This window comes from Treponema bryantii (assembly GCF_900111035.1).
Classification (GTDB): Bacteria; Spirochaetota; Spirochaetia; order Treponematales; family Treponemataceae; genus Treponema_D; species Treponema_D bryantii_C.
Map to the genome: position 1 here is coordinate 256,558 of NZ_FOFU01000001.1, position 115,343 is coordinate 371,900.

The following is a 115,343-nucleotide window of genomic DNA, read 5'->3' on the forward strand; positions in this document are numbered from 1 at the left end:
CTATGGGAAAAAGTCTTATTGAAGTTGCCGTAGTTTCAAATCTAAACTCTAAGATTTCCTATAGACTTCAGTTTTCATCGCTTCCTATGGGAAAAAATCTCATTGAAGTTGCCGCAATTTCAATTCTAAACGCCGAGATTTCCCATAGACTTAAGTTCTCAGAGCCTCCTATGGGAAAACATCTCATTGAACTTGCCGCAGGTTCAAATCTAAACTCCGGATTTTCCCATAGACCTCAGTTCTCAGAGCCTCCTATGGGAAGACATCTCATTGAAGTTGCCGCAGGTTCAAATCTAAACTCTGGATTTTCCCATAGACTTCAGTTCTCAGAGCCTCCTATGGGAAAACATCTCATTGAACTTGCCGCAGGTTCAAATCTAAACTCCGGATTTTCCCATAGACCTCAGTTCTCAGAGCCTCCTATGGGAAGACATCTCATTGAAGTTGCCGCAGGTTCAAATCTAAACTCTGGATTTTCCCATAGACTTCAGTTCTCAGAGCCTCCTATGGGAAAACATCTCATTGAAGTTGCCGCTATTTCAATTCTAAACACTGAGATTTCCCATAGACTTCAGTTCTCAGAACCTCCTATGGGAAAACATCCCATTGAACTTGCCCCATGTTCAAATCTAAACTCTAAGATTTCCCATCGACTTCAATTCAAGGAGTTTTCTATGTGAAAACTACCCATTGCAGTCTCTGCTCCGGCCCTCAAGCTTTTCAATTTATTCATAAAAACTTCTATATATAATATTGCCCACTTAGGTGTTTTTTGACACTTTTATTTAAAAAATCTTAAATTTAAAAATTTTTTACTGGCTGGTATATGTAGTGGATTATTATATTCGCCTTGAATTCTTCCATTGATTATTCTTCGGTTATGGTCTAAAATTAGATATTACACTTTTGTATATTAGTTTTACTAATAAATAGATAAAAACACGCGTCGGATGTAGTGACGTGTGTAGGAGAAAATTTTATGTCAGTAGAAAGAGTAACTTACCGACTTGGAGATGCCGATCTCATCCTCGAAACAGGAAAAATCGGTAAGCAGGCTAATGGTTGTGTTTACGCTCAGTGGGGCGGAGCAGCTATTATTGCAACAATTTGTGCTTCATCTTCTGTTACAGAAGGTCAGGATTTCGTTCCTGTTACTGTTGAGTACAATGAAAAATTCTATGCTGCCGGAAAAATTCCTGGCGGTTTTGTAAAACGCGAAGGTCGTCCAAAGGACAAAGAGATTCTGGTATCTCGTCTTATCGACCGCCCAATGCGTCCACTTTTTGAGCCATCATTCGGTCACGAACTTCAGATTGTTCCAACTTGTGTTTCTTGCGATGGCGTTCACACTCAGGATATTCTTGCCGTAATCGCAGCTTCTGCTGCAACTTGTATTTCTGATATTCCATTCCACGGTCCGGTTGCTGCCTGCCGCGTTGGATATTTGAACGGTGAATACATTATCAACCCTACATTCGAACAGATTGAAAAGGGTGAACTTGAAATCGTTGTTGCCGGAACTAAAGACGGCTTTACAATGGTAGAAGGTGGTGCTAACGAAGTTTCTGAAGAGCTTATGCTTGGTGCTTTGGAACGCGCTCAGAAGTTCATTACTGATATGTGTCTCCTTCAGGAAGAACTCGTTAAGAAGGCTGGAAAGGAAAAGCTTCCTTTGAACCCTCTCGACGTAACTTTGGACAATGCAGAAGCTATTGAAGCTGAAGCAACTCCACTTCTTAAAGAAGCTTGCTTCAAAGACAGCAAGATCAGCCGCGGTAAGGCTATTTCTCAGGTTCAGAGAGACCTGGCTGCTAAATATGCTGAACAGCTTTCTGACCCAATCCAGGCAAAGCTTTTCTGTGCTTTGATGGACGACATTCAGTACAAGCTTCTCCGTAAGTCAATTCTTGATGAAGGTGTTCGTGTTGACGGACGTAAGGTTGACGAAATCCGCCCAATCACTTGTGAAGTAAATGTTTTGCCAACTCCACACGGATCGGCACTTTTCACTCGTGGTGAGACTCAGTCTCTCGCTGTATGTACTCTTGGTACTGCAATGGACGAACAGTCTTATGATGATATCGATGGAGACAGAAGTGAGCACTTCATCCTCCACTATAACTTCCCACCATACTCAGTTGGTGAAACTGGTAAGCTTACAACAGGCCGCCGCGAAATTGGTCACGGAAACCTTGCTCGCCGCTCACTCGCTGCAATGGTTCCAAGCCGCGAAGAGTTCCCATACACAATCCGCGTAGTATCTGAAATCATGGAATCTAACGGTTCTTCATCTCAGGCTTCTACTTGTGGTGGTACACTCTGTATGCTTGCTGCCGGTGTTCCAATGAAGAAGATGGTTGCAGGTATTGCTATGGGTCTTATCACAGAACCAGAGGGAGACAATCCTTATGGCCGCTATAAGATTTTGAGCGATATCCTTGGTGAAGAAGACCACCTTGGTGATATGGACTTTAAGGTAGCCGGAACAAAAGACGGTATTACTGGTTTCCAGATGGATATTAAGATTGCCGGTGTAACAACTGAAATCATGAAGAAGGCTATGGAACAGGCTCGTCAGGGTCGTCTCCACATCCTCTCAATCATGGAGAAGTGCATCGACAAGCCGGCTCCACTTGCTAAGAACGCTCCACAGATTCTCACAATGAAGATTCCTGTAGACAAGATTGGCGCCCTCATTGGACCTGGCGGAAAGAATGTTAAGGCTCTCTGCGCTCAGTATGATGTAACAATCAATACTGATGATGACGGAACTGTAACAATCTACTCTAAGAACGGCTTGAATGCTGAGGCTGCTAAGAAGGCTGTTAAGGGCATTACAGAAGATCCAGAGGTTGGAACAATCTATCAGGGAACTGTAAAGCGCATTATGGATTTTGGTGCTTTCGTAGAAATCCTTCCAGGAAAAGAGGGACTCTGTCATATTTCAAAGCTTTCAAAGCAGCGCGTAAACAAGGTAACTGACGTTCTTACAGAAGGTCAGGTAATCCCAGTTAAGCTGCTCGAAGTAGACAAGCAGGGAAGATTGAACCTTAGTTACATTGATGCTCTGGATGCCTAGAATCGAAAATCCGTTAAAAAAAAGTTGTACGACAGTGCAGCTTTTTAGGATTATCGAAAAAGGGGAGAAATAAATAAGAATTTCTAACAGAGTTAAGAGGACACGGAGGGTAAAATTATAAAATTGCTCTTTGTGTCCTTTGTGCTCTCTGAGAGAAATATTTTTTTTATATTTTATATAATTTTATGGAGTTACTAATGAAAAAGAAATTGATTAGTTTGATTATGGTTGCAGCTTTAATTTTACCTATGTTCGCTGCAACTGCTGTATTTCAAAGAAAACGTCCTGCAAAATTAGATTTAACTTTTGCAAATTCTATTGCCTTTTATCCAGTTATTACTTATGCACCAAAGAAAGGTGAAACATTTGATAAAGAGCAGAACGATTTAGGAAAAAAGTTTATTTCTGCTTTGTCAGATTATGGAACAAAAGATGGAAAATTTGTAATTCTTAACGGAAAGTCTGATATTGCAATTCAGGTTTCTTTCAAGAGTTTTGATGTAAAAGATTCTGGTGTTACAATTGAATCTAAAGATAGTGCAGGAAATACTGTTACTGTTAAAGATGAATGGACTCGTCAGATTTCAGCTTTAATGGAAGTAATGGTTTTAAAGACAGAAGATAATTCTGTTCTTGCAACAGAAGAATATAAGTTTTTCGGTGTAAATTCAAATCCTACTCCAAAAGCAATGCTTATGTCTCCTGAAAAGATTGTTGAGGATCAGATTTCAAGTTTTGCATATCAGATATCAGAAATCATTTTTGATACACCATATAATCAGGCTGTAACAATTCTTGATACAAAATCAAAAGATAAGGCTATCAAAGAAAAAATGAAGTCTGCAAAGAAAATGCTTAGTGGAAAAAATCTTGATTATGCTGCTGCAGAAGAAATCTATAAAGAGATTTATGAATCTACAGATGATATTGCTGCCGGTTATAATTATGCTATTATGCTTCAGGTTAGAAAGGATTTTGATAATGCAGAAGCTCTTATAAAGAAGTTTGCTGAGCAGGATCCAAAAAATAAGGCTTTCAAAAGAGCTCTTGAAGATATTGAAAAGGACAGAGCTGAAACAGAAATCTTTAAGTCAAGAAATCAATAATTTTTCTAAATTATAGGAGGGCCAAATGGCAAAAACAAGTAACAGAGGGCTCGGTGCACTTTTCATCAGAATTGCACTGGCTTGTTATTTCATCATCACAGGGCTTTGTATGCTCGGTGTTGGCGGATCGGTTAAAGCAAGCGAAGCTGGAGCTGCAATTTATGAGATTTTCAGCGGTGATCTTGCAAAGATTCTTGTAATTGTAGTAGCAATTCTTCTGCTTATTGGTGGAGTTTGTATTGCAATCACAATTTTCAGGGATCTTGGAAACTGGGACAATACAGTAATGCTTATTCTTACTGTACTTTGGATTGTTATCGCAGTTGTTGCTGATGTTTTCAGCCGTTCATTTGGCGTAAACAAACTTGACGGAAATGCAATGTTCTGGATTCTGAATGTTGCAAAAGATCTTCTGATTATTGGTGGTCTTCTTTCTATCAGATAAGAAAACTGACCAAATACATTAAGGCTGCTGGGGGATTCCGGCAGCCTTATTTTTTATAGAATGTTTTGATTTTTTACAGTATAATTATATCTCATGAGAAAAATTTTATTATTCGTTTTATTTTCTGTAATTTTTGTTTCATGCTCAAAATCATCTAAAAAATTTGAGTCTGCTCTTTTTGCAGATATGGAAGAAGCCTCTTTTCAGGCAAACGATAACTATGTTCAAACTTCAGCTCGTGCAAAAAGGGTAAATGCTGATGCTGGGAATTACGAGAATTCAGAAATAAATGATGAACCTGTAATTGAACGTAAGCTTATAAAAACCGGAAACATTGAACTAAATGTAAATTCACTTGAAGAATCAGATAAAAATATTGAAGCCTGGACAAAACGTTTCGGCGGATATATTTCAAGTTCAAATATGTATGAAAGTGGTGGAAGATATACTGTAAAAATTCCACAGGAAAATTTTGATGAGGCAATGAATTCAGTTGCCGGGTTTGGAAAGGTTAGAAATCGTTCTGTTAAAGTAAAAGATGTTACAGAGCAGTTTTATGATTTACAGGGACGTCTTGAAACAAAGAAAATCCTTCAGGAAAAGTATAATCAGTATCTGAAAAAAGCAGATAATATGAAGGATTTGCTTGAAGTTGAAAGAGAACTTAATAATGTAATTTCTGAAATTGAATCTATGGAAGGGCAGATGAAACGCCTTTCACATGAAATATCATATTCAACAATTGAGATTTATCTTACTGCGATTTCTACAGAACGCGGAATTGATTACTATATTGAAACTATTAAATGGAAAGAAATCTTTTCAAATATTATAAACTTCTTTATTAAGTTATTTGTAATTATTATTTATGTAATAGTATTCGGTATTCCTTTAGTCGCAATTGCTGCGGTTTTGTACTGGCTGCTCTTTGGAAAAATCGGATTCTTGAAAAAACTGTTTGCACGTTTAAGAGGAAAAAAATAATGGAAACTATCAATATAAAATGTGTGGCATCTAAGGGTGCTGTAATTCCTGAATATAAAACTGCGGGTGCGGCAGGTGCAGACCTCTGTGCCCTGCTTAATGAATCTCTCATAATTCCAGCCGGCAAGTTCGCAATGGTGCCGACAGGACTTTTCTTTGAGATTCCCGAAGGATATGAGGTTCAGGTACGACCTCGTTCAGGACTTGCGGCAAAGAACGGTGTAACAGTTCTCAATACACCCGGCACAATAGACAGTGACTACCGTGGCGAAATCAAAGTAATCCTCATAAATCTTGGTGAGTCAGATTTTACAATCAATTCAGGTGACCGCATTGCACAGATGATAGTAGCTCCTGTAACTCAGGCAACCTTTTCTATTACAGACAGCTTAAGTGAAACTGAACGTGGGGCCGGTGGCTTCGGTTCAACAGGTATTTCAAAGTAATATGACAACCAGAGATTTGATTCAGAAAATAAAGAGAAATCACACTCTCAGACTTATTCATATGTATTATGATAAGTTTCAGGTTCGTGTACTTAAGCGCGGAACCCTTAAAAATCATATTCTCATAAAATATCTTTTTAAGGATCTCTTCCTTTATTTTCTTGTTTCATTCTTTTTCTTCTTTATGGTTTTCTTTGTAAATCAGATTCTTCTTGTTGTAGAGGAACTGCTTGCTAAATCTGCACCTATTGCAGATGTAATGCGAATTATGGTTTACAGTCTTCCATTTATTATTGCTCAGTCGGCACCGTTTGCAACGCTCGTAGGTTTTCTTATGAGTCTTGGCGGTATGATGACCAGTAATGAAATTTTAATTTTCCGTGCTGCTGGTTTTTCATTTTTCAGAATCTTTGTGCCTGTAGCTTTGCTGGGTATTTGTATTTCTATCGGTTCTTTCTTTGTGAACGACTATCTGCTTCCTCTCGGCCAGATAAAATACAATCAGCTTATGCGAAAGATAGTAAATTCTACTCCTTCTATTGAGCTTGAATCAAACAGTGTAAAGCATCTTGATACGGCAAATATTGTAATTGGAAATGTAGATGGAAATAAGGTTTCTGATGTAGTTATCATTGATTCAAAAAATGATGAAGACCGTCTGATTGTAGCAGGTGAATCAGTTCTTGTTGGTGCAAAAGAAGAAGGTGTTTTGATGCAGTTTGATATGAATGATTCAACTATCCTGACTCTTAAGGCTGATAATAAAAAGAATTATGATATTCTTCATTCAAAGCGAACTGTTATGAATGTTTTTGATTCAACCTTCCTTGGAACCTGGGCTCAGTCTCCACGCGAGATGACAACCTATGATCTTACAAAACGGCTTAATCAGATGAAATCTCAGGCTTCTCAGGATGAATCTCTGATTCGTAAAATAAATCTGTGGGGAATGGAATGGCATAAGAAATTTGCAATTCCATTCGGTTCCATCTTCTTTGCTTTGCTGGCTTTTTCAATGGCTTTCCTTTTTGGAAAAAATAATGGCCAGATGATAGGACTTTTTCTCGGAATTGTAATCTGCGTGTTATACTGGGCCGTTCAGATTGTCGGACAGCTGCTTGTAACTAAAGTAGGGCTGAATGCGTTCTGGTGTATATGGACTCCAAATATTCTTATCGGATTATTCGGATTGATTTTCCTGACTCGTCTGATTAAGAAATAAGGTTTATAAGGATTATATGAAGCTTATAATTTATCTTTTGAAAAAGGTTCTTCCTCTTTTTTTTGGTGCTATGTTTTTCTTTGCGCTGGTACTGAATCTGGTTGATCTTTTTATGAATATTGCAACTTATCTTCAAAATAACTGTTCTGCAAAAGATATCGGGCTGGTTATGGCTTATTATGTTCCTAAAACTATATGGTATGCAGTTCCAGTTGCCATTCTGTTTTCAACTTCTTATGCGCTGAGTGAAATGTATGCATCTAATGAGATTCAGGCTCTTCTTGCATCTGGAGTTTCTCTTTTCCGTTTTACACTTCCGCTTTTGATTATAAGTCTGCTTATGGCTTATGGTCTTTTTGTTTTTGAAAACAAATTTGTTGTACAGACTTATGAAAAGAAAACAACATTGCAGGCCACTCTGCTGCAGAAAACTAAAAATGAAAATAACAGCAATGTAATTGTTCTTTCTGATAATGGAAAAATAATTTATTCTGCTGCGCGCTATACAGAAAAAGCAAAAAGGCTTCGTAACTGTTATTTCATTTTCAGAGGCGATAATAAGGAACTTCTTGCAATTATCAGCAGTAAACAGGCATTCTGGAATTCTGAGCATAACCGCTGGGATCTCGAAGAGCCTGAACAATATGAGATGGTTGATGATACTTTGAAAATGACTAAGGTGAAATCTGAATATACAGACCAGCTTACAGAATCATACGAAATCTTCCGTAAAACAAATGTGGATGTTCAGTCTGTATCTGCTTCTGATGCTAAGATTTATATTGAACATTTGAAAAAGGCTGGACTTCCGTATAATGAAGAACTTTCAGAATACTACAAAAAATATGCTTTTCCTTTTATTGTGTTTATTGTAGTGTTTCTTTCAATCGGACTTACTGGTAAAACCCGTAAAAATGTTCTTCTTATAAGTCTTGCTTCTTGTATTGGTGCATCTGTACTTTTTTATGTTACAATGATGGTAACAATGGTTCTTGCCAAACATGGTTATATTTCGGCTTTTTCTGGAGCCTGGTCTCCAGTTATTTTCTTTACTATAATAAGTGTGGTGCTTTTAAGATACGCCCGAACATAAGGAATTGATATGAGTGAAGTTTTAAAGATTTTTGATATAAAGCATAAGGCTAGTGGAAGCCGTGCAAGAACAGGAACAATTCATCTTCCACATGGAGATGTAAGAACTCCAGTTTTTATGCCGGTTGGAACTAACGCAACTGTAAAGGCAATGCCAAAAGATTTTCTTGAAGAAATTGATTTTGATATTATCCTTGCAAATACCTATCATCTTTTTTTGCGTCCAGGACCGGATTTAATTAAAGAGGCCGGTGGTCTTCACGGATTTTCTCAGTGGAAAAAAAACTTCCTTACAGATTCCGGCGGCTTTCAGGTTTTCTCTTTAAGCAAACTTCGAAAAATTACAGATGAAGGTGTACGCTTTCAGAGTCATATTGACGGCAGTTACCACATGTTCACCCCGGAAAATGTAGTTCAGACTCAGACAAAGTTTAATTCTGATATTCAGATGCAGTTAGATGTTTGTTCCGGCTGGGGTGTTGAACGCAAGGAAGCAGAAAAAGCACTTCGTATTACAAGTGACTGGCTGCTTCGTGCAAAAGGTGAGTGGGAAAAACAGCGTGAAGCCGGTTACGAAGGAATTCTTTTTCCTATTGTACAGGGAAACTTTTTCGAAGACCTTCGTCAGAAGAGTGCGGAATTCGTAAGCTCACTTGATATGCCGGGAATTGCCATTGGCGGTTTGAGTGTAGGTGAGCCTCCTGCAGAGTTTACTAAATACTTGAATTATACAGTACAGTATCTTCCGGAAGATAAGCCAAAGTATGTAATGGGTATTGGTACTCCGGAATATATTCTTGATGCGGTTCAGGCTGGAATTGATATGTTTGACTGTGTCCTTCCAACCCGAAATGCCAGAAACGGTTCATATTTTACCCGTCGTGGAATGCTCAGTATAAAACAGGAAAGATGGATTCATGATTTTGGTCCGGTAGATCCTGAATGTAACTGTAAAGTTTGCCGCACTTATTCCCGAAGTTATTTAAGACACCTTTTTAAGGAACAGGAAATACTCAGCAGTATACTTGCGTCTTATCATAATCTGTATTTCTTAAATAACATGCTTAAAGAAATTCGTGTAGCAATAGATGAAGACCGCTTTGAGCAGTATAGGACAGACTTTCTTGAGAAATTTCATCAGGGGGTATAATAAATGAAAAAGCTCTCTATAATGGCATTCTTTTTGATGACATTCTTGTGTACACCTTTTATTGCAGCTGAAGATTCTGATTTTAAGGCTTCAAAAGGTGGTATTTCAGAAATTCCGGCGTCAAAACGCCCTAAGCCAATCGATAAAGAAAAGGCACAGAATGCAGCCGAAAAAGATGAAACCGATAAAGATTATGAGAATAAGTCAAATACAATAAAATATGGAGTTCCTTCGGAAATCTCTGCCTTAATAGACGAGCTTATTAAAAATGATGATCCTCGTTTTACAGAGGAAATCTATGACGTTTTTCAGGTAACAAAAAATACTTCTATTAAACAGAAGGTTCTTAATTATTTTAAGCAGCAGGAAGATCCATGTCTTGAAGACTACGCTGTCGAAGTTCTTAATGATCCTTATGATGAGAAAAGTGATCTTGTAAAAGCCTGTTTCCAGTATATTGCTGCAGTAAAAACTAAAGAAGCAATTCCTGCAGTTCTCTCGCTCATTGAAAGTGAAAATGATTCGTACTTCAATGATGCAATTGCCGCAATCGGTGAAATCGGTGGTCCGGAAGAAGCAATGTTCCTCGTTGAATATCTGGAGCGTGAAGACCTCAGTGATGCTCAGCGTCAGACTCTTATGCGTACCTGTGGAAAAATGCATGCAGTACAGACCTGGAATAAGGTAGTAGAAGTTGCTGAAGATGAGGATGAAAATCTTTATGTTCGAATGTATGCAGCAGAATCTCTCGGTCTTATGGAAAAAAAAGAATCAATTCCTGTTCTGGTGCAGTTATTTTCGGAGAACGATCCTAATCTCCGTCAGTATGTAATAAAGGGGCTTTCTCATTTTCCTGATGTAGTTGAAGCTCAGGAAACGATTCTTCAGGGAATCAGAGATGAGCACTGGCGTGTAAGACAGGAAGCAATCAAAACTGTTAAAGAAAATAATATGACTGATGCTGTTCCATATCTGATTTACAGGGCAAAGAATGACAGCGAGAAAATCATTAAGGATGAATCTTATTCCAGCCTTGCAGCAGTGAATACAAAAGAGGCAAATGAATTTCTTGTTTCTCAGCTTGTAGAAAAAAAAGTTGGTGATGGAACAAAAAAGAAGATTGTTGAAGTTCTGTTAAAAGAAGGTCACACCGGGGAAAAAGAAATTCTTGCACTTGCTGAAGAATGTCTCAATGATGATAGACGCAAGGATTTACGATATGCCATTGGAAAAGAACTTGCTAAATATGAAAACTCGGCTTATGATGAGATATGTTTGAAATATCTCGGTTCTAAGGATTCAACAACCCAGAGCCTTGGCCTTGATATGTATAAAACAAATAAATTTTCATCTGCAGTTCCTGTGATGAGAAATATCTATGCAGATAAGAAAGCAAATTCCGGAGTAAAAAACCGTATTAAGAAAATGCTTTCGATTGAGGATGAAGAGTTAAAAAATGAAAAATCTGCTGAAGCAGCTGATGCCAAGTAACCGTCAGCATTCTGAATATAATGCACAAAAGAATTATCACATGGCCAGTTTAATTTCTCTGGCAATTGCAATTGAAGGATTTATTTTATCAATCGTTTCTTTAATTGATTCAAATTTTGTAATAGTTCTTACTACACTTGCTTATGCTCTTTTAATGCTTGCAACATTTATTTATACGAAGCTTACTAAAAAGCTTACCTTTTTTTATATTTCTGCTTCGATTATGGTAATCTGTCTTACTGTCTGGTTTTTATACTCGGGCGGAACAGAAGGTTTTGGAATTATCTGGATTGCAGTTATTCCTCTATTTACACTTTATTTAATTCCATATAAGTGCTTTTTGTGCATAAACTTTGTAGTACTTGTTTTACTGATGGCAGGACTCTGGTCTCCGCTTGGTGATACAGAATTAGTTTATGCTTTTAACAATGCATTCAAAACAAGATTTCCTCTGCTTTATCTTTTTGAGTTTATATTTTCTATCTTCCTTAAGCATAGAATATTTATGACTGAAAATGAGTTGCTTGAACAAAAAGATATTCTTGCCTCTGAGAATAAAATGGCAGCTTTAATTCAAAAGTCTTTTTTTCAGCAGGAAATGAGTTCTTTCAAAGGCTGGGATATTGCCTGTTCATTGATTCCACTGGCAGGTATTTCAGGTGATTTATATGATTTGTATCCGAAGCATGTTTCTTTAGAAAAGACTGATAAAAAGAAAACAACTAAAAAGAAATCTGAATCTAATGAAAAAGAAGAAATAAAAGGACTTGGTATTTTTGATTCTTCTGGACATGGAATTACAACCGGAATCATCACAATGCTTGCAAAAAATATTTTCAAGCAGGAATTTTATGAGAGTGAAAATAAAAGTATTGTAGACCTGGTTGAAAATATCAATGTTCGTTTTAATGTTGAAAAGGGCGAAGTTGATACATATATGACCGGTATTCTTTTAAGAATGAAAGAAGTAGATTCAAAGGGTAATGGTCATATTGAATTTGTAAATGCAGGACATCAGTCTCCGATAATTTATAGAAAGCAAAATGAATCTTTTGAACTGATCAATAATTCTACGCTCTCTGTAGGAGCAATCGGTTTAAGTTCCATAGAGCCTTATTATGATTCAATTGAACTTACAATGTCTAAAGGTGATGAGCTGATTCTTTATACTGATGGTGTAATTAACTGCTGCGCACCAGGCGGAAGAAGACTTGGTCAGCAGGGCTTTATAAATATTCTTGCTGCGAATATCAATAAGCCGGCAGATGAACAGTTGAATGATGTAATTTCTGGAATTGCATCCTTTAAAGGTATGGAGCCTTCAAAGGATGATATGACAATCATGGTTCTCCGCTATCAGGGTTAGTCGAAGTTATTTACAAGAGCTAGAGCCTTATTTATTGCGGCTGTTTCCTCTTTACTGAATTCAACATTCTCTTCAATCAAAGTTTCCAGGCTGGAATGAGTTTCTATAAGCGCAGTTGAGAATCCTCTTGATACCTTAAACCAGTAGCTGCCGTTTCCGTTGTTGTAAAGTGTGATGAAACCATATTCACGGCCTTTCTGCTTTGCAATAGCGGTACGAAGAATGAAACTCAGTGAATCTATGAGCTGTTCCTTTTGAATAGGATCATTGATGTTTACATTCATATGGCGGTTCCATTTTTTTTCTGCAACCGGACGAAGATCAAGATTATTTGCAAGTTCAAATATCAATGAAAGTTTTTCTCCGCTTAAGAGACTGCCGTTGTCGCTTGTGATAACAGACGCTCTCATCTGTCCGGCATTATTAAGCTTGTTTTTATTCTTTTCAATTTTAATTGCTTCAAGCAGTTGTTCCAGTGGAAGCAGGGCAGTTTTCTTTCCTTTGATTTTTTTTGTAGGGAAAAGGAAGCCGCCAAGGGAAAGTGAATCCTCTGGAACAGGAGTTTCTTCGCTGTCGCCGGATTTTCCTTTTTTGCCTTTCTTTCTCTGCTGTTCTGCTTCCTGACGGCGCAGTGCTTTTGCGTTACGGTTTCTTTCCTGCTCAAGCATGCGGGCTTCACGGGAGCTGTCGCGTTCTTTTTTACAGGCCATAAGCCGTTCAAATAAATCTGGATTGATTGTATCGAGCATAGGGCGGGTAAGCGGTGAAACGCTTGATGCAAAAATACGGCTTGTTCGTATGATTTCTCCGGCAACGATAAATACCGGATCCTTTTTAAACATTACGCTGCCAGGGTGAATTGAAATATGATCTGCTGTAAGTGAGCGGTAACTTTCACGGCCGGTACGAATACAGACAAACTGCATCATACCTGCAGCAACACAGCAAAGATAATCCTGCATATTGCCTTTACCTTCTACAACAGGAATACCCATTTTTTCACTTACAATTTCTATAAGCTGTTCGTTGATATTTTCGATTTCGGCCATTACGCGTTCATCAAGATAATTCTTCTTGCAGAACTTCTCACGGTTATCTGTGTCTTTAAAGGCTTTGAGAATATTAAGGTAAGTACAGAAATCGCCCTGAATATCCTGAAAACGGTGATGTGCCTTGCGTGCTTCCATCTCTTCATTTGGCGGAAGAACAAAAGGTGAGTTTGCACTAAGGAACGAAGCTGCAATAAGTGCCTTATCAAGTACGTCCGGAAATCGCATAATTGCTTCGACAATAATACGGCTGATGCGCGGCTCCAGCGGGAACTTAACCATCATCTGACCGATACTTGAAAGTGTGTTGTCATCTTCAAGAGCGCCGAGGATGTGCAGTGTATCAACTGCACCGATAATTCCTTCGCGTCCCGGGTTTGCAATAAAATCAAAGTCGTAGAAATCTGTAATACCAAGCTCACTCATGCGGAGAACAACTTCACTGAGGTCTGTACGATAGATTTCTTCTGTTGTATATTCCGGACGGGTATCGAAATCTTTGCGTGAGTAAAGTCGATAGCAGGTACCCGGCTGAGTACGTCCTGCACGGCCTTTTCTCTGATTGCATGAAGCACGAGAAACTGTAGATTCAATAAGACTTGAAGTAAAGTTTTTAGGATTGTAAAAATTCAGTTTGCAAAGACCAGAGTCTATTACAGTTGTAACGTCGCTGATGGTAACCGAGGTTTCAGCAATATTCGTAGAAATTACAACTTTGCGTTTTCCTTCAGGTGCTTTTTCAAAAACGCGTTCCTGTTCTTCTTTTGGAAGGCGGCCGTAAAGCGGAAGAATATGAAGCTTTCGGCCAATAGGAGAGTAGTAGAGTTTATCCATACAATCCTTGATGATTTTTTCACCAGGAAGGAAGATGAGGATTGCTCCATCTTCATCGTTGTCGAGAACGCGGTCTACAGTATTGTAAATCTTATTGAGAATCTGGTCGCAGCCAGAGTCTGTGGTTGTAGTTGAACCGCCTGGAATTGGATCGTAAACTAATGCAACCGGGTAGGTTACTGTATCAATTGAAACGATAGGTGCGTTATCAAAATACTCGCTGAAAACCTGAGTGTTCATTGTTGCAGAACTTACGATTACGCGGAAGTCGCTGCGCTCTCGAAGTACACGTTTTACAAGACCAAGAACAAAGTCAATGTTCAGACTTCGCTCGTGAGCCTCGTCAATCATAAGTACGCTGTACTTAGAAAGCCACGGATCAAGTTTCATTTCCTGCAGTAAAATACCGTCTGTCATGATTTTGATACGTGTGTCTGAGTTTGTGTAATCTTCAAAACGCATCTTATAGCCGACAAGTCCAGGATAGGTTGTGCCGAGCTGCTTTGAAATAAATTCACTTACACTGAGGGCTGCAATACGGCGTGGCTGAGTAACACCAATCATTCCGTTGGTTGCATAACCTGCTTCATACAAAATTACTGGAATTTGAGTTGTCTTTCCTGAGCCAGTAGGGCTTTCTACAATTACTACCTGATTGTTTTCGAGGCAGTCTAAAATTTTCTGTTTCTGTTCGTAAACTGGAAGAGACTTATAATCTATTGCCATTCTATTAAATCCTTTGTTGCTTCCTTATTGATTTTGATGCGGCGTTCAATATATTTTGCCCAGTTTGTGCGTGGAACGTCGTAAAGATAATCTACAAAATCCTGATTGAGTGGTTTTATTACATACTCGTTTGCAGTGTTTATGTAGGTTGTTATAAATTGAGGTTCGCATTTTTTGATTTTGATTGAACCGTCTTTTTCTTTAGTGAAAGTTACTTTGTAAAAAAGTCCGTCTCCGGTGTTTTCGCGTTCACCAGTTGGATTTTTTGATGTAAGTTCTGGTTTTGTTCGCTGGCCGCTTATTGTGTTTCCGTTGGCATACATAATAAGTTTATCGCGGCCTGTCTTTGTGTTAACTACGATTTTTCTGTCTTTAATGATGTGTGCATGATTTGCCCATACAACATCAGCTCCTGAATCCAGCAGATTCATGTAGAATTCATTCTGTCTGTCTGTGATAACGCGGGTGTATTCAGGCTCGCTTGTGTGGACTGAAATTATAAAAAGATCGCAGGGGTGTTCTGCACGCAGGTCAGTAACAAGTTTCTGAAAGTTTTTGCGTGAGTCGTCATCTGGTTTTATAAAGTTTATGTATTCAGATGCATCTGGTCTGTTCAGAAGTTCAGTAATTGGCAGGAAAAGAATTTTCCAGGAATTTGCTTCAAAATAATTGTAGGTAAGGGCAGCGTCGGGTGAAGCTTTAAGACCGGAAAAATAAACCTGATGTCCGGTCTGTTCAAGAGTTTCCTGTGTAATTGCCTGAGTTGTTTTTATAGTTTCAAGAATGCCGCTTTTATACTGGTCATTCGAGTGATTATTGCAGAGTGAAAAAACATCAAAGCCTGCATCTACTGCAGCCTGAACAAATTTTTGTGTCATGTTGAAGTTCGGGTAAGAAGAGGCTTCACGGGTTGTGTCTATCGGTGCTTCGATATTTGCAAAGGCAAGATCTGGTTCTTCAATCAGATATTTAACATCGCGCCAGATTTTTGAGTAGGTTGTGATATAGTAATTTACCGAATGCGCCATAATGTCGCCGGCGAAAAGGAGATTGATTGTATTTTTATCGTGATTCTTTTTAGAAGCGGCTTCCTGTGGTAATTCTTCAAGAGGTGTGTTTTCCGCTGTTTTATTTTTGATTTGTGATGTAGTGCCACAGGCAGTAAGGAGCACTGTGAAAAGAATGATGAAGAAAACTGTGATGTATTTATATAGTTTCACTCATGCTCCTGAAATATAAAAAAAGTCGGCAAGCACAGCTTGCCTCTGAGCCGTTCTTTCGATAATCCTAAATGTGTAAGCTCGCTGGCGAGCGGTGTTCTATAGCAGAGCGTTAAGAAAATTGCGAAAGCAATTTTTAGCTCTACTACATCCCCCGCTGTCGCAGTCCAGTTTTTAACGGATTTTCGATTTTAGGCTTTCCAGATCTTCTCACGAACAAATGTCTGGTTGCGGTCTGCACCTACAGAAACGATACCAACTTTTGTACCTGTGAAGTCTTCGATAAACTCAACGTATTCGCGGGCAGCTTTTGGAAGCTTCTTGTAAGAAGTACACTTTGTGATGTCTGCCTTCCAGCCTGCAAACTTCTGAAGAACAGGTTTTGCGCGGTTGAGTTCTGGAATTGAAGCAGGGAAGTCTGTTACGATTTTTCCATCGATGTTGTAAGCAACACAAGCTTCAATTTCATTCATATCATCATAAATATCGAGGTGAGTAAGAACGAGGTTGTCAATTGAGTTTACGTGACATGCATAGCGGAGTGCTACGAGGTCGAGGTAACCACAGCGGCGTGGACGTCCTGTTGTTACACCGAATTCGTTACCTGTGTTACGAACGTAATCACAGAGTTCGCCTTCTGTATCAGCATCGAACTCAGATGGCATAGGACCGTTTCCTACACGAGTTTCATAAGCCTTGAATACACCATAAATCTTGTCGAGAGCCTTAGGACCAATTCCAGAACCTGTTGCAGCACCAGCTGAACAAGAAGCTCCAGAAGATACATAAGGATATGTACCTGAATCGAGGTCGAGCATAGCACCCTGAGCACCTTCGAAAAGAATGTTGTCATTGCGGAACTCATACATCTTTGCAGCAATATTTACGCGCATAGAGAGGAGCTTGTCTTTGAACTGTTCAAGGAATTTCTTGTCTTCATCGTCGAGGTCATTCCACTTTTCATCCCAGTCAAGGTCTGCAAGGCGGATACCGTCGCGTTCTGATTTCATAGAATAAGTAGTTCCGATTCCGCGGCCTGTTGTACCGATTGGGCGCTTGCGAGCTGCGTCGCGAGCCTTATCCATTTCGCGGTATCCTGGAAGAGTAAGGTGTGCGCGGTCAGAAATGAATACGCGTCCTTCCCAGTTAATTCCATTGTCCTTGAGCATCTGAAGTTCTTTGAAAAGAGCTTCAGGGTCAATTACCATTCCGCTACCAAGGAAAACTGATTTCTCTGGGTAGAGGATTCCAGACGGAACCTGATGGAGAGCATACTTCTTTCCATCTACTACAATTGTGTGACCTGCATTAGCGCCGCCCGCAAAACGAACAACGTATTTTGCATCCTGTGCAAGGTAGTCTACGATTTTTCCCTTGCCTTCATCGCCCCACTGGGCACCCATAACAACAACGTTCATGGTTTCCTTCCTTCCGCAGAATCATCGCGGATTAAAGAGATTTTTTTGAACATAAAAATTGCCGACGAATCATCTCAGCAGTTTTTACTATAATAATATATCACAAAACCAATTTTGTGTGTAGCGGTGGTTTTGGTTTTCAAAACCCCGATAATTTGATTTTTTGAGTAATAAATCTGTCTGTACTTCCAATTTTTTTGATTCTATAGTATAATTCCCGATTAATATTTTTATAAAAAATCCGCATGGCGGTTTATATATCATAATTTTAGGAGAACCAAATGGCTTACATTTTTGAAGAACCATCACACACTTTTGATGAGTACCTTTTAGTTCCGGGCTACACCGGTCCTGACTGCATTCCTGCTAATGTTACTTTGCAGACACCTGTTGTCCGCTATAACAAGAAGGCTGGCGAAAAGTGTCCGCTTACGATGAATATTCCGATGACTTCGGCTGTTATGCAGGCAGTTTCTGATGATAAGCTTGCTGTTGCTCTTGCTAAGGAAGGCGGCATTTCTTTTATTTTTGGTTCTCAGACTATAGAAAATCAGGCAGCTATGGTTGCCCGTGTTAAAGCTTACAAGGCTGGATTTGTTTCTTCTGATACAAATATCCGCCCTGAGCAGACTTTAGGTGAACTGGTTGAAGCAATTGAAAAGACTGGTCACTCAACTGTTGCAGTAACAGAAGATGGTACTGCAAACGGTAAACTTGTTGGTATTATCACAGAGCGTGACTTCCGCATTGGTCACTGTGAAATGAGTGAAAAGGTAAGTGCTTACATGACTCCACTTTCTTCTCTTGTAATGGGAAAAGAAGGAATCACTCTTGATGAAGCAAATGATTTGATATGGGAAAAGAAGGTTAATCAGCTTCCTGTTGTAGATAAAGACGGAAAGCTTTTGTACCTCGTATTCCGTAAGGATGCTGCAAGTCACGAAGAGCATCCTCTTGAGCTCCTCGACAGCCAGAAACGCTATATCGTAGGTGCAGGAATTAACACACGTGATTATATGGACCGCGTTCCAGCATTGCTTGAAGCTGGTGTTGATGTAATGACTCTTGACTCGTCTGAAGGTTTTACAGAATGGCAGCGCCGTGCTTTGCAGGATATCCACTCAAAGTGGCCTAATGCAAAGATCGGTGCAGGTAACGTAGTTGATGCTGATGGTTTCAACTTCCTTGCTGAAGCTGGTGCAGATTTCGTAAAAATTGGTATTGGCGGTGGTTCTATCTGTATTACACGTGAGCAGAAAGGTATTGGCCGTGGTCAGGCTACTGCTACTATTGAAGTTGCTAAAGCTCGTGACGCTTACTACGAAAAAACTGGTATTTATATTCCTATCTGTTCTGATGGTGGTATTGTTTACGACCATCACGTTACTCTTGCTCTTGCAATGGGAGCAGACTTTGTAATGCTTGGTCGTTACTTTGCTCGTTTTGATGAGTCTCCTACAAACAAGCTCATCGTAAACGGCAACTACGTAAAGGAATACTGGGGTGAAGGTTCAAACCGTGCCCGCAACTGGCAGCGTTATGACCTCGGTGGAAAGAAGGGTATGGCATTCGAAGAGGGTGTAGACTCTTACGTTCCATACGCTGGTTCACTCCACGACAACGTAACTCTTACAACAAGCAAGATAATCCACGCTATGTGTAACTGTGGTGTTACAAACATCCCTGATTTGCAGAAGAACGCAAAGATTACACTTGTAAGTGCAGCTTCTCTCCGCGAGGGCGGCGCACATGATGTTATTGTAAAAAACACAGTAAAAGCTAATTAAATTAAAATAATTTAGACGTCAACGATTTTCAAAACGAAACAGAAATTGTGGGACCCGCAATTTCTGTTTCGTTTTGATTTAACGTTTATCTTTCAATAATAACTGTATTTTGATATAATTTGCTTTATATGAGTGAAAATATGATTACCATCCGCGGGGCGAGGGAGCATAATCTTAAAAATATAAATGTTACTATGCCGAGAGATAAACTGGTTGTAATTTCCGGTTTGTCGGGTTCGGGAAAGTCTTCGCTGGCTTTTGATACACTTTTTGCTGAAGGTCAGCGCCGTTATATGGAAAGCCTTTCAAGTTATGCACGTCAGTTCCTTGGACGAATGGACAAGCCTGATGTTGATATAATAGAAGGACTTTCGCCTGCTATTTCTATTGAACAGAAATCTACAAATAAGAATCCTCGCTCAACTGTTGGTACAATCACAGAAATATATGACTTTTATCGTCTTCTTTATGCTCGCTGCGGACATGCACATTGTCCTGAATGTGGACGCGAAATCCGGGAACAGTCTGTTGATCAGATTATTGATACTGTTATGGGCTGGGAAGACGGCACAAAGATGCAGATTCTTGCCCCTGTTATTCGTGGTAAAAAGGGTGAACATCAGAAGATTTTAGATGATGCTAAGGCTTCAGGCTTTGTTCGCGCTCGAATTGATGGCGTTATGGCAGAGCTTGATGATGCAATCAAACTGGATAAACAGAAAAAACATACAATTGAAATTGTTGTAGACCGAATTATAAAAGGCGATGATGTACGTAGCCGACTTGCAGATTCTATTGAAATTGCATTGAAAAACGCAAACGGAATTGTAATTGTTACCCGTCGTGTCGGCGACAAGGACGAAGAGGTTTTCTTCAGCCAGAAGAATGCCTGCCCGGACTGTGGAATTTCTATTCCAGATCTGCAGCCTCGTCTTTTCTCTTTTAATAACCCGTTTGGTGCCTGCCCGGAATGTACTGGTCTTGGCGAAAAAATGGAATGGGATTTCAATAAGATCCTTCCGGACCGCTCTTTGTCTTTCAACGAGCGCGCTTTCCCATTCTTTAATCCTGACAGTGAATGGAACCACACTATGTTCCAGGCTGTTGCTGAAGCAGAAGGCTTTACATTGGACACACCAATCAGCCGTCTGACTGCCGAGCAGTTTGATTACTTATGGAACGGAGATCCTGAGCGCAAAATCCACTGGGTATATAAAAAGCAGAGCGGAGAAGGCTACAGCGAATATAACCGTCCGTGGCCTGGAGTATTAAACGAAATGAAGCGCCGTCATGCAGAAGCCTGGGGCGATTCAATGCGTGCTAATATAGAAGAAAAGTTTATGAAGGTTGGACACTGTTCCTGCTGTAACGGACAGCGCCTTCGTAAAGAAGCCCTTGGTGTTACTGTGGGCGGTAAAAATATATGGGAACTCTGCTGTCTTTCTGTTGCAGATTCTATCACCTTCTTTGATGAACTGGAACTTACAGAAACCGAACAGACAATTGCAACTCAGATTCTCAAAGAGATTCGTGCCCGTTTGCGCTTCCTCCGCGATGTTGGTCTTGATTATCTTACAATGGAGCGCGCTGCCGAAACCCTCAGTGGTGGTGAAGCTCAGCGTATCCGTCTTGCAACTCAGATTGGTTCAGCCCTCTGTGGTGTTATGTATATCCTTGATGAGCCTTCAATTGGTCTCCATCAGCGTGACAATCAGCGTCTTATTGATACACTGCTCAGCCTTCGTGATAACGGCAACACCGTAATCGTCGTAGAACACGATGAACAGACCTTGCGTACTGCAGATTATCTTATAGATATCGGTCCGGGCGCGGGCGTTAATGGCGGGCAGGTTGTAGCGGCCGGAACTCCTGATGAAGTAGCAAAGGTAAAGGAAAGTCTTACAGGACAGTATCTTGCCGGAACCCTTAAAATGGATGTTCCAACCGAACGTCGCCCTGATAACGGAAACTTCATCAAAGTAAACGGCGTTACAGAACATAATCTCAAAAATGTAAGTATTCAGATTCCTCTTGGAACCTTTACCTGTATAACAGGAGTAAGCGGCAGTGGTAAATCTACCCTTATGAGTGATGTACTTTATCCGGCACTCAGCAACCGTATTATGCGTACAAATTATGATGTTGGTGAATGCGAAAGTATTGAAGGTGAAAAGTTTATCGATAAGGTAATCAATATTGATCAGAGCCCGATTGGTCGTTCTCCACGCAGTAACCCTGCAACTTATATTGGTGTTTTTGATTCTATAAGAGACCTTTTTGCAAGCCTTCCGGAAAGTAAGGCCCGCGGTTATCTTAAGGGTCGTTTCAGCTTTAACGTAAAAGGCGGCCGTTGTGAAGCGTGTCAGGGCGCGGGTGAAAATGTAATCGAAATGAACTTCCTGCCGGACGTATATGTTCAGTGTGAAGTCTGCGGCGGAAAGCGCTTTAATAAAGAGACTCTTGAGGTTACCTACAAGGGTAAGTCTATAAACGATGTTCTCAATATGAGTATTGATGAAGCCTGCGATTTCTTTGCAAGTATTCCTCATATTGCCCGTAAGCTTGAAACCATGAAGTCTGTAGGACTCGGTTATATTCAGCTTGGACAGAATGCGCTTACCCTCAGTGGTGGTGAAGCTCAGCGCGTTAAGCTTGCAAACGAGCTTGCCCGTGTTTCTACAGGAAAAACTCTCTATATAATGGATGAGCCTACAACAGGACTTCACTTTGCAGACGTTAAACAGCTGATGACTGTAATTCAGCGCCTTGTAGATCAGGGTAATACAGTTGTTATGATAGAACATAACCTTGATGTAATCTGCCAGGCAGATTATCTGATAGACCTTGGTCCTGAAGGTGGTTTCCGTGGCGGTAATATAATTGCAACTGGAACTCCGGAGCAGGTTGCTCAGGTGCCGGAAAGCTATACCGGCCAGTTTATTAAAAAGCAGCTGGGGCTTTAGAGGCAGCAGATTCAGATGTTTAAGCGTTTCTTTTTTGCAGCAGTTATTTTTTGTTTCTCAGTTTTTTCAGTTTTCGCACAGGAGAAAAGTGACTCTGCATCAAAAGCACCTGAAGTTACAGTAATTACAATCAATAATGCAAGACAGTCTTCTTACAAGAAAGATGAAGATACCGGAAATGATTGTATAGTTCTCGAAGGTTCAGTGTCTCTTACTGTTCAAAAAGGAAATACTACAAACGAAATTAAAGCAGATAAGATTGTATATGACCGAAGTACAGAAATGCTTTATGCCGACGGTAATGTTGAAATCATAATGAAAAGCGGTTCTGGAAACGATACTGCTACAGCAACTTCGCTTATTTTGAATACATCAACCCTTGAAGGTGTTTTTGATGACGGCCGAATTGTACAAAAACAGTCGGATGCCCTGAATCTTCCTTCTGGTTCAACTCTTATAGTTTTTTCTGATATTTTTGGAAAGGGTAATGAAACTGTCATAACCTTTAAAAACTCAAGTCTTACATTTTGTGATGAAGATCCTCCGCACTGGCATATTGATGCAACACGAACCTGGCTGTTACCTGGCGGTGAATTTGCGTTTTTTAATGCCCTGCTGTATGTAGGTGTTGTGCCGGTACTTTATTTCCCGGCCTTTTATTATCCAAAAGATGAGTTGATTTTTAATCCCGTGTTTAATTATACAAAACGCGGCGGTTATTCAGTTCAGACTACAACTTATTTATGGGGAAGAAAGCCTCTGGATAAGAACTCATCAAGTTCTTCGAGTTCCTCAAGTTCAGATTCATCAAAAGACAGTACATCAGCTGAATCATTAAGGGCTGTTTATAATTTTGTAAGACCAAATACCTTGAAGGAACAGGTTAGGGAAGGCTTGATTCTTCATAACCTCGATGAAGATTTTAAAGGAGATTCATCTCATTATGTAAAACTTCTGGCAGACTGGTATTCAAATCTGGGATATATGGTTGGTGTAGATTCAGTTTTGAATCCTCTGCCAAAATATATTTCAAAACTCAATGTAAATACTTATTTAGGCTTTAGTAATACGGTATTTAGGGGAACAGGTTCAAGCCTTACGTATTATCCGTATTCTTCAACTGGTGTAAAATATAAAGATGAATCAAACTTCTTAGGTCTTAAGATGCCTTTCCGATATGCCGGAGATATTGAATTCCAGCTTTCAAAGCCGTTTTCATTTTCTCTGTCTCTTCCTGTTTATTCAGACCCGTTCTTTTCTAATGATTTCCTGAAAGATCGTCAGGAAACTATGGACTGGATTTCTTATCTTCTGGATTCTGCAAATGAAGACTCTTCATCTGATACTTCTACAACAATCAGTGAGGTTTCGTCTTTTCAGTGGAAAACTCAGGCATCCTATTCGCCGACACTTCCTTCATTTATGAAGCCTTATGTATCTTCTTTGTCTTTTTCTATGAATAACTCTGTAAATATTTCGGCAAAGAGTACAGTTTTTTCTTATGCATCTAACTCAGAAGAGGTTTCTTCAGAATGGACAAATAATACTCCTTTAAGACGCTTTTATTATCCTTCTCTGGTAACACCTGTTTCTATGAGTATTTCTGCCAGCGGAACTATTTTTTCATGGCCAATTAAAAAAGACAGTACAGCAAAAACACCTTCTTATGTAATTACTCTTAATAAGCCGGATGAATTGAAAACAGAAAAGCAGCTCGAAGAAGAACGTAAAAAGGCAGAAGAGGAAGCAAGAAAATCAGCTGGAGAAGAAACTTCTAAAACAACTGAAGAAAAAACACCAGACAATAGTGAGACGGATAAGGAGAATAAGGTTTTTGATTATTACCTTCCGGATCTTGATTATACAACCACAAAAGAAACTGTTAATGATGGAATAACCTATAAACTTTCTTACAGCGCAGCTTTGAATCTTACAAATCAGATTGCTTATTCAGATAAAAACTTAAAGACAGCCGATGATTTTGACTGGAGCAATATCAGATCTACAATGTATAACATTAAGGTTCCGCTTTCGCTTACAAGCCTTTTGAATTACGGCGGAAACTTCTTTTCTGTAGAGAATAAATTTTCTTATTCACCGGTTTTCCAGAAACATCCGTACCTTTCAGACGATTCAGAATACGGCTATACAGAAGATGAAATCAAAAAGCTTAAATATTCAGATATGAAATCTGAAACTCGTGATATTGTAAATACAAACTCAGTAACGCTTAAACCGTTTATTTATTATCCGATATTCAGTGATACAAGTTTTGCCTGGAATTCTTCTATAAAATTATTCAGAAGAACATATACAGGAGATGCTGATAATCCGGATTGGGAAGATCATTTCGCAGACTGGTCTGATGAAGACAGTGTAACGGCAAACTCACTTTCCGCAGATATCAAGGCAAAGGAACTGAATAATAAGTTTACTCAGTCACTTCGTTTTGATGTGATTATGCCGCCGCTGAGAAAAAAGTATACAACAACTTTAACCCTTGGCGTTCCTTATGCAAGTGCTTCAATTAGTACAGGTTTTATAGAAGTTAGAGATGATGATACTAAAACTGCAGGTGAAGAAGACAAGAAATGGAAAAAATCACCGCTGACACAAAACTTTTCTCTTACTCTGTTTAATTCAAAACTGAAATTGTCAGAAACCTTCACATATAATCTGGAAGATGATAATCCGGACAGTTTAAAACTTTCGGCTTCTATATTTGGAGTTCAGTTATCTTATATTCAGTCGTACGTTCAGGGATATGATTTTGATTCTTCTACAGGCTGGACTATCCGGCCAGATAAAGAATTTCTTCCATATTCTTTCTCTCTATCGTATTCTCTGCCTGCAAAGACTTATTACAGATGGTTTAACCGGGTTTCTTTTGCATTGGGGCTGAATACAAGTATAGTTGCAGATTTACTGCGTCCTACAAACAGTTATTTCCTGTTTTCTCCTTCCGTAAAGTTTAAGATTTTTGAGTTTCTGGATATTACTTTTTCTGCAACTTCACGAAACTCTGTACTTTACTGGTATTTCCATAATAATGAGGGAGACTTGTACAGCGAGTGGGGCGGCTTCCCGGGAAATATTTTTAAGGATTTGTTTGATTCCTTCAGATTTGATAATGAGGATTTACGAAAGAACTCGGGATTTAAGCTGAAATCTCTGAATATGACAATTTCTCATGACCTTCATGACTGGAAGGCCAATATGACAATGAAGATTGAACCGCGAATTATTTCTGAAAACGGTAAAAAGACTTATGACTTTAAACCATATATAACAATTGGTGTTGTATGGAATCCAATGGAGAGTATGAAAACTACTATTATTGATGAATATGGGGAATGGAAACTGGAATAAGCCTAAAATCGAAAATCCGTTAAAAACTGGGCTGCGACAGCGGGCCAGTTTAGGATTATCGAAAAAACGGCTCAGAGGCGAGACTATGCGAGCCGATTTAATTAAGATTGACAATAATTATATGATAATCAATAATATATACAGAGGTTTTTTTGAACGAATATACTATTGTAGTTCCAGACAATGATGTACTTTCCTGTGTTTGTGGAACTAATGATAAAAATTTACAGCTCATAGAAGAACATCTGGGAGTTCCTGTTTTTTCAAAAGGAAACGAGCTCTCTGTGGAAAATGCCGCTCCTGAAATCTGCCAGAAATTCCAGTTTATAGTGGACCGTATCGTAGACGAGGTACAGTCTGGAGGTAAAAACAGTGATGATATAATACTTTCCGTTCTTAATACAAAGCGGAAGGTAGACGCTGATGAAATGGTGATTATGGTTCCTGGCGCGGTTCGCAGGGTTTATCCAAGAACTCAGGGACAGGCAGAATATGTTGATTTACTTCAGAATCGTGATATGGTGTTCTGTACAGGTTCTGCAGGAAGTGGAAAAACATATCTTGCAGTGGCAGAAGCATTACGTTTAATTCTTACTCATAAAAAAACAAAGCTTATAATTACACGACCTGTTGTAGAAGCAGGTGAAAGTCTTGGCTTTTTACCAGGTGATCTGGAAGATAAAATTGACCCGTATCTTCGTCCTCTTCGTGATGCAATGGAAACAATTCTTCCTCCAGAATCTGTAAAACGGCTTTTTGAAGCTGGAATTGTAGAGGTTGCGCCGCTTGCCTATATGCGCGGACGAACCTTAAATAATGCAGTTGTAATTCTTGATGAAGCTCAGAATACAACCTGTGCACAGATGAAAATGTTCCTTACCCGAATGGGCGAGAATACAAAGGTCTTTGTAACCGGAGATCCGTCTCAAATTGACCTTCCTAAAAAAGTAACATCCGGGCTGATGCATTCAATCAGCATATTAAATAAAATAGAAGATATTGGATTTATGGAACTGACTGCAGATGATGTAGTTAGAAATCCATTAGTAAAAAAAATAGTAAAGGCGTATGAAAATGAAAAAGAACAATTCTGAAAAAGACAATAACAGGCCTGTTTCAGCAAACTATATTGTACAGGGAATAGGAAACTATATGAGGAAAAATTATCCGTTCCTCATCATGTTTTTTGCGGGACTTCTGGCTGTTTCTGCTTTAAATTTCCTGAAAATCAGTACAGCAGAAACAATTGCCAATTTTTCAATTGGAGATTTTGAAATAGGTCAGATTGCAGACCGCACAATTATTGCAGACCGAAGTCTTCCACCAGATAATATTGATCCGATTACCGTTACAAAAGGTGAAAAAATTATAAAGAAAGGTTTCCCCATTACAGAAGAAGGCTTTTCTAAACTCAAAAAAATGTCTGCTTCTCCTTTGTATATAGATTACAGGGCTTTTGCAAACAGCGAGCTTTATCTGCTTCTGTTGTCTATAATGTGGTATCTTTTATTCACATTTATTTCCGTAAACCGAAGGCTTTTATTTAAGGAACCGCTTCTGCAGGTAATTTTCTTCCTGGCTGTTTTTGCGGTTACAGCCTTCTGTGGAAAACTTTCTATTTTCTCAAGTCCCTATAGCATTTGTATAGCAATTCCATCTGCTTTATTCATTATGATTGTAACAATTCTTTACGGCAATCTTTCTGCTCTTCTGCTTTCAATTGTAATGTCTATGGGTGTTTTATGTGCTACTAACTGGCAGGTATCAACCTTCCTTATGACACTGGCATCTTCACTTACAGCAGCTGCAATCGTACGAAAAATTGAACGCCGTCTCGACCTTGTATTTGCAGGTCTTATGATTGCGGCTTTTAATATTGTGTATGTAGTTTTATTCTCTGTAGTATTTAATGAAACTTTTGAAGAATTACCAAAGCTTATAATTGGACTTGCAATTAACGGTTTCCTTTCCGGTATTCTTACTTTAGGTTTCCTTACTCCGCTTGAAATCATGCTTAATACAGCATCTGTTTTCCGTCTTATGGATTTGAGTGATACAAATACTCCGATTTTTAAGCAGATGCAGATTCAGACAAACGGTACCTACAATCACTCAATGATGGTTGCACAACTGGCTGAAGCTGGCTGTCGTGAAATCGGAGCAAATGCATTGCTTGCAAGAGTTGGTGCTTACTATCACGATATTGGAAAGATGGATCAGAGTGAATATTTTGTTGAAAATCAGGTAAACGGAATGGAAAATAAACATAACGACCTGAATCCAAATCTTTCTGCTTCTGTTATAAAAAGCCATGTTCGTAAGGGTGTTGAAAAAGCCCGCCAGCTTCATCTTCCTCAGGCAGTAATTGATATTATTGCAGAACATCATGGAAACAGCATAATTACATATTTCTATAATATGGCAAAGGAAAAAGATCCTTCACTTGATGAAGATGATTTCCGTTACCCTGGTAATCCTCCTTTTACAAAGGAATCTGCTGTAGTAATGCTTGCAGATACAGTCGAGGCTGCCTGCCATACTCTTGAAAATCCAACATCTCCTCGTCTTGATAAGTTCATTACAATTCTTATCAATCAGAAGGTAGATTCTAAACAGCTGGATAATTGTGAATTGACTTTCCGCGATATTTCGAGAATTAAGGCTGCTTTTGTAAATCTGCTTACAGGATATTACCACAACAGAATTAAATATCAGAATCAGCAGGATCCTGATGAAGTTCCTGCAAAAAAAGAAGAAATTGCAGCAGAAGCTCAAAAAGAAGCTGAAAAGCCAGAGAAAACAGAAAAAGCACCTGTAAAAACTGCTTCAAGAACAGCAGCAAAAACAGTTAAGGAAAAGAAATGAATCGCGTATATGTAGCTATGCAGGACGGTGTAGACGAGCCGGACTGGTTTAATAATGTAGAGCCGTTTGTTCAGAAAGTTCTGGGCGAGCTTAAGTTTGATGGTGAAGAAATCTCCATGCTTATGTGCGACGACACTTATATGCAGGAGCTAAATAAAACCTACCGTAACATTGACAGTACTACAGATGTTCTTTCTTTTGAGAACGATGAAGAATACGAGGATGAAGAGGGCAAATGGAAATGCGTTGGCGATATAGTAATCAGCCTTGATACTTTGCCTGTAAATGCCGATTATTTTGAAGAGAGCAGAAATGACGAGCTCAAACGTCTTATAGTACATGGACTTTTGCATCTGAATGGTATGGACCATGGCGAGGAGCATATTGAAAAGGGCGTTGCTCCACAGTGCGAAATGCTTGTACTTCAGGAAAAAGTTTTAGAACAATTAAAGGATGAAAAAATAATAAAATGAGTTTTTTTAAGAAGAAGAAAAAGAATACTGCTGCCGAAGAGGCGGAACAGATACAGCAGGAAATCTTAAACGAAGAAAAAAAAGACATGATTCAGGGTGTTGAGGATCTGTCTAAGACATCTGTAAAAGAAGTTATGATTCCCCGAATCGATGTTGATTTTATTTCCAGCGATACACCTCAGGAAGAACTTTTTACAAAGATAGTTACCAGCGGGCATTCACGCTTTCCTCTTTATACAGATTCAATTGATAATGTAATCGGTGTACTTTATGTAAAGGACATCATTAAATGTCTTGCCGAAAAAAAAGAAATCAATCTTACAAATATGGCACGTAAAGCTTACTTTGTGCCGGAAAGCAAACGCATTGACTCGCTTCTTCGTGAGTTCCGCCGTCATCATCTTCATATTGCAATTGCTATTGATGAGTACGGTGGAGTTTCCGGTATCGTAACAATGGAAGATATTATCGAGGAAATTGTTGGCGATATTCAGGATGAATTTGACAAGGAACAGGAAGATATCTTAAAGGTTAGCGATAATGTATGGCTTTGTGATGCCCGCGTAAATCTTGATGATTTGAATGAAACTCTGGAATCAGAATTCCCTAATGAAGATTTTGATTCTCTTGGTGGATTTGTATTTGATTTATTCGGTAAAGTTCCTGTAAAATATGAAAAGGTGAGCTGGAACGAGTATGATTTTATCGTTCAGGATATGGAAGGCCACCGAATCAATATGGTAAAAATTATTAAAAATATAGATGACGGAAAGGATGATGAGTAAAAAATTAGCAGGGGTTGTATTATCGTTGATTTTGGTTTCTGCTGCAGGAACGGCTTCGCTTTTTGCTGCAGAATCAAAAAATATCCTCAAGCTGTATAACGAAGCTGTTGAACTTCAAAACGAAGAAAACTGGTATACCGCTTCGCAGTATTATATTGAGGTAGTTAATTCAAATCCTGCTTTTAGTGAAGCCTGGTTCCGTCTGGCAGACTGTTCTTATCATCTTGGTGAATTTGACCTTGCGTTCCAGTATCTTGAGAGCGCAGAAAAATACGAAAAAAACAGAAGTGAAATAAAGAACCTTAAGGGAATGATTTTACTGGCGCTTGGCCGTACAGATGAAGCACGCCAGATTTTTAATGAGGTTCTAAAAAAATATCCTAATGACATAGATGCTCATTTTGGTCTTGCTGAAATTGAGCTTTATGACGGAAAATTTTCCGGCGCTGAAAATCAGTATGCAGAAGCGCTTAAACGTCAGAATACAAACAGAAAGGCTCTGCTTTCTCTGGCACTTGTCTGCGCAGAAACAAAACGCTATTCACAGTCTGAAAAATATCTGAAGCAGGCAATGCAGTATTATTCTGGTGAACCTGAAGTTCATTATCTTGCCGCAATTATTTATACAATGAAGGGAGATTATAAGTCTGCTGAAAAACATGCCCGAATTGCAGTTGAAATCCGCGGCGGTTATGAACAGGCTTACGAGCTCCTCGCACAGATAGTTTACCTTCAGCATCGATATACAGAAGTAATAAATCTCTGCGATTTTATTATAGGTCGAAACCGAAATGCTTCTTCTGCCTGGTATTTAAAAGGTACTGCACAGGCAAAACTTGGAAATACAGATGAAGCAATTGCAACCTGGGATACAGGTCTTTCTGTAAGTCCTCAGGATGAGCTTATGCGTATGATGCTTGAGCTTACTGCAAAAAATGAACTTGATTTTGATGATGCACGCAGAAAACAGTGGGCATCTTATCATCTGAATAATGCAAGACAGTATGACAGCCGCTATGATAAGGCTGGAAGTACTTATGAATATCAAAGAGCACTGATGCTTGATCCTTCAAATGCTGTGGCTCGTCTTGCTTATGCTGATATTCTTGAACTTAATGGACTGCACGAGCTTTATTTGAGTCAGTTGAAGTTTGTAAAGGAAAATTCAGATACAGGACTTTCCAGAAATCTTAATGACACAATTGAAGCCTATGATTCTCTATTAAATAATACACTCGCAAAAAGATGGAAGGTCGATGCATTCTATCTCGATAAAATCAGATGGAATATTGCAGTTTTCTATACAGAAAATACCTCTACTTTTAATCATGCAGATTCAGACAGACTTACAGCACTTGCCTGTGGAGATGTATTCAGTGGCGTTGCAATAACTTCTGTAAAAACTCAGGTAACACCGGTTTCTGGTTATGGTGAAGCATTTAAAAATGCCCGCGCGAATAATTTTGATTATTTTGTAATGGTTTCTTTGAGTGAAGGTGAGGATGATGTAAGCCTTAGCGCTACAATGTACTCGGGAAGAACTGGAACAGAAACCTTTAATGAAAAATATTACGCTACAGGAAACAATCGTTTTTCTACAGTTTTAAGACGCTTTAGAAATTCTGTTCTGGAAAAACTTACAGTTCGCGGAAAGATTCTTCAGAGAAACGGAAAAACAGTTCTGATAGATTTAGGTCGTTCAGAAAACATTGTGAAGGATGCTGAATTTAAGATTGTTCGTAAAGGAGCTGTAAAAACAGCAGATGCTGGAAGCGGACTTTTCTTCCGTGATGAAGATGTAGTTGGAATGCTCGTAGTTACTGAAGCAGGAGAAGAAGTCTCTGAAGCTTTAATTACGAGTCACGGATTTTATGACAGAATCAATGAAGGGGATGAACTTGTTCTTGTAAGTATGCCTGCCCAGAATTCTGAAGCCGGAATGGATACAGTTCCTAATGCAGATGAAGAAGGAAAGCCTGTCGTAAATAACAGCGTAAAGGGCGACGAACTTGTTGCTGAAATTAAAAAGGCCGTAGAAAGACCTGCAATTATAGATTTACTGAGAAAAATCCGCTAGATTCTGTCTAAAGCTGCTTCAAGCCATTTCTGAGAAAGGTTAGGGAACGCAGACTGAACTTTTACGAAACTTTTTACAGAATCTTCATAATTATGATTAAAATACTGAGCCTCTCCAAGATAAAAGCAGGCTCGGTTTCTTGTCTCAATACTTATATTTGTTCCAATTAAGTGATTCAACTTATCAATTGTTTCTTTATATTTCTTAGTAACAAAAGAAGTCTTTAAGATTTCAAAAAGCAGATAAGCATCTCCGCCATCTGGAGAAACAAGATCTTCTTCAAAAATATATGGTGTAAGAATTGTTGCCGGGGTAGCTTTTGAGTTTCCACCGGTAAGACTTGTAACTTTAGAGGCTGTTTTGTCAGAAATCAAAGGTTCTGAACCAACTCCTTCAATGATATCCAGATAAGGAAGCGGTGTTTTTCTCAAAGTTCCGTCTGGATACATCGTCTCATATTCAGCTTTTTCTTCCGGCTGTTCAACAACCTTTTTTGTAATCAAATGTACACTGGTAATTGTAGAGTTAAAGGATAAAAGCACGAGGTCGTATGGGCCTGCTGAAGTCTCCGAAATCACCGTGTAATAATAATCCCTGAGATCCTCCAATTGGTCCGTGTATCCGGCCCGGTCCGGTGTAAGAGTAGCAACCGGTTCAAGCCCTCTCAACTGGCCGTAAGAAGAAATCTGCTCTGTAGTTCTATATAACAAAAGGTTGTATAAAGCCGGTTCCGGATTCTCAGGAAGCTGCCAGGTAATACGAACCTTCTTTCCATTTCCAGCCCGGGCCTGTATGTCGCGGACAAGGGGGCGGTCAGCAAATAAATGAGCAGCACAGAGTATCAAAATTAACGGGCAAATCAGTTTCTTCATATATATTATAATATAGTTAGAATTGCAGAAAATCAAGTTTACTGATATTCTAAGCGTATGTTAGAAGAAATAAAATTACCTGTTGAACAGTTGAGAGAAGAAATTATGAACGTCTGGGGGCGTCTTTGACTCTGCTGCAATTGAAAAAGCAATAGCAGATAAAGAAAAGCTTACAGAAGCAGACGGTTTTTGGGATGATCATGAAGCGGCAGAAAAAGTAATGAGCCAGATTCGAAAACTCAAAAGCCGCATAGAACCGTGGAAAAAAATCATAGCAGATATGGATGACCTTGAGGCCATGTACGAGCTTGCCGCAGAATCAGGCGAGCAGAGCGATGAAGATGAAGTTCGCTCAATGTATGAGGCTGCAAAGGCACAGTTTGATAAATTAAATATTCTGAACCTTCTTTCTGGAGAAGTAGACCAGAACGATGCCTTCCTTACAGTACACGCAGGAGCCGGTGGAACTGAAGCCTGTGACTGGGCCTTTATGCTCAGCCGTATGTATTTAAGATGGGCAGAACGTCACGGTTATAAAACAGAAGTTGTAGATGAACTTGAAGCAGAAGGTGGAATTAAATCTATTACAATTCAGATTTCCGGCGACTTTGTTTACGGTTACCTTAAGGGTGAAGGTGGTATTCACCGCCTGGTACGTATTTCTCCGTTTGATGCAAATGCACGCCGTCACACAAGTTTTGCTTCGGTTTACGTTTATCCTGTTCTGGATGATACAATTGAAGTTGACATCAAACCTGAAGATCTCCGCGTAGATACTTACCGTGCAGGTGGAAAGGGTGGACAGCACGTAAACAAAACAGACTCTGCCGTTCGCTTTACTCATATTCCGACTGGAATTGTTGTTGCCTGCCAGACAGAGCGCAGTCAGCTTATGAACCGCCAGACCTGTATGAACATGCTTAAGGCACGGCTTTACGAATACTACCGCGAGCAGAAAGAAAAAGAGAACTCAAAGTTCATGGCAGAAAAAAAGGATATTTCTTTTGGAAGCCAGATCCGCTCTTATGTATTCTGTCCATATACAATGGTAAAAGACCATCGTACCCGTTTCTCTGTAGGAAACATTCAGGCTGTAATGGACGGTGACCTCGACGATTTTATGAACGCATACCTTGTTGCAAAATGGAAGGGACTTCCAATGGATGGCTCTGGGGATGATGACGAAGAGGTTTAGTGCATTATTTCTGATAATTATTCTCAACGGGGTTAGCCTTTGCCTGCCGCTCTTCTGTGAGAGCGGTAAGTGGACTATTGCCGCTCAGAAATTTACTGCTGATAATGTGTCTAACGAAGATAATGTAAATTCAAAAACTGCAGAAATGCTTCCTTCAGATATTCTGGAAAAAATTGGAACTGCTGTTACCAGAAATGTAATGCCGGAAGAACAGTTTGAACGTACAAAATACAAACTCCGAACTGAACGGCAGTCACTGTTTTTACAGCTTTCTGCAGAATATAAAAAAAGAGATTCACTCGTTCTTGCAAATTATTCTGATTATAAATTGAAGACGGCCCTTAAGGAGTCACAGAAAAAAATTACAAGCTTACAGGAAAAAATAACTGCTAATCTGGACGAATTAAAAAAAGCAACCGAAGAAAATGAAAGAAAAATGGCTGCCGTTGCAAACGGTGATGCTGAACTTCAAACTCAGGAATCTGAGTTAAATAAATTCAAAAACTTATTTAAGAAGATTTTTGAAAAGGATGAAAGTCTGATTCAGCAGGAACAGATCAGTTTTTATGGAAATGATGTTTCAAAACTTTATACACCGTCAAATGAGTTAAAGGAGCTGGCTGTAACAGATTCCCTTTATGAAAAGGCTGTAGTAAATGCGGGAATCAACACTCTGCTTACAGGGCATTATTCAAAGTACGGAGATTATATTTCTGTATATGTTGATATGTATATATATCCTGGAGTAAGAAAGATTGGTTCGGTAGCAGAAGTAGGTTCTGTAAAAGAACTGGAACTTATAACTACAAGTATTGCAATGCAGCTTGTTCCGGTAATTTCAAATTCTCTTCCTGTTGAACTTGTTGTTGCTGTTTCCCCTCAGGAAGCTGCTCCAAAAACAGTTGTTTATATTGATGACGTGCTTCAGAAAATCGAAAGCGGAAAGCTAATTGTGGATTCTGGTATTCATACAATTCAGTTTATTTCTGAAGGATATAAGGCAGCCGGAACAACATACGCATTTGAAGGAAATAAAAAATATTTTATCGATATAAATTTTGAAAAGCCAAAATCGGGATTTATTCAGGTTGAATTAAAAAAGCCTCTGAACGGAAGTCTTTTGATGAATGGCGAACGTGCGATTGAAGTTGAACCGCAAAAATCACAAATCGCAATAAATGGAAAAGAAATCTTAGGTGAGTTTGTAGCAGAAAATGGAGAAACGGCTTTTTTCTATATTCCGCATAAGCTTACTTTTGACAGCAGTAATGTCATAATCAATCCAAAGCCTATGGACAGAATGGCTTATATAGATAAACGCCGCAAAATTATGTACACTTCGTACAGTATTTTTATCATATCTCTGATTCCAACTTTTTATACACTTGCGAATTTTAAGAATAATGCAAATCTGTATGCAAATAATCAGATTGATTATGAAACGGCAAAGAACTGGCAGACAGCATCTAATGTCTCCAAAGCAATTTCTTTAGGCTGCGGATTATTCTGGGGCTATGAACTTGTCAGATATCTGATGGCTGCAAACTCTGTTTTGCCTCAAAAAGCAAAAGCATCAAAGAATTCAGAGTTTATTTATTATACTCCTGAAGAACTGGAAGAAATTAAAAAACGAAATAATACTGTTGAAACAGAAGAAATATCAAATCAAAAAGATGGAGAAACAGAATGAAACAATCCTTTGGCGAAAAACTGAAATCGCTTTTTTCAAAGAGCAGTACAATAAACGAAGATTTTTTTGAAGAACTTACTGATATGCTGGTAGAAGGTGATATCGGTGCAAAAACTGCTTTTGAAGTAGTTGATGAACTTGAGTCAATTTGTGATAAAGAAAAAATCCGTGAGCATGATGCCATTCTTGCAAAACTTAAAGAGCTTCTGCTTAAGGATGTACGTTCAGTTTATCTTATACCTGAAGCAGGCAAACAGAATGTATGGATGATGCTTGGTGTAAATGGTGTTGGTAAAACAACAACTGCAGCTAAGCTTGCAAAATATTTTAAAAACAACGGCGTAGAAAATATTGTAATGGCAAGTGCAGATACATTCCGTGCTGCCGCTATTGAGCAGCTTGCTCTTCATGGAGAACGGCTTGGAGTTCGTGTCGTAAGTCATCAGCATGGTTCTGATCCATCTGCAGTTGTTTATGATGCAGCAGATGCACTTCGCGCAGCTGGTCCTGGTCTTGTTATTGCAGATACTGCAGGACGTCTTCATAATAAAGAAAATCTTGTCCGAGAACTTCAGAAGATTGACCGTACCTGCGGTTTAAAAGCTGACGAAGGCTGCTATAAAAAAATTCTAGTAATTGATTCAACTACTGGTCAAAATGCTTTGAGACAGGCTGAAGTTTTTAATGAGGCTGTAAAAATCGATGCAATCATCATGACAAAATATGATTCAACAGCAAAGGGCGGAGTGGCAGTTTCTATTGGCCGTGAGCTTGGACTTCCTGTTGCTTATATCTGTACTGGTGAAGGTTATGATAATATTGCTCCATTTAATGCAGAAGCTTATATAAATGAATTTCTTTCTATGCAGGGCTAATACCAGTCAATGAACGCACGTTTTATTCTGAGACAAAGTTTTTTATTTTCTCTGATTTTTCTGCTGCTGGCGACTTTGTTTGTTTCCTGTAAAAAACGCGGACAACAGACTGATGTAGAAAACTCTGCCGAAGAAAAATCAGATGAGGAATTGTATTCTTTTTACAGTCCTGCAGAAGATGACGCTTCCTGGGTAGAAGAGCTTTTGCTGCATATTGAAGAAGAGAGAATTGCAGAAGAACTTTCTAAGATGGAAGACTCTCTGACAGAATATCAGATTGACGAAATACCGCCTGAAGTTTCAGAGACAGAAGAGACTGCTGAATCAGAAGAAACTCAAGCCGAAGAAAAAGTTTTCATTGGAAAAAACAATGAAATGAGATTCTTTGAATACAATAATGAAATTCTCATGCCGCAATATACAGAGGACGGGCTTATTATAATTCATTCTGCAGACGGAAATGTTGTCAGAAATTTTTACAATAATGATTATCAGCTTGTAAAAAAAGAAGAGTGGAAAATTGCTTCTGCGTCAGATGCAAAGAAACTTCGTAGCGAGATATTTGTTTATTCAGAAGAGACAGGAAAAGTTATTAAGAAGGATATTCTTACAGATACTGATGTTGAAACTGTAAATTATAATTCAGATTCATCACCTGTTGCTTCTGTGAAGTATATTTTGAAGGATGAAAAAAGATATCTGGTTATGGAAAGAAACTGGTTTTATGATGAACAGAATCGTATTCTAAAAGACGAACAGAAGGAATACTCTTATAAGGATTCTGTTTATGATAATAAGCCTGTCCTTTTTTCAAAAAGATATGAATATAATTATACAAATACAGATGAACTGAATAACGAAAAAGATGCTGAAGATACAACTGAAAACACTACAGATAATACAGCTCCAATTCCACCAGATTCAAAATATTTTGAAAATGATGTGTTAAAAATGCAGAATCAATATACAAAGAAAAAAGGAACTTATTTAACCAGAATATATTTTGATTCCGTTTTTTCTGTCATAACTTATTATGAAGATGACTTCCGCCTTCGTGATGAATATTATAATAACGGTCGCTTATTCAGAACAAAGGTTTACGAAAGAGTTGGAGAAGGAAATTGAAAAAGAACTTAATTACACAAATCAGATGGATTTCCGCAGTTTCCAGACGCTTTGCCCGTGTAGACAGAAAGGGACGTTCTGCAGTTACTTCAAGACTTGCGACTCTTGGTATCTGCTTTGGTGTTATGACACTTACTGTTGTAATGAGCATTATGAATGGTTTTCAGATGAGCTTTATAGATGCAATTCTGGAGGTTTCGTCATATCATCTACGTGCAGTTGATGTGCCAGAGCATTTAGAAAAGAATCTGATTTCTGTTTGTGCTGAAGATAAGCATGTTGCAGCCTGTGTTCCTTTTTATGAGTCTCAGGTTTTAATGACTGGCGAAAAAGGTGGAGCAGTTGCCGTTAATGTTCGTGCTGCTGATGAAGCAATTTACTACGAAGATGAAGGCTTTAGAAAGCAGCTTAAAATGCTTTCCGGAGCTTTTGATTTTTCTGATTCTGATTCAATAATATTAGGAAGTTCTCTGGCACGGAATCTAGGTGTTCGTGTTGGAAGCAATGTTAACCTGCTCGTAATGAGTGGTGGAAGTGATGTAGAACTTTTTTCTTCCGATAGAATTTTTACAGTTCGCGGCATTTTTACTACCGGCTATGCAGAAATAAATAACTCCTATGCTTTTGTCGGTACAGAAGCTGCTAAGAAATATTTCGGAAGTTCTGCTAAAAAAATCTGGGGAATTAAGCTTCATAAATACGATGGAGATTTACGAGCGATTTCTTCTCTTAAAAAAGAACTTCCTCAAATCAATTTTCTTTCATGGAGAAACTTTAACCGGACTTTCTTTGGTGCATTGCGAATTGAAAAAAATATGCTGCTGCTTTTAGTAGCACTTATTTTTGTTGTCGTTGCAATAAATATTTATAACGGTATGCGCCGTCTTGTTTTTGAGCGCCGAACAGAAATTGCAGTATTGTCTGCCTTGGGAGCACGTAAATCTGGAATAAAGGCAATTTTTATAATGCGTGGATTTATTATGGGAACTCTCGGTGCTCTTGTTGGAGTTTTACTAGGTCTGCTTATCAGTTTGAATACAGATGTTGTATTTACTGCTGCTGCAAAATTGATGTATGCAATTCAATATTTGGTCACTGCAATTACAGACAGACAGAATCTTCAGTATGTACAGGTTAATTCTTCTTATAATCTTTATGCAACAATACCAGCACGTGTTTTCCCTGGAGAAGTTACAGCAATAGCACTTTTTGGAATTCTTTCACCGCTTATTGCTTCACTTGCTGCAAGTAAAAATGTTTTGAAAATGACAGTTTCGGAGGTACTTCATAATGAGTAATATCCTTACAATAAAAAATCTTGAAAAGGTTTATGTAACAGACAGTGAACGTCTCACAGTTCTTAAGGGCCTGAATCTTAATGTTGAGGAAGGTTCTAAAATTGCTGTAGTAGGTGAGAGCGGTAGTGGAAAAAGTACCCTGCTGAATATTATCGGTGGAATTGATAATGCCACAAGCGGAACTGTAACAGCCGGTGAATGGGAAGTAACTTCTCTGACTGAAGCAAAAATGTCTGAATACCGTTCTAATTTTCTTGGTCTGATTTTTCAGTTTCATTACCTTCTCAAAGATTTTACAGCACTTGAAAATGTTTACATGCCGGCATTGATTGCAGGCTTACCAAAAAAGGATGCAATTGAACGTGCAACTCAGCTTTTGAATGATGTTGGAGTTGCAGAAAGAAAGGATCACCTTCCATCTCAGCTTTCTGGTGGTGAGCGTCAGAGAGTTGCTGTAGCACGTGCCCTTATAAATGATCCTAGCCTGATTCTTGCTGATGAACCTACAGGAAATCTGGACCCTGCAAATGCAGAAAAAATCGGCAGTCTTCTTTTCTCAATGGCAGATAAATATAAAAAGACTTTAATCCTTGTAACTCATGATATGAAGCTTGCTGCAAATGCAGATTATCAGTTCAGTATTGTAGAGGGAAGACTTAAATGATTTTTTCATATTCCTTGAAATTTGCAAAAAGCCTGATTTTCCCTAAATCTGAAAAGAAGTCTGTTGCACGAAGAAGTCTTTTTGGAGCAGTGCTGTGTATTGGTTTAAGTATTGTTCCTCTTGTTGTAGTAACTTCAATTACTAACGGCATGATAGACGGAATGACGCAGCGAATTATAGGACTGTCTTCATCTCACATCCAGGCTTATGTTGCATTGGGTATCAGTAAGGTTCAGATTGCAGAAGATTTTATAGAATATGCTGATGAGGCAGGTGAAGTACGGGGAGTAACCGGTGTATATCCGGAAGTAGAGATTTCTGCAATTGCAGCCGGTAAAAATGGCCGAAGTGGTATAGAACTCCGTGCCATAGAGAAAGACATCTTTAAGAGAAATAAATCTTTTAATTCATTGTTTGAAGTTTGTGAAGGTGAACTTAATGCTTTTATATCTCCGGATGAAAGTGCAAAAAGATCCCCCGCTGTAATAGGAAAAAAACTTGCCGAGGAACTTGAACTTCATGCAGGTGATGCTTTCCGTGTTATAACTACAAGAACTGCCGGTGATAAAATTGTTCCAAAGCTTACGTCCTTTACTGTTGCGGCAGTAGTTTCTTCTGGATATCAGGAACTGGATCAGTTCTGGGTGTTTATTCCAATTGAAGCTGCTTATAACTCACTTTCAATGGAAAGTGCCTCTTATAATGTAATGTTCGAAACAGAAGATGCCTTTTCTCCAAATCTTGTTTCCATTCAAAAAAAACTTGCCGGAAACTTCGGACGTTATGCAAATGTTTACCGCTGGGACCAGATTCATACAGCTGAGTTTGAAAACTTTTCATCAACAAAAGTAATGCTTGTATTTGTTATGATGCTCATTGTTCTGGTGGCAACTATAAATATTTCTTCTGCTATTGTAATGCTTGTTATGGAACGCCAGAAAGAAATTGCAATATTGAAAAGTATTGGTGCAAAGCCTCGGGGCATTACTCTGGCATTTTTGACTGCAGCTCTTGCCTGTGGTGCCGGGGGGCTTGTAATTGGGCTTCCAATCGGTATAATTCTTACAGTTTTTTCAAATCAGATTGTTCATGGGCTTGAAAGTCTTGTGAATTTGATTTCTGCTATGGGTGGGGGCGGAGAAATCCATCTTATGGATCCTGCCTATTATTTATCTGAAATTCCAGTTGAAATTCCTGGAATTCAGATTATCCTTATATCCGTATCAGTTTTGATTCTTTCAGTGCTGGTTTCTTATATTCCTGCACGAAAAGCTGGTCGTGAAAAACCGCTCGATATATTGAGAAAGAATTAATCGAACGGGAGGGTGGGCGTTATGAAGTGTTGTTCGGTGTGCGGATGCACCTTTGATCAGATCGTAAAGTCTCAAAGAATTGGCTGTGCAGAGTGTTATTACACCTTTGCAGAGGAATTCCGTGCGACTCTTGAAACTTACGGAATTTCAGGAGAGTATAAGGGCTCTCTGCCAAAACGCCTGAAGGGCTACCGTTCTACACTAGTTGACCGCATGACAATGCAGATTAAGCTTGAAGAAGCTGTAGCAGCAGAAGATTACGAAAAGGCTGCTTTATATCGCGATTATCTAAAGGTTTTGAATCATGGCACGGAAATCAAAGACGGACAACAGTAATTCAGAGAAAAAAACGGGCAGTGCAGCTGGTACTGCCGGTGAAAATGTCTGGTTTTCAATGCCTGGAAAATATGATGATGTAGTTATTTCTACAAGGGCTCGAATTTCCAGAAATCTTGCAGATTTTCCTTTCCCTTCAAAAATGAGCGCAGATGATAAAGCACGTGTTCAATCTTTAGTTTATGATGCCTTTTCTGGTGCTGAAAACTGGCGTTTTATTGATATGTCTCAGATTTCGGAGCCCGGAAAACAGATTTTACAGGATAAAAATATTCTTGATGAAGAATGCGGAGCTGCGGTAATCAATTATGGTGATGAAAGTTCCAGTTGTCTTGTAAATGGTATAGATCATATAAAAGTATCATCGTTTGTTTCAGGACTGGACTGTGAAAAAGCAATGGAAAAGGTCTATAAAACAGACGAATTTCTTCAGGAAAAGCTCCAGTTTGCAGCAAGTATTGATTTTGGATACCTTACAAGTCAGATTAAGGACTGTGGAACCGGCTTAAAGTTCAGTGTACGGGTTTTTCTGCCGTCTATAGTGCTTTCCGGTCAGTTTGAATCTATTGTGAGCCTTGTACATTCAAAAAAAATGTCTATAAAGCCAGTTTTTAAGAGTGAACAGCTGGCTGATTTTTCAAACTGCCTTTTTGATATTACAACTACCAGCTGCGCAGAAGGAACTGAACTCGACCAGATGGCCGGAATTCACTCGATTGCAAGCGTTATTTTAAAAAAGGAACGCAAGATTCGGTCAAATTTTGCCGATAATAATCCTACAGTAGTCTTGAATTTTTTTAAGCAAAGCTATGCCCGTGCAATGTATTCACTGCTGCTTTCGTATGAAGAAGCAGTAAGTATTATATCTGCCGTTAAATGGGGGCTTCAGCTCAAGCTTGTAAAGGGAATTACGGAGACCGAACTGAACGGACTTTATTACCGTGTTAAGGATGGTCATCTCAAATACCTTTGCGACAATTTTGCCTTTACCTTTGAAGAGGATATTAAGGCCAGCAGTGCTTTGCAGATAAAAAGACTCAGGACAATTGTAATTCAGCAGGCCTTTGAGGGAATCGTTAATGAAAAACCTGTCTCCTAGAGCAAAAAAAATCTTGATGGTACTGGCACAGGATGAAGCCAGAAAAATCGGAAGCACACAACTTTTACCAGAGCATGTTGTTCTCGCAATTTTGAAATCAAAGGAAGGTCTTGGATATTCTGCAATTTCAGAGCTGGGCCTTGATTCATCTAAGCTCGAAACTGCAATTGAAACTTTTTTCCGTGATGATATCCGGAATCCAACTCTCGACTCAATTCCAAAGAGTCGTCGTTATCAGTTTTTGATTGATATAGCAGATATTGAATCTTCTGCTTTACATAATAATTATATTGGTACTGAACATCTTCTGCTTGCAGCTATTCGTGATGAAGGTAGTGTTACTGCAAAGTTCTTTGCAGATGAAGGCTACACAATTATGGATGCCCGATTTACTATGATGGAACTTCAGGCAGATGTCGGTTCTTCAATCCGACAGAAGGATGCAGAGAGTCTTGTTGATTCTGTTTTCAGAAGTCTCTTAAATGACGATGCCGGTGGCGGGCTTTTTGGTGTTTTTGATGAAAAAAAATCAGAAAGAAAGCAGCCAATTGATAAATCTAATGCCGGACAGAAGCAGTCATTCCTTGCAGAATACAGCCGCGACCTTACTAAACTTGCACGCGAAAATAAAGATGATCCTGTTGTTGGACGCGATAAGGAAATCCATCGCGTAATTCAGATTCTTTCTCGCCGAACTAAAAATAATCCTGTTCTTACTGGAGAACCAGGCGTTGGAAAAACTGCAATTGTAGAAGGACTCGCTCAGCACATTGCCGCAGGAAAAGTTCCGGAAGGCCTTTTGAATAAACGTATTTTATCGCTTGATCTTGCTGCAATTGTTGCAGGTACTAAGTACCGCGGTGAGTTTGAAGAGCGCATGAAAAAGATGATGAAGGAGCTTCAGGATAATAAGGACATCATCCTCTTTATCGATGAACTTCACACAATTATTGGAGCTGGTGGTCCGGAAGGAACAATGGATGCTTCAAACATCATGAAACCGGCTCTTTCACGCGGTGAGATTCAGATTATTGGTGCAACTACAACAAAAGAATATACCCGTCATATTGAAAAGGATCTTGCACTTGAACGCCGTTTCCAGGTTGTTAAGGTTGAAGAACCGGGAGATCAGGAAACAGAAGAGATTCTTAATGGCATTAAAACAAAATATGAAAACTACCATAGGGTAGTTTATGATGATGCTGTTGTTCCTGCAATTGTAAAGCTTAGCCGCCGCTATATTCCTGAGAAGGTTTTGCCAGATAAGGCTATTGATATTCTTGATGAAGCTGGAGCTGCTAAAAAAATTCAGGAAGAAGCACGTCCAGCTGAACTTGCTGAACTTGAACAGAATATCAGTCAATTGATAGAAGAAAAGACTTCACTTGTAAAAAATCAGGATTATGAAAGTGCTGCTCTTGTACGAGATAAAGTTATTGATCTCAAACGTCGTCTGAATGTATATACAGATCTCTGGAAGAAAAACGGAAGCACTGGTACAAAGCGTGTTACAGTTTCTGATGTAGAACATATTATCAGTGAGATGACAGGTGTTCCTGTCGAGCGTCTTTCTTCATCAGAAGCTGAGCGTATCGTTCACATGGAAGATGAACTTCACAATACTGTAATTGGACAGAACAGTGCCGTAAGTGTAATCAGCGGTGCAATCCGTCGCGCACGTGCCGGTATATCTTCTCCAAAACATCCGGTCGGTAGTTTTATTTTCCTTGGACCTACAGGTGTCGGTAAAACTCAGCTTGCTAAGGCTCTTGCTAAATATCTTTTTGGAAGCGAAGATTCGTTAATCAGAATTGATATGTCTGACTATATGGAAAAGCATACTGCGAGCCGCCTTGTTGGAGCACCTCCTGGATACGTTGGTTACGAAGAGGGTGGTGTGCTTACAGAAAAAGTTCGCCGTCATCCATATTCAGTTGTATTGCTCGATGAAATCGAAAAAGCACATCCAGATATCTTCAATCTGCTTTTGCAGCTTCTTGAAGAAGGTGAGCTTTCGGATAATCTCGGCCACACTGTAAACTTCCGCAATACTGTAATCATTATGACAAGTAATGCTGGTGCCCGTCAGATTACAAATGAAGGTCGTGTTGGCTTTGGAACTCTGGACGGAGTTATGCCGTACGAAGAAATCAAAGCGGGTGCAATGAATGAGCTTAAAAAACTTTTAAGTCCTGAACTCATAAACCGTATTGATGACGTTATTGTATTTGATGCACTTTCAAAGAAAGAAGTTTCTAAGATTCTCGATATACAGCTTGCAGAACTTGGTGAACGCCTTGCAGAAAAAGGTCTTACAATCAGCCTTAAGCCAAAAGCTAAGGAATACCTTATTGAAAACGGCTATAATCCTGCAATGGGTGCTCGTCCAATGAAGAGACTCATCCGAAAGGAGATAGAAGATCCTCTTTCTATGGAACTTCTCTCTAATGCCGGAAAAGATTATAATACAGTAACAATAGAATGCAATTCAGGAAAAATCAAAGTTCATCTGGAAAAAACAGAAGACAAAGTTCCTGTAGTTGCAGTGAAGGAGAGAATATGAAAAAAATCGGATTGTTGATTACTTCGGTAATCTTCAGTGCAATCAGCTTATTTGCTGATGAGTCAGTAATTCATGTAGGCGTCTTAAATGGACCAACCTGTATACCGGCCGCATACATGATTGAAAACAATAAGACTGTAACTGCCGGCGAAAAATCAGCTGACCTTAGTTTTGAAAAGTTTGCCGACCCACAGGCTTTACTTCCAAAGTTAATTAAAAAAGAAGTAGATATCGGTTTTATGCCTGTGAATGTTGCAGCTAAAGTTTATAATTCTGGAAACAAAGCTTTGCTTTTGTGTGCAGTTACAGGTAAAGGAAATCTGAGCCTTATAACTACAAACACAGAGATTAAGCGTTTTACAGATTTAAAGAAAAAAACTGTTTATGTAGCAGGTCAGGGAGCAACTCCTGAATATATGTTCCGTTACATTCTGGATGAAAACAAACTCTCTTATTCAAGTGATGGAAAAACTGCAGACGTAAAGCTGGATTTTTCTATTCCGACAGCACAGATTGCAGCTCAGATGATTTCTGGAAAAATTGAATATGCTGTAGTTCCAGAGCCATTTGCTACAATCGCACAGATAAAATCCGACAGTGTAAAAGCAGCTTTAGATCTTCAAAAAGAATATCTTGAGTTAAGCGGTTCAAAAGAAATTTATCCGCTTTCTGTAATGGTAGTCCGGGCAGATTTTGCAAAAGAGAATAAAGAACTTTTTGAAGCCTTCCTTTATGAATATGAAAAATCTGTTTCCTGGACAATTGCAAATCCTGCTGAAGCTGGTAAACTTACTGAAAAAGCAGAACTTGGACTTGCGGCAGGTATAGTAACAAAAGCAATTCCTGTTTCAAATTATGTTTACATTCCTGCTGATAAAGCAAAGAAACAGATTGAAGAAATGCTTTCAATTTTCCTGAAGTGTGATAAGACATCTATTGGTGGAAAGCTTCCGGATAAAAACTTTTACTATGGACAAAAAACAAAATAAAATCCTTAGTCAAATCTTATCTCCAATTATACTTCTAATTCTATGGTATGCGGTCGCCTTTTTTATGAAGGCTCCGCTTATTCTTCCATATCCGCATACAGTTCTGCTAAGACTTTTTGAGCTTACCGGAACTGTTGTTTTTTGGAAAAGTTTTTTATTTACTTTTCTGCGTGTTTTATATGCCTTCATTATTTCTTTAGTAATAGGATTTTTTGCCGGGCTTTTAGCAGCAGATTTTCCAGCCTTTAAATCTTTTCTGAAGTTTCCACTTGCAGTTATTCGTATAACTCCAGTTGTTACCTTTATCTTAATCACATTATTCTGGTTTAAATCTGGAATGGTTCCTGTTGTTGCTGGAGTCTTAATGTCACTTCCTGTAATGATAACTGCCTGCGAAAAAGGTTTTGAAAAAAATCCTGAAAATATGGAAAAACTTTTTAAGGCCGGTTGTTATGGTTTTACCGGCTTTAAGGCATTCAGATATATCAGATTACCTTCGGCAAGTCCTTCAATTATTGCAGGAGCAGAATCTGTATTCGGCTTATGCTGGAAGGTCGTTGCTGCCGGTGAAGTTTTAAGTGTACCTCGCTATGCAACAGGAACTCTTATGCAAAAAGCTCAGGTACATCTGGAAACAGCCGATGTCCTTGCAATAACCTGTGCATTGATTATTTTCAGTTCTTTATGCCAGTGGGGCATTAAAAAAATCAGTAGTAAAAAACTCCAAAAAGCATTATAATTTAATGATATACAAGGTGTTATTTTTGAGGTTTTAGAATGATTAAAGAATTTTTACCGTATGACGTTGTCAGAAACGATGCGCTTAAACTGGCTCATAAAATCTATAAAGATGGTTTTATTCCAGATGTAATTTACTGTTCACTTCGTGGCGGCGCTTACATGGCAAACGTTATCAGTGAGTATTTTAAAATTATCAGTAAGAGAGAGAAATTTCATCCTGTTTTGTACGCAGGAGTAGTAGCACGTTCATATTCAGATGTTGCTCAGCACACAAAAGTTTTTATTGATGGCTGGACTTATCCTCCAGAGAATCTCCGTCCGGGAGATAAGATTCTTTTAGTTGATGATATTTTTGATTCTGGACGTACAATCAATTCACTGGTTGAGACTCTTATCAACAGTCGCGGTATGCCACGTGAAGATATCAAAGTTGTTGTTCATGATTATAAGTATTTTACTTATCAGAAAGAACAGCTTCCAATTCAGCCGGATTATTTCTGCCGTAAGTTTGTAATCAATACACCAGATGAAAACCGCTGGATTCATTATATGAGCCACGAGCTTGTTGGACTTTCAAAAGAAGAACTTGAGAAGAATTATTATTCTCAGGATCCTGAGCTTCGCGATATTCTTGGACCTTTCCTTGAATCTTAGCTTTTGGAGTTAGCTTTGAATAAAATGAAAAAGTTTTTGCAGTTTTGCTTTATCAGTTTTGTTGCTTCTTTTGGTTTGCCACTTTGGGCTGAAATTAAGCTTTTGTCTCCTGTTGAAGGAACATGGGCAAACAGGCAGATGCTTGTAATTGATAATTCAGATGGCGGAGACTTTTTTTATTCAGTAGACGGTGCAGATCCAGAAACATTCGGTTTTGCTTATGATGGACCGGTGCTTCTGGATGTTGACGGTGATATTCAGGTAAATGTTACAAGAATTACACCGGAAGGTAAAAAAGAAAAATATTCTGTTTCTTATAAAGTAAAGTCTGACAATGGTTCAGGTACTTCCTATAAAGATTTTGTTCAGACTTTCTTTGATGGAGGAATTTTAAATTACAGTTCTGGAAGTGAACTTGAAATTCCTTCTGATTTTATGTTTTATCTGGGACTTTCTTCAGATACAAATCTTCCTGAAAATTTCATGGCTGCGCGTACTCTGCGTCTTTCTCCAAGTTGCGTACTATCCCGTTATATTCCTTGTACAATTCTGGATAAAGAACGAGATGTAAAATACAGATTTATTATTAAAACTTTCCCGCAATCTGCTGGTGTATACAGTCGCCGTGATGTGCCTTTTGAGATTTCTGACTGGGATACAATTACTTTTACAGATATTGATCAGATTTATAAAATTGATTCAGAATACTGGGGACTTCCAACAGAACCTGTAAAACTGGATCGTTCTGTCAGTCATATGATCTCATGGCAGCCGCTTGAATACGATGCAGGAAATCCTATTGAGTTCTTTGTACTTCCTCCTAAGCCGGAAATTATAAGGAACGAAGCTGATGATGGAACGATTGTATATTCATTGCGCGGAGATGATTCTTATGCATTAAGCATAATGAATTCGGACGGAACTTATTCTGAACTTTTTCAGAATGTTGGTATTGATGCTTTTTACGGTGATGCAGTTTCTGGAAATCTGATTCTTGGAGTTTTTGCAAATTCTGTTTATCAGGGGAAGATTTCTGTTTCATACAATATCAACCGCAGAGCTCCGCAAATTCCAGTTATTAAAACTAATGCAGAGGGCTTTGTTTCCCGCGGAGTTGTAGATATCAAAATTAGTGGTGCTAAAGGTTCTGATTTATATATTGCATTGAGCGAACCTCTGAACTTAGAGGAAACTGAAATTTCCTATACTCCAGATGATCCTATATTTAAGACCGTTACACTTGGTGCTTATAAAAAAGTTAAGGGTGATAGTTTCAGTTTAAGATGGGCACAAAATGGATTGAATCCTGTTTATTATAAAGTTGCAGCTTATTCAAAAATTGATGATAATGCCAGCAGCCCGATTGAGTTTGCTGTTGTTATTGATCAGTCAAATTATTATTTTGATGCATCGGGAATCCCTGAAGGTGCAGATGGTACCTACAAGCATCCTTTTACAGATTTTAAGCAATTAGCAGAACCGTTGTTAAAGCAGCGCGTTGTTAAGCTTAATGTAAAAGGTGAAATGAGAATTAACGAAGCATACAATGTATCTGCAAATTTTGAAATTATAAATGGCGGCGATGCAAGACTTAAATTTGGTCCTGATGGTTCTCTTGTTGTAAAAGCATCTACCTTAGAACTTTCTGATTGTAGAATTACAAATGTTGCTGAACTCACTAAGAAATCAATTGTTCCACTAATTAAACTGGAAAATTCTGTACTTACTATGAAGGACTGCATCATAGGAACTGAATTTGCAAGAAACGGAACTGTAATTGATGCAAGCAATTCAATTATAAACATTTCTGATACAATTGCTGCTGCAAATGCAGTATCTTATGCTTCATTTATTTCTGCAGTTAAATCACGTATTTCAATAAAGAAATCGTCTATCAATACTAATGCTGATACCAGTGTTGTTATTTCTGCTAATGGTGGAAATATAGCTGCTCAGAATAATGAGTTTATGGTAACTGGTGGTAATGGACGTATTGCAGAATTGTTTGGAGTTACTGCAAGTTTTAAGGAAAATAAGTTCAAGGCAAATCTTGTAAATACTACCAGCAAGACTGTTCCTCTTTATGTAAACAAAGCTACTAAACTTACGGAAGAAAAGAATTCCGTACAGGGATTTTAGTCTGTGTTATATGTAGGTTTTGATGAGGCGGGCAGAGGTCCTTTAGCAGGACCCGTGTGCGCCGCCGCTGTGATTCTCCCGGATGACTTTCCAGTTGAAATCTTAAACGACTCTAAAAAACTTTCAGAAAAAAAACGTGCGGCGGCTGAATCTGTAATCAAAGAAAAAGCCTTCTGGGGAATTGCCCTGGTTGATCATAAAAAAATTGACGAAATAAATATTCTTGAAGCAAGTATGTTCGCAATGAAACTTGCGTTTGAAGATATGCTGAAGAAATCGCCGGAGTTGAAGCTGGAAGAAATTTCCGGAATCACCGATGGCACCCGCTGCCCGGATGTGCCGATTGAATGCTGCTGCGAGCCTAAGGCCGACGGAAAATATCCCTGCGTAATGGCGGCAAGTATTCTTGCTAAAACCTGCCGTGACCGCTTAATGCTTGAAATGGACAAAATATATCCCGAGTACGGTTATGCAAAACACAAAGGGTATCCTACAAAAGCGCATCGGGAAATCTGTCATAAGATTGGACCATCACCGATCCAGAGACTTACATTTAAGTATTGAGGTCGCGCGTAATATTACGTAACCAGCCTTTCTTAAAGTAATGTCTGATTACAAAAGGCATCTTTTCAAACTCATCAAGATACAAAACAAAGTACACCCAGAGCGGTGGAAGTTTAAGAACAAAGGCTGCAATCAAACCAAGTGGAACCGAAACTGCCCACATGTTTATACTGTCTGCAACAAAGCCGAACTTTGAATCACCACCGGCACGGAAAATACCACAAATCAAAACCGTATTGATTGAAGCACCGATTAAAGAAACTGCATTGATGAAAAGAAGAACGTTTCTGTAATGAGTGGCAGTTTCGTTAAGATCTGCAATAAACGGCAGAACAGGGTAGAGACAAAGCAGAAGTACAGCTCCAAGCACACCAGAAAGAATTGTTACTCTGGCAAGGCGGCTTGCGTTGCGTTCTGCTACATCCATATCGCCGGCACCCATATATTTTCCAAGTACGATTGCTCCACCATAAGCCATACCAAAACAAAGGACAGAACCAAGCTGACGTACAGTGTTTACAACTGAGTTTGCTGCAACAATATCTTCTCCAAGATGTCCCATAATCACAGAGTACATAGCAAATGCTGCACCCCATACAAGCTCGTTTCCTACAGCAGGCAATGAGTAACGGAAGAAATCTCTTGTGAGGACTGCATTTCTTCGGAATATACAGGTAATAGAAAATCGAACATCTTTCTGACGGCCTGCATAAATAAAGCAGATTACCATTTCGATAAAGCGGGCAATAGAGGTCGCAATACCAACTCCTGTAATTCCCATTTTAGGAACTCCGAAAAGTCCAAAAATGAAAACTGCATTTAAGCCGATGTTCAAAAAGAGACTTGTTGTTGAAGTGATTGTTACGATTTTTACACGTTCAATACTTTTAAATCCTGCCTGGAACATCTGAGAAAAAGAAAGGCAGACATAAGAAAAACTTGCTGCCCTGAGATATTTACAGCCTTCAGTAATGAGTGTTTCATCCTGTGTAAATATCAGCATAAGGATACGAGGATAAAAGGCGGCAATAAGGGCAACTATGATTTCTACAGTACAGCAGATTCTAAGCCCAATTCCAAGAAGGGTTTTTATTGATTCGGTATCTTTCTTTCCCCAGTACTGTGCTCCAAGCATAACAAGCCCTGATGAAAGTCCTGTGGAAATCATAAAAAGAATAAACGCAACGTTTCCGGCTAAGGAAGACGCTGCGATAGCCGTTTGTCCAATGTAACCAAGCATGATTACATCGGCAGAGTTTACGGCTGCGGAAATAAGATTCTGAATCGCCATTGGCTGGACGACGTTTCGTAAATCTTTATAAAATGCTTTTGCTTCGTTATTCATTATCAGTAGATTTTTTACTTACGATGTGAATTACTTTTCCTGTTCTTTTAATTCCATCGTCGGCACGCTTTTCAGCTTTTTCGCCTTTTTCTGATTTTACGCGGTAAACTTTTTTACCAGCACCATATTTAGCATCTTTTTCCGCTCTTTTTTCTTTAGCTGCCTTCTGACGCTGTTTTCTGTCTTTCTCAACGTAATCAAGAGATTTTTCGAGGCCCTGAAGGAACTTCTGCATATCTTCTGCAAAAATTGCAATCTGATGACGATCTGCTTCAACTCCATCACGGTTCTTGCTTTCTACAATCTGCAGAAATACATCACCTGTACGGTTTTCTTTTACATTGAAAAAATATGAACGATTCTCGAGATAGATTTGTGTTGTGAAAAGTTCTCCACGTGCTCCCATAATAAAACTCCTTAAAATAAAAAAATCTAAAAGGGGAGAGCCCTTAAAAACAAACGTAAAGAACCTTCCCTTGTAATTTTATGACATGTGTCGCATTTAGTGCGATTTCTTGTAATTTACCACAAAGTTAAAGAAATTGCAAATAGATCTAGCGGTTAAATTGTCCGTTAATTTCTGTAACTGCTGTTAGTAATTCTTCCACAGCCTTGTCTGTAGTATGAGGTCCAAAACTGAAACGGACTGCATTTTCACGGAGCTTAGCTTCTACGTGCATTGCTTCGAGGACAGGACGCTTGTTTTTCTTTGCAGAGCAGGCACTTCCTGTGGAAATTGAAAAACCTTTTGAGTCCAGAGCTCTTAACATTACATTGCCGGGAATATTTTTGAAGGCTGCCTGTACAACATAAGGAGAGAACAACTCCTTCTTTTCTAAGCGGCTTGGAGGAACAACGGTACAACCGGGAAGAGCTGCAAGTTTTTCAACAAAAGAGTTTGTGCGATCTGCGTCAGAAGCTTTTGCCTTGTTGTAATATCGCTCAAGACATTTTGAAAAAGCTACTGCACCAAAAACATTTTCTGTTCCGCTTCGAATTCCTTTTTCCTGACCGCCGCCACGTAAGAACGGTTCACAGGCATCTTTCATGTAAAGAATACCAATTCCGCGTGGGCCGCAGATTTTATGTGAGCTCAGGGCTGCGCTGTCTATTCCCTTGTATGAAAGATTCAGATTGATTTTGCCTGCTGCCTGAACGCAGTCTACATGGAACTTTGGACGTCGTTTTCCTTCGCAAGCTTTTGTTATTGCATCTGCAATTTTGTAAATCGGCTGGATAACACCAGTTTCGTTGTTTACTGCCATAATACAGATAAGAACTGTATCGCTTGTGATAAGTCCTGCTACGGTTTCCGGCTGGATGATACCATCAGAATCAGCTGGAATCTGAATAACTTTCCAGCCGCAGTTTTTCAATGCTTCTGACTGTTCACGGATTGCAGGATGTTCGATTGAACTTACAAGCACAGTTCCTTTCATTGGTTTTGTTAAAACTGAAAGAAGGGGAATCTGATCACTTTCTGTTCCGCCTGAAGTAAAATAAACGGTTTCTGGTTTTACTCCAAGAGCTGCTGCTGCACAGGTACGTGCAGCTTCAAAAACTTCGCGGGCTTTTTTTCCAACCTCGTGAGTACTGGAAGGGTTTCCCCAGAACTGTAAAGTTTCTTCAAGAGATTCTCTTAAAATATCTTCATCCGCAGGGCTTGTTGCAGCCCAGTCAAAATAATGTTCTTTGTCCATAATATCGCTCGATTAATCTCGCTCTGAGCCATTCTTTCGATGAACCTAAACAAACCGCTATCGCGCTTTGTTTTTAACGGTTCTTCGATTTTAGGCTTATTTAAGTACTGAAGCTATAAGTTTTTCATCAACTTCTTCAATCTGAATTTCTGTAACTGCCTTGCAGATAATCAATCTGATTTTTTCTGAAAGGTTTTTCTTGTCTGTGCGCATAATTGTAATAAGTCGTTCACTAAAGCCACCACCTTTTACAAATGATGGTACGGACTCTGTGTACCATTTATACGCTTTGAGGATTCCAAAAACTTCATCACGGAATGCCTGCATGCAGTATTCTTTTTTGTAAGCAAGTTCAACAGCTCGGCCGATTCCCCAGGCAACAGCCGCTCCATGAGTAATTGAGCCAAGCCCGGCAACAGTTTCCAGAGCGTGACCAAAAGTATGTCCAAGATTGAGATATGCACGAATTCCCTGTTCTGTAAAATCCTGTTCAACAATACTTCCTTTTGCCTTTACGCATTTATGAATGATTTTCTCAAGCGTTTTGCTGTCTCGTGAATTGATTTTATCAGCATCATTCTTAAACATATCATAAAGTTCTTTGTCAAAAAGAAGAGCAGTTTTAAATGCTTCTGCAAGACCTGAGTTATACTGATTTTCTGGGAGATACTGAACAAACTCCGGGAAGTAGAAAAGTTTTGTCGCCGGGAAGAATGTTCCGATTATGTTTTTGTAATTTTCAAAATCACAGCCAGTCTTACCACCGATTGATGCATCTACCATAGCAAGAAGGGTAGTAGGAACAAACTGAACGGAAGTTCCGCGTTTGTAAATTGATGCAGCGAAAGCTGTTAAGTCACAGATTACACCGCCACCGATACCGATGAAAATATCTTTACGGGTAAAATTAGCATCAAAAGCTGCGCGTACAATATTCAATACGCTTTCAATAGTTTTATATGGTTCACCTGAGCCAAGAATTAAGAGACAGTCTTTGCCGCAAACGCCATCATCAAATTTTGAAATAAAAGACTGCATGCACTCAAGACTTGCAACTGTGGCATCAGTTACAAAAAAACGGCGGCGTGTTTCCTGTGCTTCTTCGCCTTCGAAAAAGAGTGCTGCTAAATCTGGAGTTCCAGAAATGAATTTGATAAGAGATTTGTTTGTACCTGCATGAAGGGCTGGATAAGAAATTTTAAAACTGTTTTGACTCATAATGAGCCTATTCTAGTATTTTTTATCCATTTCGTTAAGTTCTTTTATGTTTTTTTCCAGACGATCTATTTCACGATTGAGCATTTTTTCGTAATCAAGCTTGCCTTCTGCAATATGTTCGCGCTCATCTTCCCAGTTCTGTTTTGCTGTGATGAACATAAAATTGAAAGAGGCTGCATTAGCTTTTTCGCACCAGACCTTTGCTTCCTGCCAGTAATATAGTCCTGCCTTATAGCAGCTGAGCGCTTTTTCCATATTGCGAAGATATTCGTCTTTCCATGGTGCATCGTAGAAATAAATGCACTTTTTGTCGTATGTTCGTCCAAGTCGGAGGTGCTGTTCTATAAGCTTCAGATTGATATGCATCTGGAAAAGATATCTGTATTTTTCCCATTCTTTTTCAGTTGTGATTTTTGCGTCGGTAAACTGAGGATTACAGAAGTCTGCCTGAGCAGCCTTTTCCAGCCAGTAGATATTTTCAATGCAGTCATCAGGATACTGCTGATAATGAACGTGATAAAGCTTATACCAGTCTTCCTTGAATTTTACCATGTAGGCAAAAGCAGGTGAGCAGTGAATGAAAATAATTGTGATAATCAGAATGATTGAAAATATACGCTTTTTCACGTTTTTATTATCGGAAGTATTGGGAAAATGTTTAATAATCAGAAATATACAGAAAAAAAACTAGCTCGCCGCAGCATGAGGGATTTTACCACGGGAGCCTGTTTTTTCTGTAAGATTTCAGCAATTAAGATGTTTTCCCACTCCGCCATTTTTCAGGAGCGGCTTCGTTAATTAATTATTAATTATTTTCCAAATTTCTTCAGATATATTTTCAATTGTATCTGCGGCGTTTATACGAACTATTTTTATTCCAGTTTCGCCGGCAGTTTTTTCATATTCAGAAATCACTTTTTCATACTGAGCTGCAATAGCTTTCTGTTTTTCTATAGTTTCGTAGATTTCTTTACTTTCGCCACGTGCATTTACACGTCCCAGCGAGATTTCAGGATTTATTTCAAAGTAAAATAGGATTTCCGGTAATGGAAAAGTTGAATTCAAAAGTTTTGGTAACTCATCCCCACATGAAACCGACTGATATGCCATGCTTGAGAAAAAATATCTGTCGCTTACGACAATTTTGCCGCTGTCACAGAGTTCTTTTACGCCATCTTTACCGAAAATATGTTCACAGCGGTCTGCGGCAAACAGGTAAGCGTTTGTTTTTTCATCAACACTGAACTCACCGCCAAGCATACGGCGTAAAAAACGGCCGGTTTCGCCTGTAGTTGGTTCTGCTGTGGCAACAAAACGATCTTCACAACAACTATTTCCGCGTTCTACAAGCTTTTTTATCTGAGTCGAGGTGCCAGCCCCGTCAATTCCTTCAAAAACAATAAAATTCTTTAATATCATAACTTTCATTATAAAGGGTTGTTTGTTTTTATACTATATTATAATCAAAAATTCCGATATAATAGATAAGTTAAAATGGGCTCATTGTATAAAAACGGCCGTGTCCGCAGTTACATTATGATTCTTCTCGTTCTTACAGCTCTGCTGATTTCTGCTCCAATCAAAAGGCTCATTACTAACGGCGTTAATGACAGAATTTACAGTTTTACAACAATGCTCCACGAGCAGACTGGACTTAGTATTTCTTATGAAAGGCTTTCTCCATCTCTTCTTTCAAATTTTTATATACATAATATCCGCGTATTTGATGATGACGGAGCTCAATTGCTTACAGTAAATAAAACCAGAGTCACTTATAGTCTTCTAAATATCTTCAAAAAGAATTTTCAGAAAGGTATTTCCAGTGTAGTAATTGACGGAATAAATCTTGATGTAGATGAACTTATAAAACTTACTGAGCGCTTCAATAAAAAAGGTGGCACATCTCAGGGGCTTGCGGAAATCAAAAAAATAATTCCAGAAAACATAAAACTTAAAAACATAAATCTGGAATATAATGATGAAAATGTCAGCACGCTTATAAATCTCAAAAATCTTGCTGTAAATAATTCTTTGCGAAAAAATACAATTGAAATTCAGTCTGAAGCTGTTTTGAATGCTTTTGTAACGGCAATAAACAGAAATATTTCAGGAAAAGTCTCAGTTTCAGGTTCAATTACAGATAATTTTGATGGATCTCAGGTAAATTTGAAGCTTCGGGATTTTACAGACGGGGATTTCCGCTTAAATAAACTGAATTTTCATGCTTCCTATACCGGTGGTACAATGGAAATGCATACAATTCAGGCAGTTAATCCAATTTCTTTTGGTGCATTTTATGATACAAACACCGGTGATGTTAATGCACAGCTTCGTCTGGATAAACTTAAACCGCTTTCTCTGCTGACTATCAGTTCTAAACAGGTTGAATTAAAGAAATTCAGGGATTTTTCTCTGACTACTGATACTATCGTTAAATGTAATATAAATGACCATACCTTAAATTTTAATACGGATACCTCAGCCTTTGTGCCTCCAGCCGTTTTTCCGGGTGGGGTAAATATTGCTTTTTCATTCTATGGCAATGAAAAGAAGGCAGAGCTTTCAAAGTTTTCAATGAATGGTGAGAACTGTACTGCCTCGGCCAAACTTTCAATGGTCTATGAAACAAAGCAGATTTCTGGTTCTATTGAATTACCGGAATATAAGCTGCCAAACGGAAACGTTATATCAACAGAAGTTTATTTTGATCCGCTTAAAAAAGGTTTTATGGCCTTTTCTCCACAGCTTTTTATAGGAAGCCGTTCATTAGCAGCACTTCAGTTTACAGTGCTTCCTCAATCAGATTCATATGATTTTACCTTTGAGGTTTCTGATTATTCGCATCTGGAAGAAATTGAACCTGGAAAACTTCGAGTTGATGGAAGTTATCTGAATGCTTCAAGTTATTTCCAGTCAAATATTACATTATCCAGCCTTTATCTGGATAGTATTGCCGCTCTTGCAGCTCAATTCCTGTCAGAGGAAAATGCAAAGACTGTAGAATCGATGCAGCCTAACCTTGAAACATATCTTCTGTCTGGAGATATGTATGCGTCTACAGATTTGAAAACCTTCTCATATAATATTCCGTATGTACTTCTTGCAAATGCAAAGTCTGATAACCAGGCGCTTATGTTTGCTATGAATGGAACTGATTCCAGCATCCAGTTAAATCAGCTTTCCCTTATTATGGGTAAATATGCAATGGAAGCTTCTGCATCATTGGATAGCGCTCCGGATTCATCAGATAAGTTCTTTACGGCAGATTTTAATATAGATTCTATTCCATATCATTTTTCCGGTTCAATCATGCCGGAAGTTATAACTATAACCGGCGACTATGGAACAGAAATTCAGATGAAGTTCCGCGAAAAAAATGCTTTTGACGGAATCTTTTCTTTAAAAAGTCTTCCTGTAAAACTGTTTGATAAATCAATTATTTTTTCAACAGATTCAAGTTTCTCTTTTGATAATGAAAACGGACCGTCGGTGCAGATTTCTCAGCTTGAACTTGAAATTGCAAGCGGAAATTTAAGTGTTAATCCAAAAGTCGTTCTTTCAGGAAATGTAACAAAATACGGTGCACGAATAGATACAATCGCTTATTCTGATTTCTATTCAGTTCTGGAAGGAACTGCAGATGCAATATTGAATATTAATGAAAATATTTTTGATTCCGTTGGAATTGGAATAAATCTTCATAATCCTGTAACGGATGAAATGATTATTATGGATGGAAGTTTTTCTAATCCAGAACATCTTCCAATGTCAAAAGACACTCTGTTGAAATCTATTTATATGAATTTTCAGATTCAGCTTAAAAATTTAAGCCTTGGTCGTTATATTCAGCAGACAAACGATAATAATTTACTGACTGGAATGCTGTTTACTTCTGGAACTATAGAACATCCTTATATCTCATTAAATGTTGATGCACTTTCTGTGCTTGTTGCTGCAGATTTACTTACTGGAAGCGGAAATATCGTTCTTGAAGACAGAGACCTTACAATTTCAGATTTGCATATTAATTATGATGGAATGGACTTCTCAAATATCCAGGCTACTGCTTCCCTTACAGATATGACTCTGGATGCAACTGGTGAGTTCTTCTATGATATGGTAGACAGAAATATGTATGCACCTCTGGTTTTAACGGCAGGAAATGCAATTGTCCCTGAAGGAAGTTTCTTACCGGATACACTTACAGTAACTTTATCTACTCCAAGTTTCGGTGGAACGTTTATTAAAAAGCCATTCCCGCTTTCTTTTTCAGTTCTTTATGCAAATGATGTTTTCTCTATATTTTCATCAGATAATTGTGGTCTTTATGGTACTTATACAAAAGATGGACTTCTTGAACTGAACCTTGATAATAAAAACTTTATGTCTGCAAAGATGGATGGAATTGTAGATATGAAGGTCGCAAATCTTGAACTCTATGATGTTTATGTAAATCTTCCAAAAGCATTTTCTTATCTGAATATGGAAGATGTTTTGATTGCAGATAATGGAATTCTTACAGGAGATATTGTTGTAACAGGCACTCTTGATGATCCTGAATTAAACGGCTGGGCACACATTCAGGAACCTGTTGCAAAACTTCCGATGTTCTTTAAACAGAAGTTGAATGCTCCGGAAATCAGATTCAATATCATAAGTAATGAAATTCAGATTCCTGATACAATTCTGACAATAAAAAATAACCAGAGATTACTAGCAGGTCTTACTATATACATGAATAAATGGGACTTAGACCATATGGAAGGAGAGCTTAATTCTTATAAGAATGATCTGCTTCCTTTAAATATGAAAACTGATGTATTTACTCTGATTGGAAATGTCACTTTGGACCTTGATTTGTATTTAGAAAATAATGTAATGGAAGTTAATGGTGGTATTTCAGGAGAAAATGCAGAACTTATTCTTCCAATATTCAATCTTTCTGGTGGAGAAGTATCACCGGAAGAAATGCAGGTAATTACAAACCTGGATATTACACTTGGTACGCATGCTTCTGTTCGTCTGGATCCAATTATCAGATGTGTGTTTGTACCTAATACAACAATGAAGGTAATTGTAAATCAGCCTGAGGATGTATATAGAATTGAAGGTGATCTTAAATTTAAATCAGGAGATCTTGCTTATCTGAATAGAAGCTTCTATATAAAGTCAGGTTCTATCAGGTTTGAAGATGAAGATATTGGAAATCCTACACTTACAGTTACTGCAGAAACCCGTGAAAAGGATGAAAAGGGGCAGACTGTTAGAATTGTAATGGACGTTGATAATCAGACTATACAGAATATGGAACCGCGTTTTACTTCAATTCCTGCTAAATCTGAAAATGAAATCCGAGCTCTTCTTGGACAGATTGCTCTTGCTGATTCAAATTCTGCAGGAGACTTCCTGTTTGCCGCTTCTGATTATGCATTACAGACTACTCTGGTACGTCAGGCAGAAAACAAGTTGCGGGATTTGCTAAATTTTGATATATTCTCTTTACGAACAAATGTATTGCAGAATACTTATAACCTGAGTATTTCAAGAAATTCTTCGAAAGAAAATATTTCTATTGGTAACTTTCTTGATAATACGACTGTTTATATAGGTAAATACCTCGGCAGTTCATTATATGTTGATGCCATGCTTCATCTTTCATTTGAAGACGGTAATGTAAATGATATTAATGCTGCAGGTAAAATGCTGTTCCAGCCAGAGTTTGGTATGGAACTGGAGTCACCATTTGCAAATATACGTGTAAATATGTCTCCTGATATTAATGCTTTATTAAAAAATCAATTTGTTCCTTCTGCATCAGTTACGCTGTCATGGAAATTTGCATATTGATGTGAGAAGTAGGAGTTTTTAATGTATCGAAAAGTTATAGCAATTCTTTTCTTATCTTTTGTTTCCTTGTTTGCACTTTCGGCACAGAGTGATGAATGGTTCTGGAATCAACCAATTTCAAAGATTGATTTTAATGGTCTGAAAAACGTAAAAAAATCAGATTTGAATGGTATTACAAGTTCATTTATAAATTCACCTTTTACAGATGAAACATATAATGAACTTCTTGATCGTTTATATAGTCTTGAATTCTTTGAAGATATAACTCCTTATGCAAAACATGCTTCAAATGACAGTTCAGATGTTCTTCTTGTTTTTGAAGTTGTAGAACGTCCTGTTATTAAATCCATCAATTTTGTTGGTAACCATAAAATTAGAAATGGTGAACTCCGCGAACAAATTAAAAATAAAACAAGCGATATTTTTATTGAATCAAAAGTCCTTATAGATGAAAGAATTATCCGTAACTATTATCTTAAGAAGGGCTTTAATGCATCTTATGTTTCTCACAAAACTGAAAAAACTGAGGATGGAATTGTAGTTAGTTTTGAGATTTCTGAAGGAAGCAGTTCTGTAATTCGTGAAATTAAGTTTACTGGTAACTCAATTGCTTCAAGCCGTGCTCTTAAGAGAAAACTTGCTTTGAAGGAAGTTGGTCTTTTTAAGGACGGTGCATATCAGTCTTCAACACTTGAGCAGGATAAACAGACAATCATTAAATATTATCAGGAACGTGGTTATGCTGATGCTAACATTCTTGATGTAAAAATTGATACAGCCTTCAATGAAGAAAAACAGAGAGATGAACTTACAATTCTGTTTATGATCCAGGAAGGTGCTCAGTATACTTATGCAGGCCTTAGAATTTCTGGAAATGAAGTATTTACAGAAAAAGAACTTCTTAAGCAGAAAAAACTTAAGGAAGGCCAGATTTATAATGCAACAAAATTCCAGGAAGATGTTGCTGCTATTACAAATGTTTATCACGAAAACGGATATATGATGAATGAATTCTATCCGGTACCTGTAAAGGATTCTGATAGACATGAAATCTCTTACGATCTTACAATCAAAGAACATTCACGTAGCCATATAGAAAACATTATAATCAAAGGAAACAATAAAACAAAAGAGTTCGTAATCAAACGTGAAATTCCAATTACAGCTGGTGATACATTCTCTAATGATAAAATCATTAATGGTTTAAGAAATCTGATGAACCTTCGTTACTTCTCGAACATTGTTCCTGAAGTTCAGCAGGGTACAGAAGGAAATCTTGTTGATTTGATTTTCTCTGTTGAAGAACAGTCAACCTCTTCTGTAAATTTTGGTATTACTTTCTCAGGTGCAACAGAAGCGTCAGAATCTTTCCTTCCTATTTCATTATTTGCAAAGGTTGAAAATTCAAACCTTTTTGGTGAAGGTCGTACAGTTTCTGCTGGTACTACTCTTTCTCCTAATGAGCAGTCTATTGATCTTGCTTATTCACAGAACTGGATTGGAAAATATCCTATTGCATTTAATGCAGCTCTTTCTTTCAGTCATTCAAGACCCACAGGTCTCAAAAACTTCTGGACTCCTAATCTTCAGTTGATTCAGAATAACTATTATATGGATTATAATGACTGGAGTATTACTTTGAGTTCTGGCCTTTCAAGAAGATGGACTCCAGATTATGCAATTTTGACTCTTGCTGGTGGTATTTCTTCATCTTTACAGAAAAATATATTTGATGAATCAATCAATGTACCTGTTGAGGCTGCAATTTCTTCTTATGCAAACCGCTGGGGAATTTCAAACTCAATTTATGGAAGTTTCTCAGTTGATAATCGTGACATAAACTATGATCCGTCAAAAGGCTGGTTTGCAAGTCAGCGCTTTACATGGCATGGACTTATTCCAGGCCTTGAAAAAGAATTCTACTTAAGATCTGATACAAAACTTGAAGGTTACTTTAAGCTGTTCGATATTCCTGTTACAGATAACTGGAACTTTAAGATGGTATTTGCAGCTTATACAGGCTTCTCTGCAATTATTCCTGTTGAAAATGGAATTAATACTAAAAATGCTATTTATGTTGATGGTCTTCTTAATGGTCGTGGCTGGAGTGATATATACAAAGAAGCTCGTGGTCTTGCAATGCTTTCAAACAGAGTTGAACTTCGTGTTCCTGTAGTTCCTGGAATTATTGGTGTAGACGGCTTCTGGGATGCAGCTGCTGTAAAATCTAAGCTTTCTGATATGGGAAGTCTTGGTATTGAAGATTTCTACTTCAGTTACGGTCCTGGCATTCGAGTACTTATTCCACAGTTACCATTGCATCTTATGTTTGCATGGAGATATAGAATTGAAGATGGAAAGCCAAAATTTGCTGATACTCCATTCAATTTTGTACTCTCATTTAATATTGTGAACTATTAATATTTGTTATAAAATAAAATGGTGGTTGAGCCTATCGAAACCACCGTTATTAAGGAACATTAAAATGAAAAAACATCTGAAAATATTAATAACATTTTGTATTCTCACACTATTCAGCCTTCCTGCTTTTTCTCAGCAGATTACAAAATTTGGAGTTGTAGATACCGCAAAGGTTTATAATGCTTACTTCAGAAATTCCGCTCCAATCAGAAACTATGAAAAAAAGAAGGCTGAATTTCAGGAAGAAATTAATAAGCAGGTTGAGCAGATTAAAAAGCTTCAGCAGAAAAAGCTTGATTATGAAAATGCCGGCAATGATTCAATGGCTTTAAAAACAGAAGCTGAAATTACTAAGAAAACTGATTATCTCACAGAATATACAAACGCTAAAAACGTTGAGCTTGAGTCTATGCAGAAAACTCTTCAGAACTCTGATGAGTTTTATAAAAAATTATACAACACTCTCGCTAAAATAGCAGAGAGTGGAAGCTACAGTATGATTTTGAGTCTGCAGGAGTCTAATGCGATTCTGTGGTATTCTTCTTCAGTAGATATCACTAATCAGGTGATTCAAGAGCTGGGACTTTAGGATAAGGGCCAGGGCTGAAGGGAAATGGCTGACGAAGAGAATCTCACCCCGATGATGATTCAGTATCGGGGAATAAAAGAAAAGTATAAAACCGAGGTAGTTTTTTTCCGCCTCGGTGATTTTTATGAAATGTTTAATGAGGATGCGGTAGAAGTATCGCGTCTTTTGAATTTAACACTTACACACAGGGCTAATCAGCCGATGTGTGGAATTCCATATCACGCAGCAAAAATATATATTGCACGTCTCTTACGGCTCGGAAAGAAAATTGTAATTTGTGAGCAGGTTGGCGAAATTCCCAAGGGTGGAAAGGGAATTGCAGAACGTAAGGTAGTAGAAATAATCACTCCGGGTACTGCTGTTGAAGCCGAATATCTGGATGGAAGTCGTGCAAACTATCTGGCAGCACTTTCAATTACAAAAGGAAAAGCAGGTTTTGCCTTTATCGATGTAACTACTTCTTCATTCCGGGCAACTTCATGGCCAGCTTCAAAAATGGCTGAGTTCTTTGGAAAGGAACTGAATAGAGCTGCTCCACGCGAACTTTTACTTCCTGTCTCTCTAAAAAATAATGAAGTTGTAAAAAGTATTCTTGAAGGTTATGGAACAATTTCTGTTTCTTATTATCCTGACTGGGATTTTTCTGCAGATCTTTCTTTCAAAAAATTAACTGCACAATTTAAGACTGCAAATCTCAAAGCATTTGGACTTGAAGCAGATAGCCCTGAGGTTGTACCTGCAGGCTTCCTTTTAGACTATCTTGAAAAAACAACTAATACAACGCTTCCTCATGTAAGTTCAATACGCATTTACTGTGACAGCGAATTTCTTATTATGGACGATTCTTCCAGACGAAATCTGGAAGTCGTTTCTAATATGCGTGATGGTTCTTCTCAATACACTCTTATTGAATGTGTTGATTTTACAAAAACTGCAATGGGTGGGCGTCTGCTTCGTAACTGGCTTTTATTCCCGCTTACAAACCTTCGTCAGATAGAAGACCGTCAAACTAAGGTTGCAAGTTTTGTTGATAACAGAACATTACTTGATAAAGTAAAAAATGATTTGTCTGGTATTCTGGATGTAGAACGTCTTGCAGGCCGTATTGCTATGGAACGTGCTCATGCTAAAGATTTGCAGGCTTTAAGGACAAGTCTTGAAGCATGGAGCCGTACTAAAGAATATCTTGGTGAATATGATTTTTCTTTTATTGATGATGATAATTCAAAAACAATCTGTGGGCTTATAGAAAATGCTATTCTTGATGATCCGTCAACTTCTCTTACAGACGGTGGAATCATTAAGGCGGGATGGTCTGAAGAACTGGATCATTGGCGTAGTGTACATGATAATTTCAATCAGATTCTTAGTGAATATGAAGCTGAAGAAAAAGAAAAAACTGGTATTCCAACTTTACGCGTAAAATATACTAATGCTGCAGGCTACTTTATAGAAGTCAGCAAGGGAAAATTGGGCAGTGTTCCGGCGCATTTTATTATGAGACGGGCTCTTGTAAATGGAGACCGTTATACTACAGAACGCCTGCAGCAGCTCGAACAGGAGCTTAATGAATCTTCTACAAAAATACTTGAGCTTGAACGTGATCTTTTTGTTGAAGTCAGAACAACTCTTGCAAAATATATTCCATATCTTTTACAGATTGCAGATGAAATTGCAAATACTGATGCAGCCTGTTCTTTTGCGCAGGCCGCAATTGAACATAACTGGGTAAGACCAGAAATGGAAGATTCTTCTCATTTTGAGATTAAAGATGGCCGTCATCCTGTTGTTGAAAATCATCTTCCTACAGGTGAGTTTGTACCTAATGATGCTTTCCTTTCTGCAGAAGAAAAAGAATCTTCAGCTGTACCGGCATTTGCTTTAATTACTGGTCCTAACATGGCTGGTAAGAGTACTTATCTTAGACAAAATGCCTTGATTGCGCTGCTTGCACAGACTGGTTCCTATGTTCCTGCAAAGTCTGCAAGGCTTGGAATTGTAGACCGTATTTTCTGTCGTGTAGGTGCTTCAGATAATCTTGCAAAGGGAGAATCAACCTTCCTTGTTGAAATGACTGAAACTGCAAATATTCTTCATGCAGCTACTTCACGTTCTCTTGTTATTATGGATGAAGTAGGGCGTGGTACTTCTACAGAAGACGGACTTGCAATCGCAAGAGCGGTTTCCGAATATCTGCTTGATACAATCGGTTGTAAAACTTTCTTCGCAACTCACTATCATGAACTTTCCCGAATGGAACATCCTCGGCTTAAAATGCTTTGCATGGATGTGCTTGAGCAGAATGGTTCTGTTGTATTCCTTCGCAAGGTAAAAGAAGGTGTTACTGAAAACTCATATGGTATTCATGTAGCAAAACTTGCGGGTATTCCTCAGAGTGTTATAGAACGAGCTAATACTATTCTGGCTCATATTCAGGCTCTTGCTTCTGATAATCCGATTCTTCTGGATGATATTCCGGCTAAAAAAGAATCTCAGTCTGCTCCACAGATGCCTTCAACTCCAGGTCTTTTTAGTGATGAAGAAATTATTATTTCAGAGATTCTTTCTACTGATACTGATAATCTGACTCCACTGAACGCCCTACAGGCAATAGCACGCTGGAAAAAAGCTCTTTCAGGTCTCTAAGATTTTTTAAGAAGATTTTAATCTTTTTTTTATAAATCATTTCCTTTTTTCTTCATATCTGCACCATTATATAGATATGAGGAAATTGTTTTTCGAAGTAAAACAGTTCATTGTCTCGTTATTCAGATTGCTTTATGTTTTCATAAGCGGTGGTGAAGAATGTGCTGTCTGTGGCTCGCTGGTTTTTCTAAAGCCAATATGCAGGTCATGTATGCAAAAGCATTTTTCAATCAACAGAGTTATGGAAAAAGAGCGGTGTGAATGCTGCGGGCGGGAATTGATTTCAATGAAAGGAAAATGCATGATATGCCGCGAAAATCCTGTTATAAAAAGTACAGACTGTGTTATTCCCTTGTTTTCATACAGACTCTGGAATCGGGAGCTTATGTTCAGATGGAAAATGCAGGAAGAAAGAAATTTTTCGCCGCTGTTTGCAAAACTTTTATGTGAGGTACTTAGAAAAACAGAGAACAAAATTATTGTACCTGTTCCACCACGAAAAGGTAAAATCCGAAAAAATGGCTGGGATCAGATAGAAGAACTTTGTTGTTTCCTTGAAAAACGCTATGGCTTCAGGGTGTTAAGAATACTTGAGCGGAATACAGCTGGTCAGCAGAAAAAGCTCTCTCGTAATCAAAGACTTGAGTCTATAAAATCTGCATACTCATTGGCTGCACCTCGGGTAGTTGAAAACGCCCTTAAGCCTTTTGAAGGACATTTTCCAGAGACTGTATGTCTTGTTGATGATGTTTGTACTACCGGCTCAACCTTAGAAAGTTGTGCAGAAATTCTTAAAAAGGAGGGGATAAAAACTGTAAACGCTGTAACTCTTTTTACTGTGGATTAAGCTCCGTGCCGAAAAAATTGCATTGCAAAACCTCAAATTTAGGAGTATTATTATAAGGATAGGTTTTATTATCTTGGAGGGTCTCTATGGCTAATGATGTACAGTATCAAATGGTAACATTTCATCTTGGTGAAGAATTATATGGTGTTAACATCATGGATGTTAAGGAAATTGTAAGACTTCAAAATGTACGTGTTATTCCTAATGCTCCATATTATGTAGAAGGTATTATCAATCTGCGTGGAGAAATTATTCCAATTATTGACTTGCATAAGCGATTTAAGATTCAGGCTTCAAATAAATCTGAAGATATAGAAATGGAAGGTGGATTTATTATCCTTAATATTGACGGCAGCAAAATCGGTATTATTATCGATAAAGTTGAGCGCGTTGTTACCGTTAAAGGCGAGGATGTAAAAGACCCTCCACAGATGCTTAGCGGAATCGGAACAGAGTATATCGAAGGCGTTGTACGCGAGGAGACAGGCTATCTTATTATGCTTAATACCCGCAAGCTCTTCAACGCTAAAGAATTACAAAAAATCATCGATATTCAGTAAAATAAATGATACAGACTTACAGTACAACTATTCGTAGAAAAGAAATGGATGCGGTTTTAACCTGCATGGTTGACGAAAAAATTGGTCCCGGCGAGTTGAACGCAAGATTGATCCAGACGGTAAAGGAATTTACTAAATGTGATGGTGCAGTGGCTCTTCGCAGCCCTGCAATAGCCTTAAAATATGCACTTCAGGCATTAGATTTTGAAAAGGGCGGAAAGATTATGATTTCTGCTCTGGCTCCGGCATGGCAGTATCAGACTGTTGAAAGCCTTGGTTTTGAGCCTCTCGTTCTTGATGTAGACGAGGTTACAGGTCTTGTAACTGCAGAAATTGTTTCAAAGGGAATGCAGGAAGGCGGACGTCTTCTTGTACTTCATGAAACTGAAGGTATTCTCCCTGATTTTGAAGGCATAATGTCTCTTGGAATTCCAGTTATAGAAGATATCTCACAGAGTGCTGGTGCATCAGTTCCTGTATTATCTCCTGAAGGTGTTCCAACTGAAGAACGTAAGCTTGCAGGTTCCTTTGGTATTTATACAATTATGGGACTTGAGGAAAGAGATGTCCTTACAGCAGGTGGTGGAGCTGTTCTTATGGCGCCTGGTCGTCGTGAATGGATAGTTCTCAAGAAGTTTTCAGATGCAGCTCCTCTTACTGATCTCCTGCCAGATATTAACTGTGCTCTTGCATGGGTTCAGGTAAAGGAATATCCGCGTAATGAAAAGACCAGAAAAGAAATCTTTTCAATGTTCCATCAGGCTTGTCTCATTGGACGACATAAAATGTATGCACGAGAAATGGAGCAGGGCTCAACAATGAGTTGTTTCCCTCTGATTCTTGCAAGTTCTTATAAGGATGTAAAACAATATGCTTCCCGAAAGGATATAGAAATACAGCTTGCATATGACAATTCTGTAATTGCATTGAAAGAAGAATTATCTGAATCTTGTATTCATGCTAAATCTCTTTATCTTCGCTGTGTACATATTCCGCTTTATCCGCGTTTGACACATGCTGAAAGTGCAAAGATTGTAAAAGTTTTAAGTTCTCTGCCATAAAAAGTAATAAAGGAAATAATGAAAAAAGCACTTATAATTATAAATGTTAGCAAAGAAGAATCTATGACTCTCGCACAGAAAATTGCACGCTACCTGGAAAAAAAAGGTATAGAGCATGATTTTCTGAGTTTTGATGGATTTGTTGATAATACAGATTTTAAGGGCTATGATTTCGTTGTTTCTCTTGGTGGAGATGGAACTGTACTTTATGCAGCAAGAAATGCTTCTAAATATGGACTTCCTGTTTTTCCTGTAAATCTTGGTGAATTCGGATTTATTGCTTCCGTACAGCCTGAAGAATGGGAGAAGGAACTAAAAAGTTTCCTTGACGGAAAATCATCTTTTGAAAAACGTACAATGCTTAAGGTAGATGTAATCCGTGACGGAAAAAAGATATACAGTTCTTTAAGCCTTAATGATGCTGTAATCTCAACACAGAGAGGAGTTTCTACTGTTATGCTCTCTGTAAAAAGAAATAATCTTCCTTTATGCAATCTTAAAGCTGATGGACTTATAATAGCTACTCCAACAGGTTCTACTGCATATTCAACAGCTGCTGGTGGTCCGATTGTTTCTCCAGATCTCGAAGCTTTTGTATTAACTCCATTAAATTCCTTTTCTCTTTCAAGCCGTCCTGTGGTTTTAAGCCCGGACAGTAAACTTGAAGTTACTGTAGAAAAAAGCCGTGCAAAGGATTTATATTTTACAGTAGACGGACAGGAGCCTTTTCAAATTAAAGTTGGAGATATAATCACTGTTATTTTGAATAAAAAGAAAGCAAAACTTGTTGCATGCTCCACAGAAAAATTCTATAACGCGCTCAGATCAAAATTAAACTGGTCGGGGGTACCTCATGCTTGAAGATTTAACCATTAAGGATTTTGCACTTATAGATTCAGATTACCTGGAGTTTACAAAAGGTTTTACAGTATTATCTGGAGAAACCGGTGCGGGTAAATCAATTTTGATTGGAGCTCTTTCTTTTCTCCTTGGAGGAAAGGCCGATGTTCAGCAGATTAGGGTTGGAAAAAAAGAGGCTAGTGTAAGCGGAACTTTTCTATTGCCAACAGGACTTCCTGTACGTACAGAGTATACTGATGAAGATGAACCTCGTAATGCGCTGGAATGGCTTTCCTTTCATGGAATTGAAATAGAAAATGACAGAGTTCTTCTTCGCCGTATTATCCGAGACACTGGAAAAAACGGTGCATGGATTAACGATACTCCAGTAACACGCGGTGACCTTGCGCAGTTCTCATCTTTCCTCGTAGATATCCATGGACAGCATGAGCATCAGTCTCTAATGAAGGTAACTGAGCATCGGAAATATCTTGATGCACGTGCCGGAATTACTTCTGATGTAGAAGCCTTTACTGCAAAATACGCCGTTCTAGTTGCAAAACGAAAGCAGCTTGCTCAGTATAATCTTTCAGACAGCGAGAGACTCCGTAAGCTTGATATGATGAGTTTTGCCGTAAAAGAGATTTCAGAAGCTAAACTCAAACCTGGTGAAGATACAGCTTTGGAAGAAGAGCAGGCTCGTCTTTCTTCTTATGAAAAAATCTATTCTGATGCAGATTCGATTGATCAGCTTTTAGATGGTGATGAAAACTCCGTATTAGGACTTCTTAAACGAATCCGTAGAGATTCAATGCATATTACAGAACTCGATAAATCTCTTTCTTCTTTGGACGAACGCGTAGAAGCGGCATTCTATGAGTTATCAGATATAGCAGGTGAGTTTTCATCATATAAAAATAAACTTGTATATGATCCTTCTCGTCTTCAGACTGTAGAAGAACGACTTTCCCTTATTTATAATCTTAAGAAAAAATATGCTTCTTCTGTGAATGCTCCATTATCTGAAGTAATCTCTTATTTTGAAGAAGCCCAAAAATATATTGAAGAAAATGGTGATGGCAATAACAAGAAAGATACCCTCACAGCTGAAATTAAGGTTCTAGAAAAAGAAATTCTTACCCAGGCAGAAAAACTTTCAAATGCACGTAAATCAACAGCTTCTGTATTGAATTCCGAAGTAGATGAAATTCTTTCAAAGCTTGGAATGAAGGGAACAAGTTTTACCGTTCAGATCAATCAGAAAGCTGGATCTGATGTTGAACAGCTTTGTGGCCCTTACGGAAAAGATGATATAGAATTTCTTATTTCTGCAAATCCAGGTAATCCTCCGCTTCCACTTGCCAAAATCGCATCTGGTGGTGAACTTTCCCGTGTTATGCTTGCTCTTAAAACAATCTTTGCTAAAACAGATAATGTTGAAACCCTTGTATTTGATGAAATTGATACAGGTATTGGTGGTGAAGTTGCTGTAGCAGTTGGTGCCCATATAAAGAACCTGGCAAAAAATAAACAAATTTTCTGCATTACACATCTAGCGAGCATCGCAGTTTATGCCGATAATCAGATTAAGATAGAGAAGAGTGTCTCCGGAGAAATTACCTCTTCAAACGTTTATCCTGTGGAAGGCGAAGCTCGTGTGGCTGAAATTGCTCGTATGCTTTCCGGCGATTCTGATACATCGCAGTCTCTGGAACATGCACGATCTCTTCTTGCTAAATTCAGCGGAGGTGACTGATGTCAAAGATCTCAGAAGAAACAAGGCTTCATTTTAGCGAAGCAATTCAGCCGTATAAGGGAAAAATAACAGCTACTCTAGAAAAAGAGAAAACCATGCTTAATGGTATGCATAAAGGCGATATTGATTACGAAAATAAAAAATTGCTTTTGTGTGAAGATATGATTTATGCTGCTTCACTTTACATGGCACAGAACAGTCTTTCTCTTCGCCTTATGGAAGTTAAAAATAATGATGCACTTAATGATGCCAGAAAACTTCTTTATAAAGCAATTATCTATCTTGAAGAAATAGTTTCAGATACAATTGATGCTCCATATGCAGATTTAACTCCGCTGCTTGAGCCAATTCATAATGTACCAATTATCCGCCGTTATACAATTATCCGTAAATTAGGACTTGCTATCACTATGCTCAAAGATGCATTTGGTGATAACAGTAAATGGAAATGGTCATTTGTAGAACTCGAAGGACGTTTTGCTACTGTTTCCAAAAATCTCATAGATATGAAAGCCTGCGTAAAAGATTATTTTGATCCAGGTAGTGCAAATTATGAGACAACTGTTTTATACATCAGAATGATTCAAAAGCAGTTAAATGATTCTGCAACTGCATATCGAGATAAATATGAACTTTCAACACGACGTATTGATGATATGCGTAATGCTATAAAATATCTTCTTGCTTTGCGTAAACTCTATATCGCTATTAGTGATGCAACTCAGGCAGAGGAAGTAAAGAAAAAGGCTGTAGTCTGGAAAGACAAGATGGATGCAGACCATAAAGCCGGACTCAGCAATTAGAAATTAAGGATTTACTTGTAACATGAATAAGAAACTCGCACTGAAAATCTTCGAAGGATTTTCAATTCAAAGATGGAATGATTTAATCCGCCCGTTTGACCTGGTTGAAATGGACAAGGCCGCAGAAAAAATGGTTCTTGCCTATATAATTGGGAAATACGAAGAGAACAACGGAAAATATATTGACTGGAAATGGATGATTTACGCATCTTTATTTGACCTTCTTCGTAAAATTTCACTGTGCGATATAAAAGCTCCTGTACAGCAGATGCTTCGCCGTCAGTTCCCAAACGAGTATATGCATCTGAATGAATGGGTACTTAATCAATACAGACAGATTATGCCTGACGAGCAGCTTTTTTCTGAGTTTACTATTTATGTTGGACGCCAGGCTGGTTCTTTTAAGATTCCTGAAGAATTGAAATCATCTATGGATGTATATAGAGCAGCTCATAAGTATTCAACTATGCGTGAGCTTGAAATGCTTGCCATTGTAAATGAAAAGGAACGACTTAAAAACATTCGTAATGAACTTGAAGCCGAAATTCAACCTTATCTTCATCTTGAGGGACTGCAGAAACTTGTTACTCATCAGAAAGCTTTTGATTTCCTTTTGAAAATTGAACAACTGCGTTTCCAGACAAGATGGAATCAGACTCCTCGTATTCCGGCGACATCGGTTCTTGGACACTGCTTCTTTGTTGCAATTATGACTCTTTTACTTGGACGGGAATCAAATCCTGATATGTGTGACCGCCGCGTTATAAATAACTATTTCAGTGCGCTTTTTCATGATCTTCCTGAATCTGTAACACGAGATATCATTTCTCCTGTAAAAACTGCAACAGATGATCTTCCGAATATTGTAAAGAAAATCGAAGATGAGATTGTAAGTAAAGAACTTGTTCCTTTGATGGAACCGTTTTTCCAGAATGAACTTATTTATTATACCAGTGATGAGTTTACAGACCGTATTCTCGATAAAAAAGGTAAAATAGTTCATGTTTCCTGGGAAGATTTGAATAAAAAATATGATTCAGAAGAATTTCAGCCGATAGATGGTCGTCTGGTTCGAATATGCGATCATTTTTCTGCACTTATGGAAGCTGATATATCGATTAAGCATGGTATAACTTCAGACCATCTTATTAAGGGCCGTGACGGAACTCTTTCTCATTATAAGCCGGATGAAATCATAAGTGGTATAAAAGTGCATGAACTTTTTCACGAAATCTGCCGATAATATATTTATGAAAACTCAATTTTGTAAACACTTCGCCCTTATTTCAATCTTTTTAATTATGATGTCTGCACTCTATGCAGATATTACCTACAAGGTTGAAAAGGGCGATACTCTATATTCAATCAGCCGCAAATATCAGATTACTGTTGCAGAACTTCGTACTGCCAATAATCTTTCAGAAAATGATGTTATAAAAGCAGGTCAAAAGCTTATTATTCCTGATGCTGATATTGGAACTGCTGCAGCACTTTCTTCTACAAAGGCTGCCGGAAATGCATCTCCATCGGGAAAAATTGTAGAATATGTTGTAAAAAAAGGTGATACACTTTACGGCATTGCCCGCAAAAACAGTATGGCAGTAGCTGATCTTATGGCACTTAATAATCTGGATTCTTCTGCTGTAATTAAAGTTGGACAGAAGCTTAAGGTAGCTCAAGGTACTTCAAATACAAATTCAAAAACAACTAATAAACCTGTTGAGCCTGCAAAACCTGGAGAAACAGTAATCAAGGTAAACGAACCTGCTCCAGATACACGCACTTATGGTACAACTGTAAATGCTGATTCAAATACAAAATGGCCGGTATCTTCTCCAAAGATTACTCAGGTTAAAGGCAAGATTTCTGGTGTACAGCTTTCTGCAAAAAATAACGAACCTGTTGTTTGTATCCATGAAGGTACAGTAATGTATGTCGGTGTTTACCGTGGCTTTGGTCAGGTTGTATTCGTACAGTCTAAAACAGGTTTGATTTATGCTTATACAGGTCTTGGTTCTGTAAAGGTTCGCAAAGGTGAATATGCAATTTCTGGTGCAGAGTTAGGAACTGCTGGTCTTGATTCTTTGAGTCAGAAATATCAGATTACCTTTATGGTTTTCCAGAACGGACAGCCTGTAGACCCTGCAAAAGCTCCAAGAAACTAGAAACTAAATCCTTTTAAGATTCATAATACGTTCGCTCTGCATGCAGATTTTAAAAAGTTCCATGCAGGTTACCGCATCATCAAAGGCTCTGTGAGAAGAGCCTTTATCTATTCCCAGCATATCAGCTAAAAAATCAAGTTTATGACGTTCTGCCTCTGGAAAAATACAGCGGGAAAGCTGAAGAGTATCTACTGCATAATTCTTTGTAACAGGAAGTCTGCAGTTTTCACATTCCGCATTTAAGAAATTAAGGTCGAATTGTGCATTATGAGCAACTAAAACTGTGTCTTTAATAAAATTTAAAAAGCCCGGTAAGTGTTCATTAATCGGGTCTGCCGCATCTACCATTTCCTGTGTAATATGAGTAAGAGAAATGATAAAAGGAGAGAGAATCTGATCTGGGAAAAATAAATGTGACCATTTAGAAAGAATGCCGTCCTTTGTAAAACGGACGGCACCTATTTCGATTATCCTGCTGTTGGTAGGAGTAATACCAGTGGTCTCCGTATCAAAAGCAGTGAAGACTGCGCCGTCTTCATAGAGCTTGCGCAGTCTTCTTAAATCAGTAATTTTCTTATTTGGATGCTGCATCGATAATCTTCTGAATATCAGCAGTAATTCCGTCGCAGAGAGCTCCTGCGTTCTTCTTTGCATCAGTGAACCATGCGTCTGAACCGTCTCCTGCTGGAACCATAGAGTTGATGTAGAACTTAATCTTAGGTTCTGTTCCAGATGGACGTGCACTTACGATTGTGCCGCTTTCAAGATAGAACTGGAGAACGTTGCTCTTTGGAAGGTCTGGATCGCACATAAGGTCGCGAACCTTAACTACCTTCTGTCCACCGAGAGTTGCAGGAGGATTGCTTCTCATGTTAGCCATCATAGCCTTCATAGTCTGACCACCCTGTGCTCCTGGGAAGTTCTGTGAAATAGCACGGTCTTCGAAGTAACCGTACTCTTTGTACATATCATCGAGGTGCTCGAGGAGGCTCTTGCCCTTGCTTCTCCAATAAAGAATCATTTCTGCACACATAGCAGCTGCAGAAACACCGTCTTTATCCATTACTTCGCGTTCAATCTTGTAACCGTAGCTCTCTTCAAGACCGAATACATATTCGTGTGTTCCAGCCTTTTCGAACTCTTCTTCCTTGGCAGCAATCCACTTAAAGCCTGTAAGACAGTCGAACATTGTTACGCCATATTTCTTACAGATGTAGTCACCAAATGGAGATGTTACGATTGAGCGTACACATCCAGGATTCTTTGGCATCTTACCAAGTTCTGTGCGTGAGCGGAGAACATAGTCCATAAGAAGGGCACCCATCTGGTTTCCACTGAGAAGAACGAAGTTTCCGTCCTTGTCCGGGAATGCAGTACCAAAGCGGTCTGAATCCGGGTCAGTTGCCATTACACCATCTGCCTTTTCTTTCTTTGCAAGTTCAACTGCAAGAGTAAGAGCAGGTTTTTCTTCTGGGTTTGGTTTTTCAACAGTTGGAAAGTTTCCATCAGGCTCACGCTGTTCTGGAACAGTGATGATATTGAGTCCAAGATCTCCAAGCACTTTTTCCACATGCATAGCACCAGTTCCGTGGAGTGGTGTGTATACAATGCGAACATCCTTTGCCTTTTCCTTAATGAGGTCAGGGCGGAAGAGCTGAGCCTTACACATTGCCCAGAATTTTTCATCAATTTCTTTGTCTATCAATACAAGCTTACCAGACTTAAGAGCCTCGTCCTTAGACATAGACTTTACTTCTGTAACCTTGTTTACTTCTTCAATAATACCAACATCATGTGGTTCAATTACCTGAGCACCATTATCCCAGTATGCTTTATAGCCGTTATACATTCTAGGGTTATGAGATGCAGTAACAACAACACCTGTCTGAGCCTTGAGTTCGCGGATTGCAAAAGACAATTCTGGAGTTGGGCGGAGACCTGAGAAGAGGTATGCCTTAATTCCGTTAGCAGCAAAAATAAGTGCTGTTGCTTCAGCAAAAACGTCTGAGTTCAAGCGGCTGTCATATGCAACAACTGCGCTCAAAGTTCCGTCTTTTGCCTTGTCTGGGAATGCCTTAAGAACATAGTTAGCAAGACCCTGTGTAGCCATGTTGATTTCGAGGGTGTTCATGCGGTTTGTACCACCACCCATAATTCCTCTAAGTCCACCGGTACCAAACTCAAGAGTCTGATAGAAGCGGTCTTCAAGTTCCTTATAATCTTCTTTTGCGATAAGCTCTTCAACTTCCTTGCGGAATCTTTCATCTTTTTCAGCGGCGATATAATCTTTTGCACGCTTCAAGATTTCTTCTTTTTCCATTATGTTACTCCTGTATAACTACATTATACTGATTTATAAATATTAGTGGTAGACCTAAAAATTGCTTTTGCAATTTATTTGTCTGCTTTCTTAATAAGATCTGTTTCCCACTCGAGCAGTGCCTTTTCCATATCGGCATTATCACCTTTAACATCACACATAATGCGGAAAACAGGTTCTGTACCACTGCCTCTCATCCAAATGAAAGCAACAGGCTTTTTGTCCTTATCCTTAAAGAGAACTTTGAGCCCGCCTTTTCCAGATTTAGAAAAATCCTTTACATCACATGTTTCTTTTGTACCGTTAGTGATTACTGCTTCCCAAGATTCAATACCATATTTCTTTTTAAGGTCAGCAGATTTTTTCTTCCAGTCTGCTTCAAAGGCTTTCTGGAATGCTGCTTTAAGTTTTGAATGGTCTGTTGTCTTTACCTTGAGAACAGCTCTTGGTTCTGAAACTCCGGTTGTTGTATATTTTGGAAGAGAATCAATTATATCTGTAAGTGTGAAATCTTCCTTATATTTCCAGCCTGACTTATTGCACCATAACTGATAAATACCGCCATCTCTCATCATAAGAAGTTTGAGAAGGGCAAAAATAGTATTAAGAGGATCTCGAACAGCTGCAGGGTAGGTAATTGTTCCACCGTTTGAGCCTTCACCAAGAATTCGGACTGTATATCCTTCTGAACGTTTTTCACGCGCAAGATTTACAACATTTGCTTCACCAACTTCTGCACGGAAGACTTCTGCTCCAAGTGCTTTTGCAATTTCTTCAATACGCATTGAAGTAGGGCAGTTTACTGCAACAGCTGGCTTAAAGTCTTTTTCGTCTGAGTGCTGCCAGATTGAATAAGTAAGTTCAGCAAGTACCGAAAGACTGAAAACTTCCTGGGCTTTCAGAATAACAGCTTTACCGGCTTTTTCATCCCAGTAAACAATATTTCCGCGGTCACCATCGCAGTCCGGCATATAGCCGAGAACAACTTCGTTATAACCTTCCTTATGAAGGCGTTCCATTTCTGCTGCTACATGAACAAGATTTTCTGCTTCTGGAATTATTTCATGAGCAATTTCAAAATCATTGATTGAATAGAAATTGATTTTTCGTTCTTTGAAATAATCGCGGTCAATGCTCTGATAGCGTGAACTTCCATTAAAGTCACAGACAACACCAATCGGATTCTTTGTTATATATGCGTCCAGCATGCTGAAGAAATCAGTCTGATATTCTTTATCGTCTGTTCCGGTAATTGTTTCGTTGATAAAGTTTTTATATGCAGAAAGAGCATTATGCTTTGAACTGTCTTTTACATCGTAAACGGACTTAAGTTCCGAAGTTGTGCAGGAATAAGCTTGCTTTATAGCTTCTACGACACCTTTGTCATCCTTAAGGCGTTTAAGAAAATCTTCAACAAGCTTAGCATTTTCAGCAGCACAAAGAACTCCACCATCGTTAGTACCGAATTTAATTCCATTGTGCCCTACAGGATTATGACTGGCAGAAATGTAAATAAATCCATCAAGCTTTTTTGCATAAGCCATAATTTCTGGTGCGGATGTTACTGCTGAATACTGGATTATTGCGCCCTTTTTTATAAGAGCATGAATCATTGCATCTGCAAGTGCCGGGCCTGTAGGTCTTGCATCAATTCCCAGGGCAATTACAGGTGAACTCTGGCCTGTCAATTTGCTGATATAATCAAAAAAAACATCTGCCGCAATAACGGCAATGCTTCTGTCAGTTTCTGTAATTTCAGGACTTTTGTCCTGCTCGTCTCCGGATGCTGCAAATACCTTACGCCAGCCGGATGCTGACAAAATCATGTTATGTTCCAAGTTTATTCTCCCATTAAACTTTGATTTTAATATTTTAACACGGAACTGTTGATTTTACAATTTTTTTATATTTCTGCTGAATCAGCTATTTAATAAGGATATTATAATTTAACTGTTTTACATTTCCTAACATATCTGAAATTGTAAGACCAAGTGTTGCACGGCCAGGTGTAAACATAGCTTCTCCTAAAAGCTGGAGGTCATCATTTGGGAAAATATCAGCTGCTGTATATTTCTTTTTACCAATAATACAAAGCTTGTTATTTTCCTGTGTGATCATATCATATGAAAGCTGGTCAACAATAATTCCATTTATAGAAACAGAAGTTTTATAAGGTGTAGCAATAGGATTTCTCTTAAAGTAAACCTTATAAAGTCCTGAATAGTAGGTTTTATAAGTGTTTATATCATAATAATCATTATTTTTACTGACGATTATAATTCCTGAAAGTGTAAGTGGAATTTCTTCCTCTGCACGAGGCATAAGAACTACAGGATTTATTGCAGCCTTGTTTTTTGAATCAATAATTTTGAATTCAAGATTTCCGTTGTTTTCCTGATAACCGGAATTTCCGCTTGAAGCAATAATCGCTCCGCCGTCTATTGAATGTTCTTTTTCATTGTTTAATGTAAGGGTTTCTGCATCAAGATTTCCATATACAGAAATTAAATCATCATTATGAGCAAGAATAACTGCAGTTCCCAAAGTAGATGGAAAGAAATCACTGTCATCAGAATTCTCTGTAATAATTGCTGTAATATAGCCGTCTTCTGCAGCCTTTACTTCATCAGGTTCTGAAAAAACAACTGATGTACTTAAAATACCGCCTCGATTCTGACCAAAATATGAATTAAAAGAGTTCTTTGTTACTTCTGACTGAGGCCAGTCAAAACAGAAAGCAGAAGCACAAATCAAAAAGCAGGTTGTAATCAAAAGTGTTTTTTTCATATTTAATCTCCGACTATTCTCTGGAAATTGAAATCTTTGAAATAGAATTATCTTTTCCAAGATATATACTGTTATCAGCTGCATGGATAAAAGCAGAATCTGCTGTAAAAGAAAAAGATCCTTCCAGAGTATCTGTGTTATCAATTATTGAAACAGTGTAAGTATTCTTTTCTTTACCCAGGAGGATTGTAAGATCATCGGTTTCTTCAATTGAAAGAAGTTTATCTTTCAGTTCAAGAGTTCTCTCATCTTTAGTTTCAAGATTATAGATTCCAAGTCCCTTATAAAAATTAAAGAAAACACGTTTTCCATCTTTGCTGAAATGAACGATTGTACGATATGGAGAATCCTGATCAAAGAATCTGTGATAAATTATTTTCTGCTGATTTTCTTCACGATGAGAAAGAACAAAGCGCTGCTGATTATGTCCCGAAATTGAAGCAATGTACTGTCCATCTTCAGAAATATCAATTCCAAGAATTACCGGATAATCACTGCCACCAGGTGCAAAATCAATTTCTGTTGCACCGTTTTCGTTATTCAAAACTTTAATTGTGCCGTTTGATAAGCCAACTGCTGTATATTTTGATTTTGCAACAAAAGCTGTAATAGGGAAGGTTCCTTCAAAAGTCCATAAAACTTTTCCTGTATCAGAACATTTTGAGAAAGAACAGCCGCCAGGTAAAAATACATAAATAAGGTCGTTGCAAAAATATGGGAATCCGCTTGCTTCAATTACACCAGCCTTAGTTCCGTCAGAATTGAAGAATTCTGTATTTTTTGCTTCTGAGTTATAGGTTGCATAGTATGAATTTGAAATGGAAACCTTAGCAGGGAAAGTCTTATATAAAGAAATATTTCCATCTGCATCGAAATAACCTAAGGTCTGGCCCAGATGAAAATACGACTGATGTTTATTGTCTGATTCCACAATAACCGGATTCGCGGTACTGATTTTCCATACCGGTGTAAAACTATATTCTTTATTTAGTGGTTTTGCTGCAAGAATTATATAAATAATGGAAATGAAAAGAATTAGAAAAAGTGCAAGTCCAATATGTTTTTTAGCTTTCATAATTGTATGATATAGCATATACGTTTTAATTTCAATGAATAATCGGACCGTTAATCTTGACAAAATACCGTAAAGTATGCAAAATATTCTAAAGTTTTCAAGCGAAAGCATTAAAAAATGTTTAAAATGAGGTAAACAAATGGAAGACGATATCCTGACTATCGAAGAAGTAGCAAAATACCTTCGTGTATCAGACAGAACAGTTTATGATTGGGCTCAGAAGGGCGAAATTCCTGCCGGAAAAATCGGTACTGTATGGCGTTTTAAGAAATCAGAAGTAGAAAACTGGGTAAATGCCCGCCTTTCTTCAGATTCTACAAAGCAGGCTGAACAGACTGTACAGGTAAGAAATATACTTTCGCCAGATAGAATTGTATTTATCAGCCAGACTTCAAAACATGATGCTCTTGTTGAGCTTGCAGATGTTCTTGCTACTGCACCTCAGGTAAAGGATGGCGCTGAACTTACACAGGAAATCCTTAAGCGCGAAGAACTTATGTCTACAGCTATTGGTCGTGGAATTGCAATTCCTCATGTTCGTCTTTCTTCAGTAACTGACCTTGTTATGGCTGTTGGTGTTTGCCGTAAGCCAATTGCAGATTTCCAGACAATTGATGATCAGCCTGTAAATCTTCTTTTCATGATTGCTGCAGCTTACAATCAGCATTCATATTATCTTAAGACAATTTCTCACTTCAGTGCAAAGTTCAAAGACAAGGATTTGCGTGATGCAATGCTTTCAGCTTTGAATGAAAAAGAAGTTTACGACCTTCTTATGAAGGCTTAATTATTCTCTAAAGCTGACCGGAATCCACTTAGTCCGGTCAGCGTGATTCTGCGCAATCATTCCCCAGGTAATCTTGGCGGTTGTTTCACCAAAAAGATATTCTCTTCCATCTTCCATAGTGAATGTTTGACCTGGGGCTGGAATATCAGTTACAACCATTGCATGTGAATATTCTCTGGAAATCACAATCGCTGTATCAATTCCTGTATAATTCAACAAAACACTTACCAGCATACTTCTGCTGTCACAATCACTGACTTTTCCGCTAATACTGGCAGGTAAACTTGTTAAATCAGATTCATTTTTAGAGGCTGCTCTCTGATAGCTGAAAGTCTGTACCCAGCTTAAAAGAGCCTGTGCATATTTTATATCAGCATCCTGTGGTTTAGATTTTTTTAATTCAGGATAGAGCGCATTATAAATATCACCGGCAGTCTGCTGAAGACGTCCGGCATTATCGCGGTAAATCATTCTGTAATAACGCTGCCATGCTTCTTTCCACATTTTATGATTTGCATAAAGTGTAAGTACTGCATATTCAAGGTCAATTACGAATTTTGCTGCTACTTCGTCGCTCTTATCCAGACTGGTTTTAATCTGCTGACCGCCTATATTTACAGAGAATGCTTTTCTTCCTTCCGGCGGAAAGGCATAACTTGTAATGATTCCTGGTGTATTTAAGAATTCAGAATCTATACAAAGTGAATTTATTGTAGAAATAATAAACTGTTCACAGGCTTTTTGATTTGCTGGTGCATAACAGAGTAAAAGAACATAATAATTCTGAATTTTAAGAGGTGCCGTAACTGCCCATCCAAAGTAATTGTCATCCAGAGTCATTGTAAAAGTACTGATTCCGCAAGGTGTGCCATTCCAGTTGAAAGAATCAGTATCGCCTTTAGCATTAAGTTTTGTAAGATTAGTTTTAAGAACTTCTGAAGCGTTTTTTGATTTTTCTTCTGTTATTTTCATCACAAGGGTAACCGGAATATTTGGATGTGAAAAAAAATAAGACATGCCATCTTCTGTATAATCTGCTATTTCAAAACCTTCTGGAATATCTAAAGAAAAGCCAAAATCTCTATCTGTTATTTTCTCTGCATAAACGTTAGAAAAAGAAAAAATGAAAAGGATAAATAATAATCCTGTACGTAAAAAACTTACTTTTGAATATTGCTTGAATAACTGAAATCTTGTCATTTTGTAAAGCCTCCGTTATGATTATCGGATGAATATGATTCCTATTATATACGAGAATGATGAAATAATAATCATAAATAAACCATCGGGACTTGCCGTACAGGGGGGACAGGGAGTTGTTCATTCTGTAGACCGCGATTTTGCAGAACAGGTTGGTTATAAAATCTATCTGGTTCATCGTCTGGATAAAGATACAAGCGGGCTTATGGTTGTTGCAAAAAATCCTGTTGCAGCTGGTAAATGGACTAAGCTAATTGGTTCTAAGATTGTTAAAAAAGAATATCTTGCCTTATGTGCTGGAAAAATGCCTTCTAAATCTGGTGTAATAAATGAAGAAATAGTTCAGCATGGAGATTCAAAAACTGCAGTAACAAAATATAAGGTTGAAAAAGAAACTGATATTGTACAGACAGGACCTGATAATCAGCCTGTTTCAATTCATTTGAGTCTTATCCGTCTTATGCTTGAAACCGGCCGCATGCATCAAATTCGCATTCATCTTTCAAAAAATGGATGTCCTATTGCGGGTGATGATCAGCATGGAAACTTTAAATTGAATAAACAGCTTAAAAAGCTTGCTGGAATTAAGCGACTTCAGCTTTCTGCAGTTCGGCTTACAATTCCTCTGGAAGGGAAAGACAAAACTTTTGAAGTTTCAGCTCCTTTTGATTTTAAGTTTGAAGAATAGTCTACTACCAAATCTGTCGTAGTCGTGCTATAATAGTATAGAAAATAAGTAGATAAAAACCTCATAAAAAGGTAGAATAATAATATGTTTGATGTGAAAGATACAGATTTCTTCGATATGGAAGAAGAAGCTTTTGATACAATTGTAGAAAATGATATTGCTTTTACCGGCAAAATAAAAATGAAAAAAGCATTTATGATTCGCGGCAAGGTTAATGGAACTATTGATTCAACAAGTGATCTTGTTATTGATTCTGATGCTGTCGTTAATGCTGATATTACTGCTGAACGTGTTCTAATTCGCGGAAAAGTAAAGGGTAATGTAATAGGAAATAAATTGATTTTTATTACTGCTTCTGGTTCTCTTGATGGAGACATTACAACTGCAAAGGTTGTGCTTGAACCTGGCTGTATATTTACTGGAAAATGTTCAATGGTGAGAAGTGAAAATGAAAAATAAGCTAATTATTTGTATCGTTTTTTTGATGACTTTTACATCTCTGTTTGCTCAGACTACTACAGCAAAACAGGATGCACTTGTTTTGTACCATAATGGAAAATATCGTGAAGCTGTTCAGGTTTGTGAAGAAGAGCTTCAGTCAAATCCAAACCGCGTTGAATCTTATGTTGTAATGTGCTGGGCACTTGTAAAGAATAAGCAGTATGCTGAAGCAGAAGAGCGTGCAATAGAAGGGCTTGTAATCAGTCCTTATGATTTACGACTTATTGAAGTTCTCGGTGAAGCAAAATATTATCTTGGAAAAAATACTGGAGCAATGGAACAGTTTAGAAAATACGTTGCCAGTGCACCAGAAAGCGGTTCTCGTGTAGGACTTGCTTATTATTATATGGGTGAAATTTTTATTCGTCAGGCCCGCTATCAGCATGCAGATATAGCACTTTCTTCTGCAGTTAAAAAAGAACCATTGCTTGATACATGGTGGGTAAGACTTGGTTATGCCCGTGAAATGGCTGGAAATTATTACGAAGCAGTAACTGCTTATGATGAAGCTTTAAGACTCAATTCTTCTTCTGTAGATGCATCTCGTGGTAGAGAACGTGTAAACGCAAAACTTCAGTAAATTAGCAGTAAATAATAAGATTGTGAGTGAAATTAGAATAGAAACACTGGGCTGCAGGCTTAATCAGATTGAAAGTGAAGCCACAGCTCAATTTTTTACAGATGCAGGTTTTTCTGTTTCAATGGAAGGGCTGACTTCTTCTTCAGATACAGATGAAACTACCTTACTTAGCATAATCAATACATGTACGGTAACTCAAAAAGCGGAGCAAAAGGCAAGACGATTGATTCGACTTATGCTCAAAAAATTTCCATCTGCCGTTATAATTGTTACCGGTTGCTATGCACAGTTATCCGAAAAACAGATCTCAGAAATTGATCCCCGTATTTGTGTAATAGGCGGGCAGATGAAAAGCAGGCTTTCAACAGTTCCAGCTCTGCTTAAAGAAACAAAGGAAACTGTAGACTGGAATCCTTTAAGTTTTGCAAAATCCATTAAAAAGAATATTACTTCTGCACCTCAGCTTAAACCCGGCTTCCCGGAAGATTCTTTTAAGCTTTCTGCAACTTCATTCCTGTCTCATAGCAGGGCAAGTCTTAAAATCCAGGATGGCTGTAATAATAACTGTGCTTTTTGTGCAATTCATATTGCAAGAGGGCATAGTGTTTCGATAGATGTTCAGACTGCAATTGATCGTGTTCAGGAGCTTGAAGCAAAAGGACAAGAGGAAGTAGTTCTTACCTCTGTAAATATTGGTCAGTATAGAGGTGAATATAATGGCGAATATTATAATTTTACAGAATTGCTTGCTTTGCTTTTAGCAAAAACAAATAAAATACATTTTAGAATTTCGAGTCTGTATCCAGATGTTGTAGATGAAAAGTTCTGCCGTGTAATTTCAGATGATAGGGTTCAGCCTCATTTTCATATTTCAGTGCAGAGTGGAAGTTCAAAGATTCTGGCAGCCATGAACCGTCCTTATAGTGTTCAGTCTGTTATTGATGCCTGTAAGAGACTCAATATGGCTAAGAATAAACCTTTTCTTGCCTGTGATATTATTACAGGTTTTCCTGGCGAAACAGATGAAGATTTTGAGCAGACAATGCATTTATGCAAGGAATGTGATTTTGCCTGGGTGCATGCTTTTCCATATTCAGAAAGACCCGGCACTGTAGCTGTGACAATGAAAAATAAAGTTCCTCAGTCTGTATCAGGCGAACGTGCAAAAACTCTCACAGATTGGGCAGTGGCTCAGAAAATAAAATATGTTGAACAGTTTATTGATACAGAACACAAAGCTGTATTGGAAACTGTAAAAAGGCCAATGGCTTTAGCAGCAGGCGGAAAGCAGAGTCGATTTATCTATCATGCAGTAACTGATAATTTTATTCACTGTGAAATTATTTCTGATAAACAGATTGCTGCTAATCAAATGCTAAAAATCAGACTTACAAAGGTTCTTTCAGAAAGAATAAAAAAGGGGGGAGATATAGAATCTTCTGCAGAATTTTTATAAATTTTTCAAAAAATCGTGTTTAAGCACTTGATTAAAATACGAAAAACGTATATATTAATTTACATGCAACGGGCAATAGCGCAGCTGGTAGCGCGTCTGGTTTGGGACCAGGATGTCGGGGGTTCAAATCCCTCTTGCCCGATCTAAGACTCTCAGTAATGAGAGTCTTTTTTATTTAACTTCAGAGTTCTTGCCCCGACATCCTGCGGATGTCGCCCTCATTCGCTCCCGCTCATTCGGAGCTTTTTTGTGGTTATATACTTGTTGAGAAGCCGTTTATCATGTCTGCTACTTTGTTTGTGGCGGAGAGGTTTCGGTCTGATGCTGTTACTGCTGCTTCTGCTGTTGCTTTCATTTCATCCATACGAATCGTTACATTGTTTGATTTATTCATAGTGCTTTCTGCAAGGGTATTCAATGCTCGAATTCCTTCAAATACACGTTCGCTTTCGCCTTTCATATGAGATGAAGCTGATGTAATGTCTTTTGTTGTTCCTTCAAGAGTAAGCATTGCATTCAGAATATTTTCTGCACCAATACGCTCTTCATTCATTCCTGACTGAACTTCATCAATTAACTGCTGGAGATGTTGAATCTTATCACTTACGCTTGCAAAATTACTTGCAGATTTTGTTGAAGATGAAACAATCTCTGTAATTGCTTCTGAAATACCCTGGAGCAACTGTGAAATGGAAGCAGATTGCTTTGCAGAGGTTTCTGCAAGAGTTCTGATTTCGCCTGCAACGACAGCAAATCCTTTTCCTGCTTCGCCGGCATGTGAAGCTTCGATTGCAGCGTTCATAGCAAGGAGATTTGTTTTACTTGCAATTGAGGCAATGGAAGCATTTGCAGTAAGAAGGTGTTCACTTTGCTGAGCAATATTTCCAATCTGAGTAGTAACACTTGCCTGTTGATTCTGTCCTTCAGTTGCTTCCTTTACAAGAAGTTTATATTCTTCAAGAATCTCATTTACGTTCTTATCAACAGATTTAATGTTTGCTGTAATTTCTTCGATTACAGAAGATGATTCCTGAATAGCAGCAGACTGTTCTTTAAGCTTTAAGTCCAGACTGTTAATCTCAGATTCTACAGATTGCATTCCGTCTGTAATACCTTCAACCTTATCAGATTGTTCTGTAATACTGCTTGAAATATCAAGGATATCTTTTGTAGCAGCTGACAGAACTTTAATATGATCTCCCATTTTATTTGAAAGTTCATTTCCAGTTTCATCAAGAATACCGGTTTCTCCCTGCAACTGCATAATAAGTTTATTGAGACTTTCAATAACTCCATTACAATGTGATGCAAGCTGTGAAAGTTCGTTATTTCCCTGTTCTGGAATTTTAAATGTAAGATCAGCCTTTCCAGATGCAATCTGCTCCATTGCAGTGGAAATAGTTTTCATTGTACCAAAGATTCTTGAAGTAAATAAAGAAAGAAGAAGAATTCCTATAACAAGAACAATTATACTTACAATACCAATACTGATAATTCTCCGTTTCAGCATCTGAAGAATTACATCAACATTAAAATCGACACCAATAAAACCAACAACCTTTCCCTGAGAATTCTTGATTCCTTTATAGGTTGAAATAGAGTAGCCCCAGCGGTCCTGTTTTTCGAGACCTGATGAATGAATTCCACCATCCTGCATAGCAAGGAATGGACCGTCTCCATAAGCAGAGATATCTTCATGAGTTCCTAAAGGAGAAAAGTTTTCTTCATCACTAGGATCGCATGAACCATCTATGATATATCTGTAGACATTTCCTCCAACAGGAGCCATCGTATATAAATATTGACAATTGATTGTATTCTTTATAGTAAGAAGCGCAATTCTGGCTTCTTCATAATATGGATCATTTACAGAAGGGCTTTTTGCAAGTGCTTCGAATTTATCTCCATCAATTACAGCACCTGCTTTTTCTGCAATTGGATATCCCTGTTCTGCACAAAGTGCAACACCGGTATTAATAATGCTGTAAGCAGAAAAAACACCCATTACAGAGCTTGAAATAAGTATAAATAGTCCGAAAACAACAATAAATCTGGTTCTTAAAGAATGCATAAAAAACCTCGTTGTAATATATGTAAATATTTTACAACGAGGTTTCTGCTTTTTCAAATAAATTTATTTAATTTGAAATTAAATTGAAGTTCCTTTTTCTTCGTTCTTTTTCTGAACGTAAGCAATGAACTCTTCAATCTTCATTGTCTTCTGTTCAAGACCGCTAGACTGGCGGAAGCGTACTGTTACAGTACCGTCCTTCTTTTCGTTCTCGCCGACAATCAGGATATAAGGAGATTTGTGTTCCTTTGTGATTGTCTTAATCTTGTTTCTCATATTCTCTGATGAAAGATATGCATTAGCACGGATATCAGCTCCAATAAGAGACTCATAAACCTTCTTAGCATAATCATCAAAATCATTTGTAACAGGAACAATTGCAGCCTGCTCAAATGCAAGCCAGGTTGGGAATGCACCTGCGAAGTTTTCAATGAGGATACCAAGGAAGCGTTCGAATGAACCAAGGATAGCGCGGTGAAGCATAACAGGGTGGTGCTTCTGGTTATCAGCTCCAATGTATGTAGCATCAAGGCGTTCTGCAGAAGGAAGCTGATAGTCTACCTGAATTGTACCACACTGCCATTCACGACCAATGCAGTCGTAAAGCTTAAACTCAAGCTTTGGACCATAGAAAGCACCTTCACCAGGCTGAATTTCATAAGTGAGGCCGGCTGCTGTACAAGCGTCTGCAAGAGCTTTTTCAGCACGTTCCCATGTAGCAAGGTCACCAACGTGATCTTCAGGCATTGTAGAGAATTTAACAACAAGGTCATCAAAGCCAAAGTCATGGTAAACTGCCTTAAGAAGCTTACAGAACTTTGCAACTTCTGGACCAATCTGATCTTCTGTACAAAGAATATGAGCATCATCCTGAACAAAGCCGCGTACACGCATTACACCGTGAAGTGTTCCACTTGCTTCATTACGAACATCATGACCAAACTCTGCAAGGCGGAGTGGAAGGTCTTTATAAGAACGTTGACGGCTCTTGAAAATCTCAAGGGCTCCAGGACAGTTCATAGGTTTAATAGCAAACATACGTTTTTCAGATTCAGTGATAAACATATTCTGCTGATAGTGTCCCCAGTGACCAGAACGCTCCCAGAGAGTGCGTGGCATGATAGCTGGAGTATTTACTTCCTGATATCCGTCACGGCGTACCATCTTGCGCATATAATCCTGCATTACAGTATAGATAGTCCATCCGTTTGGATGCCAGAAAATCTGACCTGGATCTTCAGGGTCGAGGTGGAACAAATCCATTTCCTGACCAAGCTTTCTGTGGTCGCGCTTCTCAGCTTCTGCGAGCATAGCAAGATAATCTTTAAGATCATTTGGCTTTGCAAAACAAAGAGCATAAACACGTGTAAGCATAGTGCGGTTAGCGTCACCACGCCAGTAAGCACCAGCAACGCGATCGAGCTTAAATGCCTGTCCGTTGATTTCTTTAGTTGAAGCAACATGTGGACCACGGCAAAGATCAAGATAGCCGTCCTGTTCATATGTAGAGATAGTTTCGCCTTCCGGCAAATCGTTAATCAATTCAATCTTATAAGGCTGGTCAGCGAAAAGCTTAAGAGCCTCTTCTTTAGAGATTTCCTTGCGAACAAATTCATGATTTCCTGCAAGAATCTTTCTCATCTCTTTTTCAACGGTAGCAAAATCGGTCTCGGTGAACTTGGTGTCGGTTGGGAATTCAAAGTCGTAGTAAAATCCGTTTTCGATAGCAGGGCCAATAGCAATCTTTGTGCCCGGGTAAAGCTTCAAAATAGCTTCTGCCATCACATGTGCGCAGCTGTGTCTAACAATCTGCAAGTTTTCATCAATAGCCATTTTTGTACCTCTTTTATGTAAAAATGTTTATCTATTATATCGCTTTGATTGTAAGTATTCAATAAATCTACTATATTATGTGTATGATTAAAGCAGAAATTACAGATAAAACTCTTTCAGAGCACCTTTCAAAAATAGAAGAAGATAAATTACGCATTTTTACAATGGCAGATGGCCGTATCCGCGGTGCACTTTTTCATGGCACACGTTTTATAAATCAGATGCGTGCCCAGCATAATCTTGGAATTCTCGAAACATATATTCTTGGTCAGGCAAGTCTTTGTGGTGCCCTTACAATTCCTATGATGAAAGATATGGAACACACCCTGATTCGTTTTGAAGGAACTGGTTCAGCAGACGGCTATACAGTAGAAGCTGATTCAACCGGTAGTGTAAGAAGTTATCTTGAAAAAGAACATATTCCTCTTGATAAGCCTCTTGAAAACTGGAATCTTAAGCCATTCCTTGGTGCTGGAAATCTGACTTTTTCGCGTATTCATAAAGATGATAAATATCCTCAGAGTTCTACTGTAGATGTAGACGGTGAAAATATTGCAATTGATTTTGCCTCATATTTTGCTCAGTCAGAACAGATAAATACCGCCTTTAATTCAAGCATTCAGTTTGATAAAGAGGGAAGAGTAGTCGGAGCCGGCGCAATGTACATCCAGGTAATGCCAAAAACTGGTGGTACCGCAGAATTAGGTTCTCAGGTAGACAGCCACGCTGAAGAAGATGCAGATGAAGAAGAACTTCTCCGTAAGGTAGAAAACGCCTTCAAAGCCTGCCCAAGCATCGGCCTCCTGTACAGCGAAGGTGAAGTAGATTCCGAAGACATCATCCTTGGTCTCTTTAGAGAGTTCCAGCCAACCATCACCATGAAACGCGACATAATCTACGACTGTCCATGCAGCAAAGACTATTTCTTAAATCACATAAGAGGCCTCCCACAAAAAGACCTCGAAGACATCCGTAAAAACGGCCCAGATCCACTAGAAGTAGTATGCCGAAAATGCGGCAGTGTATACCATATTCCAGTTAATGAGATCTAACTATTTCCGCGCGTGAGATATAGAATATAATCATTTGGAGATTATTTACATTTACGAAAATTGCAAAATTTAATGTGCGTGAGCAGAGCAGAGCACCAAAAACATTCTAAGGTTTGGGTGAGCTAGCGCTACAAGCGGTTCTACCCTTAGCTGTTTTTGCGTGCTATGCGCCGCGGAAGCACATTAAATTTTGAAAGATTTCATTTAATAATTTACTTGACGGTATTCTTTTTTATGATTATATTCATATATCGTAAGGGGGTGTCCCGGTTTCGACGGAATTGGGAAATCTTGTACTGCAGGTAGGGCTGAAGGTCCCTTAAACTGACAAAAAAATAACTGCAATTTTCGCAAGAAAAGAAGAAGAAGCTGATGAGGCTTCTTTCGAAGCAGAAGCACTCGCTGCGTAAGTAGCCGTGCAGGAACCCAGGCGGCCCTGTTCCGCGTTGCCTGATGTTCTTTTACCTTATCGGGACTTGCTGCGCATTGTGTCTGGTCTTTGCGTGGGACTTTTAATCAGAATACGGAGACGACGCTTGTTATGCTGCTACCGGCTCCCGACAACCACCTCGCATAACTAAACTTGTAGATGTACCTGGTTTACTTTTTCGGACGGGAGTTCAATTCTCCCCACCTCCAGATAAGAAAAAAGCTTCGTTGTAAAAACGAAGCTTTTTTAATTTAGCCTGCATAATCAAAAATGATTAGAGTTTTTTAAGAATCAGATAGGTTATATCATCATTTAATTTTTCAGTGCCACTAAACTTAAAGAGAGTGTCTGTCATTGCATTTACCTGATTTTCAAGCGGTTTATCTACATTTTCTTTAAATACAGACATAATACGTTCTGAGCCAAAATATTCTTTTTTTGCATTAGTGCATTCTGTAATTCCATCTGTATAAAGCACAATTTCATCACCCTTATGAATTTTAAATTTCAAAGATTCAAAGCTTATAGGGAAGTCTGGAATACCTATTGCACCAAACTGATTTACACCATCCTGTTCAATAGGTCCGAGTATTTTATTTTTTGCACTGTACAATAAAGCTTTAGGATGTCCGGCATTAACGAGTTCACAATAATTTTCTGAAAATCTGATTATAAGGCCAGTAAGGTAATTTTCAATGCTTCCTTTTTCTAAAATAATCCGTTCATTGATTTTTGCCATTACTTCATGTAATGGATGCTTCATTCCTTTTTTAAATTCCTGCTCAATAATATTTTTCACAAGCATTGTAACAAGACCAGAAGCAATTCCGTGTCCAGATATATCAAAAATTCCAACTCCGTTAAGATGATTTTCTGACATAAAAAGAATATATAAGTCACCGGAAACTCCAGACATTGCCTTAAATGCAAATTTGATTTCCCAGTTTTTTATTTCAGATGTATCAACATTGTAAAAGTTCTTTTGCACAAAACCCGCAAGATCAATTTCTTTTACAGCTCGATTTCTTTCTTTTTCAAGAGCCTGAGTACGTTCTACAACTAAGTTCTCAAGATGTTTATTCATATATTCTACTTTTCCTGCAAGCTGGACAAAATTTACAATCAGAAGTCCAAGGAAAAGGAATATTACACAAAGCCATGAAATCGAAAGAATCAGAGTATTTGTTGGTTGTTTCAGAACTAAACGTGTAAAAGCTTCATAAAATAAAACAAGATAAATCGGTACAAAACATAAAATGAATTTTATAGCCTGACTTTCTTTTTTCTGTAATGCTTTAATTAAGATGACAGTAGGGTAAATAAATTGTAAAACCATTATAAGAAAGCCGTAACGCAGGAGAAGTCGTGAGGTTGATAAATCTGAAGTACAGAATGGTAATGCCAGTGCAATAAGAGTCAAAATAAATCGTCCGATTCTGCTGAAAGTTCTTTCACGATGCTTTAAGAAGTCTCTTGTAAAATTAATTACAAAATAACTTGTGATTATTGGAGCAGTTCCATTAAATATCTGTTCAAAAAGAAGGAAAGAATAAATATGTTTATAGATTATAGAGTATTCACCAATATAAAATGTGACCAGATATAAAGCTGTTGAAAAACACATTTGTGAGAACGAAAGGTTTTCAATTTCTGATCTGCGAAGTAAAAATAAAAAGAAATAAATGAGAAAAACAATAAGAAGTACAACAGAGAAAATCATGTAGATTTTTGAGTTAACCAGATTTTCAAATTCTGCTTTATGAATAACATCATCAGAAGAAGAAATAAAAGGCATGTCCTGTATGGTTCCATATTCGTTACACCATACACAAATCATAATTGTATTCTTATCTGAAAAATTAATATATTCTTTTGGAATTTTAAAATAGCTTGATTTTTCACCTTCAGTAAATTCGTGAGGAGGGAAGAATCCAGCCTGTCCTAGTAAATGCCCGTTAAGATAAACTTTTGCAGCAATTTTTACGCGGCCAAGAAATAAATAAATTTCTTTATGTCTGAAGTGCTGAGGTATATTAAAGCTTTTTTTTATAAAAATATATCCGCTTGCATCTGGTAATAATTTAACAAGCTGTGGTAAATCTTTATCAGCTAAAGGATGAAATTCATGGGGTTCTCCATATTCTGAATATGACCAGCCGTTAGAAAGATAGAATCTTTCTTTTTCAGAATAAGTATCTTTGCAACTGGAAAGAAGAACAATGAGGAAGAACAGTAATGATATTTTATATAAAAAGCTTTTCATTTTTTTCAATTTGGATAAAAAAAAAGTGCCTGTAAACTGGATACGATAACCTGAATTTCAGATTAATTAGTTTCAGTTTCTCAGACACTTTTTTTATTATTAAATTATTGTAAAACTAATTATTCACCATCATGATTTGCATTATGGAATTTCTGCTGATATTTTTTGAGCATGGCAACGGCATTTCTTTTTCCGTTATAAACAAAACCGCCGTTCCAATATTCCAATGCAGCAAACAAAGCGTTTCCACCATCCTGGCTATCAGATTCTTTAGTTCTGAAAGAAACGTAGTTTGACAATTCCATAAAATCATTGTTATGAAGACATTCAAGACGCTTTTTATTGAAGTCATTCCACTTTTCGAGATCCTGAAATCCTTCTCCTTCGTCCTGTACAATAATATGTGCATGTGTTGGGCTGAATGAATACCAAACAGTTACCTTCTTGTTGATATCACAGTGATTACCGTGTTTTACAGCATTCTTAATAACTTCACTAATCTGCTGCTCAAGAAGATTTAATTCCTTAATTTCTGTAGGTGCTGACTGAACAATCAGCAAGGTGAAGTAACGAATCTGTCTGAAGTCAGAAGGGAATTCCTTCTTCAGCATATTTGTTTTATCAAACAATGGGTCATTCTCATCCGATCTGAGTTCCTTTAATTCCTGAACCATCTCAGTTCCTCCTGCAGTTATTCACTTAATTAAATAAAAAAAACGTTTCTAACAATAAAATGAATTATTCTTTTACCATTAAAAGGGCTTCTTCAATACTGTTAGCAATAGGGAAGTAACCCATGAGCTTAGTAAGTTCAATTACCTTCTTTACAGAACCGTGAATATTTGCAATAGCAAGATTCAAGTTCATCTTTTTGATTGTAGAACAGATGTAAATAAGCGCACCGATTCCAGACGAGTCAATGTAGTCTACCTGTTCAAGATTGATGACAAAGTTCTTTACATTCTTTTCGAGCATCTTCATAACCAGCTCTTTAAGCTTGTATGAATTGTAAAGATCCATCTCACCGGTTACGTCAATGATGTAGACATCACCATTCTTACGTATTTTAAGTTCCATAACGAATCTCCTTTTTAATTCCCCATTAAATTATTGTATTTTAATAACCAAAAGGCTCTGATCATCATACTGCTGTGCAGTTCCACAATATTTCTTCAAATCATCTTTTACACGATTTGAAATATCCTTAGCCGCTGCACCGGCATTTTTTACAATTACCTTCTTAAGATTCTCAATAGAATATTGTACACCATTTTCATTGAGAGATTCAAGTAAGCCGTCGGTACATGTAGCGATAATATCACCTGAGTTAAGTTTGATTGGAAGGTTAGTGAAAACTGTATCTTTTGTTACCCCCATTGGCTCAGTTGGTACAGATATCTGTTTAATTGTTCCTTCAGATGCAGAATAATGGAATACAGGGTTATTACCACAGGTACTGATTTCTGCTTCTTTAGTTGTTGCATCATAGTTGATAAGTGCAATACTTGCAAAGTGGTCAATCTTAGAACTTTCGAGACAAATACCTCTGTTTGCCCATGACATAATTGTTGAAGCAGACTGTGCTGTATGAACTGCAAGACGGAGAATAGCACGAATCATAATCATAACGATAAGTGAGTTCATGCCCTTTCCTGCGATATCTGCCATAACGAATGAGATACGGTCTTTTCTTGAAACAAGAATATCATAATAGTCACCGCAGACATTTTCTGCAGGGTTAGAGTAACAGCCGATTGAAAGTCCTGGAATAACAGGAAGTTTTGCAGGAAGCATATCTTTCTGATACTTAGAAGCAATAGAGCCACCCTTATTCAATTCTGTATGTTCAGCATAATCAAGGAAGCTGTAAAGTGGTTTAATTGCTGTAGAAACTGCTTCTGCAAGCATAACAGCTGTATCAAATTCATCTTTTGTGAACTTTTCGGTCTCTGGTTTACGTGCAAGACCAACAAGTCCTACTACAGAATCAACCTGTTTGATTGGTGCGAATATATAACTTCCACAACGGAGGAATTCTTCTGGTCCGTTCTGATATACACGAGGATCTTTTACAGAGTCTGTAATAAGAACTGGCTGTCCTTCTGTGAAAATCTGGCCAAAAATGTTGTCCTGAAGAGGGAACTGTGCAAAACGAAGGTTTGTTTCTACACGGATTGGCTTATGAGGGAGGTCTTCCGGCAGTTTATAAGGTGGTGGGAAGGCTCCTTTGAAAGATTTTACAGCGAGTGTATTATCATAATCATCAGCAATAAGGAAAATACAACCGTCTGCGCGAACCTTTTCTGTCATAAGGTCATTACAGTACTCGAGGAAGTTTTCCATACTGTTGTTATTTGTAAAGAATGTTGAAAGTTTAGCAATAAGATTGCGGTTAATTTCAATATAGCGCTGGTTTTTCTCTTCAATCTGCTGAATGACAGCTCTATTAACCATGTCATTATCACGTGAAGCATTGATTTCAGCGGCTTTTTTAGCAGCTTTTTTCTCTTCAATCTTTTCTGGATTGATGAATGCTTTAATAATCAGATATGGTAAGAGAATTATTTCTGAAAGAATGATTGTAAATACAATATATGAATAATATCCCTTGAATGTGCTGTAAATTGTACCAAGGAACATAATGCCTGCAGAAATTAAGAATACTAAACTGATTTTTGCCTTATTTCTGAGTTTAATTATCAGAAGAAAAAGGATAAGCAGAGCACAAATACCGGCAGCAATGTAGAGCGGAACATTTATAAATGAATCAATGGTAAACAAAGTTTTCTCCTAACGAATATAGTATTACTATATTATCGGCATTATCTTAGATTTTAACATTGAAATATTTACCCGTCAAGGAATAAGTTTGAGCTTATCAGTCTTGACAGGTCATTTTAAGTAACTTCCCTTATCCCAGATTAAGTTTTGGGTTTTCAGTAATGGCACGACGTAAAATGATGCATTTTACACGATTTAAGAAGCGTTTTGCCAGAGGAATCTTGTAATGCTTCTTAAAATCTATTACAGCGGCGTCCATTGGAATGTCATCTCCAAATTTTTTCTTTAAATCATCCCAATAACGAACTGTCCAGACATAAAGATCGCCTAAAGTTCGGCCCGGGAAGTCTCTTAAAATGTATTTTTCCCTGATAATTGATGCAAGAGGGAAGTAAACATTATAGAACCAGGATTTAATTGCCTCTTCCATTGATACTTCAGTAGGTTTATCCAGATTCATATAGTATTTATGAGTTAAAATGTGATTATAAATTACATCGTAACGGCCGGCACTTGTAAAATCGAGACACCAGTAATCAGTTATATCACCAAAACCTGTTTCACTGTAGAAAACACGTTTTTCATAATTTATTATCTGCTTTTTGATTTCCTTGAGGGAATCGGCTCTCTTGAGTTTAATTTCACTTTGAAGGGAAACTACTTCTGCATCAATAAACTCTGTTCCACGCATTTTTGCTACAGAAACACGGTGATTTCCATCGCGAACAAAATAAACACCGGCTATTTCATAAACTTTAATTGGTGGAAGTGTAATATCTTTTAATGCGGCTTCATCTACATGCTGCCAGCGGTTTTTGAGATGTGTGCTTTTTGGGAAGAAACGGTTATCAAAATCGTTATATCGGCCTTCGCTTCCAACAATTTTATCAATTGGAATAACCTTCATCCCAATATAGGTTTCTGAGTTAGACTTAATCATCTGCTTTACGTCGGTTAAAGAGATAAGTTTAGCTTCTTCAGGAGAAAGCAGATGCTGAATTTCGTTAATAAATGCTTTTGCGTGTGCTTTGTTAAAATCTTCTTCAGATTTTGCTTTTGAAAAATCCATCTTAGTTGTCCTTTTGTTCTGTTGTTTTCATAGGCAGTTCAATTACATAATGCGCATATGCATTGACCACAGTGGAATCATAATATTTTCCAATTCGTTCTTCACGTAAATCATAAAGATGAATATGCCCGTGAACCATATAAGTTGGCTTAAAACGTTCCAGAAACCAGTTATAGCATTCAAAACCAAGATGGCAGGGATCTTCATGATCATGAATATGCCGTGGAGAAGCATGTGTCATGAAAATATCAAGATATCTTCCATATCTTAACTTGTTATAAATCAACTTTGGTACCAGTTTTAAAAGCTTGAATTTCATCTGAGCTTCTGTAAACTGACAGAGTCCATTATTATAACGAACAGTACCTGAAGCTCCTGCAATTAAAAGTGGTGTTTTTTTACCAGTTTGAGGGTCTTCAAATACTAAGTTATCGTTTATAAAACATTTGAAACCCAAATAGGTTGCACCATGTCCATGAATTGACTGGTCATAACTTTTGGTAAAACGAGAGCCGTCAAGTCGGCTTTCTCTATGATATAAGTGATATTCCTTTAAATCATGGTTTCCGAATACAAAATATGTAGGCTTATTAAATACTGATACAATAAAATCAACATAATCCATTGGAAGGTCGCCTGCACAGAGTATTAAATCTATGTCGGCAAAGGCTTCCTTTACATTCTGATTATAGATAAGCGGGTCTACATAATCGGAAACACATAAAATCTTCATTATTCACCAGCTTTTGAAAGCAATGCTTCAAGCTTCTGTTTTTCTACAAGCTCAATAGGTCTATTTTCTGCATAACGTTTTGCTGCGGTATTAAAGCCCGAACTTGAAAAAAGAAAGGCTTTTACACTGTTCATAGATTTCATTGTGTCCAGAGATTCATGAATCTGAGCTTCTTCAACAGGCTCTGGTTCGCGGTAAAATCTGATGAAAATGACCTGTTTACGTACAGCCATCCAGGATTCATCACTTTTGTTTACGCCTGTAATCTGACATCCCCATTTTTTCTGGTCGCAGGAAAGAACCTGAAGGTTCAGACCCTTGATTGTTGCATTACGGCAGATAATAGGGAACTCTTCATTACTACAGGTTAGATAATCTTTAAGATAGTCGTTTGCCTGAAGGTCTTTGTATTCTGAAAGCTTAGCAGATACATCTCTAAAGCCTTTATTTTTTTTGTAAATAACTTCCCACTGCTCAATAGCTTTGTCAATTTTACGGCTTTTTTCATAACAGGCAGCAAGGAAATAACGTGCATAAAGTGTTTCGGATTGTGTTCCTTCCTTATCGAGCTCAATTGCTCTCTGGAAATCTACAAGCGCATTGTCTATTCTTCCGGCAATCATAAAGCAGGAACCGTGTTCTATAATGGCTTTCTGCTTTACATCCGGGTCGCGCTGTGCTTTTTCAAAGGCTTTAATAGCTCCCTGAAGGTCTTTTGCATCTTTTAAGATTTTTCCAAGATAATAGTAGGAAGAATAAGTTTCCGGACTAAGCTTAATTGCCATATCGATTTCTTTTTTAGCTTCATTAAACTGCTTAGTACGGTAAAGCATAAGACCTATTTCTGCATGTGCTTTGGCATGTTTTTTGTCGAGCAGTGCACATTTCTGCATAAAGCCGAGTGCTAAGTCATAACGGTTCTGATCCTCGTAGATTCTTCCAACCTGATAAAAGTTTTCTGCATTCTGAGGATCCAGCTTTGTTAAAAGAAGGAAGTTTTTGAGTGCTTCATTCTGCTGGTTGTACTTAAGAAGAAGCTGTGAATATTCAGAACGGAAGGAAAGTTCATTGATTCCTTCACCAAAAAGCGCATTGTCGTTTACATTCTTATATTCAATTACAGCAAGTTCTGTTCTGTTTTCCTTTATATAGGCTTTTCCAAGATAATAGTGTGCAAGATAATTCTTTGGATCTTTAGCAAGAATCTGCTTTGCAATTTTAATGGCATTTTGAGTTTTACCCTGTTTAATAAGACGAGGAACTGCTTCGATTCTTTTTGGGGATACAAAATTTTTTAATATTATGATAAGAAGTGATATGATTACTACGGCAAAAATAGCTATAATGATAATAAGCATGTGATACTCCCGTCAAAGCAGATTAAGTCTTTCCAGAATCTCTCGATAATAAGAGTATTAAATTTATGTCGATATGTCAAACACGAAGGAACTAGATATATGAAAATTAAAGTAAAGGTTATACTTTTTACAGCATTTATTTTTTTCGCAGCATATCTTTCTGCTCAGAATTCTGGTGCAGGTAATTCTGGATTATCGCGTGGAGAATCCCTGTTTAAGGAAAACAATGCAAAGGATGCCGTTCAGGTACTTGAGTATGAAATCCTTAATGGTCAGATTTCAGATAATTCCTATAATTTTCTGGGATTGGGATACTATCAGCTTGGTGAATATGATAAATCCATAGATGCCTTCAGACGCGGAATGAAAGCACAGCCGGATAATAAAAAACTTCTTTCCTATAATATGGGAAATACTTATTACGCTATGAAGGATTATGCATCAGCTGTAAGCAGCTATTCAGAAGCTCTCAATGCAGATCCTCTTTTTTATGATGCACTTTTGAACCGCGCAAATGCACTTTTAATGTCAGGACAGCTTGTTTCTGCAAAAGATGATTATATTGATTTTGTAAATAAATGCCCGGATAATCCTCAGAGAGAACGAATTGAACTTTTGATAAAGGCTCTGGAAGAGGAAATTGCCCGCAGAGAAGAAGAAGCAAGACTTCTTGCTGAACAGAATAAAGCTCAGTGGGAAGAATACGATGGAAATCTGAATGAAAAACGAAAAGAATCGTTCTCTCCAGACTGGGAGAAGGTAGAAGCTGGAATTGAAAATAATAAAAAGGCAGCTGAAAATCCGGAGTGGGAGAGAATAAACGGAGAAAATCCGGAAGCTGTTGTAGAAAATAAAACTCAGGAAAAAATTACTGCTTCAGATACAGAAAATGAAGGTACAAGAGTTGATTGGGAAGAATTTGAGCATGATGGAAGTTCTTCTCTTGCAGTTTCAGAAGAAGTAGTAGATGATGTTGAAGACTGGATGACCTTTAGTGATGATGAACTTGATGAAATGAAAGAGCTCGAAAAACAGTCTCGTGAAGAACATGAAAAATGGCTTGAGGAAGAAAGAAGACGAAATCAGGAACTTGCAAATCGTGAAGCAAAAGTCCGCCAGAAAGAGCAGGAAGCTGCCCTTGAGGATGAACGCAGACTCAGAGAACAGCTGCTTGAAGATATGAGAAAATCAGAAGAAGAAAGACGAAAAAAGCTTCTTGAAGATGTTGCAAATTCATTGCAGGGAAGTGATTCAACAAATCTTACTTCTGGAGCTGAAGATCTGATAGAATATGATCTGGAAGGGGAACTGGATTAGTATGGAATTCAAACGTTGGAAAGATTTATCAGATGAGGAAAAAGATAAACGTCTCAAAAAAATCTGTAGTTATGCTGCCTCTGCGCTTTTTATAATCATTTTTTTACTCATTCTCATGAAATGTGAGGCCTGCAGCAGTACTTATCGTCATAATAGAGACTTTTCTGATGGGCGCGGTCATGCTTATGGTGAAAGATTATCTGGAAATGACTTGTTTGCTGATGATTATGATACAATAATCCAGTCTGATTCTGAAAAGGATGATGCTGAGAAAGCTGCTGAACTTGAAGCTGCCAGACTAAAAGCATCAGAAGAGGAAGAAGCACGTCTGAAAGCTGAAAAAGAAGCTGCAGAAAAAGCTGAGGTTGAAAAGGCTGAAGCAGAACGCCTGGCTGCAGAAAAAAAGAATCAGAAAGCCGAAGAAGAAAAGATTAAAAAAGCAGAAGCAAAGAAAGCCGCGGAAGAAGCAGCCCGCAAAAAGGCCTCAGATGACAAGAAAAAGGCGGAAGAAGCTGCTCGTAAAAAAGCCGAAGACGACAAGAAAAAAGCAGAAGAAAATGCCCGAAGAAAGGCAGAAGAAGACAAAAAGAAAGCAGAAGAAGCTGCCCGTAAAAAAGCAGAGGATGATAGAAAGAAAGCAGAACAAACTGCTAAGCAGAAGGCAGAAGAAGAACAGCGTATTAAAAAAGCTTTAGAAGAGGCAGAAAGAAACCGACTTAATGCAGAAAAAGTCGAAACCGAAAAAAATATCTCAAAACTCGATGACATCTCAAAAAAACTTGAAAATGCAACATCAGAGGCAGAAAAACAGAAGTTGTTAGATGAAGGTGTCGCACTTGCTAATAAACTTATAGAAAACGGTGTTGAAAATGACTCTGCTCACTATATTCTTTCTCAGGATGCGCAGAAGAAAAAAGATTATTACCGTGCTTTAACAGAACTGGAAAAAGCAATCGCACTAAATGAATCAAATTATCTTTATTATTATGATATGGGTAAACTTCAGTATCTTTTGAGAAGATATAATGATGCTAAAGTTTCCTTTATAAGGTCCGTAGAATTAAACGATCATTTTTCACCTAGTGTCTATAATCTTGGTCTTACTTATGTAAAACTAAATGATGAAAACAGTGCACTCACTTCGTTTAAAAAATCAGTTTCTATAAATCCTGAATATGAAAAAGGTTATATTGAACAGGCAAGAGTTTATAACCGCCAGGGAAAACTTGCAGAATGCGTAAAGGCTTATGATAATCTTATTAAATTATTCCCTGATAATACTTCTGCAATTATGGAATTGGGCTCGGTTTATTATCAATATGGAAAATATGCAGAATCAGAAGCACAGTATAAAAAAGCGCTGGATAAATTAAATAAGAGTGAAACTAAAACTTTAACAGCCTATAATCTTTCAAAAGTTTTATATGATGATAAAAAATATGCAGAAGCATCACGTTATGGCTGGATTGCTTATGATGAAAAGGATTTCTTATTAAATGAAGTTCAGCAGGCAAATGTAACTTACAATTATGCCTTAATTCAGGAAAAGAATAATAAAATAGAAGATGCAAAAAAATTGTATAAAGAAGCACTGGCGCTTAATCCAACTCATATAAAATCAAAGATAAATCTCAGTGTGCTTTATATGGCAGAAGGCAATGAGGAACCTGATAAAGCTTTGTCCCTTCTTCTTGATGCCTACAAAACTGACAGCAAAGATTTCAGTGTAAACAATAATCTGGGAACAGCTTATATGCTCAAAGAAGATTATGCTTCTGCTGAAAAATACTATAAAGCAGCTCTGGAAATCATACCTGAAGATGATGACGCTTTATTGAATCTTGCAAATTCTCAGGTAAAGGGCGGAAAACTGACTGACGCAATTGCGAACTTCACAAAAATTACATCTAAAAATCCTGATAATCTTGAAGCTTATGTAGGTCTTGCAAAGGCTCAGATTCAGGCTGGAGATGGAAGCAGTGCATACAAAAATCTTTTGTATGTAAGAAACAAGAATCCATCTTTCAGAAAAGCCGAAGTTCAGAGCCTGATTGCAGTATTTGAATAACCAGCCCTGAACTTATAAATTGAGTGTAAAGCCTTTGTTTTAAGTGCGCTTTACAAGTTCAAAAAGTTTTTCCCTGCTGATTACAGTGTAAATCGGGCGGCCATGAGGGCAGTGCGGATCTTCAAGTGTAAAGGCCTGCTCTACAAGGCGGGCGGCTGTAATTTCATCAAGAACATAACCGTCTTTTACGGCGGCTTTACAGGCTGTCATTGCTGCAATTGAGCGGATTATTTCTTTAGGCTCTACCTGTTTTACAAAAAGAAGAGTCCTAAGATCGTATTCAGTTCCTGTCCATCGTTCTGGAATTGTTTTGATTTCCCAGTAACCGTCAGATACATGTTCTGTTTCAAAGCCGATTCTTGTAAGCTCTGTTTTCAGTTTTTCAAGCTGATTATCCTGAGTTTTTGATTCTGTTTTGATTTTATATGGGATAAGAAGAGGCTGTCTTCCGGCTTCTCCCTGTGAGTTCATAAGTTTGTCAAAAAGAATGCGTTCATGAACTGCGTGCTGATCAATAATGTAGAGGCAGTTATTTTTTTCTGCGAGAAGGAATGTACCCAGACATGGTCCGATATATTTTACCTGAGAATGTTTTGGAGCATCGAAATCCTTAGTATTTTCAGAGGCTGCAGAAAGAGCCTGTTCTGCAAGAGAACTTGTATCTGATTTTATTCCAAGGTATTTAGAGCGGAAATCAGAAAGCGCTTCAGATTTTGTCTCTGAAGGCTTATATGAAATATGTTTTTCGTGAATTGAGTAGTCTGCTGCACCTTTTGAAGAAGATGGAGCAGAAAATTCTGAAGAAGCTGGCCGATTGTAAGAAACTGAAGGAAATGATGAAGTTGTTTTTTCAGGAACTTCAAAACTGAATTCCTGAATTCTCGCTTCATCAGCAGGCTTATCCTCAGAGAAATTAGCATATGTATACTGATGAAAGAAGGTTTTAATTGTACTGCTTAGGCCATGATGCAGGGCAGAAATATCAGAAAAGCGGGCTTCCCGTTTTGCAGGATGAATATTGAAATCTATAAGGTCTGGTCTGATTTGTGCAAAAACAGCAGCAACCGGATAAGTTCCGTTTGGAAAGTATCCCTGTGCACCATATTCAACAGCCTGTACAAGAGCGTATTCCTGAATTCTTCTTCCATTTGCATAGATAAAGATTTCTTTTTTATTTGAACGGCTGACAGCTGGTTCTCCAATTACTACAGTAAATGACCATTCAGGAGAACTTCCACCGGCATTTCCAGAAAGTTCATAAAAAAGTTCTGAAGGTTCTGAATAGCTGTTTGCACTTACAAAACGGTCTTTTATAGACTGATTTGCGGGTAAATCTATTTTAGTTTCACCATCAGATACAAATCTGAATGAAATATCAGGTCTTGAGAGAGCTTTTTCTATAAAAGTGTTGCGGCACATTATGCCTTCTGTTGCAGGTCTTTTTAAGAATTGACGGCGGGCTGGAAAATTTTCAAAAAGTCCTTCTGACTGTACGATTGTTCCCTGTAGTTCTGTAGCTGGTTCAATAATATGGTCTTCGGTAATACTTGCGCGCATTTTGTAGCTGCCGCTTTGAATGGAAAGTCTTGCTACTGCAGCAATTGATGCAAGGGCTTCACCGCGGAAGCCGAGAGTTGAAAGATTCATTAAATCAACTTCATTTTCAATTTTACTTGTAGCATGAGGACGGGCACAATTTTCAAGGTCCTCACGGGTCATTCCGCCGCCATTATCAATTATTCTGATTTTTTCTATACCGCCGCCGGTAATTTCTACAATTATGCTTGTTGCTCCAGCATCAATGGAATTATCCATAAGTTCGCGGATAATTGCGTTAGGGCGGTCAATTACTTCTCCGGCAGCAATTTTGCGTGCTACTTCAGGATTCAGAGTTCGTACAGGGTGTTCTAAGCTCATCTTCTGGTTCCGTTTACTTCGCTGTCATCAGAAAAAAGATCAAGCTGAGGAGGATTGTCTTTAGATACAGGCTGTGGTTCATTCATGAGAATCTGGATTTTGCCTTCAATTTCATCAAGCTGCTTTTCCATACCGGAAGCAAGCTTAATTCCTTCTTCAAAATCCTTGAGTGCATCTTCGAGTGAAATATCGCTGCGTTTTATATCTGATGTGAGTTTTTCAAGTTTTTCTAAATTTTCTTCAAATGTATTCATAACGGTTTTATCCTCCTGATAAATTACGGTTCAATTTTATTTTGTTACTACTGCGTGAATCTTTCCTTCCGCAGGTGTAATTGTCAGTTTTGTCCCTTCTGAAACCTGTTCAGAGCTTCTTATTATCTTTCCATTTTCATCTGTAACCATGGAGTATCCACGGTCAAAAATGGTTTGTGGACTAGCATTCTCAAGTATTGTTTTGTTTGTATCCAGTCTTATGCGAAGGTCCCGGATTTTTTCATTTATATTTAATAAAAGATTATCGCGGGCTGTAGCAAAACGGTTCAGCAATGGCTGCTGGATGTTTCTGAAACGAACTTCAAGGCTTTCCGGATTAAAAGATTTAATCAATAGTCGGGTTGCACCTATTTTCTGAGTAATTGCTGTATAAAGTGTTTCTTTATAAGTTTCCAGATTTGTACGGATGTCAGCTTGTTGCGGTACTGCCATTTCTGCAGCTGCAGAAGGAGTAGGAGCACGACGGTCTGCAGAATAATCACAAAGTGCCCAGTCAATTTCATGGCCTACAGCACTAATTGTCGGAATTTTTGAAGCGGCAACGGCTCTTACAACACTTTCTTCGCTGAATGGTAAAAGGTCTTCCAGCGAACCACCACCGCGTCCTACAATCAGAATATCACAAAGCTCATAAAAATTTGCAATCTCTATCATTTTACAGATAGTCTGGGCAGCTCCGTCTCCCTGAACGATAGCAGGAAGAACAATTACATTCATCCCGGGATTTCGTCGCTTAGTAACGTTCAGAATATCCCGAATTGCTGCTCCCGTTGGACTGGTTACAACACCAATAGTCCGAGGATATTTGGGAAGCATCTTTTTATTGCTTTCATCAAAAAGCCCTTCTGCCGCCAGTTTGCGTTTTCGTTCTTCAAGCATCTGAAGAATGTTTCCCGCGCCGGCAATTTCCATTGTATTTACTATTATCTGGTAATTTCCCTGAGGCGCGTAAACAGAAAGATTTCCAGTACAGCGCACTTTATCTCCGTCTTTAGGGCGGAAATTCAATTTCATTGCTGCACCACGGAAAATAACAGCTTTTATCTGAGCATTATTGTCTTTTAATGTGAAATATATATGACCAGCAGCACTCGGACGCCAGTTAGAGATTTCTCCTTCTATTATTATGCTTCTAAAGGAAGTTTCCAGAATCTCTTTTATGAGGTCTGTAATCTGTGATACGCTGAAAACCATGTTTTCGGGTAAGCCCGGTTCGTTCATTTTTCCCCTCTATTTTGTACAATTTCAACTTACCTTATTTTATTAACTTATTCAATGAAATGCCGATAAAGAATTTGATGAAAACCATAGTAATTTTTTATGACAACGACTCTTCATATTCAAAAGAAAAAGCCTTCAATGGTAAATCTGCAGAAGAACTTTCAAAAAATTGGGCAGAAAGCCTTGGACTGCCTTCATTTACAGTAAAATCTGAAACTCTAACCCAGCTTCTTTGCGAAATGAAGGAGCTTTGCACTAAAGAAAATGCCGAAACGGCTGTTTTTTCTTTTATCGACCTTCCGTTTCTTGATAAAAAACTGTCTCAGAAAATCATAGATTCACATATAACATATAAATCTGAATATACTTTTGCAGATGGATATCCTTATGGTTTTTCACCAGAAGCACTAAATGCCGGAACAATCGGTATTCTTGCAGAACTTTCAAAAACTACCCAAGTCTCTCTTGGAGAACAGCCTGTAAGTAGAGAAGGTTTATATAATCTTATAAAAACTGATATCAATTCTTTTGATGTTGAAACAGTAATTGCAGACTCAGACTGGAGACTTTTAAGACTTTCCTTCCATTGCGGTAAAAAAGATAACTTTATGCAGTGTAAAGCATTGTTTGATGCAGCTTCAAAAGAGGATTTTGATGATGTTGAAAAACTTTCTGCTATTGCAAGTAAAAATACAGCCTGTCTTAAAACAGTTCCAGGCTTTTATAATATTCAGATAGCAGATAAGGTAGCTTTTGATTCAATTTATTCTCCATATTGTAAAGCTTATGGAGAAAAGTTTGGAAGTTCACCACTTTCATTATCATCTGATACTTTTATGGCTTTTGATAAAATCACCAGCCTTATAGATAAAATTGCCGGTTTTAGTGAAAATGCAGTTATCGGTCTTTCTGCCTGGGGAGAGCCTCTCAATCATCCGGATTTTCTGAAAATTGTCGAAAAGATTCTTTCTTATCAGGGACTTTCAGTTTTCCTGGAAACAGACGGTCTTTCAGTAACTTCAGAGCTGTGTCAGAAGCTTTCTGAAATTGTAAATAAGGCAGCGCCTCGTACACATCAATGGCAGAAAATTATGCTTGCAGTAACTCTAGATGCAGCTTCAGATGCAACCTATCAGAAAATACATAAAAATGCTTCGGAAGGGGCTTTTGCAGCAGCAGTAAATGCTGTTTCACTTCTTCAAAATGCAATTCCTGGCTGTGTTTACCCTCAGTTTGTAAGAATGAATGAAAACGAAGCAGAACTGGAAGCCTTTTTCCGTTACTGGAATGAAAAAACAAATCCTTCTGGTGGAAATCTTATTATTCAAAAATATGATGATTTTGCTGGCCTGCTGCCGGATTGCAAACCTGCAGACCTTTCTCCTTTAGACCGCGATCCTTGCTGGCATCTCCGCCGCGACCTCACAATCCTGTCAAACGGAGAAGTTCCACAGTGCCGCGCCTGCGTACTCTGCGGCAAAAATGGAAACTCACTTGGTAATGTATTTACAGATTCTCTTGAAGAAATCTGGAAGAAAAACGATGAGCTTTTAATAAATCATATAAATAAAAAATATTGCAATAAATGCGAGAAATGCGATGAATGGTATACCTTTAACTTTTAGCGAACATCAGATAAACAGAACAATCCTCGGCGGACCAAAGGTTACAGACCCGGCATCGCTCAATATTTCTGTAATTTTACTCAACAGCAGCGGCAGCCACTTCAAGCTCCACGTTTTCGAAAATCTTTTGCAGTGTGGTTTTCATACAATCGTGTCTGTTGAACATGATTCAAGTAATTTTACAGATGATGTTTCAAAACGTTTTCCAATGATAAAATTTCTCGTGCCACTTGAAAAAACAAATGACGGTGACCTTATAAATCTTGCAATGAGCGAAGTTCAGACAGATTATGTACTCGTACTTCGTGACAGCCTGAACATACCGGCTAATTTCATGCCATCGCATCTTGCAGAAAGACTTACAGCAGAATCTCCTTATTGTATAGTTCCAAGACTTCTTGATAAGAACCGTGCCGCTCTTCCATGTGCTTTTTCTCCAAGTGCAGAACGTACGCATTTTGTAATTGATTCGTCTTCAGAAATTGCGAACGGTAAAAAAACACTTTTTCCTTTTGATTTTATTGGTTTATATAATAGAAAAAAGTTTATTGAACTTGGCGGTTTTGACTGGACAATTGCCTCTCCATACTGGCAGAATCTTGATTTAGCAGTCCGTTCATGGCTTTGGGGTGAGCAGACTGTGCTTACTTCTCTGTTACAGTTCTCTTATATAGATGAAAATCCTGTAAATGATACCACATATAATCTGGATTATCTTAGATATTATTTAAAAAATGAGCTGCCTAAAATTCGAATGGAGCAGGGATGCTTAAAAAAATCTTCATTCCCTGTATTTTTATTACGATCTTCCTGTGGAATTATGGAAGCGAGACGGCAGTTTAATGCTGCAAGAACCTGGGTAGAAAAAAATAAATTCCGTTATAAAATGGATTTACAGACTCTGGTTCAAAACTGGAGTAGAGATGATGAAAACAAAGACAAATAGGACAGTAATTGTACAATGCAGATTATCTTCAACAAGACTTCCCGGAAAGGCCTTAAAAGATCTTTGCGGAATGCCTGTACTTGCTTATGTGCTTGAAGCAATGCATAAGGTAAATGCGGATTATTATTATGTAGCTACTGATGAGGCTTCTTATAGTCAGCTTCTTCCTGTTTGTAAAGAACATGGTTTTGAATGCTATGCCGGAAGCCTGGAAGATGTTCTTGAACGATTTGTTTCACTTCTTGATACAATAGAGACAAAAACTGTTATTCGTGCTACTGCAGATAATCCGTTCTTATTTTATGAAGCTGCAGAAGAATCGGCATCTCTGTTTGAAGAAAAGAATAATGGAAAATCGCATTGTGATTACCTCACATATTCAGGACTTCCTCATGGAAGCGGAGTAGAAATTTTTTCTGCAGATTCTTTGAAGAAGGCTGCTTCTGAAACAACAGATCCATATGATCATGAACATGTAGGACCTGCTTTTTATAATCATAAAGACCGCTACTCTTGTGAATTTGTTCCGGCTCCACGTCGTTATAATTATCCTGAGCTTCGTACTACAATAGATACTTATTCAGATTATTTACGTGCTGTTTCAATTTTAAATTATTTCAAAGCTCATAATTATGAAGCTCCTTTCACAACAGAACAAGTTATAGAAGCTTGTAATGCAAACTGTGTGAAATATCCTGTTGTACTCGTCCCTTCTGTTGTAAAAGGTCATGGCACTGGACATTTACGACGCTGTCTTTCAGCAAGCCTGCAGGGTGGATTTTTTGTTTATGTTCCGGATGATAAAACTCTCAAAGAAGCTGATTCTGTTATAGAAGAATATATTGCAGCAGGACTTTCAAAAAATCAGATTATCAATTCCATACCTGATGAATCATATCTGCCTGCAATTATTACAGATACTTTTGAGCTTACAGAAAATCAGTTAAAGGAACTTTCTAAGAACAGAAGCCTCATTTCAATTGATGAAGGTTCAAGATATACAGATTACTGTGATTATCTTTTAGATATCATTCCTTCATATAAATGTGACCGCCTTGCTAATAAAACTGATTCCGGATTTATTACAATGCCGGAAAATGTCCGTGAAGTTTCAGAAGATGATTCAGATAAAAAGATTGAAAAGGTTCTGATTTGTCTTGGCGGTGAAGATCCTGCAAATCTTACAATGCCTGCAGCTCAGGCTTTCCGAAAAAAGTTCCCGGATGCAAAAATTACGGCAATAATTTCTAATGAATCCAGTCCTTATGTAGATTATGCTGGTGGTCCGAATATTGAGTTTATAAAGCCTGTAGCTGGTCTTCGTGAAAGACTATTTGAATATGATATTGTAGTAACTCATTATGGACTTACAGCTTTTGAAGCAGTGTATGCCGGTTGTGGTGTAATTCTTCTGCCAACAACAAAACTTCATAAAAAACTTGCAGAAAAGTACAGCTTTGCTTATGTAGGCGATAAGAATATTTCTGATTCTGCATTGCAGTCAGCTCTTGAATCTGAAAATCTATATTCTAAAACCTTTTTGAGTGGTGAAAAGAAATCTCTTGGAGCTTTTTTGCGTCATCTTTCAGCAGGAAAAAGAATGTCTTGTCCTGTATGCGGTAAGATTCCTTCTCAGCCAGATACTGTTATTTCAAGAAATGAAACCAGAACTTATCGCCGCTGTTCAACCTGCGGAATGGTTTATATGGCTTTTACCACAATTGAAGATAAAAAATATCAGAAAGAGTACTTTTTTGAAGAATATAAAAAACAGTATGGTAAAACCTACGAAGAAGATTTTGATTCAATTAAAGCTCAGGGAATGCGTCGTGCTTCAATAATAAAAATGTTGAGCGGAATTGGAGGCGATGGCGGAGAAAAGAATCTTCTGGATATAGGTTGTGCTTATGGACCATTCCTTGCAGCTGCCAGTGAAAGCAGTTTTAATCCGTTTGGAACTGATATTGCAGAAGATGCTGTTGCTTATGTACAGCAGAAATTAAAGTATCCTGCGGTTTGTTCTGCTTTTCCTCAAATTGATACTGCAGAAGAATTTGGAATTACCCAGTTTGATGTTGTTACAATGTGGTATGTAATTGAACATTTTAAGGATTTGGGAAAGGTTTTGAGAAAAGTATCTACACTTGTACGTAAAGGTGGAATTTTTGCTTTCTCAACACCGTCTGGAGAAGGTATTTCTGCTGTAAGTGATAAAGATCATTTTTATGAAATCAGTCCTACAGATCATTATACAATCTGGGAACCAAGCCGTGCAGATTCAATTCTCCGTATATTTGGTTTCAGAGTAGAACGTATTGTTTCTACTGGTCATCATCCGGAACGCTTTCCTTCAATTAAAAAAAGCGGGGCTCAAAAAGGCAGTTTAAAATGGAATCTTATGGATGCTATCAGTCATGCCCGCGGTCTTGGTGATACAGTAGAAATTTACTGTAGAAAAATATAAATTACAATTTCGAGGTGGGAAATGAATATTTTAATTCTCGGTGCAGGTCTAATGCAAAAGCCTGCAATACTGAGCAGTAAGGAACTTGGCTTTACAGTAAACGTAATTGATGCAGATGATAAAGCTGTTTCAATTCCTTATGCAGATACTTTCCGTAAAATTGACTTAAAAGATAAAGAAGGAATCCTTGAATACGCAAAAGAACTTAAGGCTTCAAAAGACGGACTTGCTGCAGTTTTTACAGCAGGAACAGATTTTTCTGCAAGCGTAAGTTATGTCTGTGAGGCTTTGGGATTACCTGCTCATAACTACCAGTCGGCAGTTAATGCAAGCGTAAAAACAGTTATGCGCGAGTGCTTTAAGAGGGCTGAAGTTCCTTCTCCGGCATTCTGTCGGGTAGGGCGTGAAGACCTCGAAAAAGCTGGCAGTAACGGAGAAGTCCTTCTTTCAAAAATCCGCACACAGATGGATTTTCCTCTTGTTATAAAACCAGTTGATAATATGGGAGCCCGTGGCTGCCGTATGGTTCGTAATGATGTTGAATTTTTGCCGGCACTTAAAGTTGCTGTTGAATGCTCACGAACTGGTTTTGCAATTGTAGAAGAATATATGGAAGGTCCCGAATACTCAATTGATGCACTTGTGCAAAACGGAACTTTTACAGTTACAGGTTTTGCCGTACGTCATATAAAGTATGAACCATATTTTATTGAAGTTGGTCACACAATGCCTGCTATTCTCGATAAAAAAATCCATGATGAACTGATTTCAGTTTTTGCTTTGGGTGCAAAAGCTCTTGGACTTACAACAGGTGCTGCAAAGGCAGATATCAAATATACAAAAAAAGGTCCAATGATTGGAGAAATTGCAGGACGCCTTTCGGGTGGTTATATGTCTGGCTGGACTTATCCTTATGCTTCAGATTTGAATCTCACAAAGCAGGGAATCCTTATTGCTGCAGGACGAGAACCGACTGACCTCATAAACAGACGTAAACCTGTAGACTACACACCTTCAGAACTTTGTAAAAATGCAGAAAAGCCATATGAGCTTTTTGAAGTAGAGTGTCTTAGAACTTCTGCAGAAAGAGCCTGGATGAGTATTCCAGGAACTGTCAGATATATAGAAAACATTAAAGATTATTCTGACAGAGCGGTCTTTGATGTCCTTCCTCGTGCAACAGTCAGTATTGGTGGCGAAGTTGATTTCCCTCGTAATAATGTTGAAAAATGTGGAAATATCATTGCTGTAAGTCACAGGCGTGAAGCTGCCATTACAGTTGCAGAAGATGCGGTTTCTGATGTATTTATCACTCTGGAACCTGATAATCCAAAAACTGATAAATATCTTAAGGGTGAAGAACTTGATGATGAAAATGCTTTCCCGCCAGATGCTTTTGGAAAACTGAATGAAAAGGAACTTGCTGAGCTTGCCGGAAGGGAAGATATTCCTGCTAATGCAAAAATCATCAATTACATTCCAGATGTGCTTAAATCTGCCGAATATAAAAATAAGAAGGACTGGAATTATAATACCATCCAGTCGACTGCAGAAAAGTTTGATATTCTTCGTACAAAGCATCCGACATTAAATCAGGAGAAATTCTGGAAAGCTGTAATGCGCGGAGGAATTCAGGCTGCAGTTTATGTATCAGATACAACTGAAAAACTTGGAAAATAACAGGAAATAACATGAAGCTAAAAAAACTTACAGCTATAATCAGTACAATTTTTCTCTGTGCTGCAGCATTTGCCGTAAATGATATAGATCTCCTTGAAAAAGGAAAAAAATCAGGTATGACCATTTACTGGGATTCACTCTCAGAAAGCGGAATGATTGAAAAAAACGGACATCAGCTTTCATTCAGAAATGGTGAAAGTATTGTGCTTTTAGACAGTCTGAAAATGATGATCACCGAAGCACCGGAACTCCGTGGAAATCAACTTTATGTTTCCAAAAAATTTCTTGATGATTCAGAAGAGTTTTTCAATCAGAAATCAGAACTTCCATTTAAGGTCGGCGCAATTTTAATTGATGCAGGTCACGGTGGAAAAGATCCAGGTGCCCTTAAGACTTATAAAATCAACGGAAAGAATGTAACAATCCAGGAAAAAGATATTACTCTCAAAGTTTCAAAAATGCTGGCTGAGCGTCTTAAGGCAGCTTATCCTGGAAAACAGATAATACTTACCCGTAATAAAGATGTCTTCCTTACACTTGGAGAACGTACCGACATCGCAAACAACGTAAAAGTAGGTGAGAATGAAGCCGTGCTTTTTATCTCAGTGCATGTCAATTCATCCCTTAATAAAACTTCATCTGGTTATGAAGTGTGGTACCTTTCACCAGGCTACAGAAGAAACGTGCTTGATAAATCAGCAGTGGATGGAGACGAAAACCTCTTCCCGATTTTGAACTCAATGCTCGAAGAAGAATATACAACCGAGAGTATAATGATTGCCAAGTTTATTATGGACGGACTTCAGGCACAGATTGGAAAAGAATCTACAGCCCGCGGAATAAAAGCCGAAGAATGGTTTGTAGTCCGCAATTCAAATATGCCGAGTGTTCTCATTGAATTAGGCTTTGTTTCAAATGAAAAAGAAGCCTTGTTATTAAATGACGAAAGATACTTGAAAAAAGCAACCCTTGGAATATATAATGGAATTGCAGCGTTTATTACTCACTTTGAACGTTCTCAAGGATTTACTACGATAAAATGACAGCTAAAGCTACAATTAATATGCTAAAACAAAAGAATCTTGCAATATTTATAACTTCTCTTGTAATCGCAGGCTTATTTGTATTTTCATTATTCTGCTACGTTGTTACTAAAGATACATGCCGAAGAACCTTTATTTTCCCTTCTGCAGAGAATGGAAAGTATATAATTGAATATCGTAATCTTACAGAAAAGCCACATCAGGGCGATATAAATCTTTATATTGAAGAAATATTGCTTGGTTCTACTGTAGAACGAACAAAACTTCTTTTTACGCCGGGAACAAAACTGCTTTCCTGCTTTGAAAGAAATCACATTCTGTATGTAAATCTCTCTAAGGATTTATTACAGATGGGTGATGGTGTTATTGAAATCAGAGAGGGGACAGAGCTCCTCAAAAAAAATATACAGCAAAATTTTTCAAGAATAGATTCCGTAGAAATCTTCATCGACGGAAAATCTGCTTTTGAAAAATAAAAAACATTGACAAAACGATGTACTTGATAGATAATAAATTTAAATACAAGGCTACATCGAATTAGTATAAAAAAGGAGCTTCAAATGAAGAAGACTTTTGGTTTAATTGCAGCTGCTATGCTGCTTGTTGGTGGGGTTGCTTTCGCTGATGAAGCTACACTCATCGATTTTACTATGCTGGATGCTGACTGCTGTGCAGATGACAATGGAAATGCAACTCAGAACGGCAGAACAGTAATGGACTACTCTGTAAGCGCTGGTGCAACTTTCACCGAAGATCAGAAGGATCTTATGAAAACTTCATTGGCACTGCCAGAATGGGAAGTTAAGCTGAACTCATCTGCAAAGACAGTTCAGAGCTTGGCTGACTCAACAGTTGTTGCCGCTCCTGTAAAAGGTGAAGCAGATGTTCCTTTTGCTGGAAAGAACGTAATGGGTGTACGCATCGTATTCCCTACATGGAACTCAAATGCAAATGCTCGCATCGTTCCTCCGTTCGATATTCCTGCATACGAGCCACTTGCTCAGGCAGATGAAAATGGTACTCGCCAGGAACCAACTGATGAAGAAAAAGCAAGCGGAAAAACTCTTTTTGAAGATGGATACGGTGTTGTAAAGAATGTTGGAACAGTAAAAGCTATTTCTGTTACAACAATGGGTATGAACTACCCACATGGACTTTATGTTCTTATGTCAGATAACGACGGTATTGAAAGACGTTACTTCATGGGTTACCTTGGTTTCGATGGATGGAAAGAACTCCGCTGGAACAACCCACAGTACATTTCTGAAATCCGTAACCGCGAAATCCGCGTATATCCAATCTATCCACGTGGACTTCCTTTCGTTAAGTTCCAGGGCTTCCAGGTAACACGTGATGCTGCTCACATCGGTGGCGACTTCATTGGTTACTTCAAGGACGTAAAGATTATTTACGACAAGGCTCTTCTTACTAGCGACCGCGACATTGCTGATGAAGACCTCTGGGGAATCATTGGTAAGAAAGAAAAGGCTCGCCAGAATGCAGAAATGCAGAGATTCGGTAACAAACAGGTTAACCGCTACCTCGAGAAGGCTAAGCTTGCTACTGAAGATGAATTCACATCAAGCTTGAACGAAGGATCTGGATCTAACGCTCAGAGCAACGGTGGACAGGCAGCAGACGCTAAATAATTAGTCTGTTGATTTGATTACACGCCTTGGAAAGTTATTTGTAAATGGTAATTTTCCAGGGCGTATTTTTTTTAACCTTTAACGGATTTTACTTATGGAAACTGCAAACTTAATTTCTAAAAAACAAATCAGAGAAATTTATGAATCCTATACAGATTATTTCAATGAAATAATGTCAAAGGTAATAGAACGCCTTCAGCAGAATATAAAGCTTTCTGCACAGCCAACCTATAAAAGCCGTGTTAAAAGCTTTGACAGTTATTTTAAGAAGGTGCTTCGCTTAAAGCCTGAT

At 38.1% G+C, this 115,343-nt stretch carries 90 protein-coding genes, 1 tRNA gene and 1 other RNA gene (1 of these 92 running past the window's edge); 64 read left to right on the top strand and 28 right to left on the bottom strand.

Annotation, left to right across the window (positions count from 1 at the left end; translation table 11 throughout):
• The 11 genes from BMY21_RS01200 to BMY21_RS01250 form a co-directional block, all read left to right on the top strand.
• Positions 1-680 (top strand): hypothetical protein (locus BMY21_RS01200; RefSeq protein ID WP_218141018.1); only part of this gene is annotated, 680 nt, incomplete at its 5' end.
• A gap of 299 nt (positions 681-979) precedes the next feature.
• Entirely contained in the window at positions 980-3,079 is a 2,100-nt protein-coding gene (gene pnp / locus BMY21_RS01205; RefSeq protein WP_074640125.1) for a polyribonucleotide nucleotidyltransferase, read from the top strand.
• A 197-nt stretch (positions 3,080-3,276) separates the two neighbouring features.
• Entirely contained in the window at positions 3,277-4,185 is a 909-nt protein-coding gene (locus tag BMY21_RS01210; RefSeq protein WP_074640127.1) for a tetratricopeptide repeat protein, read from the top strand.
• A gap of 25 nt (positions 4,186-4,210) precedes the next feature.
• Complete coding sequence (locus tag BMY21_RS01215; protein ID WP_074640129.1) at positions 4,211-4,630, top strand: hypothetical protein; 420 nt, start codon at positions 4,211-4,213, stop codon at positions 4,628-4,630.
• A gap of 93 nt (positions 4,631-4,723) precedes the next feature.
• The gene (locus tag BMY21_RS01220; protein ID WP_074640131.1) at positions 4,724-5,614 is read left to right on the top strand and encodes a DUF4349 domain-containing protein; all 891 of its coding nucleotides are present in this window, start codon (positions 4,724-4,726) and stop codon (positions 5,612-5,614) included.
• Positions 5,614-6,060, top strand: a complete 447-nt coding sequence (gene dut, locus BMY21_RS01225) for a dUTP diphosphatase (protein WP_074640132.1) — start codon at positions 5,614-5,616, stop codon at positions 6,058-6,060. The genes BMY21_RS01220 and dut overlap by 1 nt, the downstream gene beginning before the upstream one ends.
• Position 6,061: 1 nt before the next feature.
• Entirely contained in the window at positions 6,062-7,282 is a 1,221-nt protein-coding gene (locus BMY21_RS01230; protein WP_256210221.1) for an LptF/LptG family permease, read from the top strand.
• 16 nt (positions 7,283-7,298) lie between these two features.
• On the top strand, positions 7,299-8,375 hold the full coding sequence (locus tag BMY21_RS01235; RefSeq protein ID WP_074640134.1) for an LptF/LptG family permease: 1,077 nt from the start codon (positions 7,299-7,301) through the stop codon (positions 8,373-8,375).
• A 9-nt stretch (positions 8,376-8,384) separates the two neighbouring features.
• A complete protein-coding gene (gene tgt / locus BMY21_RS01240; protein ID WP_074640136.1) occupies positions 8,385-9,524 on the top strand; it encodes a tRNA guanosine(34) transglycosylase Tgt in 1,140 nt (379 codons plus the stop codon).
• A 3-nt stretch (positions 9,525-9,527) separates the two neighbouring features.
• A complete protein-coding gene (locus BMY21_RS01245) occupies positions 9,528-11,015 on the top strand; it encodes a HEAT repeat domain-containing protein (protein WP_074640137.1) in 1,488 nt (495 codons plus the stop codon).
• Positions 10,981-12,381, top strand: coding sequence for a PP2C family protein-serine/threonine phosphatase (locus tag BMY21_RS01250; protein WP_074640139.1), 1,401 nt, complete (start codon positions 10,981-10,983; stop codon positions 12,379-12,381). The genes BMY21_RS01245 and BMY21_RS01250 overlap by 35 nt, the downstream gene beginning before the upstream one ends.
• Here the strand turns inward: BMY21_RS01250 and BMY21_RS01255 are convergent.
• From BMY21_RS01255 to purA, 3 genes are all read right to left on the bottom strand, one after another.
• The gene (locus BMY21_RS01255) at positions 12,378-14,990 is read right to left on the bottom strand and encodes a helicase-related protein (protein WP_083379624.1); all 2,613 of its coding nucleotides are present in this window, start codon (positions 14,988-14,990) and stop codon (positions 12,378-12,380) included. The two genes, BMY21_RS01250 and BMY21_RS01255, sit on opposite strands and share 4 nt — an antisense overlap.
• Positions 14,981-16,210 (bottom strand): CapA family protein, encoded by a 1,230-nt coding sequence (locus BMY21_RS01260; RefSeq protein ID WP_074640141.1) that lies wholly within the window; start codon positions 16,208-16,210, stop codon positions 14,981-14,983. Before BMY21_RS01260 ends, BMY21_RS01255 begins: the two co-directional genes overlap by 10 nt.
• A 191-nt stretch (positions 16,211-16,401) precedes the next feature.
• Positions 16,402-17,628, bottom strand: coding sequence for an adenylosuccinate synthase (purA, locus tag BMY21_RS01265; RefSeq protein ID WP_074640143.1), 1,227 nt, complete (start codon positions 17,626-17,628; stop codon positions 16,402-16,404).
• Between the two features lie 281 nt (positions 17,629-17,909).
• Between purA and BMY21_RS01270 the strand changes: the two genes are divergently transcribed.
• The 8 genes from BMY21_RS01270 to BMY21_RS01305 all read left to right on the top strand — a co-directional run bounded on the left by BMY21_RS01270 (position 17,910) and on the right by BMY21_RS01305 (position 31,947).
• Positions 17,910-19,415 carry an IMP dehydrogenase gene (locus BMY21_RS01270; RefSeq protein WP_074640145.1) on the top strand — a complete coding sequence of 502 codons (1,506 nt, stop codon included), beginning with the start codon at positions 17,910-17,912 and terminating at the stop codon, positions 19,413-19,415.
• A gap of 128 nt (positions 19,416-19,543) precedes the next feature.
• Positions 19,544-22,378 (top strand): excinuclease ABC subunit UvrA, encoded by a 2,835-nt coding sequence (gene uvrA, locus BMY21_RS01275; protein WP_074640147.1) that lies wholly within the window; start codon positions 19,544-19,546, stop codon positions 22,376-22,378.
• Positions 22,379-22,393: 15 nt separating this feature from the next.
• A complete protein-coding gene (locus BMY21_RS01280; protein ID WP_074640149.1) occupies positions 22,394-25,747 on the top strand; it encodes an LPS-assembly protein LptD in 3,354 nt (1,117 codons plus the stop codon).
• 152 nt (positions 25,748-25,899) lie between these two features.
• Positions 25,900-26,841 carry a PhoH family protein gene (locus BMY21_RS01285; RefSeq protein ID WP_074640151.1) on the top strand — a complete coding sequence of 314 codons (942 nt, stop codon included), beginning with the start codon at positions 25,900-25,902 and terminating at the stop codon, positions 26,839-26,841.
• Positions 26,822-28,612, top strand: coding sequence for an HD family phosphohydrolase (locus BMY21_RS01290; RefSeq protein ID WP_074640153.1), 1,791 nt, complete (start codon positions 26,822-26,824; stop codon positions 28,610-28,612). The genes BMY21_RS01285 and BMY21_RS01290 overlap by 20 nt, the downstream gene beginning before the upstream one ends.
• Positions 28,609-29,085 carry an rRNA maturation RNase YbeY gene (gene ybeY, locus BMY21_RS01295; protein WP_074640155.1) on the top strand — a complete coding sequence of 159 codons (477 nt, stop codon included), beginning with the start codon at positions 28,609-28,611 and terminating at the stop codon, positions 29,083-29,085. The genes BMY21_RS01290 and ybeY overlap by 4 nt, the downstream gene beginning before the upstream one ends.
• On the top strand, positions 29,082-29,870 hold the full coding sequence (locus tag BMY21_RS01300; RefSeq protein ID WP_074640157.1) for a hemolysin family protein: 789 nt from the start codon (positions 29,082-29,084) through the stop codon (positions 29,868-29,870). The genes ybeY and BMY21_RS01300 overlap by 4 nt, the downstream gene beginning before the upstream one ends.
• The gene (locus BMY21_RS01305; RefSeq protein WP_074640159.1) at positions 29,863-31,947 is read left to right on the top strand and encodes a tetratricopeptide repeat protein; all 2,085 of its coding nucleotides are present in this window, start codon (positions 29,863-29,865) and stop codon (positions 31,945-31,947) included. Before BMY21_RS01300 ends, BMY21_RS01305 begins: the two co-directional genes overlap by 8 nt.
• Here the strand turns inward: BMY21_RS01305 and BMY21_RS01310 are convergent.
• Positions 31,944-32,819, bottom strand: a complete 876-nt coding sequence (locus tag BMY21_RS01310; protein ID WP_143064135.1) for a tetratricopeptide repeat protein — start codon at positions 32,817-32,819, stop codon at positions 31,944-31,946. The genes BMY21_RS01305 and BMY21_RS01310 overlap by 4 nt on opposite strands.
• A 57-nt stretch (positions 32,820-32,876) precedes the next feature.
• Between BMY21_RS01310 and prfB the strand changes: the two genes are divergently transcribed.
• From prfB to rnhB, 15 genes are all read left to right on the top strand, one after another.
• Positions 32,877-34,014 (top strand): peptide chain release factor 2 gene (gene prfB / locus BMY21_RS01315; RefSeq protein ID WP_143064136.1). Its coding sequence is split into 2 segments (ribosomal slippage): positions 32,877-32,945 and positions 32,947-34,014, totalling 1,137 coding nucleotides; the frame shifts between segments, so codons are not numbered across the junction.
• Positions 33,998-35,704, top strand: coding sequence for a DUF8525 domain-containing protein (locus tag BMY21_RS01320; RefSeq protein ID WP_143064137.1), 1,707 nt, complete (start codon positions 33,998-34,000; stop codon positions 35,702-35,704). Before prfB ends, BMY21_RS01320 begins: the two co-directional genes overlap by 17 nt.
• A complete protein-coding gene (ftsY, locus tag BMY21_RS01325) occupies positions 35,701-36,579 on the top strand; it encodes a signal recognition particle-docking protein FtsY (RefSeq protein WP_074640167.1) in 879 nt (292 codons plus the stop codon). The genes BMY21_RS01320 and ftsY overlap by 4 nt, the downstream gene beginning before the upstream one ends.
• Positions 36,580-36,588: 9 nt before the next feature.
• The gene (locus BMY21_RS01330; RefSeq protein WP_074640169.1) at positions 36,589-37,704 is read left to right on the top strand and encodes a hypothetical protein; all 1,116 of its coding nucleotides are present in this window, start codon (positions 36,589-36,591) and stop codon (positions 37,702-37,704) included.
• On the top strand, positions 37,701-39,002 hold the full coding sequence (locus BMY21_RS01335; RefSeq protein WP_074640171.1) for an ABC transporter permease: 1,302 nt from the start codon (positions 37,701-37,703) through the stop codon (positions 39,000-39,002). The genes BMY21_RS01330 and BMY21_RS01335 overlap by 4 nt, the downstream gene beginning before the upstream one ends.
• A complete protein-coding gene (locus BMY21_RS01340) occupies positions 38,992-39,666 on the top strand; it encodes an ABC transporter ATP-binding protein (protein ID WP_177177707.1) in 675 nt (224 codons plus the stop codon). Before BMY21_RS01335 ends, BMY21_RS01340 begins: the two co-directional genes overlap by 11 nt.
• A complete protein-coding gene (locus BMY21_RS01345; RefSeq protein WP_074640175.1) occupies positions 39,663-40,979 on the top strand; it encodes an ABC transporter permease in 1,317 nt (438 codons plus the stop codon). The genes BMY21_RS01340 and BMY21_RS01345 overlap by 4 nt, the downstream gene beginning before the upstream one ends.
• A gap of 21 nt (positions 40,980-41,000) precedes the next feature.
• Positions 41,001-41,315, top strand: coding sequence for a UvrB/UvrC motif-containing protein (locus tag BMY21_RS01350; protein WP_074640177.1), 315 nt, complete (start codon positions 41,001-41,003; stop codon positions 41,313-41,315).
• Entirely contained in the window at positions 41,284-42,414 is a 1,131-nt protein-coding gene (locus tag BMY21_RS01355; RefSeq protein WP_074640179.1) for an ATP--guanido phosphotransferase, read from the top strand. Before BMY21_RS01350 ends, BMY21_RS01355 begins: the two co-directional genes overlap by 32 nt.
• A complete protein-coding gene (locus BMY21_RS01360) occupies positions 42,395-44,977 on the top strand; it encodes an ATP-dependent Clp protease ATP-binding subunit (RefSeq protein ID WP_074640181.1) in 2,583 nt (860 codons plus the stop codon). The genes BMY21_RS01355 and BMY21_RS01360 overlap by 20 nt, the downstream gene beginning before the upstream one ends.
• A complete protein-coding gene (locus BMY21_RS01365) occupies positions 44,974-45,966 on the top strand; it encodes an ABC transporter substrate-binding protein (protein ID WP_074640183.1) in 993 nt (330 codons plus the stop codon). The genes BMY21_RS01360 and BMY21_RS01365 overlap by 4 nt, the downstream gene beginning before the upstream one ends.
• A 64-nt stretch (positions 45,967-46,030) precedes the next feature.
• Positions 46,031-46,705, top strand: a complete 675-nt coding sequence (locus tag BMY21_RS01370) for an ABC transporter permease (RefSeq protein ID WP_074640185.1) — start codon at positions 46,031-46,033, stop codon at positions 46,703-46,705.
• Positions 46,706-46,743: 38 nt separating this feature from the next.
• Positions 46,744-47,361, top strand: coding sequence for a phosphoribosyltransferase (locus BMY21_RS01375; RefSeq protein ID WP_074640187.1), 618 nt, complete (start codon positions 46,744-46,746; stop codon positions 47,359-47,361).
• A gap of 24 nt (positions 47,362-47,385) precedes the next feature.
• Positions 47,386-49,500: a hypothetical protein gene (locus BMY21_RS01380; protein ID WP_074640189.1), complete on the top strand. Its 2,115-nt coding sequence runs from the start codon at positions 47,386-47,388 to the stop codon at positions 49,498-49,500.
• Between the two features lie 3 nt (positions 49,501-49,503).
• Entirely contained in the window at positions 49,504-50,064 is a 561-nt protein-coding gene (gene rnhB, locus BMY21_RS01385) for a ribonuclease HII (protein WP_074640191.1), read from the top strand.
• Here the strand turns inward: rnhB and BMY21_RS01390 are convergent.
• From BMY21_RS01390 to tmk, 6 genes are all read right to left on the bottom strand, one after another.
• Complete coding sequence (locus BMY21_RS01390) at positions 50,054-51,409, bottom strand: MATE family efflux transporter (RefSeq protein WP_074640193.1); 1,356 nt, start codon at positions 51,407-51,409, stop codon at positions 50,054-50,056. The two genes, rnhB and BMY21_RS01390, sit on opposite strands and share 11 nt — an antisense overlap.
• Positions 51,402-51,815 carry a PUR family DNA/RNA-binding protein gene (locus BMY21_RS01395; protein WP_074640195.1) on the bottom strand — a complete coding sequence of 138 codons (414 nt, stop codon included), beginning with the start codon at positions 51,813-51,815 and terminating at the stop codon, positions 51,402-51,404. The genes BMY21_RS01390 and BMY21_RS01395 overlap by 8 nt, the downstream gene beginning before the upstream one ends.
• A 148-nt stretch (positions 51,816-51,963) precedes the next feature.
• Positions 51,964-53,109, bottom strand: a complete 1,146-nt coding sequence (locus BMY21_RS01400) for a cysteine desulfurase family protein (protein WP_074640197.1) — start codon at positions 53,107-53,109, stop codon at positions 51,964-51,966.
• A 96-nt stretch (positions 53,110-53,205) separates the two neighbouring features.
• Entirely contained in the window at positions 53,206-54,327 is a 1,122-nt protein-coding gene (locus BMY21_RS01405) for a 3-dehydroquinate synthase (protein WP_074640199.1), read from the bottom strand.
• 12 nt (positions 54,328-54,339) lie between these two features.
• Positions 54,340-54,954 carry a DUF8513 domain-containing protein gene (locus tag BMY21_RS01410; RefSeq protein ID WP_074640201.1) on the bottom strand — a complete coding sequence of 205 codons (615 nt, stop codon included), beginning with the start codon at positions 54,952-54,954 and terminating at the stop codon, positions 54,340-54,342.
• A gap of 171 nt (positions 54,955-55,125) precedes the next feature.
• Positions 55,126-55,746, bottom strand: a complete 621-nt coding sequence (gene tmk / locus BMY21_RS01415) for a dTMP kinase (protein ID WP_074640203.1) — start codon at positions 55,744-55,746, stop codon at positions 55,126-55,128.
• Positions 55,747-55,830: 84 nt separating this feature from the next.
• On the opposite strand from tmk, the gene BMY21_RS01420 reads away from it, so the two are divergent.
• The 12 genes from BMY21_RS01420 to BMY21_RS01475 all read left to right on the top strand — a co-directional run bounded on the left by BMY21_RS01420 (position 55,831) and on the right by BMY21_RS01475 (position 73,862).
• Positions 55,831-60,174, top strand: coding sequence for a translocation/assembly module TamB domain-containing protein (locus tag BMY21_RS01420; RefSeq protein WP_218141019.1), 4,344 nt, complete (start codon positions 55,831-55,833; stop codon positions 60,172-60,174).
• A gap of 21 nt (positions 60,175-60,195) precedes the next feature.
• The gene (gene bamA, locus BMY21_RS01425; protein WP_074640207.1) at positions 60,196-62,595 is read left to right on the top strand and encodes an outer membrane protein assembly factor BamA; all 2,400 of its coding nucleotides are present in this window, start codon (positions 60,196-60,198) and stop codon (positions 62,593-62,595) included.
• Positions 62,596-62,659: 64 nt separating this feature from the next.
• Positions 62,660-63,184 (top strand): OmpH/Skp family outer membrane protein, encoded by a 525-nt coding sequence (locus BMY21_RS01430; RefSeq protein ID WP_074640208.1) that lies wholly within the window; start codon positions 62,660-62,662, stop codon positions 63,182-63,184.
• Positions 63,185-63,208: 24 nt separating this feature from the next.
• Positions 63,209-65,830, top strand: a complete 2,622-nt coding sequence (gene mutS / locus BMY21_RS01435; protein WP_074640210.1) for a DNA mismatch repair protein MutS — start codon at positions 63,209-63,211, stop codon at positions 65,828-65,830.
• 211 nt (positions 65,831-66,041) lie between these two features.
• Positions 66,042-66,677 (top strand): ComF family protein, encoded by a 636-nt coding sequence (locus BMY21_RS01440; RefSeq protein ID WP_074640212.1) that lies wholly within the window; start codon positions 66,042-66,044, stop codon positions 66,675-66,677.
• 86 nt (positions 66,678-66,763) lie between these two features.
• Entirely contained in the window at positions 66,764-67,237 is a 474-nt protein-coding gene (locus BMY21_RS01445; RefSeq protein WP_074640214.1) for a chemotaxis protein CheW, read from the top strand.
• A gap of 5 nt (positions 67,238-67,242) precedes the next feature.
• On the top strand, positions 67,243-68,298 hold the full coding sequence (locus BMY21_RS01450) for a DegT/DnrJ/EryC1/StrS family aminotransferase (RefSeq protein ID WP_074640215.1): 1,056 nt from the start codon (positions 67,243-67,245) through the stop codon (positions 68,296-68,298).
• 18 nt (positions 68,299-68,316) lie between these two features.
• Positions 68,317-69,159 carry an NAD(+)/NADH kinase gene (locus BMY21_RS01455; RefSeq protein ID WP_074640217.1) on the top strand — a complete coding sequence of 281 codons (843 nt, stop codon included), beginning with the start codon at positions 68,317-68,319 and terminating at the stop codon, positions 69,157-69,159.
• Positions 69,152-70,894, top strand: coding sequence for a DNA repair protein RecN (gene recN, locus BMY21_RS01460; protein ID WP_074640218.1), 1,743 nt, complete (start codon positions 69,152-69,154; stop codon positions 70,892-70,894). Before BMY21_RS01455 ends, recN begins: the two co-directional genes overlap by 8 nt.
• Complete coding sequence (locus BMY21_RS01465) at positions 70,894-71,697, top strand: TP0443 family flagellar-associated protein (RefSeq protein WP_074640220.1); 804 nt, start codon at positions 70,894-70,896, stop codon at positions 71,695-71,697. The genes recN and BMY21_RS01465 overlap by 1 nt, the downstream gene beginning before the upstream one ends.
• A 22-nt stretch (positions 71,698-71,719) precedes the next feature.
• Positions 71,720-72,940 carry an HD domain-containing protein gene (locus tag BMY21_RS01470; protein ID WP_074640221.1) on the top strand — a complete coding sequence of 407 codons (1,221 nt, stop codon included), beginning with the start codon at positions 71,720-71,722 and terminating at the stop codon, positions 72,938-72,940.
• A 7-nt stretch (positions 72,941-72,947) separates the two neighbouring features.
• Positions 72,948-73,862, top strand: coding sequence for a LysM peptidoglycan-binding domain-containing protein (locus BMY21_RS01475; protein ID WP_074640890.1), 915 nt, complete (start codon positions 72,948-72,950; stop codon positions 73,860-73,862).
• Positions 73,863-73,865: 3 nt separating this feature from the next.
• On the opposite strand, the gene BMY21_RS01480 is transcribed toward BMY21_RS01475, so the two are convergent.
• The 5 genes from BMY21_RS01480 to BMY21_RS15725 all read right to left on the bottom strand — a co-directional run bounded on the left by BMY21_RS01480 (position 73,866) and on the right by BMY21_RS15725 (position 80,044).
• On the bottom strand, positions 73,866-74,453 hold the full coding sequence (locus BMY21_RS01480) for a 3'-5' exonuclease (RefSeq protein ID WP_074640223.1): 588 nt from the start codon (positions 74,451-74,453) through the stop codon (positions 73,866-73,868).
• Entirely contained in the window at positions 74,437-76,182 is a 1,746-nt protein-coding gene (locus tag BMY21_RS01485; protein WP_074640225.1) for a phospho-sugar mutase, read from the bottom strand. The genes BMY21_RS01480 and BMY21_RS01485 overlap by 17 nt, the downstream gene beginning before the upstream one ends.
• Positions 76,183-76,256: 74 nt before the next feature.
• Positions 76,257-78,008, bottom strand: coding sequence for a phosphoglucomutase (locus BMY21_RS01490; RefSeq protein WP_074640227.1), 1,752 nt, complete (start codon positions 78,006-78,008; stop codon positions 76,257-76,259).
• A gap of 97 nt (positions 78,009-78,105) precedes the next feature.
• Positions 78,106-78,969: a peptidoglycan DD-metalloendopeptidase family protein gene (locus BMY21_RS01495; RefSeq protein ID WP_074640229.1), complete on the bottom strand. Its 864-nt coding sequence runs from the start codon at positions 78,967-78,969 to the stop codon at positions 78,106-78,108.
• A gap of 13 nt (positions 78,970-78,982) precedes the next feature.
• The gene (locus BMY21_RS15725; protein ID WP_074640230.1) at positions 78,983-80,044 is read right to left on the bottom strand and encodes a TP_0783 family beta-propeller protein; all 1,062 of its coding nucleotides are present in this window, start codon (positions 80,042-80,044) and stop codon (positions 78,983-78,985) included.
• A gap of 139 nt (positions 80,045-80,183) precedes the next feature.
• Between BMY21_RS15725 and BMY21_RS01505 the strand changes: the two genes are divergently transcribed.
• Positions 80,184-80,831, top strand: coding sequence for a PTS sugar transporter subunit IIA (locus BMY21_RS01505; RefSeq protein WP_074640232.1), 648 nt, complete (start codon positions 80,184-80,186; stop codon positions 80,829-80,831).
• On the opposite strand, the gene BMY21_RS01510 is transcribed toward BMY21_RS01505, so the two are convergent.
• On the bottom strand, positions 80,832-82,031 hold the full coding sequence (locus tag BMY21_RS01510; RefSeq protein ID WP_074640234.1) for a hypothetical protein: 1,200 nt from the start codon (positions 82,029-82,031) through the stop codon (positions 80,832-80,834).
• Positions 82,032-82,065: 34 nt separating this feature from the next.
• Here BMY21_RS01510 and BMY21_RS01515 point away from each other — a divergent pair, with 34 nt between their 5' ends.
• The 5 genes from BMY21_RS01515 (at position 82,066) to BMY21_RS01535 (ending at position 85,398) form a co-directional block, all read left to right on the top strand.
• On the top strand, positions 82,066-82,719 hold the full coding sequence (locus BMY21_RS01515; protein ID WP_256210222.1) for an RluA family pseudouridine synthase: 654 nt from the start codon (positions 82,066-82,068) through the stop codon (positions 82,717-82,719).
• An 84-nt stretch (positions 82,720-82,803) separates the two neighbouring features.
• A complete protein-coding gene (locus BMY21_RS01520) occupies positions 82,804-83,178 on the top strand; it encodes a bactofilin family protein (RefSeq protein WP_074640237.1) in 375 nt (124 codons plus the stop codon).
• A complete protein-coding gene (locus tag BMY21_RS01525; RefSeq protein WP_074640239.1) occupies positions 83,168-83,800 on the top strand; it encodes a tetratricopeptide repeat protein in 633 nt (210 codons plus the stop codon). Before BMY21_RS01520 ends, BMY21_RS01525 begins: the two co-directional genes overlap by 11 nt.
• Positions 83,801-83,822: 22 nt before the next feature.
• Positions 83,823-85,256: a tRNA (N(6)-L-threonylcarbamoyladenosine(37)-C(2))-methylthiotransferase MtaB gene (mtaB, locus tag BMY21_RS01530; protein ID WP_074640241.1), complete on the top strand. Its 1,434-nt coding sequence runs from the start codon at positions 83,823-83,825 to the stop codon at positions 85,254-85,256.
• A 69-nt stretch (positions 85,257-85,325) separates the two neighbouring features.
• A tRNA-Pro gene (locus tag BMY21_RS01535) sits at positions 85,326-85,398 on the top strand.
• A 111-nt stretch (positions 85,399-85,509) separates the two neighbouring features.
• On the opposite strand, the gene BMY21_RS01540 is transcribed toward BMY21_RS01535, so the two are convergent.
• Together BMY21_RS01540 and thrS are read right to left on the bottom strand one after the other, a co-directional pair.
• Positions 85,510-87,327 (bottom strand): methyl-accepting chemotaxis protein, encoded by a 1,818-nt coding sequence (locus BMY21_RS01540; protein WP_074640242.1) that lies wholly within the window; start codon positions 87,325-87,327, stop codon positions 85,510-85,512.
• A gap of 78 nt (positions 87,328-87,405) precedes the next feature.
• Positions 87,406-89,160, bottom strand: coding sequence for a threonine--tRNA ligase (thrS, locus tag BMY21_RS01545; protein ID WP_074640244.1), 1,755 nt, complete (start codon positions 89,158-89,160; stop codon positions 87,406-87,408).
• An 83-nt stretch (positions 89,161-89,243) separates the two neighbouring features.
• Here thrS and BMY21_RS01550 point away from each other — a divergent pair, with 83 nt between their 5' ends.
• Entirely contained in the window at positions 89,244-90,212 is a 969-nt protein-coding gene (locus BMY21_RS01550) for an Hsp33 family molecular chaperone HslO (RefSeq protein ID WP_074640246.1), read from the top strand.
• Positions 90,213-90,469: 257 nt separating this feature from the next.
• Positions 90,470-90,854, top strand: a transfer-messenger RNA (tmRNA) gene (gene ssrA / locus BMY21_RS01555).
• A 62-nt stretch (positions 90,855-90,916) separates the two neighbouring features.
• Here ssrA and BMY21_RS01560 read toward each other — a convergent pair.
• From BMY21_RS01560 to BMY21_RS01590, 7 genes are all read right to left on the bottom strand, one after another.
• Entirely contained in the window at positions 90,917-92,905 is a 1,989-nt protein-coding gene (locus BMY21_RS01560; RefSeq protein WP_074640247.1) for a PP2C family protein-serine/threonine phosphatase, read from the bottom strand.
• 119 nt (positions 92,906-93,024) lie between these two features.
• Positions 93,025-93,579: an ATP-binding protein gene (locus tag BMY21_RS01565; protein WP_074640249.1), complete on the bottom strand. Its 555-nt coding sequence runs from the start codon at positions 93,577-93,579 to the stop codon at positions 93,025-93,027.
• A gap of 64 nt (positions 93,580-93,643) precedes the next feature.
• Positions 93,644-93,982, bottom strand: coding sequence for an anti-sigma factor antagonist (locus tag BMY21_RS01570; RefSeq protein ID WP_022930791.1), 339 nt, complete (start codon positions 93,980-93,982; stop codon positions 93,644-93,646).
• A 30-nt stretch (positions 93,983-94,012) separates the two neighbouring features.
• Entirely contained in the window at positions 94,013-95,686 is a 1,674-nt protein-coding gene (locus BMY21_RS01575) for a GAF domain-containing SpoIIE family protein phosphatase (RefSeq protein WP_074640250.1), read from the bottom strand.
• Between the two features lie 130 nt (positions 95,687-95,816).
• Positions 95,817-96,755, bottom strand: a complete 939-nt coding sequence (locus BMY21_RS01580; protein ID WP_074640252.1) for a transcriptional regulator — start codon at positions 96,753-96,755, stop codon at positions 95,817-95,819.
• 1 nt (position 96,756) lies between these two features.
• Positions 96,757-97,488 carry a metallophosphoesterase gene (locus BMY21_RS01585; protein ID WP_074640254.1) on the bottom strand — a complete coding sequence of 244 codons (732 nt, stop codon included), beginning with the start codon at positions 97,486-97,488 and terminating at the stop codon, positions 96,757-96,759.
• Entirely contained in the window at positions 97,488-98,846 is a 1,359-nt protein-coding gene (locus BMY21_RS01590; RefSeq protein WP_074640255.1) for a tetratricopeptide repeat protein, read from the bottom strand. The genes BMY21_RS01585 and BMY21_RS01590 overlap by 1 nt, the downstream gene beginning before the upstream one ends.
• A 99-nt stretch (positions 98,847-98,945) precedes the next feature.
• Between BMY21_RS01590 and BMY21_RS01595 the strand changes: the two genes are divergently transcribed.
• Both BMY21_RS01595 and BMY21_RS01600 read left to right on the top strand, forming a co-directional pair.
• Complete coding sequence (locus BMY21_RS01595) at positions 98,946-100,163, top strand: tetratricopeptide repeat protein (protein WP_074640257.1); 1,218 nt, start codon at positions 98,946-98,948, stop codon at positions 100,161-100,163.
• 1 nt (position 100,164) lies between these two features.
• Entirely contained in the window at positions 100,165-102,231 is a 2,067-nt protein-coding gene (locus BMY21_RS01600; protein WP_074640258.1) for a tetratricopeptide repeat protein, read from the top strand.
• A 39-nt stretch (positions 102,232-102,270) separates the two neighbouring features.
• Here BMY21_RS01600 and mutL read toward each other — a convergent pair whose 3' ends face one another.
• The 3 genes from mutL to xseA are packed head-to-tail and all read right to left on the bottom strand — an operon-like array spanning position 102,271 to position 105,644.
• Positions 102,271-104,148, bottom strand: a complete 1,878-nt coding sequence (gene mutL, locus BMY21_RS01605) for a DNA mismatch repair endonuclease MutL (RefSeq protein ID WP_074640260.1) — start codon at positions 104,146-104,148, stop codon at positions 102,271-102,273.
• Positions 104,145-104,402: an exodeoxyribonuclease VII small subunit gene (gene xseB, locus BMY21_RS01610; protein ID WP_074640262.1), complete on the bottom strand. Its 258-nt coding sequence runs from the start codon at positions 104,400-104,402 to the stop codon at positions 104,145-104,147. Before xseB ends, mutL begins: the two co-directional genes overlap by 4 nt.
• A gap of 36 nt (positions 104,403-104,438) precedes the next feature.
• On the bottom strand, positions 104,439-105,644 hold the full coding sequence (xseA, locus tag BMY21_RS01615) for an exodeoxyribonuclease VII large subunit (RefSeq protein ID WP_256210223.1): 1,206 nt from the start codon (positions 105,642-105,644) through the stop codon (positions 104,439-104,441).
• A 77-nt stretch (positions 105,645-105,721) separates the two neighbouring features.
• On the opposite strand from xseA, the gene BMY21_RS01620 reads away from it, so the two are divergent.
• From BMY21_RS01620 to BMY21_RS01655, 8 genes are all read left to right on the top strand, one after another.
• Complete coding sequence (locus tag BMY21_RS01620; RefSeq protein ID WP_074640264.1) at positions 105,722-107,269, top strand: spiro-SPASM protein; 1,548 nt, start codon at positions 105,722-105,724, stop codon at positions 107,267-107,269.
• On the top strand, positions 107,244-108,215 hold the full coding sequence (locus BMY21_RS01625) for a hypothetical protein (protein WP_074640266.1): 972 nt from the start codon (positions 107,244-107,246) through the stop codon (positions 108,213-108,215). Before BMY21_RS01620 ends, BMY21_RS01625 begins: the two co-directional genes overlap by 26 nt.
• Positions 108,193-110,679: a cytidylyltransferase domain-containing protein gene (locus BMY21_RS01630; protein WP_256210224.1), complete on the top strand. Its 2,487-nt coding sequence runs from the start codon at positions 108,193-108,195 to the stop codon at positions 110,677-110,679. Before BMY21_RS01625 ends, BMY21_RS01630 begins: the two co-directional genes overlap by 23 nt.
• Before the next feature lie 21 nt (positions 110,680-110,700).
• Positions 110,701-112,359 carry an ATP-grasp domain-containing protein gene (locus BMY21_RS01635; protein ID WP_074640269.1) on the top strand — a complete coding sequence of 553 codons (1,659 nt, stop codon included), beginning with the start codon at positions 110,701-110,703 and terminating at the stop codon, positions 112,357-112,359.
• A gap of 11 nt (positions 112,360-112,370) precedes the next feature.
• Entirely contained in the window at positions 112,371-113,402 is a 1,032-nt protein-coding gene (locus BMY21_RS01640) for an N-acetylmuramoyl-L-alanine amidase (protein WP_074640271.1), read from the top strand.
• Positions 113,399-113,878: a GerMN domain-containing protein gene (locus tag BMY21_RS01645; protein ID WP_074640273.1), complete on the top strand. Its 480-nt coding sequence runs from the start codon at positions 113,399-113,401 to the stop codon at positions 113,876-113,878. The genes BMY21_RS01640 and BMY21_RS01645 overlap by 4 nt, the downstream gene beginning before the upstream one ends.
• Before the next feature lie 84 nt (positions 113,879-113,962).
• The gene (locus BMY21_RS01650; protein WP_074640275.1) at positions 113,963-115,051 is read left to right on the top strand and encodes a flagellar filament outer layer protein FlaA; all 1,089 of its coding nucleotides are present in this window, start codon (positions 113,963-113,965) and stop codon (positions 115,049-115,051) included.
• 94 nt (positions 115,052-115,145) lie between these two features.
• On the top strand, positions 115,146-115,343 hold the 5' portion of the coding sequence (locus BMY21_RS01655) for a RelA/SpoT-related domain-containing protein (RefSeq protein ID WP_074640277.1). 1,050 nt of this gene lie beyond the right edge of the window; 198 of the gene's 1,248 nt are visible here — the first part of the coding sequence; its start codon is at positions 115,146-115,148; the stop codon falls past the right edge of the window.

Coding starts and splice junctions, on each gene's coding strand:
- BMY21_RS01345 (WP_074640175.1), top strand. CDS start 39,663: ATGATTTTTTCATATTCCTTGAAATTTGCAAAAAGCCTGATTTTCCCT.
- dut (WP_074640132.1), top strand. CDS start 5,614: ATGGAAACTATCAATATAAAATGTGTGGCATCTAAGGGTGCTGTAATT.
- BMY21_RS01235 (WP_074640134.1), top strand. CDS start 7,299: ATGAAGCTTATAATTTATCTTTTGAAAAAGGTTCTTCCTCTTTTTTTT.
- BMY21_RS01355 (WP_074640179.1), top strand. CDS start 41,284: ATGGCACGGAAATCAAAGACGGACAACAGTAATTCAGAGAAAAAAACG.
- BMY21_RS01455 (WP_074640217.1), top strand. CDS start 68,317: ATGAAAAAAGCACTTATAATTATAAATGTTAGCAAAGAAGAATCTATG.
- purA (WP_074640143.1), bottom strand. CDS start 17,628: ATGAACGTTGTTGTTATGGGTGCCCAGTGGGGCGATGAAGGCAAGGGA.
- xseA (WP_256210223.1), bottom strand. CDS start 105,644: ATGAACGAACCGGGCTTACCCGAAAACATGGTTTTCAGCGTATCACAG.
- BMY21_RS01270 (WP_074640145.1), top strand. CDS start 17,910: ATGGCTTACATTTTTGAAGAACCATCACACACTTTTGATGAGTACCTT.
- BMY21_RS01370 (WP_074640185.1), top strand. CDS start 46,031: ATGAAGGCTCCGCTTATTCTTCCATATCCGCATACAGTTCTGCTAAGA.
- pnp (WP_074640125.1), top strand. CDS start 980: ATGTCAGTAGAAAGAGTAACTTACCGACTTGGAGATGCCGATCTCATC.
- BMY21_RS01470 (WP_074640221.1), top strand. CDS start 71,720: ATGAATAAGAAACTCGCACTGAAAATCTTCGAAGGATTTTCAATTCAA.
- BMY21_RS15725 (WP_074640230.1), bottom strand. CDS start 80,044: ATGAAAGCTAAAAAACATATTGGACTTGCACTTTTTCTAATTCTTTTC.
- BMY21_RS01515 (WP_256210222.1), top strand. CDS start 82,066: ATGATTCCTATTATATACGAGAATGATGAAATAATAATCATAAATAAA.
- BMY21_RS01330 (WP_074640169.1), top strand. CDS start 36,589: ATGAACGCACGTTTTATTCTGAGACAAAGTTTTTTATTTTCTCTGATT.
- BMY21_RS01520 (WP_074640237.1), top strand. CDS start 82,804: ATGTTTGATGTGAAAGATACAGATTTCTTCGATATGGAAGAAGAAGCT.
- BMY21_RS01350 (WP_074640177.1), top strand. CDS start 41,001: ATGAAGTGTTGTTCGGTGTGCGGATGCACCTTTGATCAGATCGTAAAG.
- tgt (WP_074640136.1), top strand. CDS start 8,385: ATGAGTGAAGTTTTAAAGATTTTTGATATAAAGCATAAGGCTAGTGGA.
- BMY21_RS01590 (WP_074640255.1), bottom strand. CDS start 98,846: ATGCTTATTATCATTATAGCTATTTTTGCCGTAGTAATCATATCACTT.
- BMY21_RS01620 (WP_074640264.1), top strand. CDS start 105,722: ATGAAAACCATAGTAATTTTTTATGACAACGACTCTTCATATTCAAAA.
- mutS (WP_074640210.1), top strand. CDS start 63,209: ATGGCTGACGAAGAGAATCTCACCCCGATGATGATTCAGTATCGGGGA.
- BMY21_RS01360 (WP_074640181.1), top strand. CDS start 42,395: ATGAAAAACCTGTCTCCTAGAGCAAAAAAAATCTTGATGGTACTGGCA.
- tmk (WP_074640203.1), bottom strand. CDS start 55,746: ATGATATTAAAGAATTTTATTGTTTTTGAAGGAATTGACGGGGCTGGC.
- BMY21_RS01635 (WP_074640269.1), top strand. CDS start 110,701: ATGAATATTTTAATTCTCGGTGCAGGTCTAATGCAAAAGCCTGCAATA.
- BMY21_RS01255 (WP_083379624.1), bottom strand. CDS start 14,990: ATGGCAATAGATTATAAGTCTCTTCCAGTTTACGAACAGAAACAGAAA.
- BMY21_RS01625 (WP_074640266.1), top strand. CDS start 107,244: ATGAATGGTATACCTTTAACTTTTAGCGAACATCAGATAAACAGAACA.
- BMY21_RS01365 (WP_074640183.1), top strand. CDS start 44,974: ATGAAAAAAATCGGATTGTTGATTACTTCGGTAATCTTCAGTGCAATC.
- BMY21_RS01445 (WP_074640214.1), top strand. CDS start 66,764: ATGGCTAATGATGTACAGTATCAAATGGTAACATTTCATCTTGGTGAA.
- BMY21_RS01380 (WP_074640189.1), top strand. CDS start 47,386: ATGAAAAAGTTTTTGCAGTTTTGCTTTATCAGTTTTGTTGCTTCTTTT.
- BMY21_RS01580 (WP_074640252.1), bottom strand. CDS start 96,755: ATGGATTTTTCAAAAGCAAAATCTGAAGAAGATTTTAACAAAGCACAC.
- BMY21_RS01300 (WP_074640157.1), top strand. CDS start 29,082: ATGAGTTTTTTTAAGAAGAAGAAAAAGAATACTGCTGCCGAAGAGGCG.
- BMY21_RS01230 (WP_256210221.1), top strand. CDS start 6,062: ATGACAACCAGAGATTTGATTCAGAAAATAAAGAGAAATCACACTCTC.
- BMY21_RS01305 (WP_074640159.1), top strand. CDS start 29,863: ATGAGTAAAAAATTAGCAGGGGTTGTATTATCGTTGATTTTGGTTTCT.
- BMY21_RS01390 (WP_074640193.1), bottom strand. CDS start 51,409: ATGAATAACGAAGCAAAAGCATTTTATAAAGATTTACGAAACGTCGTC.
- BMY21_RS01595 (WP_074640257.1), top strand. CDS start 98,946: ATGAAAATTAAAGTAAAGGTTATACTTTTTACAGCATTTATTTTTTTC.
- BMY21_RS01405 (WP_074640199.1), bottom strand. CDS start 54,327: ATGAGTCAAAACAGTTTTAAAATTTCTTATCCAGCCCTTCATGCAGGT.
- BMY21_RS01570 (WP_022930791.1), bottom strand. CDS start 93,982: ATGGAACTTAAAATACGTAAGAATGGTGATGTCTACATCATTGACGTA.
- BMY21_RS01450 (WP_074640215.1), top strand. CDS start 67,243: ATGATACAGACTTACAGTACAACTATTCGTAGAAAAGAAATGGATGCG.
- BMY21_RS01565 (WP_074640249.1), bottom strand. CDS start 93,579: ATGGTTCAGGAATTAAAGGAACTCAGATCGGATGAGAATGACCCATTG.
- BMY21_RS01395 (WP_074640195.1), bottom strand. CDS start 51,815: ATGGGAGCACGTGGAGAACTTTTCACAACACAAATCTATCTCGAGAAT.
- BMY21_RS01375 (WP_074640187.1), top strand. CDS start 46,744: ATGATTAAAGAATTTTTACCGTATGACGTTGTCAGAAACGATGCGCTT.
- BMY21_RS01560 (WP_074640247.1), bottom strand. CDS start 92,905: ATGAAAAGCTTTTTATATAAAATATCATTACTGTTCTTCCTCATTGTT.
- BMY21_RS01495 (WP_074640229.1), bottom strand. CDS start 78,969: ATGAAAAAAACACTTTTGATTACAACCTGCTTTTTGATTTGTGCTTCT.
- xseB (WP_074640262.1), bottom strand. CDS start 104,402: ATGAATACATTTGAAGAAAATTTAGAAAAACTTGAAAAACTCACATCA.
- BMY21_RS01630 (WP_256210224.1), top strand. CDS start 108,193: ATGATGAAAACAAAGACAAATAGGACAGTAATTGTACAATGCAGATTA.
- BMY21_RS01210 (WP_074640127.1), top strand. CDS start 3,277: ATGAAAAAGAAATTGATTAGTTTGATTATGGTTGCAGCTTTAATTTTA.
- BMY21_RS01245 (WP_074640137.1), top strand. CDS start 9,528: ATGAAAAAGCTCTCTATAATGGCATTCTTTTTGATGACATTCTTGTGT.
- BMY21_RS01480 (WP_074640223.1), bottom strand. CDS start 74,453: ATGCAGCATCCAAATAAGAAAATTACTGATTTAAGAAGACTGCGCAAG.
- bamA (WP_074640207.1), top strand. CDS start 60,196: ATGTATCGAAAAGTTATAGCAATTCTTTTCTTATCTTTTGTTTCCTTG.
- BMY21_RS01650 (WP_074640275.1), top strand. CDS start 113,963: ATGAAGAAGACTTTTGGTTTAATTGCAGCTGCTATGCTGCTTGTTGGT.
- BMY21_RS01430 (WP_074640208.1), top strand. CDS start 62,660: ATGAAAAAACATCTGAAAATATTAATAACATTTTGTATTCTCACACTA.
- BMY21_RS01640 (WP_074640271.1), top strand. CDS start 112,371: ATGAAGCTAAAAAAACTTACAGCTATAATCAGTACAATTTTTCTCTGT.
- uvrA (WP_074640147.1), top strand. CDS start 19,544: ATGAGTGAAAATATGATTACCATCCGCGGGGCGAGGGAGCATAATCTT.
- BMY21_RS01310 (WP_143064135.1), bottom strand. CDS start 32,819: ATGAAGAAACTGATTTGCCCGTTAATTTTGATACTCTGTGCTGCTCAT.
- BMY21_RS01215 (WP_074640129.1), top strand. CDS start 4,211: ATGGCAAAAACAAGTAACAGAGGGCTCGGTGCACTTTTCATCAGAATT.
- BMY21_RS01510 (WP_074640234.1), bottom strand. CDS start 82,031: ATGACAAGATTTCAGTTATTCAAGCAATATTCAAAAGTAAGTTTTTTA.
- BMY21_RS01540 (WP_074640242.1), bottom strand. CDS start 87,327: ATGCATTCTTTAAGAACCAGATTTATTGTTGTTTTCGGACTATTTATA.
- BMY21_RS01600 (WP_074640258.1), top strand. CDS start 100,165: ATGGAATTCAAACGTTGGAAAGATTTATCAGATGAGGAAAAAGATAAA.
- mutL (WP_074640260.1), bottom strand. CDS start 104,148: ATGAGCTTAGAACACCCTGTACGAACTCTGAATCCTGAAGTAGCACGC.
- thrS (WP_074640244.1), bottom strand. CDS start 89,160: ATGGCTATTGATGAAAACTTGCAGATTGTTAGACACAGCTGCGCACAT.
- BMY21_RS01505 (WP_074640232.1), top strand. CDS start 80,184: ATGGAAGACGATATCCTGACTATCGAAGAAGTAGCAAAATACCTTCGT.
- BMY21_RS01220 (WP_074640131.1), top strand. CDS start 4,724: ATGAGAAAAATTTTATTATTCGTTTTATTTTCTGTAATTTTTGTTTCA.
- BMY21_RS01465 (WP_074640220.1), top strand. CDS start 70,894: ATGTCAAAGATCTCAGAAGAAACAAGGCTTCATTTTAGCGAAGCAATT.
- BMY21_RS01645 (WP_074640273.1), top strand. CDS start 113,399: ATGACAGCTAAAGCTACAATTAATATGCTAAAACAAAAGAATCTTGCA.
- BMY21_RS01290 (WP_074640153.1), top strand. CDS start 26,822: ATGAAAAAGAACAATTCTGAAAAAGACAATAACAGGCCTGTTTCAGCA.
- BMY21_RS01550 (WP_074640246.1), top strand. CDS start 89,244: ATGATTAAAGCAGAAATTACAGATAAAACTCTTTCAGAGCACCTTTCA.
- BMY21_RS01400 (WP_074640197.1), bottom strand. CDS start 53,109: ATGGACAAAGAACATTATTTTGACTGGGCTGCAACAAGCCCTGCGGAT.
- ybeY (WP_074640155.1), top strand. CDS start 28,609: ATGAATCGCGTATATGTAGCTATGCAGGACGGTGTAGACGAGCCGGAC.
- BMY21_RS01485 (WP_074640225.1), bottom strand. CDS start 76,182: ATGGAAAAAGAAGAAATCTTGAAGCGTGCAAAAGATTATATCGCCGCT.
- BMY21_RS01250 (WP_074640139.1), top strand. CDS start 10,981: ATGAAAAATCTGCTGAAGCAGCTGATGCCAAGTAACCGTCAGCATTCT.
- recN (WP_074640218.1), top strand. CDS start 69,152: ATGCTTGAAGATTTAACCATTAAGGATTTTGCACTTATAGATTCAGAT.
- BMY21_RS01440 (WP_074640212.1), top strand. CDS start 66,042: ATGCAAAAGCATTTTTCAATCAACAGAGTTATGGAAAAAGAGCGGTGT.
- BMY21_RS01525 (WP_074640239.1), top strand. CDS start 83,168: ATGAAAAATAAGCTAATTATTTGTATCGTTTTTTTGATGACTTTTACA.
- BMY21_RS01490 (WP_074640227.1), bottom strand. CDS start 78,008: ATGATTTTGTCAGCATCCGGCTGGCGTAAGGTATTTGCAGCATCCGGA.
- ftsY (WP_074640167.1), top strand. CDS start 35,701: ATGAAACAATCCTTTGGCGAAAAACTGAAATCGCTTTTTTCAAAGAGC.
- BMY21_RS01475 (WP_074640890.1), top strand. CDS start 72,948: ATGAAAACTCAATTTTGTAAACACTTCGCCCTTATTTCAATCTTTTTA.
- BMY21_RS01585 (WP_074640254.1), bottom strand. CDS start 97,488: ATGAAGATTTTATGTGTTTCCGATTATGTAGACCCGCTTATCTATAAT.
- BMY21_RS01320 (WP_143064137.1), top strand. CDS start 33,998: ATGACGAAGAGGTTTAGTGCATTATTTCTGATAATTATTCTCAACGGG.
- BMY21_RS01280 (WP_074640149.1), top strand. CDS start 22,394: ATGTTTAAGCGTTTCTTTTTTGCAGCAGTTATTTTTTGTTTCTCAGTT.